Annotated in this window: 112 protein-coding genes, 6 tRNA genes and 2 pseudogenes (1 of these 120 running past the window's edge); 26 read left to right on the top strand and 94 right to left on the bottom strand. The window is 61.5% G+C overall.

Features of this window, described 5'->3' with window-relative positions; translation table 11 throughout:
- The 9 genes and pseudogenes from H7995_RS12875 to H7995_RS12915 form a co-directional block, all read right to left on the bottom strand.
- Positions 1-133, bottom strand: a pseudogene (locus H7995_RS12875) (amino acid ABC transporter permease); the annotation flags it as partial.
- Positions 130-858, bottom strand: a complete 729-nt coding sequence (locus H7995_RS12880) for an ABC transporter permease (RefSeq protein ID WP_185818453.1) — start codon at positions 856-858, stop codon at positions 130-132. The gene H7995_RS12880 and the pseudogene H7995_RS12875, both read right to left, overlap by 4 nt.
- Before the next feature lie 56 nt (positions 859-914).
- Complete coding sequence (locus H7995_RS12885; RefSeq protein WP_185818454.1) at positions 915-1,697, bottom strand: transporter substrate-binding domain-containing protein; 783 nt, start codon at positions 1,695-1,697, stop codon at positions 915-917.
- Between the two features lie 480 nt (positions 1,698-2,177).
- A tRNA-Gly gene (locus tag H7995_RS12890) sits at positions 2,178-2,253 on the bottom strand.
- A gap of 2 nt (positions 2,254-2,255) precedes the next feature.
- Positions 2,256-2,331 (bottom strand) — tRNA-Glu (locus H7995_RS12895).
- A gap of 84 nt (positions 2,332-2,415) precedes the next feature.
- Positions 2,416-2,491 (bottom strand) — tRNA-Gly (locus H7995_RS12900).
- 3 nt (positions 2,492-2,494) lie between these two features.
- Positions 2,495-2,570 (bottom strand) — tRNA-Glu (locus tag H7995_RS12905).
- Between the two features lie 104 nt (positions 2,571-2,674).
- Positions 2,675-2,750: transfer RNA gene (locus tag H7995_RS12910), tRNA-Gly, on the bottom strand.
- A gap of 2 nt (positions 2,751-2,752) precedes the next feature.
- Positions 2,753-2,828: transfer RNA gene (locus H7995_RS12915), tRNA-Glu, on the bottom strand.
- 370 nt (positions 2,829-3,198) lie between these two features.
- Here H7995_RS12915 and H7995_RS12920 point away from each other — a divergent pair.
- Positions 3,199-3,957 (top strand): hypothetical protein, encoded by a 759-nt coding sequence (locus tag H7995_RS12920; RefSeq protein WP_178117400.1) that lies wholly within the window; start codon positions 3,199-3,201, stop codon positions 3,955-3,957.
- A gap of 59 nt (positions 3,958-4,016) precedes the next feature.
- Here the strand turns inward: H7995_RS12920 and H7995_RS28830 are convergent, their stop codons facing one another.
- From H7995_RS28830 to H7995_RS12935, 4 genes and pseudogenes are all read right to left on the bottom strand, one after another.
- Positions 4,017-4,730, bottom strand: a complete 714-nt coding sequence (locus H7995_RS28830) for a methyl-accepting chemotaxis protein (RefSeq protein WP_371927855.1) — start codon at positions 4,728-4,730, stop codon at positions 4,017-4,019.
- Positions 4,716-5,984, bottom strand: a pseudogene (locus tag H7995_RS28835) (methyl-accepting chemotaxis protein); the annotation flags it as partial. The gene H7995_RS28830 and the pseudogene H7995_RS28835, both read right to left, overlap by 15 nt.
- Positions 5,985-6,116: 132 nt before the next feature.
- Positions 6,117-7,481 carry an aminotransferase-like domain-containing protein gene (locus H7995_RS12930; RefSeq protein ID WP_185818456.1) on the bottom strand — a complete coding sequence of 455 codons (1,365 nt, stop codon included), beginning with the start codon at positions 7,479-7,481 and terminating at the stop codon, positions 6,117-6,119.
- A 211-nt stretch (positions 7,482-7,692) separates the two neighbouring features.
- Complete coding sequence (locus H7995_RS12935) at positions 7,693-8,454, bottom strand: SDR family oxidoreductase (protein ID WP_166590831.1); 762 nt, start codon at positions 8,452-8,454, stop codon at positions 7,693-7,695.
- 232 nt (positions 8,455-8,686) lie between these two features.
- Between H7995_RS12935 and H7995_RS12940 the strand changes: the two genes are divergently transcribed.
- Complete coding sequence (locus H7995_RS12940; protein ID WP_166590832.1) at positions 8,687-9,691, top strand: NADP-dependent oxidoreductase; 1,005 nt, start codon at positions 8,687-8,689, stop codon at positions 9,689-9,691.
- 230 nt (positions 9,692-9,921) lie between these two features.
- Here H7995_RS12940 and pyrF read toward each other — a convergent pair whose 3' ends face one another.
- From pyrF to H7995_RS12995, 11 genes are all read right to left on the bottom strand, one after another.
- Complete coding sequence (gene pyrF / locus H7995_RS12945) at positions 9,922-10,623, bottom strand: orotidine-5'-phosphate decarboxylase (protein ID WP_166590833.1); 702 nt, start codon at positions 10,621-10,623, stop codon at positions 9,922-9,924.
- A 162-nt stretch (positions 10,624-10,785) separates the two neighbouring features.
- On the bottom strand, positions 10,786-11,838 hold the full coding sequence (locus H7995_RS12950; protein WP_166590834.1) for an AI-2E family transporter: 1,053 nt from the start codon (positions 11,836-11,838) through the stop codon (positions 10,786-10,788).
- Positions 11,839-11,909: 71 nt separating this feature from the next.
- Positions 11,910-12,716, bottom strand: coding sequence for a DUF4892 domain-containing protein (locus H7995_RS12955; protein ID WP_166590835.1), 807 nt, complete (start codon positions 12,714-12,716; stop codon positions 11,910-11,912).
- 23 nt (positions 12,717-12,739) lie between these two features.
- On the bottom strand, positions 12,740-13,399 hold the full coding sequence (locus tag H7995_RS12960; protein ID WP_166590836.1) for a glutathione S-transferase family protein: 660 nt from the start codon (positions 13,397-13,399) through the stop codon (positions 12,740-12,742).
- Between the two features lie 50 nt (positions 13,400-13,449).
- Positions 13,450-14,301, bottom strand: a complete 852-nt coding sequence (locus tag H7995_RS12965; RefSeq protein ID WP_425312229.1) for an alpha/beta hydrolase — start codon at positions 14,299-14,301, stop codon at positions 13,450-13,452.
- Positions 14,298-15,104, bottom strand: coding sequence for an alpha/beta fold hydrolase (locus H7995_RS12970; protein ID WP_166590838.1), 807 nt, complete (start codon positions 15,102-15,104; stop codon positions 14,298-14,300). Before H7995_RS12970 ends, H7995_RS12965 begins: the two co-directional genes overlap by 4 nt.
- A gap of 135 nt (positions 15,105-15,239) precedes the next feature.
- Complete coding sequence (locus H7995_RS12975) at positions 15,240-15,683, bottom strand: hotdog fold thioesterase (RefSeq protein ID WP_182343942.1); 444 nt, start codon at positions 15,681-15,683, stop codon at positions 15,240-15,242.
- 30 nt (positions 15,684-15,713) lie between these two features.
- Positions 15,714-17,381 carry an AMP-binding protein gene (locus H7995_RS12980; protein WP_182343940.1) on the bottom strand — a complete coding sequence of 556 codons (1,668 nt, stop codon included), beginning with the start codon at positions 17,379-17,381 and terminating at the stop codon, positions 15,714-15,716.
- 109 nt (positions 17,382-17,490) lie between these two features.
- Entirely contained in the window at positions 17,491-17,943 is a 453-nt protein-coding gene (gene sixA, locus H7995_RS12985) for a phosphohistidine phosphatase SixA (RefSeq protein ID WP_166590841.1), read from the bottom strand.
- Positions 17,940-18,287 carry a DUF4389 domain-containing protein gene (locus tag H7995_RS12990; protein WP_166590842.1) on the bottom strand — a complete coding sequence of 116 codons (348 nt, stop codon included), beginning with the start codon at positions 18,285-18,287 and terminating at the stop codon, positions 17,940-17,942. Before H7995_RS12990 ends, sixA begins: the two co-directional genes overlap by 4 nt.
- 31 nt (positions 18,288-18,318) lie before the next feature.
- On the bottom strand, positions 18,319-19,344 hold the full coding sequence (locus H7995_RS12995; RefSeq protein ID WP_166590843.1) for an NAD(P)H-dependent glycerol-3-phosphate dehydrogenase: 1,026 nt from the start codon (positions 19,342-19,344) through the stop codon (positions 18,319-18,321).
- A 197-nt stretch (positions 19,345-19,541) separates the two neighbouring features.
- On the opposite strand from H7995_RS12995, the gene H7995_RS13000 reads away from it, so the two are divergent.
- The 5 genes from H7995_RS13000 to fabB all read left to right on the top strand — a co-directional run bounded on the left by H7995_RS13000 (position 19,542) and on the right by fabB (position 26,483).
- Positions 19,542-21,665 (top strand): TonB-dependent receptor domain-containing protein, encoded by a 2,124-nt coding sequence (locus tag H7995_RS13000; protein WP_185818458.1) that lies wholly within the window; start codon positions 19,542-19,544, stop codon positions 21,663-21,665.
- 1 nt (position 21,666) lies between these two features.
- The gene (locus tag H7995_RS13005; RefSeq protein ID WP_178117401.1) at positions 21,667-22,593 is read left to right on the top strand and encodes an ABC transporter substrate-binding protein; all 927 of its coding nucleotides are present in this window, start codon (positions 21,667-21,669) and stop codon (positions 22,591-22,593) included.
- Positions 22,590-24,488 (top strand): ATP-binding protein, encoded by a 1,899-nt coding sequence (locus H7995_RS13010; protein ID WP_185818459.1) that lies wholly within the window; start codon positions 22,590-22,592, stop codon positions 24,486-24,488. The genes H7995_RS13005 and H7995_RS13010 overlap by 4 nt, the downstream gene beginning before the upstream one ends.
- Positions 24,489-24,735: 247 nt before the next feature.
- On the top strand, positions 24,736-25,251 hold the full coding sequence (fabA, locus tag H7995_RS13015) for a 3-hydroxyacyl-[acyl-carrier-protein] dehydratase FabA (protein WP_010211704.1): 516 nt from the start codon (positions 24,736-24,738) through the stop codon (positions 25,249-25,251).
- A gap of 11 nt (positions 25,252-25,262) precedes the next feature.
- Complete coding sequence (gene fabB / locus H7995_RS13020) at positions 25,263-26,483, top strand: beta-ketoacyl-ACP synthase I (protein ID WP_166590846.1); 1,221 nt, start codon at positions 25,263-25,265, stop codon at positions 26,481-26,483.
- A gap of 71 nt (positions 26,484-26,554) precedes the next feature.
- Here fabB and H7995_RS13025 read toward each other — a convergent pair whose 3' ends face one another.
- A complete protein-coding gene (locus tag H7995_RS13025; protein ID WP_182343936.1) occupies positions 26,555-27,019 on the bottom strand; it encodes a DUF3859 domain-containing protein in 465 nt (154 codons plus the stop codon).
- 70 nt (positions 27,020-27,089) lie between these two features.
- Positions 27,090-28,109: an amidohydrolase family protein gene (locus tag H7995_RS13030; RefSeq protein ID WP_182343934.1), complete on the bottom strand. Its 1,020-nt coding sequence runs from the start codon at positions 28,107-28,109 to the stop codon at positions 27,090-27,092.
- A 148-nt stretch (positions 28,110-28,257) separates the two neighbouring features.
- Here H7995_RS13030 and H7995_RS13035 point away from each other — a divergent pair, with 148 nt between their 5' ends.
- Together H7995_RS13035 and H7995_RS13040 are read left to right on the top strand one after the other, a co-directional pair.
- Positions 28,258-28,674, top strand: a complete 417-nt coding sequence (locus H7995_RS13035; RefSeq protein ID WP_166590849.1) for an OsmC family protein — start codon at positions 28,258-28,260, stop codon at positions 28,672-28,674.
- A gap of 62 nt (positions 28,675-28,736) precedes the next feature.
- Positions 28,737-29,609 carry a pirin family protein gene (locus H7995_RS13040; protein ID WP_182343932.1) on the top strand — a complete coding sequence of 291 codons (873 nt, stop codon included), beginning with the start codon at positions 28,737-28,739 and terminating at the stop codon, positions 29,607-29,609.
- A 306-nt stretch (positions 29,610-29,915) separates the two neighbouring features.
- On the opposite strand, the gene H7995_RS13045 is transcribed toward H7995_RS13040, so the two are convergent.
- From H7995_RS13045 to H7995_RS13060, 4 genes are all read right to left on the bottom strand, one after another.
- On the bottom strand, positions 29,916-30,644 hold the full coding sequence (locus tag H7995_RS13045) for a dienelactone hydrolase family protein (RefSeq protein ID WP_182343930.1): 729 nt from the start codon (positions 30,642-30,644) through the stop codon (positions 29,916-29,918).
- 66 nt (positions 30,645-30,710) lie between these two features.
- Positions 30,711-32,615 carry a molecular chaperone HtpG gene (gene htpG, locus H7995_RS13050; RefSeq protein ID WP_166590852.1) on the bottom strand — a complete coding sequence of 635 codons (1,905 nt, stop codon included), beginning with the start codon at positions 32,613-32,615 and terminating at the stop codon, positions 30,711-30,713.
- Between the two features lie 88 nt (positions 32,616-32,703).
- Positions 32,704-33,156, bottom strand: a complete 453-nt coding sequence (locus tag H7995_RS13055) for a PaaI family thioesterase (protein ID WP_166590853.1) — start codon at positions 33,154-33,156, stop codon at positions 32,704-32,706.
- Positions 33,153-33,629 carry a PaaI family thioesterase gene (locus H7995_RS13060; RefSeq protein ID WP_166590854.1) on the bottom strand — a complete coding sequence of 159 codons (477 nt, stop codon included), beginning with the start codon at positions 33,627-33,629 and terminating at the stop codon, positions 33,153-33,155. The genes H7995_RS13055 and H7995_RS13060 overlap by 4 nt, the downstream gene beginning before the upstream one ends.
- Before the next feature lie 159 nt (positions 33,630-33,788).
- On the opposite strand from H7995_RS13060, the gene H7995_RS13065 reads away from it, so the two are divergent.
- The gene (locus H7995_RS13065) at positions 33,789-34,028 is read left to right on the top strand and encodes a hypothetical protein (protein WP_182343928.1); all 240 of its coding nucleotides are present in this window, start codon (positions 33,789-33,791) and stop codon (positions 34,026-34,028) included.
- Between the two features lie 64 nt (positions 34,029-34,092).
- Here H7995_RS13065 and H7995_RS13070 read toward each other — a convergent pair whose 3' ends face one another.
- The 12 genes from H7995_RS13070 to sdhC all read right to left on the bottom strand — a co-directional run bounded on the left by H7995_RS13070 (position 34,093) and on the right by sdhC (position 48,460).
- Complete coding sequence (locus tag H7995_RS13070) at positions 34,093-34,494, bottom strand: MAPEG family protein (protein WP_185818460.1); 402 nt, start codon at positions 34,492-34,494, stop codon at positions 34,093-34,095.
- Positions 34,494-35,231 (bottom strand): DUF599 domain-containing protein, encoded by a 738-nt coding sequence (locus H7995_RS13075; protein ID WP_166590857.1) that lies wholly within the window; start codon positions 35,229-35,231, stop codon positions 34,494-34,496. Before H7995_RS13075 ends, H7995_RS13070 begins: the two co-directional genes overlap by 1 nt.
- 169 nt (positions 35,232-35,400) lie before the next feature.
- Positions 35,401-36,714: a branched-chain amino acid transport system II carrier protein gene (gene brnQ / locus H7995_RS13080; protein WP_185818461.1), complete on the bottom strand. Its 1,314-nt coding sequence runs from the start codon at positions 36,712-36,714 to the stop codon at positions 35,401-35,403.
- Between the two features lie 402 nt (positions 36,715-37,116).
- Positions 37,117-37,998, bottom strand: a complete 882-nt coding sequence (sucD, locus tag H7995_RS13085; RefSeq protein WP_053156820.1) for a succinate--CoA ligase subunit alpha — start codon at positions 37,996-37,998, stop codon at positions 37,117-37,119.
- On the bottom strand, positions 37,998-39,164 hold the full coding sequence (gene sucC, locus H7995_RS13090) for an ADP-forming succinate--CoA ligase subunit beta (RefSeq protein ID WP_007919879.1): 1,167 nt from the start codon (positions 39,162-39,164) through the stop codon (positions 37,998-38,000). Before sucC ends, sucD begins: the two co-directional genes overlap by 1 nt.
- A 178-nt stretch (positions 39,165-39,342) precedes the next feature.
- Entirely contained in the window at positions 39,343-40,779 is a 1,437-nt protein-coding gene (lpdA, locus tag H7995_RS13095; RefSeq protein WP_166590859.1) for a dihydrolipoyl dehydrogenase, read from the bottom strand.
- Between the two features lie 98 nt (positions 40,780-40,877).
- Complete coding sequence (gene odhB, locus H7995_RS13100) at positions 40,878-42,095, bottom strand: 2-oxoglutarate dehydrogenase complex dihydrolipoyllysine-residue succinyltransferase (RefSeq protein WP_166590860.1); 1,218 nt, start codon at positions 42,093-42,095, stop codon at positions 40,878-40,880.
- Between the two features lie 42 nt (positions 42,096-42,137).
- A complete protein-coding gene (locus tag H7995_RS13105) occupies positions 42,138-44,969 on the bottom strand; it encodes a 2-oxoglutarate dehydrogenase E1 component (protein ID WP_185818462.1) in 2,832 nt (943 codons plus the stop codon).
- A gap of 262 nt (positions 44,970-45,231) precedes the next feature.
- The gene (locus H7995_RS13110; protein ID WP_046032887.1) at positions 45,232-45,936 is read right to left on the bottom strand and encodes a succinate dehydrogenase iron-sulfur subunit; all 705 of its coding nucleotides are present in this window, start codon (positions 45,934-45,936) and stop codon (positions 45,232-45,234) included.
- 11 nt (positions 45,937-45,947) lie between these two features.
- Positions 45,948-47,720 carry a succinate dehydrogenase flavoprotein subunit gene (gene sdhA / locus H7995_RS13115; protein WP_166590862.1) on the bottom strand — a complete coding sequence of 591 codons (1,773 nt, stop codon included), beginning with the start codon at positions 47,718-47,720 and terminating at the stop codon, positions 45,948-45,950.
- Positions 47,721-47,723: 3 nt separating this feature from the next.
- On the bottom strand, positions 47,724-48,092 hold the full coding sequence (gene sdhD / locus H7995_RS13120) for a succinate dehydrogenase, hydrophobic membrane anchor protein (RefSeq protein WP_003446906.1): 369 nt from the start codon (positions 48,090-48,092) through the stop codon (positions 47,724-47,726).
- Entirely contained in the window at positions 48,086-48,460 is a 375-nt protein-coding gene (gene sdhC, locus H7995_RS13125; protein WP_095167532.1) for a succinate dehydrogenase, cytochrome b556 subunit, read from the bottom strand. Before sdhC ends, sdhD begins: the two co-directional genes overlap by 7 nt.
- 363 nt (positions 48,461-48,823) lie before the next feature.
- Here sdhC and gltA point away from each other — a divergent pair, with 363 nt between their 5' ends.
- Positions 48,824-50,113, top strand: coding sequence for a citrate synthase (gltA, locus tag H7995_RS13130; protein ID WP_007959044.1), 1,290 nt, complete (start codon positions 48,824-48,826; stop codon positions 50,111-50,113).
- A gap of 264 nt (positions 50,114-50,377) precedes the next feature.
- Here gltA and H7995_RS13135 read toward each other — a convergent pair whose 3' ends face one another.
- The 3 genes from H7995_RS13135 to H7995_RS13145 form a co-directional block, all read right to left on the bottom strand.
- Positions 50,378-52,036: a cation acetate symporter gene (locus tag H7995_RS13135; protein ID WP_182343922.1), complete on the bottom strand. Its 1,659-nt coding sequence runs from the start codon at positions 52,034-52,036 to the stop codon at positions 50,378-50,380.
- A complete protein-coding gene (locus H7995_RS13140; RefSeq protein WP_166590864.1) occupies positions 52,033-52,344 on the bottom strand; it encodes a DUF485 domain-containing protein in 312 nt (103 codons plus the stop codon). Before H7995_RS13140 ends, H7995_RS13135 begins: the two co-directional genes overlap by 4 nt.
- 218 nt (positions 52,345-52,562) lie before the next feature.
- Entirely contained in the window at positions 52,563-53,411 is an 849-nt protein-coding gene (locus H7995_RS13145; RefSeq protein WP_182343920.1) for a glycine betaine ABC transporter substrate-binding protein, read from the bottom strand.
- A 287-nt stretch (positions 53,412-53,698) separates the two neighbouring features.
- Between H7995_RS13145 and H7995_RS13150 the strand changes: the two genes are divergently transcribed.
- Entirely contained in the window at positions 53,699-55,294 is a 1,596-nt protein-coding gene (locus H7995_RS13150; protein WP_185818463.1) for a glycoside hydrolase family 17 protein, read from the top strand.
- A gap of 47 nt (positions 55,295-55,341) precedes the next feature.
- On the opposite strand, the gene H7995_RS13155 is transcribed toward H7995_RS13150, so the two are convergent.
- Positions 55,342-55,710 carry a hypothetical protein gene (locus H7995_RS13155; protein WP_166590866.1) on the bottom strand — a complete coding sequence of 123 codons (369 nt, stop codon included), beginning with the start codon at positions 55,708-55,710 and terminating at the stop codon, positions 55,342-55,344.
- Between the two features lie 223 nt (positions 55,711-55,933).
- Here H7995_RS13155 and H7995_RS13160 point away from each other — a divergent pair, with 223 nt between their 5' ends.
- Together H7995_RS13160 and H7995_RS13165 are read left to right on the top strand one after the other, a co-directional pair.
- Positions 55,934-57,232, top strand: a complete 1,299-nt coding sequence (locus H7995_RS13160) for a serine/threonine protein kinase (protein ID WP_166590867.1) — start codon at positions 55,934-55,936, stop codon at positions 57,230-57,232.
- Entirely contained in the window at positions 57,225-58,013 is a 789-nt protein-coding gene (locus H7995_RS13165; RefSeq protein ID WP_166590868.1) for an MlaA family lipoprotein, read from the top strand. The genes H7995_RS13160 and H7995_RS13165 overlap by 8 nt, the downstream gene beginning before the upstream one ends.
- 99 nt (positions 58,014-58,112) lie before the next feature.
- Here the strand turns inward: H7995_RS13165 and H7995_RS13170 are convergent, their stop codons facing one another.
- Entirely contained in the window at positions 58,113-59,027 is a 915-nt protein-coding gene (locus H7995_RS13170; protein WP_166590869.1) for a DUF808 domain-containing protein, read from the bottom strand.
- A 133-nt stretch (positions 59,028-59,160) separates the two neighbouring features.
- On the opposite strand from H7995_RS13170, the gene H7995_RS13175 reads away from it, so the two are divergent.
- On the top strand, positions 59,161-59,769 hold the full coding sequence (locus tag H7995_RS13175) for a TetR/AcrR family transcriptional regulator (protein ID WP_166590870.1): 609 nt from the start codon (positions 59,161-59,163) through the stop codon (positions 59,767-59,769).
- Positions 59,770-59,893: 124 nt separating this feature from the next.
- Here H7995_RS13175 and H7995_RS13180 read toward each other — a convergent pair whose 3' ends face one another.
- Positions 59,894-60,352, bottom strand: a complete 459-nt coding sequence (locus H7995_RS13180; RefSeq protein ID WP_166590871.1) for an REP-associated tyrosine transposase — start codon at positions 60,350-60,352, stop codon at positions 59,894-59,896.
- A 211-nt stretch (positions 60,353-60,563) separates the two neighbouring features.
- Positions 60,564-61,004, bottom strand: coding sequence for a GlcG/HbpS family heme-binding protein (locus H7995_RS13185; protein WP_166590872.1), 441 nt, complete (start codon positions 61,002-61,004; stop codon positions 60,564-60,566).
- Positions 61,005-61,272: 268 nt separating this feature from the next.
- On the opposite strand from H7995_RS13185, the gene gcl reads away from it, so the two are divergent.
- The 8 genes from gcl (at position 61,273) to H7995_RS13225 (ending at position 70,835) form a co-directional block, all read left to right on the top strand.
- Positions 61,273-63,048, top strand: a complete 1,776-nt coding sequence (gene gcl / locus H7995_RS13190; RefSeq protein WP_166590873.1) for a glyoxylate carboligase — start codon at positions 61,273-61,275, stop codon at positions 63,046-63,048.
- A 67-nt stretch (positions 63,049-63,115) separates the two neighbouring features.
- Positions 63,116-63,898, top strand: a complete 783-nt coding sequence (gene hyi / locus H7995_RS13195) for a hydroxypyruvate isomerase (protein ID WP_182343913.1) — start codon at positions 63,116-63,118, stop codon at positions 63,896-63,898.
- 172 nt (positions 63,899-64,070) lie between these two features.
- Positions 64,071-64,961, top strand: coding sequence for a 2-hydroxy-3-oxopropionate reductase (locus H7995_RS13200; RefSeq protein WP_166590875.1), 891 nt, complete (start codon positions 64,071-64,073; stop codon positions 64,959-64,961).
- A 173-nt stretch (positions 64,962-65,134) separates the two neighbouring features.
- The gene (locus H7995_RS13205) at positions 65,135-66,415 is read left to right on the top strand and encodes a glycerate kinase type-2 family protein (protein ID WP_166590876.1); all 1,281 of its coding nucleotides are present in this window, start codon (positions 65,135-65,137) and stop codon (positions 66,413-66,415) included.
- Positions 66,405-67,820 (top strand): pyruvate kinase, encoded by a 1,416-nt coding sequence (gene pyk, locus H7995_RS13210; RefSeq protein ID WP_166590877.1) that lies wholly within the window; start codon positions 66,405-66,407, stop codon positions 67,818-67,820. Before H7995_RS13205 ends, pyk begins: the two co-directional genes overlap by 11 nt.
- A 163-nt stretch (positions 67,821-67,983) precedes the next feature.
- Complete coding sequence (locus H7995_RS13215) at positions 67,984-68,898, top strand: urea transporter (RefSeq protein WP_185818464.1); 915 nt, start codon at positions 67,984-67,986, stop codon at positions 68,896-68,898.
- 21 nt (positions 68,899-68,919) lie between these two features.
- On the top strand, positions 68,920-69,744 hold the full coding sequence (locus H7995_RS13220; protein ID WP_182343911.1) for an ion transporter: 825 nt from the start codon (positions 68,920-68,922) through the stop codon (positions 69,742-69,744).
- Between the two features lie 92 nt (positions 69,745-69,836).
- On the top strand, positions 69,837-70,835 hold the full coding sequence (locus tag H7995_RS13225) for a sulfate ABC transporter substrate-binding protein (RefSeq protein WP_166590880.1): 999 nt from the start codon (positions 69,837-69,839) through the stop codon (positions 70,833-70,835).
- A gap of 57 nt (positions 70,836-70,892) precedes the next feature.
- On the opposite strand, the gene H7995_RS13230 is transcribed toward H7995_RS13225, so the two are convergent.
- The 11 genes from H7995_RS13230 to ccmA all read right to left on the bottom strand — a co-directional run bounded on the left by H7995_RS13230 (position 70,893) and on the right by ccmA (position 78,729).
- Positions 70,893-71,291 carry a RidA family protein gene (locus tag H7995_RS13230; protein WP_185818465.1) on the bottom strand — a complete coding sequence of 133 codons (399 nt, stop codon included), beginning with the start codon at positions 71,289-71,291 and terminating at the stop codon, positions 70,893-70,895.
- Between the two features lie 111 nt (positions 71,292-71,402).
- On the bottom strand, positions 71,403-71,813 hold the full coding sequence (locus tag H7995_RS13235; RefSeq protein ID WP_166590882.1) for a hypothetical protein: 411 nt from the start codon (positions 71,811-71,813) through the stop codon (positions 71,403-71,405).
- A gap of 15 nt (positions 71,814-71,828) precedes the next feature.
- Positions 71,829-73,037, bottom strand: coding sequence for a c-type cytochrome biogenesis protein CcmI (ccmI, locus tag H7995_RS13240; RefSeq protein WP_182343907.1), 1,209 nt, complete (start codon positions 73,035-73,037; stop codon positions 71,829-71,831).
- A complete protein-coding gene (locus tag H7995_RS13245) occupies positions 73,030-73,503 on the bottom strand; it encodes a cytochrome c-type biogenesis protein (protein ID WP_182343905.1) in 474 nt (157 codons plus the stop codon). The genes ccmI and H7995_RS13245 overlap by 8 nt, the downstream gene beginning before the upstream one ends.
- Positions 73,500-74,036 (bottom strand): DsbE family thiol:disulfide interchange protein, encoded by a 537-nt coding sequence (locus H7995_RS13250; RefSeq protein WP_185818466.1) that lies wholly within the window; start codon positions 74,034-74,036, stop codon positions 73,500-73,502. Before H7995_RS13250 ends, H7995_RS13245 begins: the two co-directional genes overlap by 4 nt.
- On the bottom strand, positions 74,033-76,021 hold the full coding sequence (locus H7995_RS13255; RefSeq protein ID WP_166590885.1) for a heme lyase CcmF/NrfE family subunit: 1,989 nt from the start codon (positions 76,019-76,021) through the stop codon (positions 74,033-74,035). Before H7995_RS13255 ends, H7995_RS13250 begins: the two co-directional genes overlap by 4 nt.
- A 3-nt stretch (positions 76,022-76,024) precedes the next feature.
- Positions 76,025-76,480: a cytochrome c maturation protein CcmE gene (gene ccmE, locus H7995_RS13260; protein WP_159994420.1), complete on the bottom strand. Its 456-nt coding sequence runs from the start codon at positions 76,478-76,480 to the stop codon at positions 76,025-76,027.
- Positions 76,477-76,653 (bottom strand): heme exporter protein CcmD, encoded by a 177-nt coding sequence (gene ccmD, locus H7995_RS13265; RefSeq protein WP_166590886.1) that lies wholly within the window; start codon positions 76,651-76,653, stop codon positions 76,477-76,479. The genes ccmE and ccmD overlap by 4 nt, the downstream gene beginning before the upstream one ends.
- On the bottom strand, positions 76,650-77,405 hold the full coding sequence (locus H7995_RS13270) for a heme ABC transporter permease (protein ID WP_166590887.1): 756 nt from the start codon (positions 77,403-77,405) through the stop codon (positions 76,650-76,652). The genes ccmD and H7995_RS13270 overlap by 4 nt, the downstream gene beginning before the upstream one ends.
- A gap of 77 nt (positions 77,406-77,482) precedes the next feature.
- The gene (gene ccmB / locus H7995_RS13275) at positions 77,483-78,151 is read right to left on the bottom strand and encodes a heme exporter protein CcmB (protein ID WP_166590888.1); all 669 of its coding nucleotides are present in this window, start codon (positions 78,149-78,151) and stop codon (positions 77,483-77,485) included.
- Positions 78,148-78,729, bottom strand: coding sequence for a cytochrome c biogenesis heme-transporting ATPase CcmA (gene ccmA, locus H7995_RS13280; protein ID WP_232534587.1), 582 nt, complete (start codon positions 78,727-78,729; stop codon positions 78,148-78,150). Before ccmA ends, ccmB begins: the two co-directional genes overlap by 4 nt.
- Positions 78,730-78,976: 247 nt before the next feature.
- Between ccmA and fliK the strand changes: the two genes are divergently transcribed.
- Together fliK and H7995_RS13290 are read left to right on the top strand one after the other, a co-directional pair.
- Positions 78,977-80,542: a flagellar hook-length control protein FliK gene (gene fliK, locus H7995_RS13285; RefSeq protein WP_185818467.1), complete on the top strand. Its 1,566-nt coding sequence runs from the start codon at positions 78,977-78,979 to the stop codon at positions 80,540-80,542.
- Complete coding sequence (locus H7995_RS13290; RefSeq protein ID WP_185818468.1) at positions 80,539-80,868, top strand: EscU/YscU/HrcU family type III secretion system export apparatus switch protein; 330 nt, start codon at positions 80,539-80,541, stop codon at positions 80,866-80,868. The genes fliK and H7995_RS13290 overlap by 4 nt, the downstream gene beginning before the upstream one ends.
- A 194-nt stretch (positions 80,869-81,062) precedes the next feature.
- Here H7995_RS13290 and H7995_RS13295 read toward each other — a convergent pair whose 3' ends face one another.
- The 14 genes from H7995_RS13295 to flhA all read right to left on the bottom strand — a co-directional run bounded on the left by H7995_RS13295 (position 81,063) and on the right by flhA (position 95,252).
- Complete coding sequence (locus tag H7995_RS13295; protein WP_166592946.1) at positions 81,063-81,455, bottom strand: DUF2802 domain-containing protein; 393 nt, start codon at positions 81,453-81,455, stop codon at positions 81,063-81,065.
- Positions 81,456-81,941 carry a chemotaxis protein CheW gene (locus H7995_RS13300; protein WP_166592945.1) on the bottom strand — a complete coding sequence of 162 codons (486 nt, stop codon included), beginning with the start codon at positions 81,939-81,941 and terminating at the stop codon, positions 81,456-81,458.
- Positions 81,942-82,017: 76 nt separating this feature from the next.
- Entirely contained in the window at positions 82,018-82,848 is an 831-nt protein-coding gene (locus tag H7995_RS13305) for a CheW domain-containing protein (RefSeq protein WP_166592944.1), read from the bottom strand.
- 1 nt (position 82,849) lies between these two features.
- A complete protein-coding gene (locus H7995_RS13310; protein ID WP_185818469.1) occupies positions 82,850-83,638 on the bottom strand; it encodes a ParA family protein in 789 nt (262 codons plus the stop codon).
- A 43-nt stretch (positions 83,639-83,681) separates the two neighbouring features.
- Positions 83,682-84,575: a flagellar motor protein MotD gene (motD, locus tag H7995_RS13315; RefSeq protein ID WP_166592942.1), complete on the bottom strand. Its 894-nt coding sequence runs from the start codon at positions 84,573-84,575 to the stop codon at positions 83,682-83,684.
- 15 nt (positions 84,576-84,590) lie between these two features.
- Entirely contained in the window at positions 84,591-85,331 is a 741-nt protein-coding gene (locus H7995_RS13320) for a flagellar motor protein (RefSeq protein WP_166592941.1), read from the bottom strand.
- The gene (locus H7995_RS13325; protein ID WP_185818470.1) at positions 85,331-86,464 is read right to left on the bottom strand and encodes a protein-glutamate methylesterase/protein-glutamine glutaminase; all 1,134 of its coding nucleotides are present in this window, start codon (positions 86,462-86,464) and stop codon (positions 85,331-85,333) included. Before H7995_RS13325 ends, H7995_RS13320 begins: the two co-directional genes overlap by 1 nt.
- 51 nt (positions 86,465-86,515) lie before the next feature.
- Positions 86,516-88,741: a chemotaxis protein CheA gene (locus H7995_RS13330; protein WP_185818471.1), complete on the bottom strand. Its 2,226-nt coding sequence runs from the start codon at positions 88,739-88,741 to the stop codon at positions 86,516-86,518.
- Between the two features lie 14 nt (positions 88,742-88,755).
- Positions 88,756-89,544 (bottom strand): protein phosphatase CheZ, encoded by a 789-nt coding sequence (locus H7995_RS13335; protein ID WP_185818472.1) that lies wholly within the window; start codon positions 89,542-89,544, stop codon positions 88,756-88,758.
- A 22-nt stretch (positions 89,545-89,566) separates the two neighbouring features.
- Complete coding sequence (locus tag H7995_RS13340) at positions 89,567-89,938, bottom strand: chemotaxis response regulator CheY (RefSeq protein ID WP_162530195.1); 372 nt, start codon at positions 89,936-89,938, stop codon at positions 89,567-89,569.
- A 165-nt stretch (positions 89,939-90,103) separates the two neighbouring features.
- Complete coding sequence (fliA, locus tag H7995_RS13345; protein ID WP_018925059.1) at positions 90,104-90,844, bottom strand: RNA polymerase sigma factor FliA; 741 nt, start codon at positions 90,842-90,844, stop codon at positions 90,104-90,106.
- Complete coding sequence (gene fleN, locus H7995_RS13350) at positions 90,841-91,671, bottom strand: flagellar synthesis regulator FleN (RefSeq protein WP_166592937.1); 831 nt, start codon at positions 91,669-91,671, stop codon at positions 90,841-90,843. The genes fliA and fleN overlap by 4 nt, the downstream gene beginning before the upstream one ends.
- Before the next feature lie 114 nt (positions 91,672-91,785).
- Positions 91,786-93,111, bottom strand: coding sequence for a flagellar biosynthesis GTPase FlhF (gene flhF, locus H7995_RS13355; RefSeq protein WP_166592936.1), 1,326 nt, complete (start codon positions 93,109-93,111; stop codon positions 91,786-91,788).
- Positions 93,112-93,122: 11 nt separating this feature from the next.
- Positions 93,123-95,252 (bottom strand): flagellar biosynthesis protein FlhA, encoded by a 2,130-nt coding sequence (gene flhA / locus H7995_RS13360; RefSeq protein WP_166592935.1) that lies wholly within the window; start codon positions 95,250-95,252, stop codon positions 93,123-93,125.
- A gap of 487 nt (positions 95,253-95,739) precedes the next feature.
- Here flhA and H7995_RS13365 point away from each other — a divergent pair, with 487 nt between their 5' ends.
- Entirely contained in the window at positions 95,740-96,303 is a 564-nt protein-coding gene (locus H7995_RS13365; protein WP_178117426.1) for a cytochrome b, read from the top strand.
- Positions 96,304-96,404: 101 nt separating this feature from the next.
- On the opposite strand, the gene flhB is transcribed toward H7995_RS13365, so the two are convergent.
- The 20 genes from flhB to H7995_RS13465 form a co-directional block, all read right to left on the bottom strand.
- Positions 96,405-97,544 (bottom strand): flagellar biosynthesis protein FlhB, encoded by a 1,140-nt coding sequence (flhB, locus tag H7995_RS13370; RefSeq protein WP_166592934.1) that lies wholly within the window; start codon positions 97,542-97,544, stop codon positions 96,405-96,407.
- A 3-nt stretch (positions 97,545-97,547) separates the two neighbouring features.
- Complete coding sequence (fliR, locus tag H7995_RS13375) at positions 97,548-98,330, bottom strand: flagellar biosynthetic protein FliR (protein WP_166592933.1); 783 nt, start codon at positions 98,328-98,330, stop codon at positions 97,548-97,550.
- A gap of 3 nt (positions 98,331-98,333) precedes the next feature.
- Positions 98,334-98,603 (bottom strand): flagellar biosynthesis protein FliQ, encoded by a 270-nt coding sequence (gene fliQ / locus H7995_RS13380; RefSeq protein WP_027621022.1) that lies wholly within the window; start codon positions 98,601-98,603, stop codon positions 98,334-98,336.
- A gap of 24 nt (positions 98,604-98,627) precedes the next feature.
- A complete protein-coding gene (gene fliP / locus H7995_RS13385) occupies positions 98,628-99,377 on the bottom strand; it encodes a flagellar type III secretion system pore protein FliP (protein ID WP_166592932.1) in 750 nt (249 codons plus the stop codon).
- Positions 99,377-99,763, bottom strand: a complete 387-nt coding sequence (gene fliO / locus H7995_RS13390) for a flagellar biosynthetic protein FliO (protein WP_166592947.1) — start codon at positions 99,761-99,763, stop codon at positions 99,377-99,379. The genes fliP and fliO overlap by 1 nt, the downstream gene beginning before the upstream one ends.
- Positions 99,764-99,808: 45 nt before the next feature.
- On the bottom strand, positions 99,809-100,267 hold the full coding sequence (fliN, locus tag H7995_RS13395; protein WP_166592931.1) for a flagellar motor switch protein FliN: 459 nt from the start codon (positions 100,265-100,267) through the stop codon (positions 99,809-99,811).
- Positions 100,268-100,321: 54 nt separating this feature from the next.
- Positions 100,322-101,290, bottom strand: coding sequence for a flagellar motor switch protein FliM (gene fliM, locus H7995_RS13400; protein ID WP_166592930.1), 969 nt, complete (start codon positions 101,288-101,290; stop codon positions 100,322-100,324).
- Between the two features lie 9 nt (positions 101,291-101,299).
- On the bottom strand, positions 101,300-101,800 hold the full coding sequence (fliL, locus tag H7995_RS13405; RefSeq protein ID WP_166592929.1) for a flagellar basal body-associated protein FliL: 501 nt from the start codon (positions 101,798-101,800) through the stop codon (positions 101,300-101,302).
- Between the two features lie 463 nt (positions 101,801-102,263).
- Positions 102,264-103,538 carry a flagellar hook-length control protein FliK gene (locus H7995_RS13410; protein WP_185818473.1) on the bottom strand — a complete coding sequence of 425 codons (1,275 nt, stop codon included), beginning with the start codon at positions 103,536-103,538 and terminating at the stop codon, positions 102,264-102,266.
- An 81-nt stretch (positions 103,539-103,619) separates the two neighbouring features.
- Complete coding sequence (locus tag H7995_RS13415; RefSeq protein WP_166590490.1) at positions 103,620-103,988, bottom strand: Hpt domain-containing protein; 369 nt, start codon at positions 103,986-103,988, stop codon at positions 103,620-103,622.
- Positions 103,989-104,019: 31 nt separating this feature from the next.
- Positions 104,020-105,726 carry an ATP-binding SpoIIE family protein phosphatase gene (locus H7995_RS13420; protein WP_166590557.1) on the bottom strand — a complete coding sequence of 569 codons (1,707 nt, stop codon included), beginning with the start codon at positions 105,724-105,726 and terminating at the stop codon, positions 104,020-104,022.
- Between the two features lie 5 nt (positions 105,727-105,731).
- Entirely contained in the window at positions 105,732-106,040 is a 309-nt protein-coding gene (locus tag H7995_RS13425) for an STAS domain-containing protein (protein ID WP_166590491.1), read from the bottom strand.
- Positions 106,041-106,127: 87 nt separating this feature from the next.
- Positions 106,128-106,580 (bottom strand): flagellar export protein FliJ, encoded by a 453-nt coding sequence (gene fliJ / locus H7995_RS13430; RefSeq protein WP_166590492.1) that lies wholly within the window; start codon positions 106,578-106,580, stop codon positions 106,128-106,130.
- A 6-nt stretch (positions 106,581-106,586) separates the two neighbouring features.
- Entirely contained in the window at positions 106,587-107,945 is a 1,359-nt protein-coding gene (gene fliI, locus H7995_RS13435) for a flagellar protein export ATPase FliI (RefSeq protein WP_095169983.1), read from the bottom strand.
- Positions 107,935-108,717, bottom strand: coding sequence for a flagellar assembly protein FliH (fliH, locus tag H7995_RS13440; protein ID WP_185818474.1), 783 nt, complete (start codon positions 108,715-108,717; stop codon positions 107,935-107,937). Before fliH ends, fliI begins: the two co-directional genes overlap by 11 nt.
- A 4-nt stretch (positions 108,718-108,721) precedes the next feature.
- On the bottom strand, positions 108,722-109,741 hold the full coding sequence (gene fliG, locus H7995_RS13445) for a flagellar motor switch protein FliG (RefSeq protein ID WP_095169985.1): 1,020 nt from the start codon (positions 109,739-109,741) through the stop codon (positions 108,722-108,724).
- Positions 109,734-111,521: a flagellar basal-body MS-ring/collar protein FliF gene (gene fliF, locus H7995_RS13450; protein ID WP_166590494.1), complete on the bottom strand. Its 1,788-nt coding sequence runs from the start codon at positions 111,519-111,521 to the stop codon at positions 109,734-109,736. Before fliF ends, fliG begins: the two co-directional genes overlap by 8 nt.
- A 14-nt stretch (positions 111,522-111,535) precedes the next feature.
- Positions 111,536-111,862 carry a flagellar hook-basal body complex protein FliE gene (gene fliE / locus H7995_RS13455; RefSeq protein ID WP_166590495.1) on the bottom strand — a complete coding sequence of 109 codons (327 nt, stop codon included), beginning with the start codon at positions 111,860-111,862 and terminating at the stop codon, positions 111,536-111,538.
- Positions 111,863-112,085: 223 nt separating this feature from the next.
- Entirely contained in the window at positions 112,086-113,486 is a 1,401-nt protein-coding gene (locus tag H7995_RS13460) for a sigma-54-dependent transcriptional regulator (protein WP_166590496.1), read from the bottom strand.
- A gap of 5 nt (positions 113,487-113,491) precedes the next feature.
- A protein-coding gene (locus H7995_RS13465) for a sensor histidine kinase (protein WP_371927846.1) crosses the window boundary here: on the bottom strand, positions 113,492-114,062 show its 3' portion. The gene runs 629 nt beyond the window's last position; 571 of the gene's 1,200 nt are visible here — the last part of the coding sequence; its start codon lies off the right edge, out of view — the gene reads right to left on this strand; it ends in the stop codon at positions 113,492-113,494.

Raw genomic sequence — 114,062 nt, forward strand, 5'->3', positions numbered from 1 at the left:
CCAGCGGGATCGACACCAGGAAGCCGATGCAGATCGAGGCGCTGAGCAGCCACATCGTCATCGCCAGGCCGGTGATGTGGTAGCCGTCGCTGTAGAAGAACGGCTTCCAGTACTCCTGCAAGAGCTCAATCATCGTACTGCCTCCCGGGAACCTGCCGCGTAATGCTGCTCAAGCCAGCGCAGGACGACGTTCGACGCGCTGGTGATCATCAGGTAGATCAGCGCCGCCAACACCAGGAAAAAGAACAACTGATAGGTACTTTTTCCGGCGTCCTGGGCGGCCTTGACCAGGTCGGCCAGGCCGATGATCGACACCAGCGCGGTGGCCTTGAGAATCACCATCCAGTTGTTGCCGATACCCGGCAAGGCGAACCGCATCATCTGCGGGAAGACCACGAAGCGAAAGCGCTGGGCGCGACTCAGGCCGTAGGCGGTGGCAGCTTCCATCTGCCCACGGGGCACGACGAGGATCGCGCCACGGAAGGTCTCGGTGAAATAGGCGCCATAGATAAAGCCCAGGGTGATGACCCCAGCGCCAAATGGATTGATCTCGATATATTCCCACTCCATGGCCACCGTGAAACTGGTCAACCAGGTTTGCAGGCTGTAGAAAATCAGCAGCATCAGCACCAGGTCCGGCACCCCACGAATCAAGGTGGTGTAGCACTGGGCGGGAATGCGCAACAGTTTGAGGCTCGACAGCTTGGCGCTGGCGCCGAGCAGACCGAGCAGCACACTGAGCAGCAGGGACAAAATCGATAACTTGACGGTCATCCAGGCGCCTTCCAGCAACAGAGGGCCAAAACCCTGCAAGCTGAATGCGGAAAGCCCGAGCGTCTGTAAGAGAGCTTCGAACATAATTCACAGGACCTATAGCAATAAAGAAGCGCCCTCACCCATGAGGGCGCGGGACGTTATTTGCCGCTGTAGAGATTCAGATCACCAAAGTGTTTTTTCTGGATCGCCGCGTAGGTGCCGTCATCGTGTAGCGCCTGGATGCCTTTATTGATCAGGGCCTTGAGTTCGCTGTTGCCCTTGGCGATACCCACCGCGGTCTTGGCCGGCAACAGCGGGCTGTCGACGGGCGGACTGACTTCGTAGTCGACACCTTGTGGCGACTTCAAGAAGCCCAGTTCGGCTTGCAGCATGTCCTGGATCGAGGCGTCGAGACGGCCGGAAATCAGGTCGGCGTAGACCTGATCCTGGTTGGCATAGGCCTGGGTTTCCACACCGGCCTTGTCCAGTACCTGCTTGGCATAGGCTTCTTGAATGGTGCCCTGCTCGTAGCCGACTTTTTTGCCCTTGAGCGAAGCCAGGTCGATACCCACTGTGGAACCTTTCTTGTAGACCAGGGCTGTGGGGCCGGAGAACAGCTCGCTGGAGAAATCGATGACTTTTTCCCGAGCCGGGGTCACGGTCATCGAGGAAATCACACCGTCGAACTTGTTGGCCTTGAGGCCGGGAATCGTGCCGTCGAAATCACTTTCCACCCACCGGCACTTGACCTTCAACTCGGCGCAGATCGCGTTGCCCAGGTCGATATCGAAGCCCACCAGGCTGCCATCGGCGGCCTTGGACTCGAAGGGTGCATAAGAAGGATCGACGCCAAAACGCAGCTCCTTATAGTCCTTGGCCAGGGCAGCACCAGCAGCCAGGCAGAGGGTCAGCGCAGAAAGGGTCAGCAATGTTCTTTTCATTATTATCAATTCCTAAAACCACGACGGGCGCTTGTGACGCATGGGTACGGTCAGGAGACTGGGTGCAAGGCGCTAAACCTGATCCCGCACCTCAAGCGCTAGCTTCAAAAGCAATCCGGTGCTTTGGCGTTCGACCTCAACACTTACGCACATAGACTTACTTGTACGTACAAGCATATGCAATCACTCAGCCAACTCCCCCGGCCAAGGCAAAACCGGCCCTGGCGAAAGGCACACAAGCCCACAGGCACGGGGTTTCGCCGCACATGGATAGCGTGTTGAGGATCGGGCCGATCATGGGTCAGGCTGTTACCCGGAGCAGGTTTTGCCCGGTATCGGTGCGTCAGGTAACAATTTGAGAGGTTTACCGGTGAAGGGAAACACCCTGGCAGGCAGCAGGGGCGGCTAGTGGAGTGGGCAGGCAACAAAAAACACACGCACACAAAAACGCCGCTCAATGAGCGGCGTTCTTGATGAATATGGAGCGGGAAACGAGACTCGAACTCGCGACCCCGACCTTGGCAAGGTCGTGCTCTACCAACTGAGCTATTCCCGCAATGGCGTCCCCTAGGGGACTCGAACCCCTGTTACCGCCGTGAAAGGGCGGTGTCCTAGGCCACTAGACGAAGGGGACACAGCAACTACTACCCGCAACACATGGCGTGCGCTGCGGTGACCAACAAAAACGCCACTCACTGAGTGGCGCTCTCGTTAAATTTGGAGCGGGAAACGAGACTCGAACTCGCGACCCCGACCTTGGCAAGGTCGTGCTCTACCAACTGAGCTATTCCCGCAAATGGCGTCCCCTAGGGGACTCGAACCCCTGTTACCGCCGTGAAAGGGCGGTGTCCTAGGCCACTAGACGAAGGGGACACGCTACCCGGAACACATGGTGTGTGTTTCGGTGTCCAGAGCCGCATCCTGAGACTTGGTTCTGGTTTCACTCAGCACCGCCCGAAAGCACTGCTGTTTAAAATTGGAGCGGGAAACGAGACTCGAACTCGCGACCCCGACCTTGGCAAGGTCGTGCTCTACCAACTGAGCTATTCCCGCATTGGCGTCCCCTAGGGGACTCGAACCCCTGTTACCGCCGTGAAAGGGCGGTGTCCTAGGCCACTAGACGAAGGGGACACAGCTACAACTTCACTCCCTACCGCGTTTCGCTGTTCGCTTTACGCTGTAAGTGGCGCGCATTCTATGGATGGATTGAGGGGTCGTCAACCCCCCGATATAAATTTATTTAAATCAATGACTTCGCTGTCCTTTGCGGGGCGTTTCGGGGATTTCGGCCGACCGGCGTTTGACGCCTATATTCTGGCACTCGCCAAGGCGCTATAGTCCTTGGCACACCGATAATGGCATTGTGCATCCATCGACCACCTGCCCCTATCGACCGCTGCAGGGCCCGTCTCAACTCGTCGCACCGCCCTATCCGCCCCCAGGCTTAGCCACTACACTCGCACGCAAACCCAATAAAGAGGTCTTCACGGTGACACCACTCATGATCACCCTGCTAGTAATAGTCGGGATCGCACTACTGATCGCTATTGGCTACATGAACAATGTGGTGGAAAACAATAAGCTGCAAAAGGCCCGCACCAAGGTTGAACTCAATGACCGCCTGCGCCGCTGCGGTGAAATCACCGAGACCTTCCCCGGCCAGTTGATGACACCGGCCCTCAAGCTGCTGCTGGCACGCCTGGAACTCAACGTCTGCCAGCGCATGCTCAACCTGGAGAAATCCAGTACGGCGCTGAAAAGCCGCATCGAAGAGTTGAAGGCTTTGATTGCCCAGGGCGAATCGATTCCGGTGAACAACCCACCGGCGCCGATCCTGACCGAGGCCAAGGCCAAGGATGTACGCTTCCTGCTCGAAGCCTTGCATGGCCAGGTCACCCGCGCCGCCCACGATGGTTTCCTGCCCACCAACGAGGCAAAAAGCTGGATTCGTGAAATCCGCCACATCCTGGTGCTGCTGCACATCGAGTTTTTCAGCAACCTGGGCCAGCACGCCCTGCAACAGGAACAACCTGGTCAGGCGCGCCTGGCCTTCGAACGTGGCGTGCAGTACTTGCGCAAACAACCCGATCCGCAGGCCTACAACGAACAACTCAAGTTCCTGGAAAAACTCCTGGCCCGCGCCAACTCCATGGTGCTGACCAACATTGCCCCGGTTGAAGGTGACGTGAACGAGTTGACCGAAGGCCTCAAGGAAGTCGAGGCCGATGCAGACTGGAAGAAGAAGGTCATCTACGACTGATGCCGCCTTCGAGGATCGCGGGTCAGAATTGGCCTGCGACCCTCCTGCCCCCCCCCGCCTTACAGCCTGAAATGCCCCACCATCGCCTTCAGCTCCACACCCAACTGCGCCAGTTCAATGCTCGACGCGGCATTGCCCTGCATGGCCAGCGAGGACTGATCGGCACTGGCGCGGATGCTGGTAACGCTGCGATTGATCTCTTCGGCCACCGAACTCTGCTGCTCGGCCGCGGCGGCGATCTGCTGGTTCATCTGCTGAATCAGGGAAACAGCGGCGGCGATACTGCCCAGCGCGCTTTCGGTCTGCAGCGCATCGCTGACGGCCAGCTTGACCAACTCACCACTGCTCTGGATTTGCTGCACTGAAGACTGCGCGGCGCCGCGCAGGGTCGTCACCAGCCGCTCGATTTCCTCGGTCGACTGCTGGGTGCGCTTGGCCAGGGCGCGGACCTCATCGGCCACCACAGCAAAGCCCCTGCCCTGCTCCCCCGCACGCGCCGCCTCAATGGCGGCATTGAGCGCCAGCAGATTGGTTTGCTCGGCCACGCTTTTGATCACGCTGAGGACACTGCCAATGTTCTGAATCTCGACGCTCAAGCTCTCGATGCTGGAACTGGCCGCCGTCGCCGAGTCCGCCAGCAACTCGATACGCTGCATGCTTTGACGCACCACCTGCTGGCCGGATTCCACCTTGCCGTCGGCGGTTTGGGCGGCCTGCGCCGCTTCCTCGGCATTACGCGCCACATCGTGCACCGTGGCCGTCATCTGATTCATGGCGGTGGCCACTTGTTCGGTTTCTTCTTTCTGGCTGCTGACTTCCAGGTTGGTCTGCTCGGTCCCCGCCGACAGCGACTGCGCGGAGCTGGCCAATTGCTCGATGCCTGCCTGCAGGCCACTGACAATCCGGCTCAATCCCGCGCCCATCTGCTGCATGGCCTGCATCAGTTGGCCGATTTCGTCACGCCGGGTCACCACCACACTGGCACTCAAGTCGCCGGCGGCAATTTGCTCGGCCAGTCGGATCACGCTGCGCAGCGGTGTCACAATCAGTCGAGTGATCAGCCAGGCGGCGATCAAGCCGACCACCAACGCCAGGACCGACGACACAATGATCAGCAGCGAGTTGTGCTGCAACTCTGTCTGCATCGCCTGGTCTTGCGCTGCATAAGCCTGATCCACCCGCTGTACCACTTCGCCGGCGCGCGCATGCAACTGCTGATAGACCTGTTGTTCGCGAGCCAGGAGCCCGGTGTACTCCGCCAATTTGTCAGTGAAGCTGGCGATGTGCCCAGCCACCTCGCGGAGTACCGTCTGGTAACCCGCATCCTTGACCACCTCCATCAGCGCTTGCGCCTGGCGCAACGCCTGGTCAGCCTGCTCGATCCTTCCCTGCGCTGTATCCTGCGTGGCGGCCTTGCGGCTCTGGTCCAGGCGTACCCGCGCCTCGTTCATCGCCTGCAGCATCAGCTTCGACACCTGACTGACCTGGCTGGCTTGTTCGATAAACTCTCCCCCCTCCTTGCCGGCAGATTCCTTGAGTGTGTAGGCGCCATCGTCAGCCAGCCCTGCCTGCAATACATCCAGGTTGTTGGCGACGCTTGCGACCGACCAACTGGCCATTTCCAGCGCCAGGTCCTTGGCCGACGTCAGCTCGACAAATTCATCGAAGGCCTTGCGATAGGCGCCCAGTGACTGTTCGACCTCATTCATCACCGGCGCATTGGTCGCCGACCGGGCCTTGAGCTCGGCGACCTGGGCGATCAAGGTATCCAGGCCCTGGCGCAAGGCGTCGACGGTTTTTTCATCTGCGTGCAAGGCATACTCCTGCTCCAGCAGGCGCACCTTGAGCAGGCCACTGTTGAGCGCCGACATCTGCTTGAGCCCGTCGAAACGCTGGCTGATGCTGTGCAGCGACCAGACCCCAATGGCCGCTACCAGGGCCGTCAACAGCAAGACCAGGATAAAGCCAAGCCCCAGTTTTTTCGCCATGCCGAAGTTGGCAAAATGTCCTTGCACACCTGAAATCATTGCTCGTCACCTTCTTCCAGTGGCCAATGGCAATGGCGGCCATTTTCTCTCCCCGCAGAGTCGCAACGGGGGCCCCTCAAGTACAAGTCTCAGTTGCGGCAATCATGGCAAAAAGCTATGCGTGCGTCGTTTTCAGAACACTTGAGGTCGATCCGGCAGTGCGCAGGCCCGAAAGAACGCCAGAGCCTGTGCATCACCGGCATAGGCCACATTGATGCGCAACCAATCGCCGGCCTCGCCGGAGGGACTGAATTCAGCGCTGCCAGCCAGGGCGATACCGTGCTGCTGTGCGAGGGCGCTGGCTTGTTCCGCGTTACAGGCCTTGGGCCGGGCCCAGATGTACAAGCCCCCTGACGGCCTGCCAAAGACTTCCCAATCCGCGTCCTCCAGCACCTGCAGTGAGGCGTTCATCTCGCGCTTCAAGCGTAGCCGCTGGCGTTGCACCAGCTTGCGATACGCCCCATTGGCCAACAGGGTGTTGAGCACCGCTTCACTGAAACAGGACACGCCCAGACTGGTGATTCGCTTGACTTGCGCCAGGCGCTCCACCAGTGCCTGATTGGCCACGACATAGCCGACCCGCAACGAGCTGCTGAGGGTCTTGGAAAAACTGCCGAGGTAGATCACACAGCCGGCGTTATCCAGCGCGGCCAGACGGGTCGCACTGCGCCCCTGAAAATCGGCGTAGACATCGTCTTCGACAATGCTCAGCCCATATTGCCCGGCCAGTTCCAGTATTCGTTGCGCCACAGCCGGGGCCAGGCAACTGCCGGTAGGATTGTGTAACTGGCTGTTGATGAACAGCGCGCGCGGCTGATGGGCCGCCAAGAGCGACTCTAGCACCTGGATGTCCGGCCCACGCGGGGTGCGCGGTACCTCGAGCATCCGCACGCCCAGCAACTGCAATTGCTCGAACAGGTTCGAATGTCCGGGCGTTTCCACCACCACACAATCACCGGGTTTGAGCAGGGTGCGGATGATCAGGTCCAGCCCGTGGGTGGCACCGGCGGTGGTGAGCACCTGGGACGGCTCGGCAACGATCGCAATCTGTTTCAGGCGCTTGAGAATCTGCAGGCGCAGAGCCGGCAAGCCATACCCCGAGCTGTAGCTGAACAGCCCCTGCATGTCGGTGCGTGACACCTGGCGGATGGCGTACCCAAGGTCATCACTCTCGCGCCAGCTTTGCGGCATGCCGGCACGTCCCAGAGGCAACCGGCTTGCCTCGCCGGTGAGCACGTCTTCAGGGCTGCGCGGGAGCGCTGGCGTGACAACGAAATAGCTTGAACCGTGACGCGATGCAAGCACCCCCTGAGCCACCATGCGCTCGTAGGCTTCTATCACGCAGGATTGGCTGAGCAGGTTGTCCCGGGCCAGTTGGCGAATAGAGGGTAAACGTGTGCCAGGCTCGATGGCACCCTGACGAATTCTGCCGGCAAGCGCATCAACCACCTGCTGCACGACGGGGACCAGCGCCTGACGATCGATTCTCAATTCCATGAGAGATCAGCTCCAACTGTTTTAGATTATTTCCATGAGCAGTTAAGCACAGGCTGACTGTCCGATTAGTACGGCAGTAGGTTAAAACCCCGTGGCTCTAACCCCTTGAAACACATTCCCCGGAGGCACAAAAAAGCCCACACGAATGCGGGCTTGGTCTGACATAAGTTCCAGTGATTGCACTGAGAAAAAATCAGGTTTCCTCAGTCGATCAAAAAGCCGTTACCCCACCGTCCACGGCTAACGAATGACCGGTAGTGAACGCCGCCCCATCGCTGCACAGGTACAGCACCGCACTGGCAATTTCATCCACCTTGCCAATACGCCCCACCGGGTGCATGGCCGCCGCGAAGTCGGCCTTTTTCGGATCGGCCTCGTAGGCCCGACGAAACATATCGGTATCAATCACCGCAGGACACACCGCATTGACCCGGATCTTTTTCTTCGCATATTCGATGGCGGCCGACTTGGTCAGGCCGATCACCGCGTGCTTGGACGCAGCGTAGATGCTCATCTTCGGTGCCGCCCCCAGACCGGCCACCGAGGCGGTATTGACGATGGCACCGCCGCCCTGGGCCAGCATCAACGGCAGTTGGTGTTTCATGCACAGCCAGACACCTTTGACATTGACCCCCATGATCGCGTCGAACTCATCGAGCGTGCCCTCGGCCAGCTTGCCCTTTTCGATCTCGATTCCGGCGTTGTTGAAGGCGTAATCAACTCGGCCATAGGCACTCACGGCTTGCGCCATCAGGTTTTGCACATCGCTTTCCTGGGTCACGTTGCAACGCACAAACACTGCCTCACCACCGGCCGCACGGATCAGTTCGACCGTGCCCTCGCCCCCCGCCACATCGAGGTCCGCCACCACCACTTGCAAGCCCTCGGCGGCGAATGCCTGGGCAGTCGCACGGCCGATACCGGCAGCCGCACCGGTCACCAACGCTACCCGGCCAGAAAACGTCATGCTCATTGTTGTGTCCTCGAATGATGGGAGTTAACGCGTTTCGCCAGTCTAGACACCCACCCCTGTCGCACGTCAGCACTATCAGAAGCCCGGTTGATCGCTCATGAGTCGCAGTGATGAATCCACCCAGCCAACTATCACTGTATTGGATCGAGCCGTATTCGCTGGATCAGCAAACCTTGCGACATCGACCGTGAGGGTCTATCAATCAGACTTCCTTCACCCTTGAGTACCCGCCATGACTGCCCAGACCAATCGTCAATTCCTGCTCGCCAAACGCCCGGTGGGGGCGGCAAACCGCGAGACGTTCACCTTTCAGCAAGTACCGGTCGGCGAGCCAGCGGCGGGCCAGATCCTGGTCAAGAATGAGTACCTGTCGCTGGACCCGGCCATGCGCGGCTGGATGAACGAAGGCAAGTCCTACATCGCGCCGGTGGGCATCGGCGAAGTCATGCGCGCCCTGGGCGTGGGCCAGGTCATCGCCTCCAATAACCCGGGATTTGCCGTGGGTGATTACGTCAACGGGGCTCTGGGGGTGCAGGACTACTTCCTCGGTGAGCCGCGCGGGTTCTACAAGGTCGATCCGAAACTGGCGCCACTGCCACGTTACCTGTCGGCACTCGGCATGACCGGCATGACCGCTTACTTCGCACTGCTCGACGTCGGCGCACCCAAGGCCGGTGACACCGTGGTGCTGTCTGGTGCCGCCGGGGCGGTTGGCAGCATCGCCGGGCAGATTGCCAAGATCAAAGGCTGCCGCGTGGTGGGCATTGCCGGGGGAGCCGACAAGTGCCGGTTCCTGATCGACGAACTGGGGTTCGACGGGGCCATCGACTACAAGAGTGAGGACGTGGTGGCCGGTCTCAAGCGCGAATGCCCGAAAGGCGTGGACGTGTACTTCGACAACGTCGGCGGCGACATCCTCGACGCTGTACTCAGCCGCCTGAACTTCAAGGCCCGTGTGGTGATCTGCGGCGCCATCAGCCAGTACAACAACAAAGAAGCAGTCAAGGGGCCGGCCAACTACTTGTCGCTGCTGGTCAACCGGGCACGCATGGAAGGCTTCGTGGTGATGGACTACGCCGCACAATTCGCGGCCGCCGGACAGGAAATGGCCGGATGGATGGCCAAGGGTCAGCTCAAGAGCAAGGAAGATATCGTTGACGGACTGGAGACGTTCCCGGAAACCCTGATGAAATTATTCAGCGGCGAAAACTTCGGGAAACTGGTGTTGAAGGTTTAACCCACGTCAGCTTTGCTGGCTTGTCGCGCCTTCGCCGACAAGCCAGCCTCTACAGAATCCGACACCACTCAACAGGTCGAGTGTTAGCTCGGTAGCTGCTACAGGAAACCAGAGAAAGCAGGCCGGCCGGTAGGCCGCCGTGCTTTTGCTCTTGATCCAACCGCCCCATCGGAGGGATACCGTAGCGAGGGGGCGAGCGTTTTTTGGGTGGGCCTGCCCGCTGACAGCCCCTACAGAGCCAACTCAGCCACAACAGCCGCCAACGCCTTGGCCGGATCAGCCGCCTGACTGATCGGACGACCAATTACCAGGTAGTCAGACCCCGCATCCAGAGCCTGGCGCGGAGTAAGGATCCGGCGCTGATCGTCCTGGGCGCTGCCCGCCGGACGAATCCCCGGGGTCACCAGTTGCAGCGACGGATGCGCCGCCTTCAGGGCCTGAGCTTCCAGCGCCGAACATACCAGGCCATCCATCCCGGCTTTCTCTGCCAGTGCCGCAAGACGCAGCACCTGCTCTTGCGGTTCGATGTCCAGGCCGATCCCGGCCAGGTCCTCACGCTCCATGCTGGTCAGCACGGTCACGCCGATCAACAGCGGCTTGGGACCGCTACGCTGGTCGAGCACTTCACGGCAGGCCGCCATCATGCGCAGGCCACCGGAACAATGCACGTTGACCATCCACACGCCCATTTCCGCAGCGGCCTTGACGGCCATCGCGGTGGTGTTGGGAATGTCGTGGAACTTGAGGTCGAGAAATACTTCAAAACCCTTGTCGCGCAAGGTCCCGACGATTTCCGCAGCACAGCTGGTGAACAGCTCTTTGCCGACCTTGACCCGGCACAGCTTGGGGTCCAACTGGTCAGCCAGCTTCAGTGCGGCGTCACGGGTAGGGAAATCCAGGGCGACGATGATAGGAGTCTGGCAGGCGGACATGAGTGGGCTCTCAGGCAAGTCGAAATCGGCGCGCATTGTAGCGGAACGCGAGCCCGTCCGGGACCCGATGATCGGTAAATCATCATCAAGGGGTCCAATGAGCAAAAAAACAGCTTCAATAAGCTGACGCGCCCGATACCCGCCGCGTCAGCCCGGCGCCCTTCAGCGCTTGTCTTCCACCCGTGCCTGGCTGTTGCTCCAGTCGATCAGCAGACTATAGGCCACCGCCAGCAAGGTCGGGCCGATGAACAGACCGATAAAGCCAAAGGCAATCAAGCCGCCAAAGACCCCGAGCAATACGATCACCAGCGGCAGGTTGCCGCCACGGCTGATCAGGTAGGGTTTGAGCACGTTGTCGACACCACTGATGATGAACATCCCCCAGATGCCGAGGAACACCGCAAACCCGTAGTCGCCCTTCCACGCCAGCCAGGCCGTGGCCGGAATCCATACCAGGGGCGGGCCCATGGGAATCAGGCTGAGCAGGAAGGTGACGATGCCCAGCACCAGCGCCCCCGGCACACCGGCGATCAGGAAGCCAATCAGGGCCAGTACCGCTTGGGCTGCCGCCGTGCCGATGACCCCGTTGACCACCCGCTGCACAGTGCCAGCCACCAACTCGATGTAGTAACTGGCCCGGTCACCAATCAGCCGCTCCAGCAGACGGTGGACAAAACCCGCCAGCCGCGGGCCATCCCGGTAGAAGAAGAACACGAAGACGATACTCAGTGTCAGCTCCAGGATACCGCCACCGATCTGCGCACTGCGTGCCAGCAACCAGTTGCCGACCTGCCCCAGGTAGGGCTTGACCGTCACCATCAGTGCCGCGCCCTGCTGGTCGATGCTGTTCCAGATCCCCACCAGCCGTCCCCCGACCAAGGGAATGGAGCCCAGCCAGACAGGGGCTTCGGGCAGGCCATCGACCTGGACATCCTTGATGAAGACCGTGGCATCGCGCACATGGTCCGCCAGGTTGAACCCTAGCCACACCAATGGCGCCGCCACCAGCACCATCCAGCCGAGGGTCAGCATGGCGGCGGCCAGGGATTCGCGACCATTGAGCCAGCGGGTCAGCAGGCGCATCAATGGCCAACTGGCGAACGCCAGCACCGCGCCCCAGAACATCGCCGACCAGAACGGCGCCATCACCCATAAGCTGGCACCGAACAACACCAGAAGCAGGATCTGCACCAACAGGCGATCATTATTGAGCATGGATAGTCTCGAACAGGGTTAATCAACAAAAGCGCAAGCGAGCGGCACAAGGCACGCTCGCTGCACAGAGCTTAACGCAAGAGTTCGAAATGCAGGCCAGGGTCTTTCACTTCACCCAGGTCCAAGCGTGCACTGCGCACACCCTGGGCCACCAGCGCCTGACGCCAGGCCTCGGCCTGGGCCCCGGAAACACTGACCCGCAATGTGGTATCGAGGTTCAAGCCACGCGACAGCAACGTCACCCAAGGTGCCTGGGGCTCCCCGGTCAGGCGGGGCAGATCCAGGGTTCCGGTGTCCTTGAGTTGCCGTAACAGGGTGGCAGAGGTCGGCAGCAGTTCGCCCAGGGGGGCGTTGGCGTCGAATTGCTCGACATGCAGGTACGCCCGGCGATTGCCCCGAGTGATGCTGTACAGCGCCACCAATGAGTTGTCCTGGGGGGCCGCCAGGCGTAGCAGCAGGTAGGCCTGGCCGTTGTCGGCACCATAGAGCTTGGCGTTGCCGAAGACTTCGTTGGCCCACAGGCTGCTTTCGCCGCAATCACGGGCCTGGCACCAGAACAACAGTTCGGCGCCCTGCTTCTGCAAGGCTTCGCGGGCTGCGGTAAAGGCGGCGGTGGCGGAATGCTCCGGCGGCAACTCATAGGTCACCGAGGTCATCTGGCCCCGCGCAGTGACTTGTCCGTCAAACCGCAACTGGCCACTGATCTTGCGGATAGAACCCATGGGGTAAATCCGCTCAAGCTCGGCAGGCGGACGATAATCGACGATTTGCGCATCGACCATGCGCGGCACCAGCGGCAGATCCTGGCTGCCCGGCACGTCGGCCGCCGACGCCAACGAACTGCTACAGGCAAGTACGAACAAACTGATAAAACGCATGCGCTTCAACCTTGAAGAGACTCTCATCGGATCAGCATGGCCTGGGCGCCCTTGATGACATTGGCGTCGTCGATGCGTTGCGGCACCAGCAACCCGCGCTGCACAGCCGGACGCTCGGCCATTGCCGCCATCCAGCGCTGCAAGGCTGGCAAGCCGTCAACCGAGACCCCGGACCACTCATGGCCACGCACCCACGGATAGGTCGCAATGTCGGCAATGCTGTAGGTGTCGGCGAGGTATTCAACGGTTTGCAGACGGCTGTCGAGCACCTCGTACAGGCGGCGGGTTTCGTGCTGGTAACGGTCAATGGCGCCCTGCAGTTTTTCCGGGAAGTAGCGGAAAAACACGTTCGCCTGGCCCTGCATCGGGCCGATGCCGCCCATCTGGAACATCAACCACTGGATGACCCGCGAACGGCCTTGCGGGTCCGTGGGCAGCAGTTGCCCGCTCAGTTCAGCGAGGTAGAGCAGAATCGCGCCGGATTCGAACACGGCAAAATCGCCGTTGGCGCGGTCGACAATCGCCGGGATCCGGCCATTGGGATTGATCTTGAGAAACGCGGGTGCCTTTTGTTCCTTCTTGTCGAAACTCAGGGCATGCACCGTGTAGGGCATACCGAGTTCTTCGAGCACGATAGAGACCTTGTGGCCATTAGGGGTCGCAGCGGTGTAGAGATCTATCATGGTTGTCTCCCATTTCAACCCGCCCAGCCTCGACAGTTGCCCGCTGCAAGTCAAGGAATGGCGAAAAAGCGATTGAAACAGTCTGCAACAAGGGCTGCACCCTCCTCGTCGTTCAGGTGCAAGTGATGCCCGCCTGGCAGCTGTTCGCGACTAAAGGGTAGACGCTCCAGCAACTCTGGATGTTTGCCGAGCATACCGTCGGCCGCGACCACCAGGTGCGCCGGACAGCTGACGCGTCGGGCAAAGGACAATGCCTGCTCACTGGACAGGCGCAGAGGCGAAGGCAGCGTCAGGCGACTGTCGGTGCGCCAGGTGTAACCGCCCGGCACCGGCATCAGCCCGCGCTCGGCCAGCAATTCGGCCGCTTCACGACTGACCGCCACCAAGCCTTTCATTCGCACTTGCACGGCCTGGTCAATGCTGCCGTAGACCGGCTTGCGCTTGCCTTGCAGGTCCAGTTGCGCCTGCAACGCCATGCCCATGCGCTCGGCAGCGTTCTCATGTTCCGCCGTGGGGGGAATCACCCCGTCAATCAACGCCAGGTGCGTCACACGCTCGGGCATGGCGCCCGCCAGCACCACCGAGACAATCGCCCCCATGGAGTGGCCAAGCAGGGCAAAACGTTGCCAGCCCATCTGCTCGGCAACGTGCAGCACGTCATGGGCGTAGTCCCACAGGGCATAACCGGCCCCCAGGGGGCGATGCCCGGAATGACCATGCCCCGCCATGTCCAGGGCCAGCACGCGCAAGCCCTTGAGCCGGGGTGCCAGTCGGGCGAAGCTGTTGGCGTTGTCGAGCCAGCCATGCAAGGCGATCACTGGCAGGCCGTCTTCAGGCCCGAACAGGTGGGCCGCCAACTCAATGTGCGGCAGGTTCAGGCGCACCTCGGTGACGCTGCTCACGCGCATTCCCGGTCACTGCGACCGGCCCAGCGCTGGAACAGCTCCTTGAGCAGTGCCGCGGTGTCCTGCGGGCGCTCGAGGGGAAACATGTGGCCGCCGGGCACGGTCACAGATTCGCCTTGTGGCATACGGGCCACCGCGCTGGCGTGATGGCGCATGACCACCCGGCTCTGGCGCCCACGCACCACCGCCAGCGGCACCTGCAACTGACGTGTGCGCCCCGGACTGGTGTGCGGCACCCCCCGGTAGATACTGATCTCGGTGGCCGGGTCAAAACGCAACCGCAAGCGATCACCCACCTTGTGCAAGCCATGTTGCAGGTAGGCGTCGAAACACTCCGGGTCGAAACCGCGAAACAGACTCTTGCCGGCAAAGTAATGCCGGGCTGCCTCGAGGTCGGCGAATTCTTCCCGGCGCCCCAGGGTGCGGCCAGCGGGGGTCAGGCGATCGATAAAGCCAAAACGCTTGGCCGCGCGGATCACCCACTGATCGGTACGGGTCAGTACGGGCGAATCAAGCATCACCACCCCGCGGTAGAGCTGCGGGCAACGCAGTGCGGCGTGCAGGTGCAGGACCCCGCCAAAGGAATGCCCCACCCCCCACACCGGGCCTGGTTGCTGTTCCAGGTGGTGGATCAACTCGTCCACCAGGTTGAACCAGTTGTCGTCCGCCGGAAACCGTGGGTCATGGGCATGCTGCTGCAGATGCGCGACCTGATACTCCGGCGCCAGCGCGGCAAACAACTTGCCGTAGGTGCCTGAAGGAAAGCCATTGGCATGGGCGAAAAAAATCTGCTGCGGCATAACGGCGTGTCCATAAACAAAATCAGGGGTTGATTGTCCGCAAGACCCACGCCCACGGCAATGACCGTAACTGCCAGGAATGATGACAGTCAGGCCATGCCTATGCAGATCGCCCACCCTCCGTGCAACAACGCGTCAGCGTGCGGCAGGTGCCTCACCCAGCGGTACCACCGCCATGGTCAGGCGCGACACGCAGCTGGCTTTGCCTTCATCGCTGCAAAGGCGAATGTCCCAGACGTGGGTGGTACGCCCGATATGGATCGGCCTGGCCACCGCCGTGACCCGCCCGCTGCGCAGTCCGCGCAGGTGGTTGGCATTGATCTCCAGGCCCACGCAATAGAACTTGCTGGCATCGATACACAGGTAACTGGCCATCGAGCCCACGGTTTCGGCCAGCACCACAGAGGCGCCGCCATGCAACAAGCCGTAGGGCTGATGGGTGCGATGATCGATGACCATGCTGGCGGTCAGCGATTGCTCGTCAAACGACTCGAATCGAATATCCAGCACTTCGCCGATGGTGTTTTTCTGAATCCCATTCAACTGTTCAATGTTCGGAGCAGTACGCCACAGACTCATCTCTTGATCCCTTATTGCTGTTGTTGTTCTTCAATCCTGCCACAGCACCGCTTCGCTGCGCGCACTCCATTCCTCGAAGCGGGCACCGTAGGTGGCCTCGATCACGTTGCGCTTGATCTTCAGGGTCGGGGTCAGAAAACCGTTCTCCACGGCCCAACTGTCCTTGACCACCACCAACTGGCGCAGGCGCTCATGCTTGTCGAGGGCCCCATTGACCTCCTCAAGCAGGCTTTCCAGGCTCGCGTGCAGGGCATTGCGCGCCGTGCTGGCGGCATCCTGCAGCCCCACCGCCGACAACACGCACAGGCCCAACGGCGCACTCAGGCCATCGCCGACCACACACACCTGCTCGATGCGCGAGTGCACCGCCAGGCGGTTCTCGATCGGCGCCGGGGCCACGTACTTGCCCTTGCTGGTCTTGAAGATTTCCTTGAGGCGACCGGTGAGGCGCAAATAGCCCTCGGCGTCCTGCTCGCCCTTGTCGCCGGTGCGCAGAAAGCCGTCTTCGGTGATGGTCTCGGCAGTTTTCTGCGGCTCCTTGAAATAGCCTTGCATGGTGGCGCCGCTGCGTACCTGCACCTCGCCGGTGGTGTCGATGCGCACTTGCACCTCTGGACACGGCTTGCCGATCCAGCCGGGCCGCTGCTGGCCGGGCAGGGAGATATGGGAATAACCGCAGCTTTCGGTCATGCCGTAGACCTCCAGCACATCCAGTCCCAGGCGTTTGTACCAGTGCAGCAAGGCCAGGGGCACCGGTGCGGCGCCGGACAGGGCAATGCGCAAGGCATCCAGGCCCAGGCCGGCCAGCACCTTGTGCCCGACGCGCTTGCCGATGATCGGCAGGCCCAGCAAAAAGTCCAGGCGTCGGGCCGGGATCTTGCTGTAGACCCCCATCTGGAACTTGGTCCAGATCCGCGGCACGCCAAACAACGCCGTGGGCCGGGCGCGCTGCAAATCGACCAGAAAGGTGTCGAGGCTCTCGGCAAAAAACACCGTTTGCCCGGTATAAATCGATGCCATTTCGACAAACATGCGTTCAGCGACATGGCACAGCGGCAGGTACGACAACAGTCGATCCGACTCGTTGAGGTTGAACAATTGGGTGCCATGGGTGGCGGCAAAACCGAGGTTGGCAAAGCTGTGCATCACCCCTTTGGGCAGGCCCGTGGTGCCGGAGGTATAGATGATGGTTGCCAGTTCATCGCCACCCGGGGTCGGGTTGTCCTGGATCGGTGAACTGCGCTGCAGGTCGGCCCAACTGTAGTCAAAGGTCGCCGCGGGACACAGTGGCAGGCTGATGGTGGGCAGGTCGGCGCTGACGCCTCGGGACATGCTCGGCCAGTCATCCAGCTTCCCGATGAATGCCAGGGCCGCCTGCGAATGCTCCAGCACCTGAGCCACCGACTCGGCTGTCAGGTTGGGGTACAGCGGCACTGAGACATGGCCGGCCATCCAGATCGCCAGGTCGGCAATGATCCAGTGGGCACAGTTTTTCGAGATCAGGGCAATGTGGCTGCCCTGAGGCAACTCCCGGGCCCGCAGCCAGTGCGCGGCACAACGAGCCTGGTGGCCGACGTCGGCCCAGGTCAGCGTTTCGACCTGGCCGCCTCCGGTCGGCTGAACCATGAACCGCTGGCGCGGGTGGCGGGCTTCACGCTCGTAGAACACTTGCAGCGGCAAACGAAAAGCGGCGGGCATGGAATGCGCTCCTGTTTTTGTTCGGTGTCGCCGCAAGCGTAGACCAACCAAGCGATTGCTTGGTTGTCTATTTCAAACAAAAATCCCCGCCCCTCTGAACGCCCAGGTATTACGGGTGTTGGAGGCTGTTGAGCTTCATCAGCCCGGCCAGCGGCCACTCCCCTTCGAGCTCCGCCAGGCCCGCCGTGCGCACGGCCACAGGCTCCTGCACATGACCGTGCTGCAAAAACCCCAGCAGATTGCCCACCAACGGGTTGTGGCTGACCAGCAGTACGTTGTCCACCGAGGCCAGTTGCTCGGCCACCGCTTGCGGGCGGCTGTCGGGCGTCAACCATTCGACCGTGCGGATCTCTGGCACGAAACCCAGGGCCTCGCGCACCAGTTGTGCGGTTTGCTGGGCGCGCAAATAGGGGCTGGCGTAGATCGCGGTCAGCGGCTTGCCGATCAACCGGGCGGCGCTGCGCAAGGCTTCCTCGCAGCCGTGGGGCGTCAGCGCCCGCTCCGAATCCGGGCGCGAACCATAGGGTTCGGCTTCACCATGGCGCAACACCCAGACTTTCATAGTTTTGGCTCCTCATCGCGGACCGGATGCGGCGCCGGCGCGACTGTGTGTGGCGCCTCGCCTTCCGGGGTACGCGGGGTCGGCCAGTCGGCAAACGGCCAGGGTTTCTGGTCGCTGTGGAAGCTGCCGAAACGGCCGATCTGCGCCAGGAACTGGCTGAGGCTGTCACCGAAGTTCATCAGCCCGGCACTCGGGGCACCATAAATCAGTCGGTAGATCAGTTGCACCAGCACTACCGCGCCGAGAATGAATTGCGCCACCTGCCACACCAGGACAAACACCAGCATCCACAGCACTCGCAGAAGGATGGACTCGTACCTGGCTTCTACTTTGGGTTCGTTCATGTCTTGCTCCCTGCCCCTGTCAGTCGAGGGCTCAGTTGAAACCGCTGGTGGAGATAAAGTCGACATCGGTTTTCGGCTCGCCACGCATCAGCAGCTCGATCACCTGCTCCAGCGTGCGCCCTTCAAACAGAATGGCGTGCAGGCCGGCGACCAACGGCATATAGACCCCGACTTCCTGGGCCTTGGCCTTCAGCACTTTGAGGGTGTTGACGCCCTCGGCGACCTCGCCCAGGCGGTTCACCGCGTCTTCCAGGCTCAAGCCCTGGCCTAGGGCAAAGCCCACTTGATAGTTGCGGCTCTTGGGCGAGGAGCAGGTGACGATCAGGTCGCCGACCCCGGCCAGACCGAGGAACGTCATCGGGTTGGCACCCCGATTCACCGCAAAACGGGTCATTTCCGCCAGCGCCCGGGTGATCAACATGCTTTTGGTGTTTTCCCCCATGCCCAGGGCCACGGCCATGCCGGCGATGATCGCGTAGACGTTTTTCAGCGCGCCACCCAACTCGACCCCAAAACGGTCAGCACTGGCGTAGACACGAAAGGTCCGGCCGTGCAGCGCGGCTTGTACGCGCTGGCACAGTTCTTCATCTTCACTGGCCACCACTGTGGCCGTCAGGGCGTGCTCGGCGACTTCACGGGCCAGGTTCGGCCCGGAGAGCACACCGATACGCGCTTGCGGAGCGATTTCCTGGAGGATTTCACTCATCAGCATGAAGGTGTGCGCCTCGATGCCTTTGGTCAGGCTCACCAGGAACTTGCCGGTCAGGCGCTCGGCATGGGGCGCCAGCACCGAACGCAGGGCGCTGGACGGCAGTGCGACGAAACTCAGTTCACAATCGTTGAGGGTGGCCAGCAGATCAGTGACCGGCTCCACGGCCGGATGCACCTTGATACCTTTGAGGTAGCGTGGATTCTCGCGATTGACTCGAATCGCCTCGGCCTGCTCGGGATCGCGCATCCACAGCCGAACCGCATGACCGTTCTCAGCCAGCAGATTTGCCACCGCGGTACCGAAACTCCCGCCCCCCAGGACCGCAATCGGGCGCTGTTCAGTCATATGTAATCCATTAATCCATTCCAGTGGCGATGGCAGCATTATACGGGGCGGTCGTGCATCGGCCAGCCCCCCGAACAATTACCGACATCTGTAGGAAGCTAGACAACAAAACGAAGGAAAATGCCGACATCGTGAATGGAAAACTCTACTAGCTCGGTTAACATGCGTCCCCATCCAAACGGTATCAAGGCTGTTCCGTGTTTGCCGGTCCCTCCCCCCTTCGTTCTTCGCTGGCCCTGGCGCTGCTGTTCAGCGACACACTGCTGGCCGATGACCTGTTCCTGGAAAACCTGCCGCTGCCGCAAGTGCTGACCGCCACCCGGCTTAAACAGTCGCCCGCCGCCGTGCCGGGCAGCATGACTGTGCTCGACAGCGAACTGATCAAGGCCAGCGGGTCGCGGGACATCAGTGAGCTGTTGCGCCTGGTGCCAGGGATGATGGTGGGCAACATCAACGGCAACCAGGCGGTGGTCAACTACCACGGCAGCAATGCCAGCCAGGCGCGGCGCATGCAGGTGCTGATCGATGGGCGCTCGGTGTACCGCGCCGGCCTGGCAACGGTGGACTGGAGCGACATTGCGGTAGCGATGGAAGACATCGAGCGAATCGAGGTGTTTCGCGGCCCCAATACCGTCAGCTACGGCGCCAATGCACTGATGGCCGTGGTCAACATCATTACCCGCGCCCCGGCCAACAGCCACGGCACACGGATCAAAGTCAGCCGCGGCCAGCGTGGGATCAATGACTGGTACGCCAGCCACGGCACCGGCTGGGACAGTGGCGACCTGCGCCTGTCCTTGTCGGGCCAGGAAGACGACGGCTTCGACTCCGACCAGCGGGGTGCGGACTACCACGACAGCCGGCGGCTGAACCGGATCAACCTGGCCATCAGCCAGGCACTCGACGAACAGCAGAGTATCGACTGGCAGCTCAACGCCAAGGACGGCAGCAACCAGCGTCCCTATACCTACCGTCCGGTATTCCCCGGGATTACCGCTGCCGGCGACAACTCCGACGTGACCGCCAAGAATTACTCCTCCTCCCTGCGCTGGAACCTCGACCTGAACCCCGAGCACAGCCTCTATATACAGGGCACGGCACAGCACTGGGATCGCCAGCAAACCTGGCGTGCCTGTGATGCCGAAATATCGTTCAGCCCGCAACTGGCGGCACTCTGGCAACTGGACCCCAACTACACCGAGCGCCTGGCGCGCAACATGGACAGTTTCACCGCCAGCGGTGCCCCGCGCTCGACGCCAGAGCAGGAAGCACTGGCCAACAAGGCCCTGGCGCAGTGGCGAGGCGGCGCCAACCGGACCGTCTGCGGCAACATCGACCAAAGCACCCGGGAAACGCGCTACGACCTTGAACTGCAGGACACCCTGAGCCTGTCCGATAGTCTGCGCCTGGTCAGCGGCTTGAACTATCGTTACGACCGGGCCGACTCCGAGACCTACTTCAATGGCACCCTCGATGACACCACCACGCGCCTGTTCGGCCAGTTGGAGTGGCGCGCCACCGAGCACTGGCTTGTGCAGGGCGGTGCAATGTACGAAAAGACCCGTTTGATCGGCGACTCGCTGACCCCGCGCTTCGCTATCAACTACCTGATCACCCCGCGTCATGGCCTGCGCGCGGTGTACTCCGAAGCCGTGCGCTCGCCCGACATGTTCGAGAACAACGTCAACTGGAGCTATCGGGTGACCGGGCTCAACCCCACGGCCTACGGCAGGCCCAGCGCCCGCTATTTCGTCAAGACCCGCGGCCCCGGCGATCTCGAGCAGGAACACATGCGCTCGCGCGAACTCGGCTACAACGGCAGCTTCACCCACTTGGGCCTGAACCTCGACGTCAAGCTGTTCCACGATGAAATCACCGGAATGATCAGCGAGTCGCTGCGCAACAATCAGTTCATTGCCAGCAACTCCAACACCGCTCGCTTTCAAGGTGCGGAAACCCAGCTCGACTGGCGCCTGAGTGCTGCCGACCGGTTGCGCCTGACCTATGCCTATGTCGATGCCGAGGCCAGCAGCCCCCAGGACCAGCAATTGACCGCGCACAACAGTGGCTCCGCCGGCTGGCTGCGCGATTGGGGCAGCGGCTGGAACAGCGCACTGTTCTACTACGGCGACGATGCCCTCAATGGCTACCGTTTCGAACGGCTCGACTCGCGCCTGGCCAAACGTATCGCCCTGGGCAAGGCCAGCCTGGAGCTGGCCGGCACCCTGCAACAACGCCTGGACAATCAGCCCAACACCTTCGCCGACAATTACTACGACTCACGCCACGTGCTGTACTTCAGCGCCGAGCTGGTGTTCTGAGATGACTCTTGCGCGGATGTCGACCAGCCTGCTTAACCACCTGCGTCATTGCCTGGGGCTGCTGCTCGTTTGCCTGGCCGCCCTGCCCGTGCACGCAGCCGATGTCCTGCTGACGGGAGTCGAGGACAGCCCCGGAGTGCAGGCCTTTACCCAGGCCCTGGCCCAGCAGCGACCCAAAGACAACGTGCGCTTCCTGCCATTGCGCGAGTTGCCGCCGCCCTCGCGCATTCCCTGTACGACCCGCCTGATTCTGCTGGACCTGGCCAGCCTCGACTGGCGCCTGCAGGACCACCAGGGCCCTCCCACCCTGGTGCTGCGGATCAGTCGCCTGCAAGCCAACCAACGGGTGGGCGACACCCGCCCGCTGCACCTGAGCCTGCTGTGGAGTGACCCACCGCTCAGCCGCCAACTGCGCCTGACCCGCAGCCTGCTGCCGCAAGCCAGGCGCATTGGCGTATTGTTCGGCAAGGACAGCGAGTTCCTGCTCAAGGAGCTGCACGGCGCCGCCCATCGCCTGGGCATGGAAGTCGTCGCCGAGCGCTGGGACAACACCAGTGACAGCCGGCCCCTGCAAGCGCTGCTGAAAAACAGCGATGTGTTGCTGGGTCTCGACGACCCGCACCTGTACAACCCGAAGACCGCAAAAAACCTGTTGCTCAGCAGCTACGGCCAGCAACGGGCACTGATCGGCCCCAATGCCGGGTTCGTCAAGGCTGGCAGCCTGGCCAGCAGCTACAGCGACCAGAGTGACTGGCTGGCGATTCTCGACGAGTTGCTCGACCGCCCGCCGGCCAGTTGGCCCCGCAGCCTCTATCCCACGCGCTTCAAAGTCGCCACCAACCCGCAAGTGGCACGCTCCCTGGGCCTCGAACAGATCGACCCCGTGGCGCTGGCTATCCAGTTGGCCGAAGGAGATACCTGGCCATGACCTTCCGTCGCCACTGGGGGATCAATACCCGCACCCAGGCCATCAGCCTCGGCCCGGCCCTGCTGCTGACCCTGCTGCTGATCAGCTTCTTTACCTTCGTGCGCATCCAGGACTTGCGCCAGGAACTCAATCACACCGGTCAACTGGTGGCCAATCAACTGGCCCCGGCCACCGAGTACGGAGTGATTTCCGGCAACAAGGAGGTGCTCGAAAGCCTGATGAAGGCCACGCTGGCCACGCCTCACGTGCGCTTCCTGCAAGTCCAGGACAGTGCCAACAACGTCCTGGTGTACGTCGAGCAACCGTCCCTCTCCCGCGGGCAGCCACAGCAGATCGAGGTATTCCAGGCACCGGTGCGCCTGCAACGCATCCAGCTCAACGACGACTTCCTGCAGGCCGTGCCCCCGCCCAGCGGCATTACGGAAGACTATCTGGGGCGAGTGATCGTCGGCATGTCCAACGATGCCTTCAGTCAGCGCCAACAGGAGATCGTTCTCAAGGCGGGCATCCTGGCGCTGTTCGCCCTGCTCTTTACCTTCCTCCTGGCCCGGCGTCTGGCCGCCAGCCTGTCGGAACCGATCAGCGCCATGGGCAACGCGGTGAAGGCCATCCAGCAAGGCGACTACAGCACCCCGCTGCCGATCGTCGACGATGCCGAGCTGGGCAACCTGTCGCGGCATATCAACAACCTGGCCGATGGCCTGGAGCAGGCCAGCCGCGAACAGCAGCAGGCCATGGCGCAACTGATCCAGACCCGTGAAGAGGCGGAAAAGGCCAACAGCGCCAAGTCCGATTTCCTGGCGATGATGAGCCACGAACTGCGCACCCCCATGAATGGCGTGCTGGGCATGTTGCAGCTCCTGGAAACCACCCAGATGACCGATGAGCAGGTCGAGTACGCGGCACTGGCGTCGGAGTCCACCGAGCACTTGCTCAAGGTGATCAACGACATTCTCGATTTCTCGCGCATCGAACGGGCGCCCCTGGAACTGGAGCACATCCCGTTCAACCTCGCCGAGCTGATCAACAGTTGCGCCCAGGCGTTTGCCCACAGTGCGCAGCAACGTGGCCTGAACCTGCAGCTGCAATTGGCCGATGGCATGCCAGCCCTGTACGTCCAGGGCGACCCGACGCGCATCCGGCAGATCCTGGTCAACCTGATCGGCAACGCCCTGAAATTCACCGAGCACGGCCAGGTGGCCATCCAGGCGCAGTGGCAATCGCTGGACCACGAACTGCTGTGGTTCACCTGCACGGTGCGCGACAGCGGAATCGGCATCTCCCCGGACAACCTGGAGCAGATGTTCAACGCATTCCAGCAGGCCGACAGTTCGATTTCCCGGCGCTATGGCGGCACCGGCCTGGGACTGCCGATCGCCCGCACCCTGGCCGAGCGCATGGGCGGCACCCTGCGCGCGCAAAGCGTGGAAGGCCAGGGTTCGGTCTTTACCCTGGAAATGCCCCTGGCCTTGTCGCGCCAGACCCTGCCCACACCCGTCCCTGCCGCACGCGCGGCGAGCAGCAATGGCGAGGGGCGCACTGTGTTGCTGGTGGAGGACAACCCGGTCAACCAGACCGTGATCGAGGCCATGCTGCGCAGCCTTGGCTTTACCGTCAGCGTCGCCAACGACGGTGCACAGGCGGTACGCAGTGCCGAGAGCCTGATTTTCGAGGCGATCCTGATGGATTGCCGGCTGCCCATCATCGATGGCTACGAAGCCACGCGGCAGATCCGTCAACTGCCCGGCTGCAGCGAAGTACCGATCATCGCCCTGACGGCCAACGCCTTGCAGGGCGACCGCGAGGCCTGCCTGGCAGCGGGAATGAACGATTACCTGGCCAAGCCTTTCAAACGCACTGATCTGCAGCAAATTCTCCAGCGTTGGCTGCAGTAGTACCGCCTAATCGAGCATCTGCGACTGGCGCGAAAACCGAAAGTGCGGCAGTCTTAGTCACCTCGACAGGCTCGATTTTGGGCTTGAATAATAATTTCAGTGCACAAGTGTACATTCATGTCCCTTGTCCTGTGACTTTCACCACAACGCAATAGTCTATGAGTAGGCTGCCGGTTCAAGGCATGAATGCTTTGATCGGCCGGGAAGATTTGCCCCACCTGCCGCATGGGACTATTGAGGAGCTCGCATGACCAAACAAAACGCCTTTACTCGGGAAGACCTGCTGCGCTGCAGTCGCGGTGAGCTGTTCGGCCCAGGTAACGCGCAACTGCCCGCCCCGAACATGTTGATGGTGGATCGCATCACCCATATCAGCGAAGAGGGTGGCAAGTACGGCAAAGGTGAATTGGTCGCAGAGCTGGATATCACTCCGGACCTGTGGTTCTTCGCCTGCCACTTCGAAGGTGATCCGGTGATGCCGGGCTGCCTGGGCCTCGACGCCATGTGGCAACTGGTCGGCTTCTTCCTCGGCTGGCAAGGTCTGCCAGGCCGCGGCCGTGCCCTGGGTTCGGGCGAAGTGAAATTCTTTGGCCAGGTCCTGCCGACCGCCAAGAAAGTCACCTACAACATTCAGATCAAGCGTGTACTCAAAGGCAAACTGAACCTGGCCATCGCCGATGGTTCGGTCAGCGTTGACGGCCGCGAGATCTACACCGCCGAAGGCCTTCGGGTCGGCGTTTTCACCTCCACTGACAACTTCTAAGGGTTATCCGCATGCGCCGCGTCGTTATCACTGGTCTGGGCATCGTTTCGTGCCTGGGCAATGACAAAGAGACCGTCTCCGCTAACCTGCGTGCAAGCCGCCCTGGCATCCGGTTCAACCCGGAATATGCCGAAATGGGTCTGCGTAGCCAGGTTTCCGGCTCCATTGACCTGCCCCTCGAAGAACTGATCGATCGCAAGATCTATCGCTTCGTCGGCCACGCGGCGGCTTACGCCTACCTGGCCATGAAAGACGCCATCACTGACTCCGGCCTGACCGAAGAGCAAGTGTCCAACCCGCGTACCGGCCTGATCGCCGGCTCCGGTGGCGCATCGACCCTGAACCAGATGGAAGCGCTGGACATCCTGCGCGAGAAAGGCGTCAAGCGCGTCGGCCCATACCGCGTGACGCGGACCATGAGCAGCACCGTTTCCGCGTGCCTGGCCACTCCATTCAAGATCAAGGGCCTGAACTACTCCATCGCTTCTGCCTGCGCCACCAGTGCTCACTGCATCGGTAACGCCATGGAGCAGATCCAGATGGGCAAGCAGGACATCGTGTTCGCCGGCGGCGGTGAAGAAGAGCATTGGAGCCAATCGTTCCTGTTCGACGCCATGGGCGCACTGTCCAGCCAGTACAACGAAACCCCGGAAAAAGCCTCCCGCGCCTACGACGCCAAGCGTGACGGTTTCGTCATCGCTGGCGGTGGCGGCATGGTCGTGGTGGAAGAGCTGGAACACGCTCTGGCCCGTGGCGCGAAGATCTACGCGGAAATCGTCGGCTACGGCGCGACGTCCGACGGCTACGACATGGTCGCGCCAAGCGGCGAAGGCGCCATCCGCTGCATGCAGATGGCGATGTCCACCGTTGATGCACCGATCGACTACCTCAACACCCACGGCACCTCGACTCCGGTCGGCGACGTCATGGAAATGAAAGGCGTGCGTGAAGTGTTCGGCGCCAAGGCTCCGGCCATCAGCTCCACCAAGAGCCTGTCGGGTCACTCCCTGGGCGCCGCCGGCGTTCATGAAGCGATCTACTGCATGCTGATGATGGAAGGCAACTTCATGGCCGGTTCGGCCAACATCGACGAGCTGGACCCGGAAGTGGCCGACATGCCAATTCTGACCAAGACCCGCGAAGACGTAGCCTTCAACACCGTGATGAGCAACAGCTTCGGCTTCGGTGGCACCAACGCCACCCTGGTCCTGCAGCGCTGGCAGGGTAAGTAACACCCCGCCGCACCGCCGCACAAAAAAACGCCCCGACTGGTTCGGGGCGTTTTTTTGTCTGCGATTCCTGTTCAGCGCACGGTGAAGCTTTTCTGCGTCAGCAAACGATCGCCCTGGAACACCATGAAGCGCCACTCGCCCGGCACCACCTCGTGGCTTTCAGTGAACTCATAGGCCATCACATCCTGCGGGGCACCCGGCAGCAGCTTCTGGACCACCTCCAGCTTGTCGTGACGCTCGCCGTCGGGGGTGCGAATGCCCGGCGTGAAGTACAGCAATGTCAGGGGCTGCCCCTCGACGGCCTTGCCGGTCAACTGATAACGGATACCGAACTTGGTACCCAGCTTGGCCGGCACCGTTTCGGTCTGGCGGATCGACTCGTTGCTGCGCCGCAACACCCGCTCCCCCGATTGCAGATCGGCCTTGGCCCCTTCGAACACACCATATTCCACCGGACCTTGCACGCTGACCTCGGCGCTGGCCAGGCCGCTGAGCAACATCAGCGTCGCCAATGCAGATAAACGAGTGAGGGACATTTCGCGCTCCTTGATTGAGATGGGCGCGAGGGTATGACACCCGGGTGACAGGCTGATGACAAACCGCCACTCAGCGTGCCCCTTGCGTCACCGCACGCGGCAGGACCGCCAGGAAGTTGTCCCGTGCAACCTGACGCGCGACCTCGGGTGGCAAGGCATCGAGAAAGGGGGTAAAGCCGTGCATTTGTTTACCCAGGGTCTTGAAGCGTCCGACCACATCGGAACCCAGCATGAAACGCTCTGGAAAGCGCGTGACCAGGCTTACCCACTCCGGGCGAGGCTGACCCGCCTCATCCAGCAGATAGGGCGTGAGCACGCTCCAGGACAGGTCGATGAACAGGTTGGGGTAGGCTTCGAGTAAACGCGTCAGGGTCGGCAGCAGGAAATCCAGCTGAGTTTGATGCCGATGGATCTCCAGGCTGGTGCCGGCGTGCGCCCAGATGAACCGCGTGTGGGGATGATTGCGCAGCGGCTCTTCAATTTCGGCCAGGTACAGCGGGTTTTTCTCACGCTTGGAAGTGATATTGGAATGCACCAGCACCGGCAAGTCGTTCTCTGCCGCCAGGTGGTAGATCCGCGTCATGGCCTCATTGTTCGCTCGCGGCGTGTCGCCGGAGGTCAGTGCGGTCAGGTCGTCATGCCGGGTAAATACCTCGCCTATGCCCTGCCACAAGCCGGGATTGAGGTCGAGCATGCGCTGGATATGTGCTGCAGAGTTCTTGTCGTTGGGGTTGAAGCCTGAGAGAAACGGATGAAAGTGCTGACGCTGTTCGGGAGTCAGCTTGTTCACCGCAGCGGCGACAATGACATCGGTGGCGCTGTACCAGTAGGCATCGGCATCATCCCCGGCGTAATAACGCGGGCGCTTGGGCTCGTCTTCATGCCACTTCTTCGCCACCGGGACGCCGGAAATCATCACATGCTCGATGCGATTATCCGCCATCGCCTTGAGCAGCTTCGGCATGCCGGCGGTTTCCTGGAAAAAATCCACATAGTGCAGGTGTGCATCGCTGTAGGCGTATTCACGGGCGTCCACCAGCCCGCTGATCAACACCAATAACCAGGCCGCATTCCAGGGCTTCAAAGACACGCGCGCACTCCGCCGACAGATGAACAGGGTAGACCCCGCACCGCGCCCAAGGGTTCAGCCCTAAAGAAAGTGGAACGCCTGATTGCGCGGATGCTCTATAACTGCAAGGTGTTTTTTCCGTCGTCTCCCACTGCCAGAGAGGTTAACCATGACCATTACCGTCAATACCGAATCCAGTGAAGGTTTTCGCCACAGCGTGCAGATCGATGAACATGAACTGTTTGCCGATGTCCCGGTGTCCGCCGGTGGTGAAGGTTCGGCACCAGAGCCCCACGACTACTTCGACGCCGCCCTCGGGGCGTGCAAGGCACTGACCCTGAAGCTATACGCGCAGAAAAAAGGCATCCCGCTGACCGGCGTCACAGTCGAGGTCAAGCACGACAATAGCCAGGAGCCAAAAGGCAAATACGCGCTGCACGTCAAGCTGACCCTCAAGGGCGTGCTCACCGATGCCCAGCGTGACGAACTGCACCGGGTAGCCGATCGCTGCCCGATCCACAAGCTGATGACCAGCAGTGAAGTGAGCATTGAAACCCACCTGTCTGAAGGCGCCTTCAGCCAATAGCGGCAAGTGCTGGCTGTGCGGGTTATGCTCAACGGCATCTTTCGTACAGCCTGGATTGCCCCATGAACGCTCCGCTCGTGATCCGCCCGCGCCCTGAAGAGGTCGAAGGCCAACCGATCCTGCGCCCGCTGCCCTCGGCCAAATGCCGCAGCGTCGGGCCTTTCGTGTTTTTCGACCACATGCTCCACACCCGCTACCCGGCCGGCCATGGCATGAACATCCGCCAACACCCGCACATCGGCCTCTCGACCCTGACCTACCTGTTCGAAGGCGAACTCCTGCACAAGGACAGCCTCGGCTCCGAACAAGTCGTCAAGGCCGGCGACGTCAGTTGGATGACCGCCGGCAGCGCCATAGCCCACGTCGAACGCACGCCCGCCGAACTGTGGGACCAGGACTTCACCATGCACGGCCTGCAAATCTGGCTGGCCTCGCCCAAGGAACACGAACAAGGCCCAGGCCTCTACAGCCACCACCCGGCCGCCAGCCTGCCGGTCAGCGATAACCTGGGAGTCACCATCCGCATGATCGCCGGTACCGGCTTCTGCCTGGAGTCTCCGGTGCCGGTGCTGTCCCCGACCCTGTACGCGGAACTGCAACTGCAAACCGCGACCACCCTGCTGATCCCCACCGAACACACAGAACGCGCCCTCTACATCCTCAGCGGCGACGCCCTGCTCAACGACCAACCCATCGAAGCACACGCGCTGGTGATCCTGCCAAGCGGCGAAGCAATGACCCTGTTCGCCGACAGCGACTGTCACGCCATCCTCTTCGGCGGCGCCCCCATGGACGGCCCACGCCGGATCAACTGGAACTTCGTCGCCAGCGACCCGACAGCCATCGAAGACGCACGCCGGCGCTGGGCAGCAGGCGACTGGCCAAGTGTTCCGGGGGAAAGCGAGAGAATTGAATTACCCAAAGGCAGAGGCTGAAACGCAGCCTCGCGGGCTCGACAGCTGTGGGGATTGGGGTATACCCGAAATCCATGGCATAGCGGAGATTGCCATCGCTAGCAGGCTAGCTCCCCCAGGGGAGATTCGGACACCAGAAAAAGCAGGCCGGCCGGTAGCTCGCCTGCAGCCCTTGATCCACCCGCTCCCCCCCGGATGGATACCGTAGCGAAGGAACCCCGAGCCTAGGCGAGGGGCCGTACGCCAGGGGTAAGAGCCCTTGGTTACTTGGGGTCGGGCGGCGTTCCGATTTTCCAAGTGACCCGCCGTTGAACTGCCCCCCTAAAGCTAAAGCCCAAACACCTCCCCCAACAAATCATGCATCGACCTAAACGCGCGACCCGCCACCTTGGCGTCATACATCATCATCCCCGGCACATTCGCATGAGGATCGGTAAACGAGTGAAAGGCCCCGCCATAACTCAACAACTGCCAATCCACACCCGCCGCATTCATCTCCGCTTCGAAAGCCGGCAACTGTTCCTTGGGCACCAGCGGGTCAGACGCCCCGTGCAACACCAGCACAGCCCCCTTGATGTGATTGGCATCACTGGCATCCGGTGTATCCAGGGTGCCGTGGAATGACACCGCCGCCTTCACCGGCGCCCCCGTGCGGGCAAACTCCAACGCACAGCAGCCACCAAAGCAGAAGCCAAACGTCGCCAGTTTAGAGGCATCGACCGCCGCCTCAGCCTGGCCCTGCAACTTTTCGAACGCCACCTGCATGCGCTTGCGCAACAACGCTCGGTCATTCTTCAGCGGCATCATCGCCGCGCCCGCCTGATCGTTGTTCTGCGGTCGAAGTGCCTGACCATAAAGGTCGGCAATCAGCACCACATAACCCTTGGCCGCGACCGCCTTGGCAATCTCCTCGGCACCCGCGCCCACGCCCATCCAGTTCGGCGCCATCAACAGGCCCGGACGCGGACCTGAGTGAGCAGCATCGAACGCCAGGCGACTTTCATATGGCTGGCCATCAATCTGATAGACCACGGAACGCACAGTGATTTGACTCATGACTCACTCCCGTCAATAAACGCCAGAATGAAAAAACCCGCCGAAGCGGGTTTTTCTACAACCTGTTTACACCGACAGCTCAACCAGCAGCTTGTTCAGCCGGCGCACATACGCCGCCGGGTCCTTGAGACTGTCGCCAGCCGCCAGGGCCGCCTGATCGAACAGGATGTGCGACAGATCACCAAACCGCTCGTCACTCTGCTCCGCGTCGAGCTTCTCGATCAGCGGGTGAGCCGGGTTGAATTCGAAGATCGGCTTGGAGTCCGGAACCTTCTGCCCGCTGGCTTCAAGGATCTGGCGCATCTGCAGGCCGAGGTCCTGCTCACCGATGGCCAGGATCGCCGGCGAATCGGTCAGGCGGTGGGAAACCCGCACTTGCGCAACAGAGTCGCCCAGCGCGGTTTTCAGACGCTCGACCAGGCCTTCCTTGGACTTGGCAACTTCTTCCGCCGCCTGCTTGTCCTCTGCCGAGTCCAGGTTGCCCAGGTCCAGGTCACCCCGCGCCACGTCGACAAAGCTCTTGCCGTCGAAATCGCTGAGGTAGCTCATCAGCCACTCGTCGATGCGATCGGTCAGCAGCAGCACTTCGATGCCTTTCTTGCGGAAGACTTCCAGGTGCGGGCTGTTCTTGACCTGCGCGTAGGTTTCGCCGGTCAGGTAGTAGATCTTGTCTTGACCTTCCTTGGCACGCGCCAGGTACTCGGCCAGGGAAACCACTTGCTCGCCTTCTTCGCCTTGGGTAGAGGCAAAGCGCAGCAGGCCCGCGATCTTCTCTTTGTTGGCGAAATCTTCGGCTGGGCCTTCTTTCATCACCTGACCGAAGTTTTTCCAGAAGCCTTTGTATTGCTCAGGATCGTTCTTCGCCAGTTTTTCCAGCATGTCCAGCACACGCTTGGTCAGCGCCGACTTCATCGAATCGATGATCGGGTCTTTCTGCAGGATTTCCCGCGACACGTTCAGCGACAGATCGTTGGAATCGACCACACCCTTGATGAAACGCAGGTACAGCGGCAGGAACGACTCCGCCTGATCCATGACGAACACCCGTTGCACGTACAGCTTCAGGCCTTTAGGCGCTTCACGCTGGTACAGGTCGAACGGAGCACGGGCCGGCACGTAGAGCAACGAGCTGTATTCCAGCTTGCCTTCGACCTTGTTGTGGCTCCAGCTCAGCGGATTCTCGAAATCGTGGGCGATGTGTTTGTAGAACTCCTGGTATTCCGAATCCGCAATCTCGGTACGCGGACGCGTCCACAGCGCGCTGGCACGGTTGACGGTTTCCCATTCAACGGCCGGCGCCTCTTCACCTTCGGCGGCCGTGACTTCTTTCGGCAGCTCGATCGGCAGTGCGATGTGGTCGGAGTACTTCTTGATGATGTTGCGCAGGCGCCAGCCGTCGGCAAACTCGTCTTCACCGGATTTCAGGTGCAGGACGATGCGGGTACCGCGCTCGGCTTTTTCAATGGTCGCGACTTCGAAATCGCCTTCGCCCTTGGACGACCAGTGCACGCCTTCGCTCGCGGCGAGGCCGGCACGGCGGCTGAACACTTCAACCTGGTCGGCAACGATGAACGCGGAGTAGAAACCTACGCCGAATTGACCGATCAGGTGCGAATCTTTCTTCTGATCACCGGTCAGGTGCTTCATGAAATCGGCGGTGCCGGACTTGGCGATGGTGCCCAGATGCGTGATCGCATCTTCGCGGCTCATACCGATACCGTTGTCTTCGAGGGTGACGGTTTTGGCGTCTTTGTCGAAGCTCACACGGATTTTCAGTTCCGCGCCGCCTTCCAGCAACTCAGGCTTGGACAGGGCTTCGAAACGTAATTTGTCGACAGCGTCAGAGGCGTTGGAGATGAGTTCGCGAAGGAAAATTTCCTTGTTGGAGTACAGCGAATGGATCATCAGGTGCAGCAGTTGCTTTACCTCGGTCTGGAAGCCCAGGGTTTCCTTTTGAGTTTCCACGCTCATGGTCATCAAACTCCGATTGGATGGCAGTGGCCGCGCCCTGAAGGGTGGCGGCGGGATGTCATTCAAAGTGGGGGCGTCACCGAGGATTTCAAGGGCTGGGTGTTTCCTCGATCTTGAAATGCGCACGCGCCGTGGCAATCGGTTCAGCTTCAGTGCTCTGCCACGCGGTTATCGCCACGTTGGCGACGCGCCGCCCCTGCCGGCACACCTGGCATTTGGCGTAGGTGTCGCGAAACTGCCCGGCCCGCAGATAGTCGAGGGAAAAGTCGATGATCTTCGGTACTCCCGGCGAGCCGGTAAACACCACCAGGTGCAGGGCAGCGGCCAGCTCCATGAAACCCGCAATCACCCCGCCGTGAATCGCCGGCAACAAAGGATTACCGATGTTGTCTTTGTTCGCCGGCAAGCGAAACAGCAGCTCATCGCCCAGGCGCGAGCATTCGATGCCGATCAACTTGGCGTAAGGGATCAGGTGCAGCAGCGAGGCATAGTCGCCACGCTCATGGGCCTGTTGCAGTTGTGTCTTGAAGTCATCGTTCATTGTTGCCCACCCGTGATCGAACCGCCGAAGCCCTTGGTGCCCTTGATCCCTTTGCCCATGCGCATGAAGGTTCCGACCACATGGGCGATGGGCTGCTGCGGATCATCCTGGTAGGCAAAGCCGCGGGTAAAGATCACGTCGGTGGTGACCCGGTAGCACTGGGCAAAGCCGTACACATCCTTGTGGGGTTCAGCCGGGTGCATGTAGTCGATGCGCAGGTCCAGGGTCGGACACACTTCGAACTCCGGCAGCACACACAGGGTGGCCATGCCACAGGCGGTGTCCATCAGGGAGGTAATGGCTCCACCATGAATCACCCCGGTCTGCGGATTACCGACAATCTGCGGGCTGTAGGGCAAGGTGATGGTCATGCCGTCCTGGCTGGCGCTGTGCACATGCAAGCCGAGGACCTGGCAATGACGCAGGGCCGACAAAAAGCGCATCGCGCGCTCAAAAATGGGGTTATCCGACATTCGCTATAGGCTCTGATTAGTGTTGGTGCTTAGCGGTTATGGGCCTAAGAAAAAGTTCCCACAAGAATAAACTTATATATCTGTGAGAAACATGGAACTTAACCCATCAGGCCGTGCTCGAAAGGCCAAGTAGATATTTTCCATAAGGAGAAACACCCCATGCGTAAGACTTTAGCTATTGCCTTGATGTTGACCGCTTCCCTCGGTCTCGCTGCCTGCGATAAAAAATCCGAGGACAAAGCTCAAGATGCTACCCAACATGCCGAGCAAGCTCAGCAGGACATGAACAAAGCTCAGGATAAAGTGAACGACGCTGCGAAAGAAAACGCCGAAGCTGCCAAAGCTCAGGCTGAATCGAACAAAGCCGCTGCCGAAGAAGCCGCTCCAAAAACCAATTAATGGTTTTAGCGCTGCACAATAAAGCCCGCCAAGTGCGGGCTTTATTGTGCGCGTTGTAAACGTACTAGAGCAGCACGCTGCGAAATGTCGGGCTGAGCATCAGCAACAATGAACAGACCAGGCCGATACACCACACCAGGCTCCGCTGCCAGGCCAGGTCGGCCCAGTAGCACAGCAAATAGATCACCCGGGCAACCACGAAGACCACCGCCAACCCGTCGATCAGCCACCCCGCCGTCTGCGTGGTGTGCGCCATCAACACCCCCACCGCAAACAGGATGAACGCCTCGAAACTGTTCTGATGGGCCGCCAACGCGCGGGCACCCAATCCGCTCAACTGCGCCTGTTGCTGGCGCGGCAGGTGATTGTTGTAACCGCCCTGCTCTTTCATGGCCTTGGTCACGGGCACACGCGCGACAAAAATCAGCAAGCCGCAGATCAATACGCACCAGAACGGAATACTCATCAGCTCACCTCTTTGTTGACCTCGGGCATTGGCGCCTCAGTAGGGGTATAGACCATTACTTCGAGGACGTCGGAATGAAACTCCCGGCGATACAACACAAACACCACCCCGGCACTCATCGACATGAACAACCAGGGACTGACAAACCAGGCCAGCATGGTCATGCCGAAGTAATAAGAACGCAGGCCAAAGTTGAACTGGTTGGCGGCCATCGAAATCACTCGGGCCGCCCGCGCAGCAAATGCCTTGCGCTCCTGCTCGGAAACATGGCGCTCACCGACCATGGGCGCCGAGCCCACCAGGATCGCGGCGAAGTTGTACTGGCGCATGCACCAACTGAACGTGAAGAAGGCATAGACAAACACCAGCGCCAGGCACAGCAGCTTGATTTCCGACATGCCCTGGGACGCCTGCTGCACCATCGGAATGTCTGCCAGCAACGACACCGCGCGCTCGGAAGCACCGAGTACCGTGAGAATACCGGCGAGAATAATCAGGGTACTGGAGGCAAAGAAGGACGCGTTGCGCTCCAGGTTGCCAATCACGCTGGCGTCGGCAATGCGGTTGTCGCGCAGCAGCATGCGGCGCATCCAGTCTTCACGGTACAGGTGCAATACGCTGGCCAGGCAGGCCGTGTCGCGCCCCTTCCAGCTGGCATAACGGGTGTAGCCGCCCCAGCAGATGACAAACCAGAGCGCGGCGATAAGGTGGATCAGATTGGCATGGATGAACGACATGTAATTCCCTGTGAAGTTTGAGCGCAGAACCCGTGAGAGCGATCCTTGCATGCTTCGACGTTAGCTCAGGGAAAAAGGCACGGCCATGCGCCCATAAAAAATGCCCCGTATCAGTCGATACGGGGCATTTCGGTTTTCGCTCAAGCCCGCTTGTGGCGGTCGGCGTCAGTTACGCCATAGCTTCGCTGCGCTTGCCCAGCAGGCGGTCGCAGGCCACTGCCACCACCAGGGTGAAGACGCATGGCACCAGCCACGCCAGGCCTTGTTCGGCCAGCGGCAAGCGGGTCAGTTGAGTCGGCATCCAGTCAGCCAGGCCAGCGCCCTTGAGCGCGTCGATCAGGCCAAACAGGAACGACACCAGCATCACCGGACCGACAATCCGCCCCTGCTCCAGCCAGAAGTCTTTGCAGAAGCTCAGGGCCACCAGCACGATGCACGGCGGGTAGATAGCGGTCAGGACCGGGATCGAGAACGCAATCAGCTTGGTCAGGCCCAGGTTGGACACCACCAGGGAGAACAGCGCCAGGATCACCACCAGGGTCTTGTAGGACAGTGGCAGCACACGGCTGAAGTATTCGGCACAGGCACAGGTCAGGCCGACTGCCGTTACCAGGCAAGCCAGGGAAATCAGTACCGCCAGGAAACCGCTGCCCAGCGAACCGAAGGTGTGCTGCACGTAGGCATGCAGGACGGCAGCGCCGTTGGTTGCGCCCACTGCCACTTCATGGCTGCCGGAACCGAGGCGGAACAGGCTGACATACACCAGCGCCAGGCCCACGCCGGCAATCAGCCCGGCAATGATCGCGTAGCGGGTAATCAGCGCTGGCGACTCGACGCCACGGGAACGAATGGCATTGACGATAACGATCCCGAACACCAAGGCGCCCAGGGTATCCATGGTCAGGTAACCATTGATGAAGCCCTGGGAGAACGGTGCCGCCACGTATTCCGGCGTACCCTGCCCGATATCCCCGGCCGGCAACGCGAACGCGGCGATCCCGAGCACTGCCAGGGCAATGATCTTCAGGGGCGCGAGGAAGCGACCCACGGTGTCCAGCAGACGGCCCGGGTACAGGGAAATGAAGAACACCAGCAGGAAGTACACCGCGCTGTAGAGCAACAGCGCCGCCGGGCTTTCGCCGGTCAGTGGTGCCAGGCCCACTTCGAAGGACACGGTGGCGGTACGTGGGGTAGCGAACAGCGGGCCCACGGCGAGGTAGCAAGCAGCCGCCAGGATGCCACCGGCGATTTTACCGATCGGACTGCTCAGGGCATCCATCGCCCCCCCGACCTTGGCCAGCGCAACGACGGTGATCACCGGCAAACCCACCGCCGTGATCAGAAAACCCAGCGCCGCCATCCAGACATGAGGCCCGGACTGCAAACCGACGATAGGCGGGAAGATGATGTTGCCAGCCCCGACGAACAGGGCAAACGTCATAAAACCAAGTGCCAGAATGTCCTGGCCTTTCAACACTTTCATTAAGGAAATACCACACTACTGAATCGGAATTTAGAGAGGGATTTCCCTGAAGGGTGAGGGAAATGCTGTCGGTCCGTATGGGACTGACCCGTTTAGCGCGCAGCAACCTTGTGGGTCGCAGACGCAAAAATGGCGAGTAGCCTAACGAATTTAACCGGAAAACGCACTGTTAAAGGGCGAACTATCCGATATGCGACATTTCGATGTCGCGTTTTTGCATATAAAGGGTTGGCGCATGTAATTGCGCCTTCGCGAGCAAGCTCGCTCCCACATTGGAATGCGTCCACCTGTGGGAGCGGGCTTGCCCGCGAAGAGGCCAGCACAGCCAACACAAATGCCGGAAACGACAAAGGCCACCCGAAGGTGGCCTTTGTTTGGTGAAGCGTCAGCTAAGCGCGAGGCTTACTTGACAGCCCAACCGGTCAGCTCGGACAAAGCCTTGCCGATGTCTGCCAGCGAACGCACGGTTTTCACGCCTGCGTCTTCCAGGGCAGCAAACTTCTCGTCTGCAGTGCCTTTGCCGCCAGAGATGATTGCGCCAGCATGGCCCATGCGCTTGCCCGGAGGAGCAGTCACACCAGCGATGTAGGAAACAACCGGCTTGGTCACGTGTGCCTTGATGTAGGCAGCCGCTTCTTCTTCAGCCGAACCGCCGATCTCACCGATCATCACGATCGCTTCGGTCTTCGGGTCTTCCTGGAACAGCTTCAGGATGTCGATGAAGTTCGAACCCGGGATCGGGTCACCACCGATGCCGACGCAAGTCGACTGACCGAAACCGGCGTCAGTAGTCTGCTTGACAGCTTCGTAGGTCAGGGTGCCGGAACGCGAAACGATACCGACCTTGCCTGGCAAGTGAATGTGACCTGGCATGATGCCGATCTTGCATTCGCCTGGGGTGATCACGCCTGGGCAGTTAGGGCCGATCAGGACTACGCCCAGCTCGTCGCACTTAACTTTAGCGTCCAGCATGTCCAGGGTAGGAATGCCTTCGGTGATGCACACGATCAGCTTGATGCCACCGAAAGCAGCTTCCAGGATCGAGTCTTTGCAGAAAGGAGCCGGAACGTAGATCACGCTGGCGGTAGCGCCAGTGGCGGCTACTGCGTCTTTAACGGTGTTGAACACTGGCAGGCCCAGGTGCTCGGTGCCGCCTTTGCCCGGAGTTACGCCACCCACCATCTTGGTGCCGTACTCGATGGCTTGCTGGGTGTGGAAACTACCTTGCGAACCGGTAATACCCTGGCAGATAACTTTGGTGTCTTTATTGATCAGGACGCTCATTATTTGCCCTCCGCAGCTTTGACAACTTGTTGAGCAGCGTCGGTCAGGCTGGTAGCAGCGATGATGTTCAAACCGCTTTCTGCCAGTACTTTAGCGCCCAGCTCAGCGTTGTTGCCTTCAAGGCGAACAACAACCGGGATTTTCACGCCGACTTCTTTCACAGCGCCAATGATGCCTTCGGCAATCATGTCGCAGCGAACGATGCCGCCGAAGATGTTGACCAGTACGGCCGCGACGTTAGTGTCGGACAGGATGATCTTGAACGCTTCGGTAACGCGTTCTTTGGTAGCACCGCCGCCCACGTCGAGGAAGTTGGCTGGTTTGCCGCCATGCAGGTTGACGATGTCCATGGTACCCATGGCCAGGCCAGCACCGTTGACCATGCAACCGATGTTGCCTTCCAGCGCTACGTAGTTCAGTTCGAACTTGGCAGCGTGCGCTTCGCGCGGATCGTCTTGCGACGGATCGTGGAAAGTCTTCAGCTTAGGCTGACGGTACATGGCGTTGGCGTCGATGTTGATCTTCGCGTCCAGGCAGTGCAGATCGCCGTCAGCCTTGATCACCAGCGGGTTCACTTCCAGCAGAGCCAGGTCGTGATCCTTGAACAGCTTGGCCAGACCTACGAAGATCTTGGCGAACTGAGCAACTTGCTTGCCTTCCAGACCCAGCTGGAATGCCAGCTCGCGACCCTGGAATGGCTGAGCGCCAACCAGTGGATCGATAGTGGCCTTGAGAATTTTTTCTGGAGTGTCGTGAGCGATTTTCTCGATGTCCACGCCACCTTCGGTGGAAGCCATGAACACGATGCGACGGCTCGAACGGTCAACGACAGCGCCCAGGTACAGCTCTTTAGCGATATCAGTGCACGATTCAACCAGGATCTTGGTGACTGGCTGACCATTGGCATCAGTCTGGTAAGTCACCAGACGCTTGCCCAACCACTGTTGAGCGAATGCTTTAGCGTCTTCTTTGCTGCGAACCAGCTTGACGCCGCCCGCTTTACCGCGACCACCGGCGTGAACCTGGGCTTTGACAACCCACTCGCTGCCGCCGATTTTGTCGCAAGCTTCTGCTGCTGCTTCCGGGGTGTCTACCGCGTAACCGGTGGATACTGGCAGGCCGTACTCAGCGAACAGCTGCTTACCCTGATACTCGTGAAGATTCATGCTTATTACCGTCTTCGTTAGGTACTGCGCATTCGGTGCTGCACTGTGGAGTGCCGCACCACCTGTGACTGCTGCTTGCGTAGCCTAAGCTACGCAAGACTGCGTCCAGCGGATATTCCGCGGTGAGTCTTGCATGCAAGGCTCACGACGGGCCATACCGCCGTGGTTTCTTATTGTCTTAACGCTTCTTGCGGTTGGCGATGTGAATGGCGCCGCCATTCACTGCCAGAGCAGCTTCGTGCAAGGCTTCGGACAGGGTCGGATGGGAGAAGACCATCATGCCCAGGTCTTCGGCGCTGGTGCCGAATTCCATGCCGATTGCGCCCTGTTGAACCAGTTCTGCAGCGCTCGGGCCAATCACGTGGACGCCCAATACGCGGTCAGTCTTGGCATCGGCGATCACTTTGACGAAACCGCCGGTATCGTTGGCTGCCATGGCACGGCCACTGGCTGCGAACGGGAAAGTGCCGACGTTAACTTCAACGCCTTCAGCTTTCAAGGCCTGCTCGGTTTTACCAACCCATGCAATTTCCGGGTGAGTATAAATAACCGAAGGGATCAAATCATAGTTCATCTGGGCTTTGTGGCCCTTGATGCGCTCGACGACCATGATGCCCTCTTCCGAGGCCTTGTGCGCCAGCATCATGCCGCGAACCACGTCGCCGATGGCGTAGACACCCGGCACGGTCGTTGCGCAGTGATCGTCAACATGCACAAAACCGCGCTCGTCGAGGGTCACGCCGCAATCAGCGGAAAGCAGATCAGTGGTCACTGGACGGCGACCAACGGCTACGATCAGCTTGTCGAAGGTGATGGTCTGTTCGCCGTTGGCGTCGGTGTAGGTCACGACCACTTCTTCGCCGTTGACCTTGGAGCCGGTGACGCGAGCGCCCAGCTTGATGTCCAGACCTTGTTTGGTCAGGGTTTTCAGTGCTTCCTTGGAAACGGCGGTGTCGGCAGCCATCAGGAAGGTGTCCAGGGCTTCCAGGACAGTCACTTCAGCGCCCAGACGGGACCATACCGAACCCAATTCCAGGCCGATCACGCCAGCGCCGATCACGCCCAGACGTTTTGGCACAGCCTGGAATTCCAGGGCGCCAGTCGAATCGACGATCACGTTCTGGTCAACCGGAGCCGGTGGAATGTCGATCGGACGCGAACCTGGCGCCAGGATCACGTTCTCGGCTTCGATGATTTCTACCGAACCGTCAGGCTTGGTGACTTCGACTTTCTTGCCAGCCAGCAGTTTGCCGTGGCCCTGGATCGAGGTCACGCCGTTGGCCTTGAACAGGGTGGCAACACCCGAAGTCAGGCCTTTGACGATGTTGGCTTTACGGCCGACCATCGCTGGAACGTCCATGGTCACGCCAGCGTGGTTGATACCGTGGATCGCGAAGCCGTCTTGTGCTTCGTGGAACTTCCAGGAGCTGTCCAGCAGCGCCTTGGATGGAATGCAGCCGACGTTCAGGCAAGTACCGCCCAGAGCCAGTTTGCCTTCCTTGTCGGTGTACTTCTCGATGCAGGCTGTCGAAAGACCCAGTTGGGCGGCCTTGATGGCTGCTACATAGCCGCCAGGGCCGGCACCGATCACTACTACGTCAAATTTCTGCGACATTGAAAAAAATCCTCTTTAGCGAAAAGCCTGAAGCCGCGAGCCACAAGCCAGACTGCCTTTACCAGCAGCCTGAGGCCTGCAGCTCGCGGCTGCTTCTATCAGATATCCAGCAACAGACGAGCCGGGTCTTCCAGCAGGTTCTTGATGGTCACCAGGAAAGTCACAGCTTCTTTGCCATCGATCAGACGGTGATCGTAGGACAGAGCCAGGTACATCATCGGACGGATTACCACTTGACCGTTGATCGCCATAGGACGCTGCAGAATGTTGTGCATGCCCAGGATCGCTGCTTGTGGCGGGTTGACGATCGGAGTCGACATCATCGAACCGAAAGTACCACCGTTGGTGATGGTGAACGTACCACCGGTCATTTCGTCCATCGACAGTTTGCCGTCGCGGGCTTTCTTGCCGAAGGTGGCGATGCCGCCTTCGATTTCAGCCAGGCTCATCAGTTCGGCGTTACGCAGAACCGGAACCACCAGGCCGCGGTCGCTGGAAACAGCAACACCAACGTCGGCGTAGCCGTGGTAAACGATGTCTGCACCGTCGATCGAAGCGTTGACAGCCGGGAAGCGTTTCAGCGCTTCGGTAGCCGCTTTCACGAAGAACGACATGAAGCCCAGGCGTACGCCGTTGTGGGACTTCTCGAACAGATCCTTGTACTTGGAACGCAGCGCCATGACTTCGGTCATGTCGACTTCGTTGAAAGTAGTCAGCATCGCCATGTTCGACTGAGCTTCAACCAGACGCTTGGCCACGGTGGCGCGTACGCGGGTCATCGGAACGCGCTTCTCGATGCGATCGCCAGCAGCGAACACAGGAGCAGCGGCAGCCGGAGCAGCAGCCTTGGCAGGCGCGGCAGCCGGAGCGGCTTTCTTGGCAGCAACGGCTGCAACCACATCTTCCTTGGTCACACGACCGCCTTTGCCAGTACCGGCAACGGAAGCGATGTTGATGCCGTTCTCTTCAGCCAGCTTGCGCGCGGCTGGAGCAGCAACCGGATCGTCTTCGCCAGCAGCAGCCGGAGCAGCGGCTTGTGCGGCAGCAGCAGGTGCCGCGGCCGGAGCGGCAGCAACGCCGCCCGCTTCGATGGAGCCCAGGACTTCGTCGGACAGAACGGTGTCGCCTTCGTTCTTGACGATAGCGCCCAGCACGCCGTCAGCAGTAGCCAACACTTCCAGTACGACTTTATCGGTTTCGATGTCGACGATCAGTTCGTCGCGCTTGACCGCGTCGCCCGGTTGTTTGTGCCAGGTGGCAACGGTGCCATCGGCAACCGATTCCGGGAAAGTGGGGGCTTTGATCTCGATAGCCATTGTCTGTGGTTCCTTAAATTCGGTTTCAGGTGCGCGAAGGCGTTAAACAGTAAAGGCGTCTTGCAGCAGTTTTTCCTGCTGCTCAGCGTGCATCGATGCATAACCACAAGCCGGTGCAGCGGAAGCTTCACGACCGGCGTACTCGAGGACGAGGGCCTTGTTGTGATTGCCAACGATGCGACGCATGTGGTGCTGGCTGCAGTACCAGGCACCCTGGTTCATCGGCTCTTCCTGACACCAAACGATATGTTTGAGGTTGGTGTAAGGCGCCAGGACTTCGTTCAAGTCGTCCTCAGGGAATGGATACAGCTGCTCGATACGCACGACGGCGATATCGTCACGGCCTTCGGCACGGCGTTTTTCCAGCAGGTCGTAGTAGACCTTGCCGCTACACAGAACAATGCGCTCGACCTTTTTCGGGTCTTGGGCATCGATTTCCGGAATAACGGTCTGGAACGAACCTTCGGCCAGGTCTTCCAGGGTCGAGATGGCCAGCTTGTGACGCAGCAACGACTTCGGCGTCAGGACTACCAGTGGCTTGCGCAGCGGGCGAATCACCTGACGGCGCAGCAAGTGGTAGATCTGTGCCGGCGTCGTTGGCATGCACACCTGAATGTTGTGCTCGGCGCACAACTGCAGGTAACGCTCCAGACGCGCCGAGGAGTGCTCAGGGCCCTGACCTTCATAACCGTGCGGCAGCAGCATGGTCAGACCGCAGAGACGGCCCCACTTGTGCTCGCCACTGGTGATGAACTGGTCGATAACCACTTGGGCACCGTTGGCGAAGTCGCCGAACTGGGCTTCCCAGATCACCAGCGCGTTCGGCGTGGTGGTCGAGTAACCGTATTCGAACGCCAGTACGGCTTCTTCGGACAGGAACGAATCGTACAGGTCGAAACGTGGCTGGCCTTCGTACAGGTTCTGCAGCGGGATGTAGGTCCCCGCGTCTTTCTGGTTGTGCAGCACAGCATGACGGTGCGAGAACGTACCGCGGCCGATGTCCTGGCCGGTCATGCGGATCGGGTGACCTTCGAACGCCAGGGTCGCGTACGCCATGGTTTCGGCGTAACCCCAGTTGATCGGCAGGCCGCCGGCTTGCATCTTCTGACGGTCTTCGTAGATCTTCGCAACCTGGCGCTGAACCACGAAGCCTTCTGGAATTTCCAGCAGCTTGGCGGACAGTTCCTGCAGGGTCTTGAGATCGAACGTGGTGTCGTGACGCGCAGTCCAGGCGTGGCCCAGGTACGGACGCCAGTCCACGAACAACTCTTTGTTCGGCTCTTTGACCAGGCTTTTCACTACGTGCAGGCCGTTGTCCAACGCGTTGCGGTATTCGTCGACTTTCGCCTGAACACGCTCTGCGTCCATCACACCGCCCTGGGTCAGACGATCGGCATACAGCTCACGGGTGGTGCGCTGTTTGGTGATCTGCTGATACATCAGAGGCTGAGTGCCGCTTGGCTCGTCCGCTTCGTTGTGACCGCGACGACGGTAGCAGACCAGGTCGATCACCACGTCACGCTTGAACTGCATGCGGTAGTCGATGGCCAACTGGGTCACGAACAATACGGCTTCCGGATCATCACCATTCACATGGAGGATCGGCGCCTGGATCATTTTCGCAACGTCGGTGGCGTACTCGGTGGAGCGCGAGTCCAGCGGGTTGCTGATGGTGAAACCAACCTGGTTGTTGATCACGATGTGCACGGTGCCGCCGGTCTTGAAACCGCGGGTCTGCGACATCTGGAAGGTTTCCATGACCACGCCTTGACCGGCGAATGCCGCGTCACCGTGGATGGAGATCGGCAGAACCTTCTCACCGGTAGGGTCGTTGCGACGATCCTGACGGGCGCGAACCGAACCCTCGACCACCGGGGAAACGATTTCCAGGTGGGACGGGTTGAACGCCATGGCCAGGTGAACTTCACCGCCGGTGGTCATTACGTTGGACGAGAAGCCCTGGTGATACTTGACGTCACCGGAACCCAGCTCGACCTTCTTCTTGCCCTCGAACTCGTCGAACAGCTCGCGCGGGTTCTTGCCGAAGGTGTTGACCAGCACGTTCAGACGGCCACGGTGGGCCATGCCGATGACGATTTCCTTGGTGCCGTAGGAACCGGAACGCTGGATCAGCTCGTCGAGCATCGGAATCAGGCTTTCGCCGCCTTCCAGACCGAAACGCTTGGTGCCCGGGTATTTGGTGCCCAGGTATTTTTCCAGGCCTTCACCGGCAGTCACGCGCTCGAGCAGGTGGCCCTTGATGTCCACGGAGTACGTCGGACGGCCACGCACGCTTTCCAGACGCTGCTGGAACCACTGGCGCTGCTCGGAATCGGTGATGTGCGTAAATTCAGCGCCGATGGTGCGGCAATATGTCTGCTGCAACGCTTCGTGAATTTCGCGTAGGCTCGCTTCCTCTTTGCCGATGAACAGGTCGCCGGCACGGAAGGTCGTATCAAGATCGGCATTGGTCAAGCCGTAATGATTGATCGACAGGTCTGCAGGTGCAGGACGCTGCCACAGCCCCAGCGGGTCAAGCTGGGCTGCCTGGTGGCCACGCATACGGTAGGCCTGGATCAATCGCAGCACTTCAACTTGCTTCTTCTCGTGCTCACTGCTCACGCTGCCGGCGGAAACCGGTTGGGCGCGGCGCTGGTTCTTTGCCAGCAGCACAAAATGGTCGCGAATTGTGGAGTGCGAAACATCGATGGCAGAGTTGCCGTCTGTCGGCAACTTCTGAAAGTAGGTGCGCCACTCTTCTGGCACAGCGTTAGGGTCGTGCAGGTAGAGCTCGTAGAGCTCTTCCACATAGGCAGCGTTACTACCGGATAGGTAGGCGCTGTTCCACATGCGCTGCATCACGCTTTCTTGCATGCTTGGTCACCCTCGGTTAGGGGAACACCATCGGCGAAGACACCGAGCGAGCTTGCAGAAGTCCGAGTGCAGCGACCAAAACAAGCCACTTAGGATCACGCTGATAGTCCGGGTACCAGCCCGGATGCCCCTGCTTGTCTCATTTCTTCAAAATAAGAGCTGCAGCTTTATGGGCTACTGCTCTGGTTATAGCCATGGCGCGGGTTGAAGCCCGCGCCTTGGCCTCTACGGGTACAGCGGTCCTACATTTGCTACAGCTGAATCACACGCCGCTTTGCAGAAGCATGTTACGAATGTGACCGATGGCCTTAGTCGGGTTCAGGCCTTTCGGACAAACGTTGACGCAGTTCATGATGCCGCGGCAGCGGAATACGCTGAACGGATCATCCAGGGACGCCAGACGCTCGGACGTCTTGGTGTCACGGCTGTCTGCCAGGAAGCGGTACGCTTGCAGCAGGGCAGCTGGACCCAGGAACTTGTCCGGGTTCCACCAGAAGGACGGGCAGGAGGTCGAGCAGCAAGCGCACAGGATGCACTCGTACAGACCGTCGAGCTTTTCACGCTCTTCAGGGGACTGCAGACGCTCGATGGCCGGAGCCGGCGTATCGTTCTGCAGGTAAGGCTTAACCTTTTCGTATTGCTTGTAGAAGATGCTCATATCGACGACCAGGTCACGGATAACCGGCAAACCTGGCAGAGGACGAACGATCAACTTGTTACCTTTTACGACGGCGGACAGCGGCGTAACGCACGCCAGGCCGTTTTTGCCGTTGATGTTCATGCCGTCGGAACCGCAAACACCTTCACGGCAAGAGCGACGATAAGAGAAACCCTCATCCTGCTCTTTGATCAGGGCCAGCACATCCAGCACCATCAGGTCTTTACCACCGGTATCGACCGAGAATTCCTGCATGAACGGCGCAGCGTCCTGATCAGGGTTGTAACGATAAACGCTGACTTTCAACATGGCGGCCACCCTTAATAAGTCCGAATCTTAGGTTCAAAAGTCGGAACAGTCTTCGGCGAGAAGTTCACAGCACGCTTGGTCACGCGCTTGTCACCCGGGAAGTAGAGGGTGTGGCACAGCCAGTTTTCGTCGTCACGGTCTTCGAAGTCTTCACGGGCGTGAGCACCACGGGACTCTTTACGTACTTCGGCAGCGATGGCGGTAGCTTCAGCCACTTCCAGCAGGTTCTGCAGCTCAAGGGCTTCGATCCGCGCAGTGTTGAACGCCTGCGACTTGTCGTTGATCTTGACGTTGGCGATGCGCACGCGCAGGTCGGCCAACTGGGCAATACCCTTCTGCATGTATTCGCCGGTACGGAATACACCGAAGTAGTTCTGCATGCAGCTTTGCAGTTCGCGACGCAGGGTTGCCACGTCTTCACCGTCAGTACGCTCGTTCAGAGCGGACAGGCGCGCCAGGGCAGCTTCGATATTGGCGTCGGTGGCGTCGTCGTATTCGATACCGTCGGTCAGCGCCTTTTCCAGGTGCAGGCCAGCAGCGCGGCCGAATACCACCAGGTCGAGCAGCGAGTTGCCGCCCAAGCGGTTGGCACCGTGAACCGATACGCAAGCCACTTCACCAACAGCGAACAGACCAGGAATGATCTGATCCACGCCTTCGTCGTTCTGGGTGATCGCCTGGCCGTGAATGTTGGTGGCAACGCCGCCCATCATATAGTGGCAAGTCGGAACAACCGGAACCGGCGCAACAACCGGGTCAACGTGGGCAAACGTCTTCGACAGTTCGCAGATGCCTGGCAGACGGCTGTGCAGCACTTCCTCGCCCAGGTGGTCGAGTTTGAGCATTACGTGGTCGCCATTCGGACCGCAACCGTTGCCAGCGATGATTTCTTTAACCATCGAGCGAGCAACCACGTCACGACCAGCAAGGTCCTTGGCGTTCGGAGCATAACGCTCCATGAAACGCTCGCCGTGCTTGTTGATCAGGTAACCACCTTCACCACGGCAACCTTCGGTCACCAGTACACCGGCGCCGGCGATGCCGGTTGGGTGGAACTGCCACATTTCGATATCTTGTACCGGAACGCCAGCACGCAGAGCCATGCCAACGCCGTCACCGGTGTTGATCAGGGCGTTGGTGGTGGAGGCGTAGATACGACCCGCACCGCCGGTAGCCAGAACGGTAGCCTTGGCACGGATGTAGGTGGTTTCGCCGGTTTCGATGCAGATAGCGATAACGCCGACGAACTCGCCTTGAGCGTTTTTCACCAGATCAACAGCGTAGTACTCGTTCAGGAACGTGGTACCGGCTTTCAGGTTGCCCTGATAAAGGGTGTGCAGCAGCGCGTGACCGGTACGGTCGGAAGCGGCGCACGTACGGGCAGCCTGCCCGCCTTTGCCGTAATCCTTGGACTGACCGCCGAATGGACGCTGGTAGATACGACCTTGTTCGGTACGGGAGAACGGCAGACCCATGTGGTCCAGTTCGAACACCGCGGCCGGGCCTTCCTGACACATGTATTCGATAGCGTCCTGGTCACCGATGTAGTCGGAACCCTTGACGGTATCGTACATGTGCCAGCGCCAGTCATCGTTCGGATCCGCAGAAGCGATGGCGCAGGTGATGCCACCCTGGGCCGATACAGTGTGCGAACGCGTCGGGAAAACCTTGGTGATCACGGCAGTCTTGTGACCGCCTTGTGCCAGTTGCAGCGCTGCGCGCATGCCAGCACCGCCGCCACCAATAATGATGGCGTCGAAAGAAATCGTTGGAATGTTAGCCATGAATCAGATACCCCAGAGAATCTGCACACCCCAGACGAAGTAAGCGAACATCGCAACGCCGCATACTGCCTGGAAAAGGAAACGTACTGCAGTCGCGGACTTGCCCAGCGCCATTGGCGTCAGGTAGTCGGTCGCGATGGTCCACATGCCGACCCAGGCGTGAGCGCCCAGGGCCACCAGGGCCAACAGACTGAAGATACGCATCCAGTTGCTTGCGAACAGCTCATGCCATTGGGCGTAGCCAATGCCTGGGTTCGCAACGAGGTACCCGATCAGGAAAATGAAATAAGCCGCGAGAACGACCGCAGACACACGTTGTGCCATCCAGTCATAGAGGCCCGAACGCGAAAGGTTCGTAACGCTGGTTACCATATCCAAACTCCTGCCAGAACGATCAACACCACGGAAACGGCGATGATAATTTTCGAGCCCAGGCGGCCGCCTTCCAGCGTCTCACCGATGCCCATATCCATGATCAAGTGGCGCACACCGGCTACCAGGTGATACAGCAGAGCGGACAGGAGGCCCCATGCTACGAACTTGGCCAGCGGGCTGGTCAAGCATGCCTTCACCTCGGCGAAACCTTCCTCGGAACCCAGGGATTTGCCCAATGCATACAGCATGAAGCCAAGGCCCAGGAAGAGAATGATGCCGGAAACACGGTGAAGAAACGACGTAACGCCGGTGATGGGGAGTTTGATGGTCCTTAGGTCTAGGTTTACAGGTCGTTGGCTATTCACGGCTTTTTTTTCACACTGAAGAGCCCCTAACAATCAGGGCAAAGTTGTTGGGGAGTGCACTGGTCAGGTAACCACCACCCAGGGATGCGACCCCCATCAAAACAGGCCCAAAAGCCCTTGGCGGTCGGCTGCCGAGTATAGACAGTTAGGTTACTAATGACAACGCAAACACCTTCCCCTAATAGCTGATTGCACAAGCGGGATAAAAGGCGTAAACGGCAGGCAATTTCGAGGAAAAAGTGTGGTTAAAGCCTTCTGGGGCAAGACTTTAGGCAAATTGACATTCGAATTTATCTCACTATAGTGGTGCGGGCCCTGCGTGGGGGGTCTGTCTGATGATTTCAAGCATAAATAGGAGGCCACATGGCTGACAAAAAAGCGCAGTTGATCATCGAGGGCGCAGCCCCCGTCGAGCTGCCCATTTTAACCGGCACCGTTGGTCCCGATGTTATCGACGTCCGGGGCCTGACCGCCACGGGCCGCTTCACCTTTGACCCGGGTTTCATGTCGACCGCTTCCTGCGAGTCGAAGATTACCTATATTGACGGCGATAACGGCATCCTGCTGCACCGCGGCTACCCGATCGAACAACTGGCTGAAAAGTCGGACTACCTGGAAACCTGCTACCTGCTGCTTAACGGCGAACTGCCGACCGCAGAGCAAAAGGCCCAGTTCGTCGGCACCGTGAAGAACCACACCATGGTTCACGAGCAGCTGAAGACCTTCTTCAACGGCTTCCGCCGCGACGCCCACCCGATGGCGGTCATGTGCGGCGTAGTCGGCGCTCTCTCGGCCTTCTACCACGACTCCCTGGACATCAATAACCCGCAGCATCGCGAAATCTCCGCGATCCGCCTGGTTGCCAAGATGCCAACCCTGGCAGCGATGGTTTACAAGTACTCCATGGGCCAACCCATGATGTACCCGCGCAACGACCTGTCGTACGCGGAAAACTTCCTGCACATGATGTTCAACACCCCGTGCGAGATCAAACCGATCAGCCCGGTACTCGCCAAGGCCATGGACCGGATCTTCATCCTCCACGCCGACCACGAGCAGAACGCCTCGACTTCCACCGTTCGCCTGGCAGGCTCCTCGGGTGCCAACCCGTTCGCCTGTATCGCTGCCGGCATTGCCGCACTCTGGGGCCCGGCTCACGGCGGCGCCAACGAAGCGGTACTGACCATGCTCGACGAAATTGGCGATGTCTCGAACATCGACAAGTTCATCGCCAAGGCCAAGGACAAGAACGATCCGTTCAAACTGATGGGCTTCGGCCACCGCGTTTATAAAAACCGCGACCCGCGCGCCACCGTCATGAAACAGACCTGCGACGAAGTGTTGAAGGAACTGGGCATCCAGAACGATCCGCAACTCGAACTGGCCATGCGCCTGGAAGAGATCGCCCTGACCGACCCGTACTTCATCGAACGCTCGCTGTACCCGAACGTCGACTTCTACTCGGGGATCATCCTCAAGGCAATCGGCATTCCAACCAGCATGTTCACCGTGATCTTCGCCCTGGCGCGGACCGTAGGCTGGATTTCCCACTGGAAAGAAATGCTCTCCAGCCCGTACAAGATTGGCCGCCCGCGCCAGCTGTACACCGGCTACGAGTCGCGTGACATTACCAAGCTGGAAGACCGCAAATAAGACCCGTCTTGCGATGACGTCTTAAGTTGCACTGGAAACGGCCTCTATGTGAATGGAGGCCGTTTTTGTTTGTGTGGGGTTTGGGGTTGGGTGTGTATCCATCGTTGCGGTAGCGGCTTATTACGGTTGCGCCCTGACGGCGGGTCACTAAGCAGCCATTACCGCAGCAACGGATATCCCCCAAGCCCAACAAAAAAAATGCCCCAGTCTCTCGACCAGGGCATTTCAGTGACGCATTACCACTTACACATAAGCCTCAGGCAATCAGTGCGAAACCGCCCCGCTCGCCCCCAGCCCAGTCTGCGACCGAACAAACTGCGGGAAGAACAGCGCCCGCTCATTGTCCGCCGCTGCCGACTTGTCAGTGATCGAGAAGAACCAGATCCCGACAAACGCAATAATCATCGAGAACAACGCCGGGTATTCGTAAGGGAAGATCGCCTTCTCATGATGCAGAATCTGCACCCAGATGGTCGGCCCAAGCACCATCAGCCCCACCGCACTGACCAGTCCCAACCAACCACCAATCATCGCCCCACGAGTCGTCAGCTTCTTCCAGTACATGGAGAGCAGCAACACCGGGAAGTTACAGCTGGCTGCAATGGAGAAGGCCAGGCCCACCATGAACGCAATGTTCTGGCTTTCGAACAGAATACCCAGGCCAATCGCCAACACCGCCAGAGCGATAGTGGTGATCTTCGAGACACGAATCTCATCCTTCTCGTTGGCCTTGCCCTTCTTGATCACACTGGCATACAGGTCATGGGACACCGCCGAAGCACCCGCCAGCGTCAGACCCGCTACCACCGCCAGAATGGTCGCGAACGCCACTGCCGAGATGAAGCCGAGGAAGATGCTGCCACCCACTGCATTGGCCAGGTGCACCGCCGCCATGTTGTTGCCGCCCAGCAGAGCGCCGGCAGCGTCCTTGAATGCAGGGTTGGTGCTCACGAGCAGAATCGCGCCAAAGCCGATGATGAAGGTCAGGATGTAGAAGTAACCAATGAAGCCAGTCGCGTACAGCACGCTCTTGCGCGCTTCTTTGGCGTCACTCACGGTGAAGAAGCGCATCAGGATGTGCGGCAGGCCCGCAGTACCGAACATCAGCGCCAACCCCAGGGAGAATGCCGAGATCGGATCTTTCACCAGGCCGCCCGGGCTCATGATCGCCTCACCTTTAGGGTGAACCTTGATCGCCTCGGAGAACAGCATGTTGAAGTCGAAGTTGACGTGCTTCATCACCATCAGCGCCATGAAGGAGGCACCGGACAGCAGCAGCACCGCCTTGATGATCTGCACCCAGGTAGTCGCCAGCATGCCGCCGAACAGCACGTACATGCACATCAGCACACCGACCAGAATCACCGCAACGTGGTAGTCCAGGCCGAACAGCAGCTGGATCAACTTGCCCGCACCGACCATCTGCGCAATCAGGTAGAACGCCACCACCACCAGCGAACCGCAGGCAGACAGGGTGCGGATCTGGGTTTGCCCAAGGCGGTAGGACGCCACGTCGGCAAATGTGTACTTACCCAGGTTACGCAGACGCTCGGCGATCAGGAACAGAATGATTGGCCAGCCCACCAGGAAGCCGATCGAGTAGATCAGGCCATCGTAGCCGGAGGTGAACACCAGCGCGGAAATCCCCAGGAAGGACGCTGCCGACATGTAGTCGCCGGCAATCGCCAGACCGTTCTGAAAACCGGTGATCTTGCCGCCCGCCGCATAGTAGTCGGCCGCCGAGTTGTTTTTCTTCGAGGCCCAGTAAGTGATGCACAACGTCGCGCCGACAAAGGCCACGAACATCAGGATTGCTGGAATGTTCAGCGGCTGTTTGGCCACGGCACCGGTCAGGGCATCAGCCGCCCAGGCACCCGGCGCGAACGCTGCAACGCTCAATAGAGCAAATAGACGCCGGATCATTGCTTGGCCTCCTTCAGAATTGCATTGTTCAGATCGTCGAACTCGCCGTTGGCGCGTCGCACATAGATAGCGGTCAGGATGAAGGCCGACACAATCAGCCCCACACCAATCGGAATGCCCCAGGTGATCGACGACTCAGGGCTGATTTTTGCCCCCAGTACGTGCGGCCCGTAAGCGATCAGAAGAATGAATCCGGAGTACAGCCCAAGCATGATCGCCGAGAGAATCCAGGCGAACTTTTCTCGTTTGCGAACCAGCTCCTTGAAGCGCGGGCTGTTTTGAATCGAGAGGTAAATGCTGTCGTTCATTGTTTTTATCCTCGCAGCACAGCTATTAGTTGGAACGTTATCCACTCTATGCGGCTCAAGGAGAGGTTCCAGACGACCTTAGTCTTAGAGGCAGGTGTCGCTTTCGCCAATGTGCCCCGGACAGAAAAACCACTGCTTTGGCACCAGAAACACAAAGGCCCGCTTGGCAAAAATGCCAAACGGGCCTGGAAGATGCTGACTAGACGCGTCGAATCAAATCACTTGATCCACTCTGCGACGCGCTCGGGGTGTTTGGCGACCCAATCCTTGGCCGCTGCGTCAGGCTTGGCACCATCCTGAATCGCCAACATTACTTCACCAATTTCGTCCTTCGACGCCCATTGGAAGTTGTGCAGGAACTTGGCCACTTCCGGCGCCTTGGCTTCCAGGCCTTTGCTGCCGATGCTGTTGACGGTTTCCGCCGCGCCATACACGCCTTTTGGATCTTCAAGGAAACGCAGTTTCCACTTGGCGAACATCCAGTGCGGCACCCAGCCGGTCACGGCAATGGAGTCTTTCTTGTCTTCGGCGCGGGTCAGTTCGGCAATCATCGCGGCGCCCGAACTGGCCTGCAGTTTGTAATCGAGGCCGTAGTCCTTGATCGCCTGGTCGGTCTTGAGCATTACCCCTGAACCGGCATCAATGCCAACGATCTTGTTCTTGAAGGTGGTGTCGGTCTTGAGGTCGGCAATCGAGACGGCTTTGACGTACTCCGGCACGATCAGGCCGATTTTCGCGTCCTTGAAGTTGGGGCCGTAGTCGACCACCTTGTCCTTGTTCTTGGCCCAGTACTCACCGTGGGTCACTGGCAACCAGGCCGAGAGCATGGCGTCGAGCTTGCCGGTGGCCACACCCTGCCACATGATCCCGGTCGCCACGGCCTGCAGTTTCACGTCATAGCCCAGCTTCTGCTTGATGACTTCCGCCGCCACATGGGTGGTCGCCACGCTGTCGGACCAACCGTCGACATAGCCGATGCTCAGGGTTTTGCTGTCGGCAGCAGCCAGAGTAGAGCCCATCGCCAGTGCCAGAACGGCACCGGCGCCTAAGAGTCGTCGCATCTTCATCGTTACTTCCCCGAAAGTGCTGCGCCCGACGGATGCCGAGCGGCGTCAACGTATTGTTATGGTGCACAGCGCCCCCATCACGCTTCACCGCAAACTCGTTCGAACATCAGCGGAGTACTGATGCTTCGATCATCAACCTCACGCCCAAGGGGACCTGCTCTGTCAGCGACCTCAAGGCAGCGAGAAACGACATCAGAAAGCCAGTAACGACAGCCGTCAGTAAAACCCCGGCCGATCCCGCCCGAACCTTGCATGGCAAAACCACGCAACACCCAGACCGCCGGCAAATGCAGGTAAGATGCGCGGCTTTGCTCCCAGACGGTCTGACCATGCCCGCCACCGCGCGTTTTCCTTTATTAGCTTATGCATTTGCCTGCCTGCTCGGCCTGTTTGCCCTCGGCGGCTACTGGTACGGCCTCGGCCAACCGGTGGTGCTGCCGGATGTCGCCAGCGCCACGCACAAACTGCAGTGCGCCTCCTATACCCCCTTCGACAAGGACCAGTCGCCGTTCGACCAGCCATTCAACCTGCGCCCCGAGCGCATGGACGCCGACCTGGCCCTGCTGGCAACCCGCTTCGAATGCATTCGCACCTACTCGGTCACCGGCCTTGAAGCGTTGCCGGCACTGGCGCGCAAACATGGCCTGAAGCTGATGATCGGCGCCTGGGTCAACAGCAACCCAGTGGACACCGCCAAGGAAATCGAGCTGTTGATTGCCGAGGCCAATGCCAACCCGGATGTCGTCTCGGCGGTGATCGTCGGTAACGAGGCACTGCTGCGCAAGGAAGTCACCGGCCCGCAACTGGCCAAGCTGATCAAGCAGGTCAAGCAGAGCGTCAAGCAACCAGTGACCTACGCCGACGTCTGGGAGTTCTGGCTCCAGCACCCGCAAATCGCCCCCGAAGTGGACTTCCTGACCATCCACCTGCTGCCGTATTGGGAAGACGAGCCGTCCAACATCGATGCCGCCTTGCAGCATGTTGCCCAAGTGCGCCAGGTGTTCGGCAACCGCTTCGCTCCCAAGGACGTGATGATTGGCGAAACCGGCTGGCCCAGCGAAGGCCGCCAGCGTGAAACCGCCCTGCCCAGCCGGGTCAACGAAGCGCGATTCATTCGTGGTTTTGTCGCCATGGCCGAACAGGAAGGCTGGCACTACAACCTGATCGAAGCCTTCGACCAGCCGTGGAAACGCGGCAGCGAAGGCGCGGTGGGCGGTTATTGGGGCCTGTTCGATGCCGATCGCCAGGACAAGAACATCCTCGCCGGCCCGGTCAGCAACCTGCCACTCTGGCCTCAATGGCTGGCCGTAGGCGGGCTGGTTTTCCTCGGTGCGTTGCTGCCGGGTGGTCGCGTACGCAGCACCCGCGCCGCCTTGGTGCTGCCGCTGCTGGGCGCCGTCGCGGCCTGCTCTATCGGTACCTGGGGGGAACTGGCGCGGGTCACCAGCCGCTCGCTCGATGAATGGCTGTGGGCCGCGTTGCTGATGGCGCTGAACCTGCTGGTCCTGGCCCACGCAGCGCTGAGCCTGAGCGCCCGTACCGGTTGGCGCGAGCGCGCGTTTGATGCACTGCAACGACGTGCCGGCTGGTTGCTGGCCGCGGCCGGCTTTGCAGGCGCGGTCATGATGCTGGGGCTGGTGTTCGAACCCCGCTATCGCAGTTTCCCCAGCGCCGCCCTGCTGTTGCCGGCGCTGGTCTACCTGATTCGCCCAGTGAGCGCACCGCGCCGCGAAATCGCCCTGCTGGCGTTCATCATCGGTGCCGGCATCGCCCCGCAGCTGTACCGTGAAGGCTTATTCAACCAGCAGGCCTGGGGCTGGGCGCTGGTCAGCGGACTGCTGGTGGCTGCACTGTGGCGCAGCCTGAGGGTGCGCCACAGCTAAGGGCATCATCGCGAGCAGCGCAGCGAGCCTGCTCGCGATCAGGCCTGTCAGGCGCCACGCGGCGCCCTGACCAACCGCAGCCCCGCAATCACCACCGCAAACACCGCCAGGCCGGTGTTGTACAACGCCAGTGCGGGAAAGCCGAACACCAGCGCCAACACCGCTAGCCACCAACCCGCACGCCCCGGCAGCACAAACCCCAGCACAGCCGCCGCCAATGCCCCCCAGCCCATGACCTTGAAGTGAATCAGCAGCCCCAGGTTTGCACGCAACTGGCATTGCCAGCGGTTCGCCTCGTCGACGCAAATCCCCACCCACTGGGCATCCTCCATGAAGCCATAACGCGCGCCATAACTGGCGGCCAGCCACAACGGCAGGACGATGAGCAGTAAAATCACGGGGAAACGGCTGGACATGAAACACTCCGATAGGCAAAAACGGCGCTCAGCTTAATCCCCCCGCGAAACGACGCAAGGAAGATCAACAGATAACTGGTCATCAATTACCGGCAAAGTGTATCGTCCAGCTACTATTACCCACCATAAGGCCTGTTTGGTGCCGATTCATGGCACTTTGGCGCATAACCTGTGGTCATAGCCTGCGAACTTCATTAGGCACCTTCCTCTAAGGGATTTAGTCATGCTCCGTTCCTTGCGCTTTGCTGCCGTTTTCGGCGGCCTTATCTTGAGTGCGTCCGCACTGGGGGCAGATATCGATGCCACCAGTTATGGCTACCCGCTTACCAACCCGTTTGAAGCGACTATTGCCACGACGCCTCCGGACCTGAGGCCAGAGCTGCCCCTGGACGAAGACATCAACCAATCGGATCACAGCCTGACCCTGCGCCCGGAACGTCAGTTCGAACTGCCGGACAACTTCTGGGCCGTGAAGAAGCTCACCTATCGCATGGCCACCCAGGATCACGCAGCACCGCTGATCTTTCTGATCGCCGGCACTGGCGCCCGCTACGACAGCAGCCACAACCAATACCTCAAGCGCCTGTACTACAAGGCCGGCTACCACGTCGTCCAACTGTCCTCGCCCACCAGCTTCGACTTCATCAGTGCAGCGTCGCGCTTCGCCACCCCAGGCATATCCAAGGAAGACGCCGAAGACCTGTACCGCGTGATGCAAGCGGTGCGTGCGCAGAACCCGAAACTGCCGGTGACCGACTACTACCTCACCGGCTACAGCCTGGGCGCCCTGGACGCGGCCTTCGTGGCCCACCTGGACGAAACCCGGCGCAGCTTCAACTTCAAGAAAGTCCTGCTGCTCAATCCGCCGGTCAACCTCTACACCTCCATCACCAACCTGGACAAGTTGGTGCAAACCGAGGTCAAGGGCATCAGCAACAGCACCACCTTCTATGAACTGGTGCTCAACAAGTTGACCCGCTACTTCCAGCAGAAAGGCTACATCGACCTCAACGACGCCCTGCTCTACGACTTCCAGCAATCCAAACAGCACCTGACCAACGAACAGATGGCCATGCTGATCGGCACCTCGTTCCGCTTCTCCGCGGCCGACATCGCCTACACCTCGGACCTGGTCAACCGTCGCGGCCTGATCACTCCGCCCAAGTACCCGATCACCGAAGGCACCAGCCTCACGCCATTCCTCAAGCGTGCACTGCAATGCGACTTCGACTGCTACCTCACCGAGCAGGTGATTCCGATGTGGCGCGCCCGCACCGACGGTGGCAGCCTGCTGCAACTGATCGACCAGGTCAGCCTCTACGCGCTCAAGGACTACCTGCAAGCCAGCCCGAAAATCGCTGTCATGCACAACGCCGACGACGTGATCCTCGGCCCAGGCGACCTCGGTTTCCTGCGCAAGACTTTTGGTGACCGCCTGACGGTCTACCCTCACGGCGGCCATTGCGGCAACCTCAACTACCGCGTCAACGCCGACGCCATGCTGGAGTTTTTCCGTGGCTAAATCTCTCCTGCTTCTCGCCGCGTTGCTGTGCGCAGGCTATGCCAATGCCGACAACAGCAAGGCCAACGAGCCCACAGTGGTCGACCCGGACGGCTTTACCGAGCCATTGACCAAACTCAAGTTCAACCCGGGGCTGGACCAGCGCGAATTCGAGCGCTCGACCCTCAGTGCGCTGAACGTCTATGACCCGCTGGAGTCGTGGAACCGTCGGGTCTACCACTTCAACTACCGCTTCGATCAGTGGGTATTCCTGCCCGTGGTCGACGGCTACCGCTACATCACCCCAAGCTTCCTGCGCACCGGCGTCAGCAACTTCTTCAACAACCTGGGTGACGTGCCCAACCTGATGAACAGCCTGCTGCAACTCAAGGGCCAGCGCTCACTGGAAACCACCGGCCGCCTGCTGCTCAACACCACCATCGGCATCGCCGGCCTGTGGGACCCGGCAACCGCCATGGGCCTGCCGCGCCAGAGCGAAGACTTCGGCCAGACCCTGGGCTTCTACGGTGTTCCCGGTGGCGCCTACTTCATGTTGCCGATCCTCGGTCCTTCCAACCTGCGCGACACCGGCGGGCTGGTGGTGGACTACAGCGCAGAGTCGGCGGTCAACTTCCTCAACGTCTCGAAAGTCAGCGAGAACCACCCGGAAATCTGGGTCCTGCGCGGCGTCGACAAACGCTACCAGACCAACTTCCGCTACGGTCAGATGAACTCGCCGTTCGAGTATGAAAAGGTCCGCTACGTGTACACCGAAGCACGCAAGCTGCAGATCGCCGAATAACTATTACGGTGATAAAAAAAGGCCATTCGATGCAGATCGAATGGCCTTTTTTGTGGGAACTGGCGCCCGCTTGGGGCTGTCCAGCGAAAACCGCGATCGTCAGCCTTTGACCGAACGCCAGATCTTGCTCACCAGCATCACCCCCGCCAACACCACCGCTCCCGCGACAATTCCGGCCACCGCATTGAGCAGGCTCGGTACGACCCACGACCAGCCGCCAATGCTCTGGCTAACGCCTTCGATCCAGTGATGCACGGCCGGTACGCCGTGAGTCAGGATCCCGCCACCGACCAGGAACATCGCGGCAGTGCCGATCACCGACAGGCTTTTCATCATGTAGGGCGCGGCCCGCAGGATCGCACCGCCAATGCCCTTGGCAATCTGCGAAGGCTTCTGGGTCAGCCACAGGCCGAGGTCGTCGAGCTTGACGATACCCGCCACCAGGCCATAGACCCCAATGGTCATGACAATGGCAATGCCCGACAGCACGATCACCTGCTGGGTCAGCGGTGCATCCGCCACGGTGCCCAGGGTGATGGCGATGATTTCCGCCGAGAGAATGAAGTCGGTGCGCACGGCGCCCTTGATCTTGTCCTTCTCGAACGCCACCAGGTCGACCGCCGGGTCCGCGACCGCCTCGACCAACTGCGCATGCTCGGCCCGATCCTGCGCCGGGCTGTGGAGAAACTTGTGCGCCAGCTTTTCAAAGCCCTCGAAACACAGGTAGGCACCGCCAAGCATCAACAGCGGCGTTACCAGCCAGGGCACGAACGCACTGATGGCCAGCGCCGAGGGCACCAGGATCAACTTATTGATGAACGAACCCTTGGCCACCGCCCAGACCACCGGAATTTCCCGCTCGGCCCGCACGCCGGAGACCTGCTGGGCATTGAGCGCCAGGTCGTCGCCCAGCACGCCCGCGGTCTTTTTCGCGGCCATCTTGGTCATCAGCGCGACGTCATCGAGCACGGCTGCGATATCGTCGATCAGCACCAGCAAACTACTTCCTGCCATGGCTCAGGGTTTCCTTGGGAAATGGATGTTGCGCAGCATAGCCTGCCATCGGGCCAATGGGCATTCTTGAGCGCTGCGCAAGGCCGGTGCTACCATGCGCCACCGCCAGTACCGGCAAGGAACACCTTGGTTTATGAGCACTATCCGCGAGCGCAATAAAGAACTGATCCTGCGTGCCGCCAGTGAGGAGTTTGCCGACAAAGGCTTCGCTGCGACCAAAACCAGTGACATCGCGGCCAAGGCGGGCTTGCCCAAGCCCAACGTCTACTACTACTTCAAGTCCAAGGAAAACCTCTACCGCGAGGTCCTGGAAAGCATCATCGAGCCGATCCTGCAGGCCTCGACGCCATTCAACGCCGATGGCGTACCCAGCGAAGTGCTCAGCGGCTACATCCGCTCCAAGATCCGCATCTCCCGCGACCTGCCGTTTGCCTCCAAGGTGTTTGCCAGCGAGATCATGCACGGCGCACCGCACCTGAGCGCCGACCTGGTCGAACAGCTCAACGGCCAGGCCAAGCACAATATCGAATGCATCCAGACCTGGATCGACCGCGGCCAGATCGCCCCGATCGACCCCAACCACCTGATGTTCAGCATCTGGGCCGCAACCCAGACCTACGCCGACTTCGACTGGCAGATCTCCGCCGTCACCGGCAAGGCCAAGCTCGACGAAAACGACTACGAAGCCGCCGCACAGACCATCATCCGCCTGGTGCTCAAGGGCTGCGAGCCGGACAGGTAGATCGCTGCGCGGCCTTCGCGAGCAAGCCAGCTCCCACAGGTTTCCCTGTAGAATTCATATTCTGTGAGCCACACATATCCCTGTGGGAGCGGGCTTGCCCGCGATGGCGGCAACTGGGAGTGGATCAGACCCAAATCGCATCCCACAAAGGATAGTCGCCAAGACGCTTTACAAGCCCAGCGCGCAACGGGTTGGCAACAACATACCGCGCCATCTTCACCAGATCCTCATCTCGCCTCAGTGCTCGATCGTGATAGCCCTGCTGCCAGAGTGGTCCGTGCCTGGCTGTGGAAAGGTTCACCTCCCGCGTAGTCAGTGATTTGGTTTGCCGCATCAGACTACTGAGTGAGCATTTCTCCAATTCCACCAACCAGTGGAAATGGTCAGGCATGACAACCCAAGCCAATGAGTTTGCCAATCCCAGGCTTTGCGCCTTCCGAAATTGATGCACTACCAATCTGCCCAAAGCGTAATCGGCGAAAACCGGTTCTCGGCCAAGCGTATTGGTGGTCAGTAAATAGATTCGATTGGGTTCGGCATAGCGACCCGTGCGTAGACGATGTGAAGCAGGTGAATCCGGCATTCCTTTGCCACTCTCATGATGAAGTCATGAGAAGGCTAGCCCCGGAAGCGCTGGATGATCATGCGGACCTTTAGCTGGATGTGTCCCGTCGATAGCCATCGCGGGCAAGCCCGCTCCCACAGGGTCTGATGGTGTACATAAAATATGTGGGCACCTTCGATCATTGTGGGAGCGGGCTTGCCCGCGATGGCATTAGATCAGCCGCCGCAGATCAAGCCGCTACCCCCGCATCCGCCCGCAACCCCAGCGCCTCGATGGCATTGATCGCGCATTGCTCGTCGATATCCGACAGATCCCCACTGATCCCCACGGCGCCCAGCACAGTGCCCTGCTGATCGCGAATCAGCACCCCGCCCGGCGCCGGCACCACACTGCCCTGCCCCAGGCTATTGAGCGCGGCGATGAAGGCGGGACGTTGCTGGGCGTCCAGCGCCAACAGGCGCGAGCCCTTGCCCAGTGCGATCGCTCCCCAGGCCTTGCCGATGGCGATCTGCGGGCGCAGCAGGCTGGCGCCGTCTTCACGTTGCAGGGTGATCAGATGCCCACCGGCATCCAGTACCGCGATGGTCAGGGGCGCTGCCGCAATGGCACGTCCCGCGGCGATGGCCTGACTGGCCAGGTTGACTGCGACTTTCAAGGTTATAGCGCTCATGGTGCCGTCCTCATTTTGTTTTTCACAAAGCCGTGGGACGCGGGTGGGTGCCGCAGTCCGATACAACAAATAGAACACAATGAAGTATTTTTTTGTATACAATAATTTTCGAAATGCGCCTCGTGCGACGAAACGCCACAGTGTTTATGGGCTTTTGCCGAATGAAACGAGCGCTTGAGAAAATGGATTGACCTGCGCCATCCGCCGTGAATACACTCTGCGCAAAGCCACTTGTATACAATTACAAAACGTAAAGAGGCACAAAACCATGAGCAAAATGAGAGCAATCGAAGCCGCCGTTCTGGTGATGCGCCGTGAAGGGGTTGATACCGCTTTTGGCATCCCGGGAGCCGCGATCAACCCGCTGTACTCCGCCTTGCAAAAGGTCGGCGGCATCGATCACGTCCTCGCTCGCCACGTTGAAGGCGCCTCGCACATGGCCGAGGGCTACACCCGCACCAAGGCCGGCAACATCGGCGTGTGCATCGGTACGTCCGGCCCTGCCGGCACCGACATGGTCACCGGGCTCTACAGCGCCTCGGCCGACTCGATCCCGATCCTGTGCATCACCGGGCAAGCACCCCGCGCCCGTATGCACAAGGAAGACTTCCAGGCTGTCGACATCACCACCATCGTCAAGCCGGTGACCAAGTGGTCGACCACCGTCATGGAACCGGGCCAGGTGCCTTACGCGTTCCAGAAGGCCTTTTATGAAATGCGCTCCGGCCGTCCAGGCCCAGTGCTGATCGACCTGCCGTTCGACGTGCAGATGGCCGAGATCGAATTCGACATCGACGCCTACCAACCGCTGCCATTGGCCAAGCCGAGCGCGACCCGCGTGCAGGTGGAAAAAGCCCTGGCCATGCTCGATCAGGCTGAACGTCCGTTGTTGGTGGCCGGTGGTGGCATCATCAATGCCGACGCCAGCGAGCTGCTGGTAGAGTTCGCCGAACTGACCGGTATTCCAGTCATTCCGACCCTGATGGGCTGGGGCACGATCCCCGACGATCACCCGTTGATGGTCGGCATGGTTGGCCTGCAGACTTCGCACCGCTACGGCAACGCCACCCTGCTCAAGTCCGACGTGGTGCTGGGCGTCGGTAACCGTTGGGCCAACCGCCACACCGGTTCGGTCGACGTGTACACCGAAGGTCGCAAGTTCATTCACGTCGACATCGAACCGACCCAGATCGGCCGTGTGTTCACCCCGGACCTGGGCATCGTCTCCGACGCCGCCGCCGCGCTGACCGTGTTCATCGAGGTTGCTCGCGAGTGGCACGCAGCCGGCAAACTGAAAAACCGCAGCGCCTGGCTGCAGGACTGCCAGCAGCGCAAGGCCAGCCTGCACCGCAAGACTCACTTCGACAACGTGCCGGTCAAGCCACAGCGCGTCTACGAAGAGATGAACCAGGTGTTCGGCAAAGACACCTGCTACGTCAGCACCATTGGCCTGTCGCAGATCGCCGGCGCGCAGTTCCTGCACGTCTACAAACCGCGCCACTGGATCAACTGCGGCCAGGCCGGCCCACTGGGCTGGACCATTCCGGCCGCACTGGGGGTGGTCAAGGCTGACCCGAGCCGCAAGGTTGTGGCACTCTCGGGCGACTACGACTTCCAGTTCATGATCGAAGAGCTGGCGGTGGGCGCGCAGTTCAAGCTGCCGTACATCCACGTGGTAGTGAACAACTCATACCTGGGCCTGATCCGTCAGGCGCAGCGCGGCTTCGACATGGACTACTGCGTGCAGCTGTCCTTCGACAACCTCAACGCACCGGAGCTCAACGGCTACGGCGTGGACCACGTCGCGGTTGCCGAAGGCCTGGGTTGCAAGGCCCTGCGGGTCTTCGAACCGGCCGAAATCGCCCCTGCCCTGCGCAAGGCCCAGGAGCTGATCGAAGAGTTCAAGGTACCGGTGATCGTCGAGATTATCCTGGAACGCGTGACCAACATATCCATGGGCACCGAGATCAACGCGGTCAACGAATTCGAAGACCTGGCGCTGGTCGGCAACGACGCGCCAACCGCGATTTCGATGCTCGATTAATTTGTAGGAGCGTTCTCGCATCCTGCGGGATCCGGGAACGCTCACCAGAGATTTACAGGAGTCCACCATGCCGCGTTTTGCAGCCAACCTGTCCATGCTGTTCACCGAACAGGATTTTCTTGCCCGCTTCGAAGCGGCCGCCAAGGCCGGTTTCAGTGGCGTCGAATACCTGTTCCCGTACGACTTCAGCTCCGCCGAAATCAAGGCCCAGCTGGAGGCCCACGGCCTGACCCAAGTACTGTTCAACCTGCCGGCCGGTGACTGGGCCAAGGGTGAACGCGGGATCGCCTGCCACCCCGATCGCGTGGAAGAGTTCCGCGCCGGTGTCGACCTGGCCATCGCCTACGCCAAAGTGCTGGGCAACACTCAGGTCAACTGCCTGGCCGGCATTCGCCCACAAGGCGTCGACGATGCCACGGTGCAAGCAACCTTCGTCGCCAACCTCAAGTTCGCCGCCGACAAGCTGCAAGCAGCCGGCCTCAAGCTGGTGATGGAAGCCATCAACACCCGCGACATCCCGGGTTTCTACCTGAACAACACCGCGCAGGCGCTGTCGATTCGCGAACAAGTGGGCAGTGCCAACCTGTTCCTGCAATACGACATCTACCACATGCAAATCATGGAGGGCGACCTGGCCCGCACCATGGCGGCGCACCTGGGCGAGATCAACCACATCCAGCTGGCCGACAACCCGGGCCGCAACGAGCCGGGCACCGGCGAGATCAACTACCGCTTCCTGTTCGAACACCTGGACCGCATCGGCTACCAGGGTTGGGTTGGCTGTGAATACAAGCCGCTGACCACCACTGAAGCAGGCCTGGGTTGGCTGAAAACCCACAACGCAATCTAACGCTGCCCCCCATGTAGGAGCGAGTGCCCGCTTGCGGCTTGCTCGCGATGACGCCGGCTCATCGCACATCGATGCTGCCTGGCACACCGCTATCGCGAGCCAGTTCGCTCCCACCTAAAAGCAGCAGTTGCCCATTTGCTTGAAGCAGCAATAAAAACAAGAGGATCTTCTCATGGCTAAAATCGGATTTATCGGCACCGGCATCATGGGCCACCCAATGGCGGCAAACCTGCAGAAAGCCGGGCACAGCCTGTTCCTTTCGCAACACCACGACGCTGCCCCTGCCGATCTGATCGCCGCTGGCGCCGTCGCCCTGGCGAACCCGAAGGAAGTCGCCCAGGAAGCCGAATTCATCATCGTCATGGTCCCCGATACCCCCCAGGTCGAGGACGTGCTGTTCCGCGCCGATGGCGTTGCCGCCGGCGTTGGCAAAGGCAAGGTCGTGATCGACATGAGCTCGATCTCGCCAACCGCGACCAAAGCCTTCGCCGCCCGGATCAACGAAAAAGGCGCGCAGTACCTCGACGCCCCGGTGTCCGGCGGTGAAGTGGGCGCCAAGGCGGCAACCCTGAGCATCATGGTCGGCGGCGATGCCGATGCCTTCGAACGCGCCCTGGCGCTGTTCCAGGCCATGGGCAAGAACATCACCCTGGTGGGTGGCAATGGCGACGGTCAAACCGCCAAGGTAGCGAACCAGATCATCGTGGCGCTGAACATCCAGGCGGTGGCCGAAGCCCTGCTGTTCGCCTCGAAAAACGGCGCCGACCCGGCCAAGGTGCGTGAAGCACTGATGGGCGGCTTTGCCTCCTCGAAGATCCTGGAAGTCCACGGCGAGCGCATGATCAAGGGCACCTTCGATCCTGGCTTCCGCATCAGCCTGCACCAGAAGGACCTGAACCTGGCCCTGCAAGGCGCCAAGGAACTGAACATCAACCTGCCCAACACCGCCAATACCCAGCAAGTGTTCAGCACCTGCGCGGCCATCGGTGGCAGCAACTGGGACCACTCGGCGCTGATCAAGGGCCTGGAGCACATGGCGAATTTCTCGATTCGCGATAAGTAAATCTTTGGGGCCACCCGCTCTCCCTGTGGGAGCGGGCTTGCCCGCGATGGAATCGCCGCGGTGTACCTGATAAATCGCGTCGTCTGAATCGCAGGCAAGCCAGCTCCCACAAGAGCCCGAGCTGCCCGCAAGTGTTCGCTCTATCCCAATAACAAGAATTCCGGGAGCCCGCCATGTCGGTCGATCCGCAACAATTCCTGCGCGACCTGTTCGCCACCGCCATCGACGCGGCCCATCCGCAACAGGTCCTCGAAGCCCATCTACCCAAAGACCGCAGCGGTCGGGTCATCGTCATCGGCGCCGGCAAGGCCGCGGCCGCCATGGCCCAGGTGGTCGAACGCTGCTGGCAGGGTGAAGTGTCCGGGCTGGTCGTCACCCGCTACGGTCACGGCGCACCCTGCGAAAAAATCGAAGTGGTCGAAGCCGCCCACCCGGTACCCGACGCCGCCGGCCTGGCCGTGGCCAAGCGCGTACTCGAACTGGTCAGCAACCTCAATGAAGACGACCGAGTGATCTTCCTGCTCTCCGGTGGCGGCTCGGCCTTGCTGGCCTTGCCCGCAGCCGGCATCACCCTGGCCGACAAGCAGGCGATCAACAAGGCCCTGCTCAAGTCCGGCGCGACCATCGGCGAGATGAACTGCGTGCGCAAGCACCTCTCCGCCATCAAGGGCGGCCGCCTGGGCAAAGCCTGCTGGCCGGCCACGGTGTACACCTATGCCATTTCCGATGTGCCGGGCGACCTCGCCACCGTGATCGCCTCCGGCCCGACCGTGGCCGACCCGAGCACGTCGGGCCAGGCCCTGGACATTCTCAAGCGGTACGCCATCGAAGTTCCGGCTTCGGTGCGCAACTGGCTGCAAAGCCCCGAATCGGAAACGGTAAAACCCGGTGATCCGAGCTTGGCCCGCAGCCATTTCCAACTGATCGCCCGTCCCCAGCAATCCCTGGAAGCCGCGGCAGTGAAAGCCCGCCAGGCCGGTTTCAGCCCACTGATCCTGGGGGACCTGGAAGGCGAATCCCGCGAGGTGGCAAAGGTCCACGCCGGCATCGCCCGCCAAGTGGTGCTGCATGGCCAGCCGCTGGCCGCGCCCTGCGTGATCCTGTCCGGTGGCGAAACCACCGTGACCGTGCGCGGCAATGGCCGTGGCGGACGCAACGCCGAGTTCCTGCTGAGCCTGACCGACAGCCTCAAGGGCCTGCCAGGCGTCTACGCGCTGGCCGGTGATACCGACGGCATCGACGGCTCCGAAGACAACGCCGGCGCCCTGATGACCCCGGACAGCTACGCCCGCGCCACCGCCCTGGGCCTGAGCGCCAGCGACGAGCTGGACAACAACAATGGCTACGGTTACTTCGCAGCGCTCGACGCCCTGATCGTCACCGAACCGACGCGCACCAACGTCAACGACTTCCGCGCCATCCTGATCCTCGAGAGCCCAAAACATGACGCCTGACAAAAAGGTCAAAATCCTCGCCACCCTGGGGCCTGCCACCGACGGCATCGAAGACATCCGCGAACTGGTGCAGGCCGGGGTCAACATCTTTCGCCTGAACTTCAGCCACGGCGATCATGCCGATCACGCCCAGCGCTACCAGTGGATCCGCGAAGTCGAGCGCCAGCTCAATTACCCGCTGGGGATTCTGATGGACCTGCAAGGGCCGAAGCTGCGGGTCGGCAAGTTCGCCGAAGGCAAGGTGCAACTGGTGCGCGGCCAGGCCCTGCGCCTGGACCTCGACCCCACGCCGGGCGACGCACGCCGGGTCAACCTGCCCCACCCCGAAATCATCGCGGCGCTGGAACCGGGCATGGACCTGCTGCTGGACGACGGCAAGCTGCGCCTGCGGGTAGTCAGCAAATATGCCGACGCCATCGACACCACGGTGCTCAATGGCGGCGAGCTGTCGGATCGCAAAGGCGTCAACGTGCCGCAAGCGGTGCTCGATCTCAGTCCGCTGACCGCCAAGGACCGCCGTGACCTGAGCTTCGGCCTGGAACTGGGGGTGGACTGGGTGGCCCTGTCGTTTGTCCAGCGTCCCGAGGACATCCGCGAAGCCCGCGCCCTGATCGGCGACAAGGCGTTCCTGATGGCGAAAATCGAGAAGCCTTCGGCAGTCGAGCAACTGCGCGAAATCGCCGAGCTGAGTGACGCGATCATGGTGGCCCGGGGCGACTTGGGGGTGGAAGTGCCGGCCGAAAGCGTGCCGCAGATCCAGAAAGACATCATCAGCACCTGCCGCCAACTGGGCAAGCCGGTGGTAGTGGCGACCCAGATGCTCGAGTCCATGCGCTTCTCCCCGGCACCGACCCGCGCCGAGGTCACCGATGTCGCCACCGCCGTGGCCGAAGGCACCGACGCGGTGATGCTGTCGGCGGAAACCGCCTCCGGTGAATACCCGCTCGAAGCCGTGCAGATGATGAGCAAGATCATCCGCCAGGTCGAAAGCGGCCCGGACTATCAGGCGCAACTCGACGTCAGCCGACCGAAAGCCGAAGCCACCACCTCCGACGCCATCAGTTGTGCAATCCGCCGCATCAGCAACATCCTGCCGGTGGCGGTCCTGGTCAACTACAGCGAGTCAGGCAGCTCGAGCTTGCGTGCGGCGCGGGAGCGACCGGCGGTGCCGATCCTCAACCTGACCCCGAACCTCTCGACTGCGCGACGCCTGAGCGTGGCCTGGGGCGTGCACTCGGTGGTCAACGACCGCTTGCGCCAGGTCGACGAGGTCTGCTCTACCGCCCTGGAAATTGCCCAGGCCCAAGGCATGGCCCAGCGCGGCGACACCTTGCTGATCACCGCCGGTGTGCCTTTCGGCCAGCCGGGATCGACTAACTCGTTGCGCATCGAGACGTTGATCTAGAGCGCCCATACCGGCCTCATCGCGAGCCGGCTCGCTCCCACAGGGGTTCTGTGTTGATCACACAATCCCGACTGAACAGAGATTCAGTGTGGCAGCCAGCCTGCTGGCGATCAGCCGGGGTCGCGCTCGACCGACTCGCTCCCTTTGCCCTTTCAGAACTGCCATGCCTGCCAACCACTTCAACACCCACTGCCCCGACTGGGCGACTGCCCTGCTCAACGGCTTCAGCCAGATCTTCCTCCAGCGTAACCCGCTGTGCGGCCTGCTGTGCCTGTGTGCCATCTTGTTTACCGCGCCTGCCTTGCTGGGCGGCGCGCTGCTGGGCGGTGTCGCGGGGCTGCTCACCGCGCAACGCCGCAACTATGCCAAGGCCGATCGCCAGGCTGGGCTTTTCAGCTACAACGGCGTCCTGCTCGGCTTGCTGCTGAGCCTGTATTTCCCCTGGTCGGCGCTGCTGCCACCGCTGATCCTGGCCGCCGGCGGCCTGAGCGCAATGATCACGCAACAGTGGCTCAAACGCGCGCGGGTCAGCCAATACCTGCCGGCCTACACCACCCCCTTCGTCGTGCTGAGCTGGCCGCTGTTGTGTTTCGCCACGCCCCCGACAACCGCGCATTTGATCGAAGTCAGCACACTGAACATGCTCGCCGCGCCCCTCAAAGGTATCGGCCAGGTCATGTTCCTGGGGCATCCGCTGGCCGGTGCGATGATTGCCGGCGGACTGCTGATCGCCGACCGCCGCGCCTTCTGCTGGGCGTTGCTGGCCTCGGTCGCGGGCATGGGCTGGAGCATGCTGCATCACGACTTCTACAGCGCATTGCTCGGCCTCGGTGGCTACAACGCCGTGCTCGCCGCCCTCGCCCTCAGCGCGCAACGCCAGCAACCGTGGCTGCCGCTGGTAGGCATCACCCTGGCACTGTTGCTGACGCCGCTGTTTGCCGCCATCGGCCTGCCCACGCTGACCGCACCGTTCATTCTCGCCTGCTGGCTGGTACGCAGCACCGTGCAAATGTTCGTGAAGGCCACTGTCAGCCATACACCTTGCACTCTGGAGGAGAATCAACCTAGGCTGCGCTGATCATTGATTCAGGCGTTTTCCATGGACAGCAGCAAAAACTGGCGTGAAGAACTTCACGTCATCGTATTCCAGAGCGACACCCAGGCCGGACGGCGCTTCGATGGCATCCTGCTGTTGATCATCCTCGCCAGCCTGGTGATCGTGATGCTCGACAGCATCAACAGCATTCACCGCGACTATGCCGACGTGCTGGCCTACATCGAGTGGGGTTTCACCTTCATCTTCGCCATCGAATACGGGTTGCGCCTGTACTGCTCGCCCAAGCCGTTGCGCTATGCCTTCAGCTTCTATGGATTGGTCGACCTGCTGGCGATCGTGCCGGGAATACTCGCCCTGTACTACAGCGACGCCCAATACCTGCTGATCATCCGCATCATCCGTATGCTGCGCATCTTTCGCGTGCTCAAGCTCAGCCCCTACCTCAAGCAAGCCAACTACCTGATGTCGGCGCTGCGCGGCAGCAAGCAGAAGATCGTGGTGTTCCTGGTCAGCGTGTGCACCCTGGTGACGGTGTTCGGCACCCTGATGTACGTGATCGAAGGCCCGCAGAACGGCTTCACCAGCATTCCCAAGGGCATTTACTGGGCGATCGTCACCCTGACCACCGTGGGCTTCGGCGACATCGTGCCCAAGACCCCCCTGGGCCAGGTGGTTTCATCGCTGGTGATGATCACCGGTTACTCGATCATCGCGGTGCCGACGGGCATCTTCACCGCGGAACTGGCCAACGCCATGCGCGGTGAGCAGCTGCAACACGACTGCCCGGTGTGCAAGAAAAACGGCCATGAGCACGGCGCAGCATTCTGCTCACGCTGCGGCAATGCGCTATTTAAGAAAATCGAATAAGCAAAGTACTTTTTAATCTTTAAAGAGCTATAGAGGCCCGGCTATAGTCGACGGCAAAATGCCTTCACTCTCTCGAACAAAAGGAATGTGCAGTGAAAAAGATCTTTGGCGCCTCACTCCTGGCCGCAGGCCTGACCCTCGCTAGCGTGGCTCAAGCCGCACCGACCCTGCTTAACGTTTCCTACGACGTGATGCGCGATTTCTACAAGGACTACAACACTGCCTTCCAGAAACACTGGCAAGCCGAGCACAACGAAACCATCACCCTGCAGATGTCTTTCGGCGGTTCCAGCAAACAGGCACGTTCAGTAATCGACGGCCTGCCGGCTGACGTCATTACCATGAACATGGCCACCGATATCAATGCCCTGGCCGACAACGGCAAACTGATCCCGGACAACTGGGTCACCCGCCTGCCGAACAACAGCGCACCGTTCACCTCGGCCACCGTGTTCATCGTCCGCAAGGGCAACCCCAAGGCCCTGAAAGACTGGCCCGACCTGCTCAAGGACGGCGTCCAGGTGATTGTGCCCAACCCGAAAACCTCGGGTAACGGCCGCTACACCTACCTGTCTGCCTGGGGCTACGTGCTGAAGAACGGCGGCGATGAGAACAAGGCCAAGGACTTCGTTGGCAAACTGTTCAAACAAGCCCCTGTGCTCGACACCGGCGGCCGTGCGGCCACCACCACCTTCATGACCAACCAGATCGGCGACGTGCTGGTGACCTTCGAGAACGAAGCAGAAATGATTGCCCGCGAATTCGGTCGCGACCAGTTCGAGGTGATCTACCCAAGCGTCTCCGCCGAAGCCGAGCCACCGGTCAGCGTGGTCGACAAAGTCGTCGACAGGAAAGGCAGCCGTGCCGCGGCCGAGGAATACCTGAAGTACCTGTGGTCCCCGGAAGGTCAGGAAATCGCAGCCGCCAACTACCTGCGCCCACGTGACCCGGCCGTGCTGGCCAAGTACACCGACCGCTTCCCGAAAGTCGATTTCCTGTCGGTGGAAAAAACCTTCGGTGACTGGCGCACCGTGCAGAAGACCCACTTCAACGACGGCGGGATTTTCGACAAGATCTACAGCGGCCAGTAAGCGGCGCTGAAACGAACAAAGGCGACCTGCGGGTCGCCTTTTTTGTCGCTGCCCGTTCTAGGGCAACATCGCTTCCACTTCCACTTCGATCAGCCACTGCGGCAAGGAAAGCCCACTGACAATCAGCCACGAAGACGCTGGTGGATTGGCCGGGAAGCGCTCCAGCAACACCTGGGTGACCTGCTCTTGCTCATCGCGCGCGGCCTCGGCAATGTAAATCCGCATCACCACCACGTGGGAGAGATCCCCGCCCGCCTCGCGCAGAATCGCCTCGATATTGTCGAACGCCTTGTCGGTCTGCTCGCGCAAGCCAGGCGCTACCGTGCGCTCATGCTCATCGACACCGACCTGACCGGACAACAGCAAACGACGCCCACCACTGACCTCAACCGCCTGGCTGAATCCGTACTGCAGCGAGTTGAAAACACTGGAGGGATTTAACACCGACTTGTGCATGAAGACTCCTGACTCCCTGGAATGACCGGAAAATCTAAATCAACCGGCATCAGGGTTCCAGTGGCTGCAACATTCGGAAACTCACCGATCAAGCCCAAGGCGCTGGTGTTTTTACTGCCCGAACTGCCTGCCCAACCCCGAAGGCACACCGTGGATATCGGTCTCTTCCCACGGCCCTTGCGGGCTGATGCTGCGGCTCCAGCCGTTGTTCCAGCGGTAGTAGGTGCGCTGGCGGTAGAAGACGTTGCTCTGGTCGTCGAGGACGTAGACCCCCAGTTTCGCGTCCCAGTGGCTGTTGCCGCCTGGGGGTGGGGCGAAGCTGGCGGAGGTCCGCGGCAGGGGTTTGGCCGGTTTGCTCGGCGTCACCGGCTTGCCGGGTGCCGTCGAAGGCTTGGGCTTGGTGGTCGGGCCCGACGGCGGGATCGGCGGTAGCGGGCTGGTGTCCGGAGTGGGCTGCTGGACCGTACAGGCGCTTAACCCTAGAACCAGGCTGAGCAGGGTAATTCGAGCGAGTACGGTCATAGCGGCGTTTCCTGATTATTGGTCCGGGCTGTCGATGGTCAACGATTGCGGCGCGGTGGTGCTGCTGGCCATTGGCTGGCTGCGCCCGACCCACTCGCCCGCAGTCGGCTGACCGGCACGGGATACCCGTGCAACCAGTTGGACTTCAGGGAAGTTCGACAGTTTCAACTGCGGCATCATTGCATCCGCGTCACCCAGTTCCACGGTCACCGGCAGGTCGGCAACGGTCAAGCGCTTGGCTGCCAGGGGGGCCGGCGGGCCGGAAACGGCACGGGCGAAAATGAACACGCTGTCGCCTGGCAGGACCTTGGCCTTGACCTCGGCCGACAGGTCAACCGACACCTTGAGCAGGGCCACCGGCTTGCTCACGACGGCTGGCGCCTTGGCGACAGTCGCGCCGCTTTCCTGGAGTTTTTCCGTGGCGCGCTGAATGCCGCCTTGCAGCGCAGCGCGGGAAGCGTCCTCGGTCGGCAGCTGGGCCAACAGGCGGTTCCAGTAGTCGATAGCGTCCTGGTAGCGCTCGCTTTCGAAGGCGGCGATACCCAGCAGGCCCAGGCTGGTGACTTCCTTTGGATCGGCCTTGAGTGCTTCGTCGGTCAGCGCCTGGACCTTGTCCGACCATTTCTTGTTGTCGGCAAAGTACTGGGCCTGGGCCCATTGACCCAGCAGTTCGGGCTGGCGACCCGCCAGGGCCACGGTCCGCTCGAAGATCTTCGCGGCGTCGGCCGGACGGTCCTGGGCCATGTAGGTACGACCCAGGAAGTACAGGCCCTCGGCAGAGTCCGGTTGTGCCGCCACGGCACGCTCCAGGCGCAGGGTCATTTCTTCCATCGACTGCGGCGCCTGGGCGAACTCGCGGGTCAGCTCAACCTTGTCGCTGGCACCAAAATGCAGGTACAGGCCCAGGCCCAGCACCGGCACCAGGATCGCCGCCAGCAGTGGCAGCGGCTTGCCCAGACGGGACACCCGGCCAACGTCGGCACCCTCGGTGTCGGCCAGCAGTTCACGGGCGGCTTCGTCACGCCCGGCGGTCATTTGTGTGGCATCGAGCACACCTTCGACCTGCTGCGCCTGCAACTCGGCCACCCGCTCTTGATAAAGCGCCACGTTCAGCGCGGTACGATCCTCTTCACGTTGGGCGCGACGGCCACGCAGAACCGGGATCAACAGAAAACTCAGGGCAACCAGTAGCAGCAGACCTGCGGCAAGCCAGAAATCAATCATCAGTGTTTTTGTCCAGCAGTTGGTCGAGGCGCTCGCGCTCCTCGGCAGAAAGCGTGTCCTTGCCAGCCGCGCGTTCAACGCGACGACGACGGACGATCAGGGCAATCACCACCACGCCACCAAGCAACAGCCCGGCCGGGCCAAACCACAACAGCGCGGTCTTGCTGGTCAGGGCGGGCTTGTAGCGGACGAAGTCGCCATAGCGGTCGACCATGAAGTCGATGATCTGCTGATTGTCCTTGCCCTCGCCGAGCATGCGGAAAATCTCTTTGCGCAGGTCAGCGGCAATCGGCGCATTGGAGTCGGCAATGTCCTGATTCTGGCACTTGGGGCAACGCAGTTCCTTGGTCAGTTCGCGAAAACGCTCGCGATCCCCGTCCTTGGCGAACTCGTAGGTGTCGATGGCGGCGTGCGCCACGCCGGCCAGACTCAAGCCCAGGACCACAGCGGCAAACCAGCGCTTCATGGCTTGGCCTCATCCACCAGCGCCTGATACTTGGCCGCCAGTTGTTCACGCCAGACCACCTCGTCGATCACCCCCACGTACTTGTCGCGGATGATGCCCTTGGCGTCGATAAAGAAGGTTTCCGGCGCACCGTAGACGCCCAGGTTCAGGCCCAGGGTGCCCTCCTCGTCACGGATGTCCAGCAGGTACGGATTATGGAACTCGGCCAGCCACTTCAAGGCATCGGCATTGACGTCCTTGTAGTTCACCCCGTAGATCACCACGCCCTGCTCGGCCAGCTTGTTCAACACCGGGTGCTCGACCCGGCAGGAAATGCACCAGGTGCCCCAGACGTTGACCAGCGCCGGCTTGCCCAGCAGATCGGCGCGGGTCAGGGTCTTGTCACCCTGCACGTTGACCAGGCTGAACTCCGGGAACGGCTTGCCGATCATCGCCGACGGCAACTCGGACGGATTGAGGTACAACCCGCGGTACAGAAACACCGCCACCACCAGAAAGAGCGCCAGTGGCAACACCATCAACCAACGTCTCATGCAGTCGCTCCCGACATGCCCAGCGCTTCACGCACCCGGCTCTTCACCTTGACCCGATAACGCCGGTCCATCGCCGCCAGCAACCCGCCGAAGCCGGTCAGCAGGCCACCGAACCAGATCCAGCGCACGAATGGCTTGACGTGCACCCGCACGGCCCAGGCGCCTTCGCCCAATGGCTCGCCCAGGGCGACGTAGATGTCACGGGTGAAACCGGCGTCGATCCCGGCCTCGGTCATCACCGAGTTCTGCACGGTGTACAGGCGTTTTTCCGGGTGCAGCACGCTGACTTCCTTGCCGTTGCGGATCACCCGCACGGTGCCCTTGTCGGAGGTGAAGTTCGGCCCTTCGTAATGCTTGGCCCCCTCGAACACAAAGTGATAGCCGGCCAGTTCCATCGACTCGCCCGGCTCCAGGCGCAGGTCGCGCTCGGCGCTGTTCTGGCTGGAAAGGACCACGCCCAAGGCGCATATGGCGATCCCCAGGTGCGCGACCTGCATGCCCCAGTAACTGCGGGTCAGGGTCGGCAGGCCCTTGATCAGGCCTTTGTGGCGGGTCTTGTCGAGGATGTCGCGGACCCCGGCCAACAGCACCCAGGCGGCGAGCATGAAGGTTGCCAGCACGGCCCAGTTGAAGTCGCCATAGGCGATACCGGCCACCACTGCCAGCGCAGCGCTGCCCAGCAAGACCGGAGTGAGCATGCCCACCAGCCACTTCACCGGGGTGTCCTTCCAGCGCACCAATACGCCGACGGCCATCACCACCATCAACAACGCCATCAACGGAATGAACAAGGCGTTGAAGTACGGCGGACCGACCGACAGCTTGGCGCCGGTCATGGCGTCCAGGATCAGCGGATACAGGGTACCGAGCAGGATCATCGAGGCCGCTACCACCAGCACCAGGTTGTTGCCCAGCAGCAGGGTTTCGCGCGACCACAGGTTGAAGCCCACATGACTCTTGACCACCGGCGCGCGCAGAGCGAACAGGGTCAGAGAGCCACCCACCACAAACAGCAGGAAGATCAGGATGAACACGCCACGCTCAGGGTCCGAGGCAAAGGCGTGGACCGACGTCAGGACCCCGGAACGCACGAGGAAGGTCCCCAACAGGCTCAGGGAGAAGGCCGCGATGGCCAGCAGTACGGTCCAGCTTTTGAACACGCCACGTTTTTCGGTCACGGCCAGGGAGTGAATCAGCGCCGTGCCGACCAACCAAGGCATGAACGAGGCGTTTTCCACCGGGTCCCAGAACCACCAGCCGCCCCAGCCGAGTTCGTAGTAGGCCCACCACGAACCCAGGGTGATACCGATGCCCAGGAATGCCCAGGCGACGATGGTCCACGGACGTGACCAACGGGCCCATGCAGCATCCAGGCGACCGCCCATCAAGGCGGCGATGGCGAAGGCGAACGCCACCGAGAAGCCGACGTAGCCCATGTACAGCATCGGCGGGTGGACGATCAGGCCGATGTCCTGCAGCAACGGGTTAAGGTCGGCGCCATCGGTAGGCATCTGCGGCAAGATGCGCTCGAACGGGTTCGAGGTGAGGATCAGGAACAGCAGGAAGCCGATGCTGATCATGCCCATCACCGACAGCACCCGCGCCAGCATGACCTGCGGCAATTGCCGCGAGAACACCGACACGGCGAAGGTCCAGCCGCCAAGAATCATCGCCCACAGCAGCAGCGAACCTTCGTGGGCGCCCCACACGGCGCTGAACTTGTAGTACCACGGCAAGGCCGTGTTGGAGTTGTTGGCCACATAGGCGACGGAGAAATCGTCGACCATGAAGGCATAGGTCAGGCAGCCGAAGGAGAACGCCAGGAAGGCGAACTGCCCCCAGGCGGCTGGCTGGGCCAGGCCCATCCACATGCGGTCACCGCGCCAGGCGCCGAGCAACGGCACGATGGCCTGGACGACGGCAAAACACAGGGCGAGGATCATCGCCAGGTGGCCCAACTCGGGAATAAAGATGCCGGATGTCATGGATCAACCCTCCTTCACGGGTGTCGGGGCGGATTGACCACTGTCTTTGAGCGCCTTGGTCACTTCCGGCGGCATGTACTTCTCGTCGTGCTTGGCCAGCACTTCGTCAGCCACCACCACGCCCTCGGCATTCAACTTGCCCAGGGCGACGATGCCCTGCCCTTCGCGGAACAGGTCCGGGAGGATGCCGCGGTAGGTGATGGTCACGGATTTATTGAAGTCGGTGACGACGAATCTCACGTCCAGCGAATCGCCGGAGCGTTTCAGGGAACCGGCCTCGACCATGCCACCGGCGCGGATGCGCGTGTCTTGCGGCGCTTCGCCATTGGCGATCTGGGTCGGGGTGTAGAACAGGTTGATGTTTTGCTGCAAGGCACTCAAGGCCAGGCCGACAGCAGCGCCAACCCCCACCAGGATCGCGAGAATGATGAGCAGACGTTTTTTACGCAGCGGATTCACTTGCTGTTCTCCCGGCGCAGACGACGCGCCTCTTGTTGCAGATAACGCTTGCGGGCCAGGATCGGCGCGACCACGTTGAGGGCCAGTACTGCCAGGCAGATGCCATAGGCCGACCAGACATATAGACCGTGATGGCCCATGGCGAGGAAGTCGCTCAAAGAAGCAAAACTCATGAACTGACCTCCAGGCTGTTTTGCACTTCGGCTTTGACCCAACTGGCCCGGGCTTCGCGCTTGAGCACTTCAAGGCGCATGCGCAGCAACAGCACCGCACCGAAGAAACAGTAGAAACCCAGCACCGTCAGCAGCAACGGCAGCCACATCTCCACCGGCATGGCCGGTTTTTCGGTGAGGGTGAAGGTCGCGCCCTGGTGCAGGGTGTTCCACCACTCCACCGAATACTTGATGATCGGGATGTTGATCACCCCGACAATCGCCAGCACCGCGCACGCCTTGGCGGCGCTGTCACGATTGCTGATGGCGTTGCCCAGCGCAATGAGACCGAAGTACAGGAACAGCAGGATCAGCATCGACGTTAGTCGCGCATCCCAGACCCACCACGAACCCCAGGTCGGCTTGCCCCAGATCGCCCCGGTGACCAGCGCCACGGCGGTCATCCAGGCACCGATGGGGGCCGCGCATTGCAGGGCGACGTCGGCCAGCTTCATCTTCCAGACCAGCCCGACGATGCCGCAGACCGCCAGCATCACATACACCGACTGCGCCAGCATGGCCGCCGGCACGTGAATGTAGATGATCCTGAAGCTGTTGCCTTGCTGGTAGTCCGGCGGTGCGAACGCCAGGCCCCAGACCACTCCAATGCCGATCAGCAACACGGCGGCGATACTCAGCCAGGGCAGCATTTTGCCGCTGATGCCGTAAAACCACTTGGGCGAGCCGAGCTTGTGAAACCAGGTCCAGTTCATTGCTGTTTCCATCACGGTTGCTTTTCGTCAACACGAAAAGCCAGGGTCTTTACTGGTCGTTTTTTGACCAGACCTCATTATTCGCTGACGCTGATCTTCAGGCCAGCAGCTATTGCAAAGGGTGTCAGGGTAACTGCCAGGGCGGTCAGGCTCCCAAGCCACAGCAGATACCCGGTCGCCGGCATGCCCTGAAGTGCCGCCTGCAAGGCGCCACTGCCCAGGATCAACACCGGGATATACAACGGCAGAATCAACAGCGCCAGCAGCAAGCCACCACGCTTCAAACCCACCGTCAGCGCCGCGCCGACCGCACCGAGCAGGCTCAGCACCGGTGTACCCAGCAACAGCGACAAGAGCAAAACCGGCAGACAGGCGGCAGGCAAACCGAGCATCAATGCCAGCAACGGCGCAAGCAATACCAGTGCCAGGCCGGAAAACACCCAGTGTGCCAGTACCTTGGCCAAAACCAGAAGAGCCAGGGGGTGCGACGAAAGGACCCACTGCTCAAGGGATCCGTCCTCGAAATCACTGCGGAAAAGCCCGTCCAGCGAGAGCAAAACCGATAAAAGGGCCGCTACCCAGACCAGGCCTGGAGACAAGGTTTGCAACAATTGAGTCTCAGGTCCCACCGCCAATGGAAACAATGCGACAACTATTGCGAAAAATACCAAGGGGTTGGCCAGCTCCGCCGGACGGCGACACAACAAACGGGCCTCGCGGGCCACCAACAGCGCAAAAACACTCATACGGCCCACTGCCCCAGGTCGATGTCACGGTAACCGGCCGGCATCCGGGTCATGGTGTGGTGGGTGGTCAGGATCACCATGCCACCCTGCTCACAATGGGCGGCCAGGTGCTCTTCCAGCTGTGCCACACCTTGTTTGTCCAACGCGGTGAACGGCTCGTCGAGGATCCACAGCGCCGGGCTGTCGAGGTACAACCGCGCCAGGGCGACCCGGCGTTGCTGGCCGGCGGACAGGGTATGGCACGGCACGTCTTCAAAACCGCGCAGCCCGACGGCCGCCAGCGCCTGCCAGATGGCCTCGCGGCTGGCCGGCTGGTGCAGGGCGCAGAGCCAACTGAGGTTCTCTTCGGCGCTCAGCAGGTCCTTGATGCCGGCGGCATGGCCGATCCACAACACGTTGTGGGCCAGCTCCGTGCGCTGGCTGTGCAGCGGCTCGCCATTGAGCAACACCTGGCCGCTGGTCGGCTGCATCAGCCCGGCCAGCAGGCGCAGCAGACTGGTCTTGCCGCTGCCGTTGGGGCCGCTGATCTGCAGCATGTCACCGCGATCCAGACGCAATCCGAGGTTTTCGAAGAGCATCCGCCAGTCTCGCTCACAGGCGAGCGCTACGGCTTCTAGAAGAGGGATGGTCAAGAGATCGCGGGCCTTTACGGTTCAAGTCGGCAGTGGATCGGCCGTTAAAGTGGTGCAGCATAGATTCATTGACGGCCTGTTCCAGAGAGCTGGGTCAACATTTATGGTGTTTCGCCACGCGTCCTTGGAGACGGGCGGCATTATACATGTCATGTCCTACTCTCAAGAGGGCAATTTCGACAGGGTGTGACCGATGACCGCTGAGATCAACCTTCCTCCCCTGCCCCCCGCGGCACCTGCCACGGCGCGCCCGCAGGCCAGCGGCGAGTTGCTCAAGCTGCTGACCCCGGTGGACGGCCTGATCGGTGCCGGGCAGAGCGCCAAGGCCGAAGTCCTGTCACTCAAGCAGGACCAGCAGATTTTCCAGCTGCTGCTCAAGATCACCCTGGCGGGCGGACGCCAGACCACCGTATCGGCCACCAGCAGCCTGCCCTTGGCCCTGGGTGCCAGCCTGGCCATCACCCAGCCCTCGGCCGGCAGCCTGGCGATCAGCCCGCAATCCAGCCTGGCGGGCAACGCCGCCGCCCTGTCGCGCATCGACACCACACAACTGCCGGTGGGCACGCTGTTGCAGGGCAAGGTGCTGACCACCCAGTTACAGCCACAGACACCGGGGCAACCGGCGGTGTACCGCTCGATGGTCAGCCTGCTCAACAGCGCGCTCAGCGGCAGCACCCTGAACATCGACAGCCCGCAGCCACTGCGCATCGGCACCCTGCTCAGTGCCCAGGTCCAGGATGCACACACCCTCAGCTTCGTGCCCCTGAGCAACCGCCAGGAACAACTGGCGATCAGCCAACAGTTGCACACCCAGCAGAGTCGCCAAGGTTCACTGGACGCGCTGTTCAAGGCCTTGCAGAACCTGCCGGCCGATGGGCAATCCTCTGAGGTTCGCGCCAGCGTCGACAAACTGCTTGCCAGCCTGCCCGAGGTCCAGCACCTGAGCAGCGCCAAGGGGCTGGCGCAAGCGCTGGCCAACAGCGGGCTGTTTCTCGAAAGCCGACTCCTGGCCGGGCAGAATCCGGCGCCGGCAGACGACCTCAAGGGCAACCTGTTACGCCTGATCGCCCAACTGGCCCCCGGCCTGCCGGCCAACCCCAGCTTCAATGCCGCCTTGGCCGCCAACACCCTGGCCCAGGCCCTGCCCAGCTTCGTGCGCAACGCCCTCGGCACCCTCGGCCAAGTCAGCGCCAAACCTGCCCCGGGTGGCTTTCCCCTGCCCTCGCGGCTGCTGCAGAACCTGACCGAAGAAGGCGACCTGGAACACCTGCTGCGCCTGGCCGCCGCCGCGATCTCGCGCCTGCAAAGCCACCAATTGTCGAGCCTGGAGCAGACCGGCATGACCGAGGACGGCCGCCTGCAAACCACCTGGCAACTGGAAATCCCCATGCGCAACCTGCAAGACATCGTGCCGCTGCAAGTCAAGGTGCAGCGCGAAGACCCACCGCCCAGGGATCCCAAGGAAAAACCCGCCGAACGCGAAGCCCGCCAGCACATATGGCGCATTGACCTGGCGTTTGACCTCGCCCCCCTGGGCCCATTGCAGGTGCAGGCGCAACTGGTGCGCGGCAGCCTGTCCAGCCAACTCTGGGCCGAACACCCCTACACCGCCAGCCTGATTGAACAGCACCTGGACCACCTGCGTGCGCAACTGTATGCCTGCGGCCTGAACGTCGGCGACCTCGACTGCCACCTCGGCATCCCCCCCCAAGGCCCGCAAACCCGACTCGAACAACGCTGGGTGGACGACACCGCATGAACCACAACACCCCTCCCCGCCAGGCCATTGCCCTCAAGTACGACGGCCAGCACGCCCCCACGCTCACCGGCAAAGGCGACGACGCCCTGGCCGAAGCCATCCTGAAAATCGCTCGCGAGCATGAAGTTCCGATCTACGAGAACGCTGAACTGGTGCGATTACTGGCGCGGATGGAACTGGGCGACAGCATCCCCGAAGAGCTGTATCGCACCATTGCCGAGATCATTGCGTTTGCCTGGAATCTGAAGGGCAAGTTTCCTCAAGGACATGATCTGGACTCGACGCAGCTTGAGAAAGACATCAGCCATCGCGGGGATGACTACTGAAGTGTCAGCGCCCACAGATTGAATGGGCGCTGGTACAGCCGACAAATGTGGCGCCTGACACACCGCCATCGCGGGCAAGCCCGCTCCCACAAGTTCGATGGCCGCATGCAAGATCTGCAAGCACCGCAAAATACTGTGGGAGCGGGCTTGCCCGCGATGAGGCCGGCAGGTTCAACAGCGATGGCGCCTGACACTCAGCCCTTGTGCATCTTGCTCATCAACTCGGCCTCGGCCTGGGTCAAGCCGCAGGAGTGGGTCAGTTCGTCGACGCTGGCGCCCATGCCCACCAGGCGCGCGGCCTGGGCGAATGACAGGCTGGTGGGGTCGCGCTGTTCGATCCGGGTCAGTTTGTCCGGCAACGGCTCGACCAGCACCCGCAATTCTTGCAGTTCTTCACCCATGCGCACCGTACCGTCCTGGTAATGATCGACGCGCCGAGCCAGCTCCTTGAGCCGCTGGTCACGCAGCGCATCGGCCTGGGCCGCAGCCGCGCTCAGAGCCCGCTGCTTGCGGGTATAGGCGAGGAAAATCGCCAGGGTGCCGATCCACAGCAACCCCAGGACAATAACAGCCACTTCGAGAATCAATCAGATACTCTCCAGGTCCGACCACTCTTCCTCGCTCATCATCTTGTCCAGCTCGACCAGGATCAGCAGTTCGTTGTTCTTGTTGCACACGCCCTGGATGAACTTGGCCGACTCGTCGTTGCCGACGTTGGGTGCGGTCTCGATTTCCGACTGACGCAGGTAAACCACTTCCGCCACGCTGTCGACCATGATCCCGACCACTTGCTTGTCGGCCTCGATGATCACGATCCGGGTGTTGTCGCTGATCTCGGTGTTCATCAGGCCAAAACGCTGGCGGGTGTCGATCACAGTCACCACGTTGCCGCGCAGGTTGATGATGCCCAGCACGTAGCTGGGCGCACCCGGCACCGGCGCGATCTCGGTGTAGCGCAGGACTTCCTGGACACGCATCACGTTGATGCCGTAGGTCTCATTGTCCAGCTTGAAGGTTACCCATTGCAGGATCGGATCTTCGGAACCCTTTGCAGACGACGCCTTATCATTCATACCCTGACCCCTTAAAAAAACCGCCGATGGCGGTGTGTGTTCTGCCTGGCCGCCACGACGGACGGCCAGCGGCTTGTTATGTCAGTGAGTGCAGCGGCTTGCGCGCGCCCATGTGTTTGGCCCCGCCACTGGCGATCAACTCGGCCAGTTGCGCGACATCGAGCAAGGCGCACATGTGTTCAATCACGGTGCCCGCCAGCCATGGCCGTTGCCCGCGATGACTGCGCCATTTGATTTCGTTGGGGTTCAGGCGCAACGAGCGGCTGACTTGATGCACCGCCAGCCCCCACTCGTAGCCCTGCACCGAGATCACGTATTGCAAGCCCTGGCGAAAGTCGTCGCGGTAGCGATCGGGCATCACCCAGCGCGCGGTGTCGAGCACCTTGAGGTTGCCGGCCTGGCTCGGCAGGATCCCCAGGAACCACTCCGGCTGGCCGAACAGGGGCGTCAGCTCATGCCCGGCCAGGGGATAGATCGAACCCAGGCACACCAGCGGAACCGCCAGGGTCAAACCTGCGACGTCGAACAGCAGGCATTCGAATGGTTCGGCGGCCCAGCTCGGCCGGCCATCGCTGTCCACCGGTGGTGGCGTGGCGCTCGGCGGCAGGTGCACGTCGGCCACCGGCTCGACCAGCGTGTGCAGCAACGGCAGCATCGGGGCGCACGGTTCGGCAACCAGGGTCACCCGCGGTGCCTCGACCACCGATGGCTGGGCATCCCGTGCCTGCTCTTGCAGCACCGCCGCCTGGAACTCGTCCAACGCGCCTTGAGCCTCGATCACCTCAAGCACGTCGATGACTTCGGCCACTTCCACAGGCAGCTCTTCGGTGGCGTCCTGCAGCAAGGCGTCGAGGTAGGATTGCAGCGCCAGTTGCGGGCGCGAGGTGGTTTTCAGCGGCCGATTCATCTCAAGCCACCTGCGCGACAAGTTGCTGCGCCAGCAGGTGCTTGAGCAACGAACGATAGGCCAGCACGCCACGGCTCTTGCCGTCGAACTGTGAAGGCGTGAGGCCGGCACGGCTGGCATCGCGCAGCCGGGTGTCGACCGGGATATAGCCCTGCCAGATGTCTTCCGGGTACATATCGCGCAGCACCCGCAGAGTGCTCAGGGAGGCCTGGGTACGGCGATCGAACAGGGTCGGCACGATGCTGAACGGCAGCGCCTGCTTGCGCGAGCGATTGATCATCGCCAGGGTGTTGACCATGCGCTCCAGGCCCTTGACCGCCAGGTGCTCGGTCTGCACCGGGATCACCAGTTGCTGGCTGGCCGCCAAGGCATTGACCATCAACACACCGAGCAACGGCGGGCTGTCGATCAGGGCGTAATCGAAATCCTGCCACAACTGCGCCAGGCTCTTGGCAATCACCAGGCCCAGGCCGCTCTTGCCCGGCGACTGGCGCTCCAGGGTGGCCAGCGCGGTGCTCGACGGCAACAGGGAAATACGTTCGTCGCTGGTGGGCAACAACAACTGCCCGGGCAGGCCTTGCGGCACGCTGCCACCATGCAGGAACAGGTCGTAACAGCTGTGTTCCAGGCTGTCCGGGTCGTAACCGAAGTAACTGGTCATGGAGCCGTGGGGGTCGAGATCGACCACGACCACGCGCTTGCCCGCCTCTGCCAGCAAACCGGCTAAAGCGATGGAGGAAGTGGTTTTACCAACACCACCCTTTTGATTGGCAACTGCCCAGACTCTCATTCAGTTCGTTCCTCCCGGTCGTATGGGGCAACCGAGAAATAGCTCAACGTGGCAAGCCGGGTGACGGAGAATTGACGGCGCTCGGCGCTCCCGGCGACTTGACCTGGGTTGGTGCAGTTTGTGTGCCAGCCCGCTTCAATGCCGCATCCGGTTGTGCATGAGCGGTACCGGTACCGGTCAGGCTGCGTCGCACATCGAGGTTGCGCGAGATCACCAGCACCACCCGCCGGTTGCGTGCGCGGCCTTCGGCGGTGGCATTGTTGGCCACCGGCTGGAACTCGCCATACCCCACCGACGCCAGGCGCTGGGGGTTGACGCCCTGCATGGCGAGCATGCGCACGATACTCGCCGAGCGGGCCGAGGACAGCTCCCAGTTGGTCGGGTATTGCGCGGTGCGGATCGGCAAGTCGTCGGTGAAACCTTCGACGTGAATCGGGTTATCGAACGGCTTGAGGATGGCCCCGACCTTATCGATGATGTTGAACGCGATATCGCTGGGCATGGCATCGCCGCTGCCGAACAACAGGCTGGAGTTGAGCTCGATCTCGACCCACAACTCGTTACCGCGGATCGTCATCTGGTTGGCACTGAGCAGGTCGCCGAAAGCCGCGCTGATGTCATCGGCGATGCGCTTGAGCGGGTCGTCAGCGGCCTGGGCAATGCCAGCGTCGAGCTGCTCGCTGTCCTTGACCAGGGGCTTGGCCGGGGTCACGGTCTGCGGTCGTTCGTCGCCGATGGGGATCGGCTTGAGGGCCCGATCGGCGTCGGTGAACACGCCGATCAGCGCCTCGGAGATCACCTTGTACTTGCCTTCGTTGATCGAGGAAATGGAATACATCACCACAAAAAAGGCGAACAGCAAGGTAATGAAGTCGGCGTAGGACACCAGCCAGCGTTCATGGTTGACGGGTTCTTCAGTGTAGCGCCGACGTGCCATGCTCCATGCCCCCCATCAGTCCATGAAGCCCTGTAGCTTGAGTTCGATGGAGCGAGGGTTTTCACCTTCGGCGATCGACAGGATGCCTTCGAGCAACATTTCCCGGTACCGCGACTGACGCAAGGCGATGGCCTTGAGTTTGGCGGCGATGGGCAGCAGCACCAGGTTGGCACTGGCCACCCCGTAGATGGTCGCGACGAAGGCCACGGCAATGCCGCTGCCCAGTTGCGACGGATCGGCCAGGTTGCCCATGACATGGATCAGGCCCATTACCGCGCCGATGATGCCGATGGTCGGGGCGTAGCCACCCATGCTTTCAAAGACCTTGGCGGCTTCGATGTCGCGGCTTTCCTGGGTGTAGAAATCCACTTCCAGGATGCTGCGGATCGCCTCCGGCTCGGCGCCATCGACCAGCAATTGCAGGCCCTTGCGCGAATAGCTGTCGGGCTCCGCATCCGCCACGCCTTCGAGGCCCAGCAGGCCTTCCTTGCGCGCGGTCAGGCTCCAGTTGACCACCCGGTCTATCCCGCCCGCCAGGTCGACCCGTGGCGGAAACAGAATCCACACCAGGATCTGCATGGCCCGCTTGAAGGCGCTCATTGGCGACTGCAGCAGCGCCGCGCCGATGGTTCCGCCGAGTACGATCAGGGCGGCCGGGCCGTTGGCCAGCGCCCCCAGGTGGCCGCCTTCCAGGTAGTTGCCGCCGATGATGGCGACAAACGCCATGATGATCCCGATCAGGCTCAGCACATCCATCAGAGGCACGCCTCGGCCAGGTGCTTGCCGATCTCGTCGAGGTCGTAGATGGCATCGGCCAGGTTGGCTTTGACAATCGCCATCGGCATGCCGTAGATCACGCAGCTGGCTTCATCCTGGGCCCAGATGGCGCTGCCGCTCTGCTTGAGCAGGCGCGCGCCTTCCCGACCGTCGGCGCCCATGCCGGTGAGGACCACCGCCAGAACTTTGTCGCCGTAGGATTTAGCCGCTGAGCCGAAGGTGATATCCACACACGGCTTGTAGTTCAAACGCTCGTCACCCGGGAGGATTTTCACCGCGCCACGGCCGTCGATCATCATCTGTTTGCCACCAGGCGCCAGCAAGGCCAGGCCCGGACGCAGGATGTCGCCGTCCTCGGCCTCCTTGACGCTGATCCGGCACAGCTTGTCCAGGCGCTCGGCGAATGCCTTGGTAAAGGCCGCCGGCATGTGCTGGACCAGCACAATGGGCGCCGGGAAGTTGGCCGGCAATTGGCTCAGCACGCGCTGCAGGGCCACCGGGCCGCCCGTGGAGGTACCGATGGCGACCAGCTTGTAGGCCTTGCGCTTGGGCGCGGGCGACGACGGCACGGATGCCGCGGCGCGGCTTGGCACCGGTGCCGCTGCCGGACGCGGTGTCGGGCTGCTGCCGGCAAAACTATTGACCGGTGCAGGGGCTGGGGTCGGGGTTGGCGCCGCTACCGGTGCAGGTGCCCGATAGGCACTGAAACGCCGGTTACTGCGCGAAATGCTGTGGACCTTCTCGCACAGCAGTTGCTTGACCTTCTCCGGGTTGCGCGAGATGTCTTCGAAATTCTTCGGCAGGAAATCCACCGCGCCGGCATCCAGCGCGTCGAGGGTGACCCGCGCGCCCTCATGGGTCAGCGAGGAGAACATCAACACCGGGGTCGGGCAGCGCTGCATGATATGCCGCACCGCCGTGATGCCATCCATCATTGGCATCTCGTAGTCCATGGTGATCACGTCGGGCTTGAGGGCCAGCGCCTGATCAATCGCCTCTTTGCCATTGGTCGCGGTCCCGACCACCTGGATATTCGGATCCGCCGAAAGGATTTCCGAGACGCGGCGGCGGAAAAAACCGGAATCATCCACCACCAGGACTTTGACTGCCATAAACACTCCATATAGGCGCAGCAGGGCGCCAGGCGCCCCGCTCCACCAGAATCAAATACGCCGTGTGGCGTAACGCTTGAGCATGCTCGGGACATCGAGAATCAACGCGATGCGACCGTCACCGGTAATGGTGGCGCCCGACATGCCCGGCGTTCCCTGGAGCATTTTGCCCAATGGCTTGATGACCACTTCTTCCTGGCCAACCAGTTGATCGACGACAAAGCCGATCCGCTGGGTGCCCACCGAAAGAATCACCACATGGCCCTCGCGCTGCTCTTCATGAGCGGCAGAGGCAACCAGCCAGCGCTTGAGGTAAAACAGTGGCAAGGCCTTGTCCCGCACGATCACCACTTCCTGGCCGTCGACCACGTTGGTGCGCGACAGGTCGAGGTGGAAGATCTCGTTGACGTTGACCAGCGGGAACGCAAAGGCCTGGTTGCCCAGCATCACCATCAGGGTCGGCATGATCGCCAGGGTCAACGGCACCTTGATCACGATCTTCGAGCCCTGGCCCTTGGTCGAGTAGATATTGATCGAGCCATTGAGCTGGGAAATCTTGGTTTTCACCACGTCCATGCCCACGCCACGCCCCGACACATCGGAGATCTCGGTCTTGGTCGAGAACCCCGGAGCGAAGATCAGGTTGTAGCATTCGGTGTCGCTCAGGCGCTCGGCCGCATCCTTGTCCATCACCCCGCGCTTCACCGCGATGGCGCGCAGGACGTTGGGGTCCATGCCTTTGCCGTCGTCGGAGATCGACAGCAGGATGTGATCACCCTCCTGTTCGGCCGCCAGCACCACTTTGCCGCCCCGGGACTTGCCCGCGTCTTCACGTTCCTGCGGCGATTCGATGCCGTGGTCGACCGCGTTGCGCACCAAGTGCACCAGCGGGTCGGCCAAGGCCTCGACAAGGTTCTTGTCCAGATCGGTTTCTTCGCCGACCAGCTCCAGGTTGATCTCTTTCTTGAGCTGGCGGGCCAGGTCACGAACCAGGCGCGGGAAGCGCCCGAAGACCTTCTTGATCGGCTGCATGCGGGTCTTCATGACCGCCGTCTGCAGGTCCGCGGTGACCACGTCGAGGTTCGACACAGCCTTGGACATGGCTTCGTCACCGCTGTTGAGCCCCAGGCGCACCAGGCGGTTACGCACCAGTACCAGCTCGCCCACCATGTTCATGATTTCGTCCAGGCGCGCGGTGTCCACCCGTACCGTGGTCTCGGCTTCGCTGGCTGGTTTTTCCGCCGGCGGCGCAGACTGGGCACGAGCCGGGGCCGGCTTGGCGACAGGGGCCTTGGCGGCCGGGGCCGGGGCCGGGGCCACGACGTTGGCCGCCGCGGCCGCGACTGGCGCGGCGCTGACCGCAGCGGTCTCGGCATTGCCCGCAACGTGGCTGAACTTGCCCTTGCCGTGCAGCTCATCGAGCAGGGATTCGAACTCGTGATCGGAGATCAGGTCACTGCCGACCGCCGCCGCTTCGGGCACTGCGGCGGCCGGAACCGAGGCGAGCGCCGACTCCAGCGCTTCAACGGCAAAGTTGCCCTTGCCGTGCAACTGGTCGAGCAAGGCTTCGAACTCGTCGTCGGTAATGTCGCTGCTTTCAGATGCGACCACCGGGGCGACCGGCTCGGCCGCTGCCGGCAGGTTGTCCACGGCGAACTGGCCTTTGCCGTGCAACTGATCGAGCAACGACTCGAACTCGGCGTCGCTGATTTCATCACTGCCGGTCGCCGCCACCGGGGCCTGGACCACTGGTGCCTCGGCTTGCGCCTTGACCGCATTCAGCGAGTCGAGCAGTTGTTCAAATTCGTTGTCGGTGATATCGCCGCTGTCGCTGGCAACAACCGGCGCCTCGGGAGCTGGCGCAAGCGCTGCGACCTCGTCGGCCGATTGCGGTTCCGCCAGGCGCGCCAGGGCCGCCAGCAGCTCGGCCGTGGCGGCCGTGACCGGTGCACGCTCGCGCACTTCGCTGAACATGCCGTTGACTGCGTCCAACGCTTCGAGCACCACGTCCATCAGCTCCGAGTCGACGCGTCGCTCACCCTTGCGCAGGATGTCGAAGACGTTCTCGGCGATGTGGCAGCACTCCACCAGTTCGTTGAGCTGGAGGAAGCCGGCGCCCCCTTTTACAGTGTGAAAACCGCGAAAAATTGCATTGAGCAGGTCCGCATCATCCGGTCGGCTTTCCAGCTCGACCAGTTGTTCGGACAGTTGCTCCAGAATCTCGCCGGCCTCAACCAGAAAATCCTGAAGGATCTCTTCATCGGCGCCGAAGCTCATGTGTAGGGGTGCTCCTAGAATCCAAGGCTGGAAAGCAAATCGTCGACATCGTCCTGACCGGACATCACGTCATCACGTTTATCGGCATGAATCTGCGGACCTTCACCCTGCGCCAGATGTTTTTGCGGATTTTTTTCCGCGAGGATCGCTGCACGGTCATGTTCGATACCGGCAAAGCGGTCGACCTGGCTGGCCATCAGCACCAGTTTGAGCAGATTGCTTTCCACTTCCGTGACCAGTTGCGTCACGCGTTTGATCACCTGACCGGTCAGGTCCTGGTAATCCTGGGCCAGCAGAATGTCGTTGAGGTTGCCCGCCACGACCTGGCTGTGGCTGGCGCTGCGACTCAGGAAGCCATCGACGCGCCGGGCCAGCTCGCGGAACTCTTCAGCCCCGACTTCACGGCGCATGAAACGCCCCCAGTCCGCGCTCAACGCCAGGGCATCGGTGCCCAGGGCATTGACCAGCGGCGTGCTGTTCTCCACCAGGTCCATGGTGCGGTTGGCCGCCGCCTCAGTCAGTTTGACCACATACCCCAGGCGCTCGGTGGCGTCGGTGATCTGCGAGACTTCCTCGGCTTGCGGCATGTTCGGGTCAATCTGGAAATTGACGATCGCGCTATGCAGCTCACGGGTGAGCTTGCCCACTTCCTGGTACAGGCCACGGTCGCGGGTCTGGTTGAGCTCATGGATCAGTTGCACGGCGTCGCCGAACTTGCCTTTTTCCAGGCTTTCGACCAATTCGACCGCGTGTTTTTTCAGGGTCGATTCAAAATCGCCCTGTGAAATCTCTCGTTGTTCCATAGCTCCCCCGTAGCGCCAGTCATCAACCGATGCGTTCGAAGATCTTCTCGATCTTCTCTTTCAACGCCTGGGCAGTGAACGGTTTGACCACATAGCCGTTTACACCGGCCTGGGCCGCTTCGATGATCTGCTCGCGCTTGGCTTCGGCGGTCACCATCAACACTGGCAAATGCTTGAGCTTTTCGTTGGCGCGCACGTGACGCAGCAGATCGATACCGGTCATGCCCGGCATGTTCCAGTCCGTGACCAGAAAATCGATGCTGCCGCTGTTGAGCATAGGGATGGCGGTAGTGCCGTCGTCTGCCTCGACCGTGTTGGTGAACCCGAGGTCACGCAACAGGTTTTTAATGATCCGCCGCATCGTTGAGAAGTCATCAACGATGAGGATTTTCATGTTCTTGTCCAATTCGACCTCCAAGCAGTCTTAAACGCGCCCAGCACCTGGGCACGCCATTCAATCAACAGGCAGAGCACTCAACGACGGTTTGGAGCACAACGGATGATGACCGCGCCAGCGTGAAGCTGTAGCAGTGTCTTTCGCAGTGTCCCCACACTGCTGTCAGCGCGCTCGCCACTCTCCCAAACGCCCCCGCAAACGGGCTGCGCACTGGCTGTGTAACTGGCTGACCCGCGATTCGCTGACCCCCAGGACCTCACCGATTTCCTTGAGGTTCAACTCCTCGTCGTAGTACAGCGCCAAGACCAGTCGCTCACGCTCCGGCAAATTGGCAATCGCGTCCGCCAGCGCCGCCTGGAAGCGTTCATCCTCCAGGTCGCGCGACGGCTCGAGATGAGCACTCGCGCCATCCTCATGCAGCCCTTCATGCTCGCCGTCCTGCAACAGGTCGTCGAAACTGAACAGGCGACTGCCCAAGGTGTCATTCAAAATCCCGTAATAATCGTCGAGACTCAATTGGAGTTCGGCCGCAACCTCGTGATCTTTAGCGTCACGTCCGGTTTTAGCTTCAATTGAGCGAATCGCGTCACTGACCATGCGGGTATTGCGGTGCACCGAGCGTGGCGCCCAGTCACCTTTACGGACCTCGTCGAGCATCGCCCCGCGGATGCGGATCCCGGCGTAGGTCTCGAAACTCGCGCCTTTGCTGGCGTCGTACTTGGTCGACACTTCAAGCAGGCCGATCATCCCGGCCTGGATCAGGTCTTCGACCTGCACACTGGCCGGCAAACGCGCCAGCAAGTGATAGGCAATGCGTTTTACCAGTGGCGCGTAACGCTCGATCAGCTCGTACTGCGCGTCACGCGCCGACTGCTTGTACAGGTTGTAGCCGCTAGCTGTCATAGCACCGGACCCGCAGTCTGTTGCACCAGGCGCTCCACAAAAAACTCCAGATGCCCACGCGGATTGGCGGGCAATGGCCAGGTATCGACTTTCTGCGCAATGGCCCGGAAAGCCAGGGCACATTTGGAGCGAGGAAAGGCTTCGTACACCGCGCGCTGCTTCTGCACCGCCTTGCGCACACTTTCGTCGTAGGGCACCGCGCCGACGTATTGTAGGGCGACATCCAGGAAGCGGTCCGTGACCTTGGTCAACTTGGCGAACAGGTTGCGCCCTTCCTGCGGGCTTTGCGCCATGTTGGCCAGCACGCGGAAGCGGTTCATGCCGTAGTCACGGTTCAGCAGCTTGATCAGGGCATAGGCGTCGGTGATCGAGGTCGGCTCGTCGCAGACCACCAGCAGCACTTCCTGGGCGGCGCGAACAAAGCTGACCACCGATTCGCCGATCCCTGCCGCGGTGTCGATCACCAACACATCGAGGTTGTCGCCCACATCGCTGAACGCCTGGATCAGGCCCGCGTGCTGGGCCGGGCTCAGGTGCACCATGCTCTGGGTTCCGGAGGCGGCCGGGACGATACGAATCCCGCCGGGCCCCTGCAGCAGCACGTCGCGCAGTTCGCAGCGGCCCTCGATCACGTCGGCCAGGGTGCGCTTGGGCGTCAGCCCCAGCAACACATCGACGTTCGCCAGCCCCAGATCGGCGTCCAGCAACATGACGCGCCGACCGAGCTCTGCCAGAGCCAGGGACAAGTTCACTGAAACGTTAGTCTTACCGACGCCACCCTTGCCGCCGGTCACCGCGATCACCTGTACGGGATGCATGCTGCCCATGTGCTTTCTATACCTTGTCTTGCTTAGACGCGGGCTACATGACTGGCTGCGCGTTCCCTGGGGAACAATGCATGGCAGGCCATCGATGTAGATACAAATCTAGTCATTAATACCTCAGCCAACCCGTTTGGTCGGGCTGTGGTAGAGATCAGCGAACATATCAGCCATGGCTTCTTCGCTGGGTTCTTCCTGCATTTGTACACTCACGGCGCGACTGACCAACTGATGGCGGCGCGGCAGATGCAGGTCATCCGGAATACGCGGACCATCAGTCAGATAAGCCACCGGTAATTCGTGACTGATCGCCAAGCTCAAGACCTCGCCCAGGCTTGCCGTTTCGTCCAGTTTAGTCAGGATGCAGCCGGCCAGCCCGCAGCGTTTGTAACTGTGGTAGGCGGCCGTCAGCACCTGCTTCTGGCTGGTCGTGGCCAGCACCAGATAATTCTTCGATTTGATGCCACGACCGGCCAGGCTTTCCAACTGCATGCGCAACGCCGGGTCACTGGCCTGCAGGCCCGCGGTGTCGATCAACACCACGCGCTTGCGCAGCAGCGGGTCCAGCGCCTGGGCCAGGGACTGGCCCGGATCCAGGTGCGTCACCGAGACGTTGAGGATGCGCCCCAGGGTCTTGAGCTGTTCCTGGGCGCCAATGCGGTAACTGTCCATGCTCACCAGGGCGATGTGCTGCGCGCCGTACTTGAGCACATAACGCGCCGCCAGCTTGGCCAGGGTGGTGGTCTTGCCCATGCCGGCCGGGCCGACCATGGCAATCACTCCGCCCTCTTCCAGGGGCTCGATCTCGGGGGTGACGATCATCCGCGCCAGGTGGGCCAGCAACATGCGCCAGGCCTGGCGGGGTTCTTCAATACTGGCGGTCAGCTCCAGCAGGTCGCGGGACAACGGACCGGACAGGCCGATGCGTTGCAGCCGGCGCCAGAGGTTGGCCTGCTGCGGATGACGGCCTTGCAGCTGGTTCCAGGCCAGGGAGCCGAGTTGCACTTCGAGCAATTCGCGCAAGCCATTGAGCTCCGAACGCATCGAATCGTAGGCCCGCGGATCGATGGCGGCCGCCGGCGCAGGCGCCGGGGCAGGACGGGGTGGCTCGGACAGGGTCGGTTCGATCAAGGGTTCGGCGGCGGTCAGCGGCAGCCCGGCAAACAGCTGGCGACTGGCGTGCTCGCCCGCCTCGCCTTCGCCACGCAAGCTCAGTTCGGCCTGAGCCGTGACAATGCGCGACTGGGTCTTGCGCAGCTCGTCCTCGAGCTCGATGTTCGGCACCCGCGGCGCCAGGGCCGACAGCTTGTAATCCAGGGCCGCCATCAGCTCGACACCGCCGGCAATGCGGCGGTTGCCGATGATCGCGGCATCAGCGCCCAGCTCATCACGAACCAGTTTCATGGCCTGACGCATATCGGCGGCGAAAAAACGCTTAACTTGCATAAACCACTACCTCAGCCGTTGGGCCCTACTGTCGCAACGATGGTCACTTGCTTGTTGTCAGGAATTTCCTGATAGGCCAACACATGCAACCCCGGGACTGCCAGGCGTCCAAACCGCGAGAGCATCGCGCGGACCGGACTTGCGACCAACAGAATCACCGGGTGACCTTGCATTTCCTGACGCTGGGCCGCGTCGATCAACGAACGCTGCAGCTTTTCGGCCATGCTTGGCTCCAGCAAGACACCCTCGTCGGCGCCCTGCCCTGCCTTTTGAATACTATTGAGCAATATTTGTTCCAACCTTGGCTCCAAGGTGATCACAGGCAGCTCGGACTCAGTGCCTACAATGCTTTGCACGATAGCGCGGGACAGACCGACACGCACGGCCGCGACCAAAGCGGCGGTATCTTGACTCTTGGTGGCATTGTTGGCGATCGCCTCGGCGATGCTGCGGATGTCGCGTACCGGCACCTGTTCGGCCAACAGCGCCTGCAGCACCTTGAGCAGTTGCGACAGCGACAGGACACCTGGCACCAGCTCCTCGGCCAGTTTTGGCGAGCTTTTGGCCAGCAATTGCAGGAGTTGCTGGACTTCCTCGTGACCGATCAGCTCGCTGGAGTGCTTGTACAGAATCTGGTTCAGGTGCGTGGCCACAACCGTACTGGCATCGACCACGGTGTAACCCAGCGATTGCGCCTGGGAACGCTGGCTGACTTCGATCCACACCGCCTCCAGGCCAAAGGCCGGATCTTTGGCGGTAATCCCGTTGAGGGTACCGAACACCTGCCCCGGGTTGATCGCCAGCTCGCGGTCCGGGTAAATCTCCGCCTCGGCCAGGATCACCCCCATCAACGTCAGGCGATAGGCGCTGGGTGCCAGGTCGAGGTTGTCGCGGATGTGCACCGTGGGCATCAGGAAGCCCAGGTCCTGGGACAGCTTCTTGCGCACGCCCTTGATCCGCGCCAGCAATTGCCCGCCCTGGTTGCGATCCACCAGGGGGATCAGGCGGTAGCCGACCTCCAGGCCAATCATGTCGATCGGCGTCACGTCGTCCCAGCCCAACTCCTTGGTTTCCATGGCCCGCGCGGGCGAAGGCAGCAGTTCCTGCTGGCGCTGGACCTCTTCCAGGGCCTTGACCTTGATGGTGTTCTGCTTCTTCCAGAACAGGTAGGCACCGCCTGCCGCAAGGGCCGCCATGCTGAGGAAGGCGAAGTGTGGCATGCCCGGGACAATCCCCATCACCGCCATCAGGCCCGCCGAAACGGCCAGGGCCTTGGGCGAGGCGAACATCTGCCGATTGATCTGCTTGCCCATGTCTTCGGAGCCCGAGGCACGGGTCACCATGATGGCCGCCGCGGTGGACAACAGCAGTGATGGCAATTGCGCCACCAAACCGTCACCGATGGTCAGCAAGGCATACACCCGGCCGGCATCGCCAAAGGTCATGCCGTGCTGGAAGATCCCCACCGCCATGCCGCCAATCAGGTTGATGAACAGGATCAACAGGCCGGCAATGGCGTCGCCGCGCACGAACTTGCTGGCACCGTCCATCGAGCCATAGAACTCGGCTTCCTGGGCGACTTCAGTACGACGGGTCTTGGCCTGGCCCTGATCGATCAGGCCGGCGTTGAGGTCGGCGTCGATCGCCATCTGCTTGCCGGGCATCGCATCGAGGGTGAAACGCGCGCTGACCTCGGAAATCCGCCCGGCGCCCTTGGTCACCACCACGAAGTTGATGATCATCAGGATCGCAAACACCACGATACCGACCACGTAGTTACCGCCAATCACCACCTCGCCGAAGGCCTGGATCACCTTACCGGCGGCGGCGTGGCCGTCCTGGCCGTGCAGCATCACCACCCGCGTCGACGCCACGTTGAGCGCCAGGCGCAGCAGCGTCGCCACCAGCAAAATGGTCGGGAACACCGCAAAATCCAGGGGCCGCAAGGCGTACACACAGACCAGCAGCACCACGATCGACAGGGCAATGTTGAAGGTAAAGAACACGTCGAGCAGGAACGGCGGGATCGGCAACATCATCATTGCCAGCATGACCAACAACAACAGCGGCACACCCAGATTGCCTCGTGTGAGGTCTGCCATGTTGCTGCGGGCATTGTTGATTAGTTGAGAGCGATCCACCGGTATTCCCCGTTCCTTGAAGCAAACTTTTGACGCCAGAAGCGGGCGCAGGGCGGCTACTGCAAGAAGCTTTCCAACTTTGAAAAAGATTGAAACACGACAGCGCCCGCGGGCGGATTGGCGAGGACGTCGCCCTCGAGCGCAGCCATGCAAGCCCGGCAACGGCCAATGAGCGGGGCAATCATTGGCGACGAGGTGAATGCGCTGAAAGTTTATGTAACAAAACGGCTGCAGGACTCACCAGATCAAGCGCTCGGGTTAATTCTCGGTTAACGCACCCCCAAGAGCATTGCCGGCGATAAACAAACCCGGCAAGTAGCTTTATCTAACCCTCGCCCCCCCCAAGCGCTGAGTGACGCCCCATTACCCGGCATAGAAATTTTGAGCGAATGAAAAAGCCCACTTAACCGTTTGATTATTTTTTTGCGCGCAGTCCTGACACCCAGGCGCACATCAAATTTCATTCAACAAAAAGAGGGAAATACCAATGCTGGAAAAGGAAAACACGGGATACACCCGTATTGCCAAGTGGTTGCATTGGAGCATGGCATTCATTTGGATGGTGAGTTGGGGGCTTGGCATCTTGGCTACCCACTGGCGCGACACGCTGAACCCCCAGCATGAACTCACGTTCTTGCACAAAGCACTGGCCAGTACGCTACTGCTCCTGATCGTTGCGCGAGTCACCTGGCGATTGAAGAATCCCCCGCCAGCCTTGCCTGAAAGCATGTCCGCACTTGCGAAGCGTGGAGCGATGATCGGACATATCTTGCTCTACGCCATTGCCCTGATTGCCTTGCCCTTATCAGGTTGGTATTGGAGCTCGGTTGCAGACAAACCCATTCTTGTGGCGGGCCTGTTCCTTTTACCTCCGCTGGTCGATCCCGCCCCCGATCTCTACGACCTGGCCAAGTACATTCATACCTGGACATCGTGGTTCTGTGGCGCGTTGATCGGCGGGCACTTATTGGTTGCGCTGAAGCATCACTTTGTCGACAAGGACAACATCCTGGCCGGAATGCTGCCCAGTAAGAAGCGTCGAGTGAAGTAGAGGGTTTTCGCAGGAAAAAGATCGGAGCCGCCTCACCCCCCACATGGAACATGCACGCCCGTGGGGTTTGCCATGGCTTCGATCTTTTGCTTTTCAGCGGATCAGGAATCGCGCCGCAAATCCTCTGGGATCGGCACGTCGTCCTTGAACGGCTCCGGCCGCTTGCCTTTGCCGGCGCGGAACTGACGGATCTGGTAGACGTAGGCCAGCACCTGGGCCACCGCCAGGTACAGCCCGCCCGGGATCTCCTGGTCCATTTCGGTGGAGTAGTAGATCGAGCGCGCCAGGGCCGGCGACTCGAGCAATAGCACATTGTTGCTGACCGCGATTTCGCGGATCTTCAGGGCCAGGAAGTCGCTGCCCTTGGCGACCAGCATCGGCGCGCCGCCTTTGTCCGGATCGTATTTGAGCGCCACCGCATAGTGGGTCGGGTTAGTGATGACCACGTCGGCGTCGGGAATGGCCGCCATCATCCGCCGCTGGGACATATCGTGCTGCAGTTGCCGAATGCGCTGCTTGACCTCGGGACGCCCTTCCTGGTCCTTGTGCTCGTCGCGGATTTCCTGCTTGGTCATCAGCAGCTTCTTATGGCTCTGGTACAACTGCACCGGCACGTCGACGGCGGCAATCAGGATCAGCCCGCAGGCCATCCACAGCGTGCTCCAGCCCACCAGTTGCACACTGTGGATAATCGCCTGCTCCAATGGTTCATGGGCGATGCGCAGCAGGTCGTCGATGTCGGACTTCAACACGGTCAACGCGACGAACAGGATCAACAGGAACTTGGCCAGCGCCTTGAGCAGTTCGATCACCGCGGTCGAGGAGAACATGCGCTTGAGGCCATTGGCCGGGTTCATCCGGCTGAATTTGGGCGCCAGGCTGCTGCCGGCGAACAACCAGCCCCCCAGGGAAATCGGGCCGATCAGCGCGGCCAGGAGCAAGGTAATCAACACCGGCTGCACGGCGATGATCGCGATCTTGCCTGAGTGCAGCAGGTACTGGCCCATGGCACCGGGGCTGAGCAGCACATCGCGGGGCAAGCTGAAGTTCAGGCGCATGATTTCAAGTAAATCCAGGGCCAGGCCACCGCCGTAGATCAGCAGGCCTCCGGCACCGGCGAGCATCACCGCCAGGGTATTGAGCTCCTTGGAGCGGGCAATCTCCCCCTTCTCCCGGGCGTCCTTTTTCTTTTTGTCCGTGGGCTCTTCGGTCTTGTCCTGGCCACTCTCGCTCTCGGCCATGGCTTAGCGCGCCTGAGCCATATCGCGCAGCAACTGCAAAGCCTCGGTGGCCAGCGGTTGATACTGATTGAGAATGTCGCCCAGGCTGATCCAGAAGATCACCAGGCCCAGCACCAGGGTCAGCGGAAAGCCGATGGAGAAGATGTTCAACTGCGGCGCCGCGCGGGTCATGATGCCGAAGGCAATGTTGACCACCAGCAACGCGGTGATCGCCGGCAGTACCAGCAGCATGGCCGCACCCAGCACCCAGCCGAGCTTGTTGGCGATATCCCAGAAGTGATTGACCAGCATGGCGCTGCCCACCGGCAAGGTGGTGAAGCTCTCGGTGACCACTTCGAACACCACCAGATGGCCATTCATGCCGAGAAACAGCAGGGTCACCAGCATGGTCAGGAACTGCCCGATCACCGCCGCCGACACGCCGTTGGTGGGGTCGACCATGGACGCGAAGCCCATGCCCATCTGGATCGAGATGATCTGGCCGGCAATCACGAAAGCCTGGAAGAACAGCTGCAGGGAGAACCCCAGCAGCCCGCCAATCAGGATCTGTTCGGCAATCAGCAACAGGCCGCTCAAGTCCAGCGCATTGACCGTGGGCATCGGCGGCAGGCTGGGGGTGATCACCACGGTGATCGCCAGGGCGAAGTACAGGCGGATGCGCTTGGATACCAGGGTGGTGCCGATGATCGGCATGGTCATCAGCAGTGCCGCCACCCGGAACAGTGGCAGCATGAAACTGGCCACCCAGGTACTGATCTGCGCGTCGGTCAGCGCCAGCAGCGACATAGCCTAGCCGATCAACTGCGGAATACTGCCGTACAGGCGCAGGATGTATTCCATGAAGGTTTGCACCAGCCACGGGCCGGCAACGATCAGCGTGACCAGCATCACCAAAAGGCGCGGCAGGAAGCTGAGGGTCTGTTCGTTGATCTGGGTCGCCGCCTGGAACATCGCCACCAGCAGGCCCACCAACAGGCTGGGCACCACCAGCACCGCGACCATCACGGTGGTCAGCCAGAGCGCTTCCCGGAACAGGTCTACCGCTACTTCAGGCGTCATATCGGGCCACTCGCTCGCACCAGGCTAAACACCGCCGAAACTGCCGGCCAGGGTGCCGATGATCAGCGCCCAGCCGTCCACCAGCACAAACAGCATGATCTTGAACGGCAGCGAAATGATCAGCGGCGAGAGCATCATCATACCCATCGCCATCAGCACACTCGCCACCACCAGGTCGATGATCAGGAACGGGATGAAGATCATGAAACCGATCTGGAACGCCGTCTTGAGCTCCGAGGTGACGAAGGCCGGTACCAGGATGGTCAGCGGCGCCTGATCCGGCGACGCGATGTCGGTGCGCTTGGACAGGCGCATGAACAACTCGAGGTCGCTGCTGCGGGTCTGGGCCAGCATGAAATCCTTGATCGGCACCTGGGCCTTGGCCACGGCATCCTGGGCGGTCATTTTTTCCGCCAGATACGGCTGCAAGGCGTCCTGGTTCACTCGGTCGAAGACCGGCGCCATGATGAACAGGGTCAGGAACAGCGCCATGCCGGTGAGAATCTGGTTCGACGGCGTCTGCTGCAGGCCCAGGGCCTGACGCAGGATCGAGAAGACGATGATGATCCGGGTGAAGCTGGTCATCAGCATGACAAACGCCGGGATGAAACTCAGCGCGGTCATGATCAGCAGGATCTGCAGGCTGACCGAATATTCCTGGGCACCGTCGGCATTGGTGCCCAGGGTGATCGCCGGGATCGACAGCGGATCGGCGGCCAGCGCCAGGGGCGCGGTCAGCAACAGGAGCAGCGTCAGGAGGAAACGCAACGGCATTACTTCTTATCCTTGTCTTTACCCAGCAACTCCATCAGGCGCTGGGCAAACTCGGGGGTGGCCTGCTCGGTGCCGGGCACCTGCACTGGCTCTTTGAGGACATGCAGCGCACTGATGGTGCCCGGCGTCAGGCCCAGCAGAATCTGCTCGTTGCCGACCTGCACCAGGACCAGCCGGTCCCGCGGGCCGAGGGCGCGCGAACCGATCAGCTCGATCACCTGACCCTTGCCCGCCGGCCCTGCCTGCTGCACCCGGCGCAATAGCCAGGCGAGGAAAAAGATCAGGCCCAGCACCAGCAGCAGACCCAGCACCAGCTGCGTCAACTGCCCGGCCACCCCGCCGCCGACCGCTGGCGCAGCCACGGCCGCCACCGGCTCGGCCGCCATCACGCAACCAGGCAAGGCCAGCAACCCACCGAGTAACCTGTTCACTCAGCGCAGCTTCTTGATGCGTTCGCTTGGGCTGATCACGTCCGTCAGGCGGATGCCGAACTTCTCGTTGACCACCACCACTTCGCCATGGGCGATCAGCGTGCCATTGACCAGCACGTCGAGGGGTTCACCCGCCAGGCGATCGAGTTCGATCACCGACCCCTGGTTGAGCTGCAACAGGTTACGGATGTTGATGTCGGTACTGCCGACTTCCATCGAGATCGATACCGGGATGTCCAGGATCACGTCCAGGTTCGGACCGTCCAGCGTCACCGGGCCGTTGTTTTTCGGCACGCTGCCGAACTCTTCCATCGGCAGACGGTTGGACGGCGAACTGGCCGCATCGGCCGCCAGCAGGGCATCGATGTCGTCCTGTCCGACATCACCGGCTTCTTCCAGCGCGGCGGCCCATTCATCAGCCAGGGCCTGGTCGTCCTGGGCATTCATATCGTTAACCATCATTTGTCCTCGGCGGGCAGCAAGCATTTAAAAACGAGTGGAGAGCAACGCCGCTCAGCGGCGCTCGATGGGTTCGATCACTTGCAACGCCAGGTTGCCCTTGTGGGACCCCATCTTGACCTTGAAAGCCGGCACGCCGTTGGCGCGCATGATCATGTCTTCGGGCATGTCCACCGGGATCACGTCGCCCGGCTGCATGTGCAGAATGTCGCGCAGGCGCAACTGGCGGCGCGCGACGGTGGCACTCAAGGGCACATCGACGTCCAACACGTCCTGGCGCAGGGCGTTGACCCAGCGCTCGTCCTGGTCGTCGAGGTCGGACTGGAAACCGGCATCGAGCATTTCCCGGACCGGCTCGATCATCGAGTACGGCATGGTCACGTGCAGGTCGCCGCCGCCCCCATCGAGCTCGATATGGAAGGTGGAAACCACCACCGCTTCACTGGGCCCGACGATGTTGGCCATGGCCGGATTCACTTCCGAGTTGATGTACTCGAAATTGACTTCCATGATCGCCTGCCAGGCTTCCTTCAAGTCGATGAAGGCCTGCTCCAGCACCATGCGCACCACGCGCAATTCGGTGGGGGTGAATTCACGCCCTTCGATCTTGGCGTGACGTCCGTCGCCGCCGAAGAAGTTATCCACCAGCTTGAACACCAGCTTGGCATCGAGAATGAACAGGGCCGTGCCGCGCAGGGGTTTGATCTTGACCAGGTTGAGACTGGTGGGCACGTACAGCGAATGCACGTACTCGCCGAACTTCATCACCTGCACCCCGCCCACGGCCACATCGGCCGAGCGCCTAAGCATGTTGAACATGCTGATGCGGGTGTAGCGGGCGAAACGTTCGTTGATCATTTCCAGGGTCGGCATGCGCCCCCGGACGATCCGGTCCTGACTGGTCAGGTCATAGCTTTTGACGCTGCCCGGCTCGGCAGCGGCGTCGGTCTCAACCAGACCATCGTCGACGCCATGCAACAGCGCGTCGATCTCATCTTGGGACAGCAGGTCTTGCACGGCCATGTCGTGTTCCTACTGCAGTACGAAATTAGTAAAGAGCAACTGCTCGACCACCACTTTGCCGACTTCTTTCTGCGCCACTTCCTGCACACTGGCAGTGGCTTTCTGGCGCAGCATTTCCTGGCCGACCGGGGTGGCCAGGTTGTCGAAACTCTGCCCGGAGAACAGCATCACCAGGTTGTTGCGGATCACCGGCATGTGCACCTTCAGGGCGTCCAGATCGGCCTGGTTACGGGCCTGCAGGGTAATGCTCACCTGCATGTAGCGCTGGCGGCCGTTCTGGTTGTAGTTGGCGATGAAGGCCGGCGCCATGGCTTCGTAGATGGCCGCAGGCTTGGCATTGCCGGCCGCATCGGCCGCAGGCTCAGGCTTGCTCTGGGCACCGTGCATGAAGTACCAGGTCGCGCCCACGGACAAACCGATCGCCAGCAACAAGGCCGCGGCAATCACCAGGATCAGCTTGAGTTTGCCTTTGCCGGCGGGATCTTTTACTGCTGCGTCGCTCTTCGCCATGCCAATAATCCGTCACTATTCGGGTTTTCACAGTCGCACGGCAAGGCAAGAGCAAGTGTTATGCCAGAAGTGTCGGGGGACCCGGATTGCATAGATCCTGTAGGCGCGCGAGCGCACTTGCGGACTTCGCCAGCAGGCTCACACAGTGGAAATTTGCACACCGGTAAAAACCGGCAGGTCGCCGTGCTCTGGCTGTTGATCTTGATCCACCGGCCCCATCGGCAGGCTGAGCGAAGGTGTCCATCTGGGGGAGGCGTGGAGCGCCGTGCGGCGAAGCCGCATACATCCAGAGGAGGTGCAGCGAAGCAAACCGGAGGCGATGCCCCGGGATGGATACCGTAGCGAGGGGCCGTACGCCTGGGGCAAGCGTTTTTTTGCTGGGCCTGTCTCCTGGCAGCGGACGCCAAGAAGCTGGTTATCCAGCCTTCTGCCTCAAGCCTTCGGCAACCCCCACAAGGGTCAATCAAGCGTAATAGTCGACCACACTGGAGCCCATCACACGGGTGGCGCTGGCGGCGACTTCAGCGATGCCGGCCGGCGATTCATCCGCCATCGGCTCCAGTCGGTTGGCAGTGGCCGAGGTGCGGGCACCCTGCCCCTGCTGCGCCTGCTCCTGAGAGCCACGGGACTGGTCGGAGACATTGACGTCGACCTGCCCCATGCCCTGCTGCGCGAACATCTCGCGCAGGCGATGCATCTGCCCGTCCAGCGCTTCGCGCACGCCAACGTGGGCGCTCATGAAGGTGACCTGGGTCTGCTGGTCGGGAATCATATTGACGCGGATATCCAGGCGCCCCAGCTCGGCGGGCTGCAACTGGATGTCCGCCGCCTTGAGGTTAGCGCTCGACAGGTACATGACCCGGTTGACCACCTCTTCGGTCCAGCCGCTCTGGTGCATGGCAATCGGCTGATTGACCGGCAGCGCATTGGCGGTTTTCGCCGTGGCGGCCTGGGTCAGCGCAGCCAGGCGGTCGGCAAAACCTTCCACCCGGGTGTCGCTGCTAGCGGCCTTGAGGTCCTTGAGGCCTTCGTCGATCAGGCCGCTGAAGGCCTTTTCGCCGCCCTCGCCCGCACCGTCCTGCTCCGCTTGCAGGCCGAGCATACTGGCCATGCCTGCGGCGAAGGTCTGCGTCGTGGTCGGCTCGCCGTCGAGCTGGGCGGTCGCAGGCGGGGTCTTGGCTTGAGCCTGGCTGGAGGCGGACAGATGACCGCTCTGCTCCATCGCCAGGCGCACTGCCGGCAAGCTATCCAGCGGATCGGCCTCAGGATCGAACGCCGGACCGCTGACCGCCTGCGTGGTGGCCAGCAGCGCCGCCTCGATGGCCGGGTCTACGGTGGCAGGGGTCTCGACTAAGGGGACAGGGACGGGGACCGGCGCCGGGGTTGCGGCCTGGGCCTGCGCCGGATCTACCGCAGCGTCTTCAACCACTGCACCAGGCTCGGTGTCGGAGGCCTCTTCAGGCGCCACTTTTTCGGCGGGCAAGGTTTTGCCGCTAGCGGCAACCGCTGGGGCCGAGGCGGCAGGTTTGTCCCCACGGCCCGGGTGGTCCGGGACCTTGTCACGCAGTGGTTTAGCCCCCACATCGGCCGCCGCCAAGGACTTGCCCGCCCCCTGGCCGGCAAACACCCGGGCGAAGCCGGACGCCTTGTCCACAGGCGTCGCCGGGGCATTGGCCGAGGCCGACTGAGACTTGGCCTGTGTGCCAGCCTGAAGCAGGATGTTGGGGGAAAGGGGCATAGCGGTCTCCGCTGCACTGGAATCGTAGATACAGTTGAGCAAGAAGACTGCAAGGGTCGAGCCAGATTGCCCGGAAAAATGCTAACAGCAGCGATTGGACGAATCAGACGCCAGCGAGCGCTGCCGTTCGGCTTCATACAGAGGGCGCACCAAGGCGAACTCGCCATCGATTTCACCCACCAGCTTGGCCAGGCCCTCGGGGGCTTTTTCCTGGGCGCGCTGTTCCAGCTCATGGCACAGCCTGGCCAGGCGCAACGCGCCCATGTTGCTGCTGCTGCCTTTGAAACTATGGGCCGCGCTGACCAGCTGCGCCGCATCGTGCGCCTCGCGCAGCACTTGCAGACGCTCTTCGGAGTCCGCCAGGAAGGTGTCCAGCAACACCGGGTAATCCTCTTCCATGACTTCCTGTAACGCACTGAGTACGTCACGGTCCAGATGGGTATCGGTCACTTGCTCGCTCCTTGATCAAGAATGGAGGGGATTATGCCTGAGCCCCCCAGGAAAACTCCACGCGCGCCCGCCGGCCGTCGTCGGACCAACTGGCATTGCGGCTCAACTGGCGGATCAGGCTGACGCCACGACCCGATAAACGACCGATGTCCAGCGGCCGGTCCATCACGCGCTGCACATCAAAGCCATGCCCACTGTCTTCCACTTCAATCACCAGGCAACCGCCCGTGCCTTGCGGCGCGACCTGCACGTGTACCCGCAGATAGCCCTCTTCCAGTTGCTCCAGGCGGGCGTTGCGCAACTGATAGTAGCGCGCAAACCCGTGGACATCGCGCTTGAGGCTTGAATCCAGGCCCAGCACACCATGCTCCAGGGCATTGGAGTACAGCTCGGCCAGCACACTGTGCAGCGCCGCACTTTGCACCCGCAGGCCATGCACCTCCAGCAGCAACTGCAACAGATAGGGCAACGGGTCGAAGCGCTTGAGGGACTCGGCACGAAACTCGAAGCTCAACGACCAGTCCAGCGGGCTGGACTGGCCACTGTCGGAGTAGACCAGGGCTGGCGGCGTAAGCTGGGCCGGCTCCACCAGACTGATTTCCAGCATGCTCACGTCATCCCGGGCCTGGCCGCCAAAATCGCGCAGCGCTTGTTCGATCTCCTCGAACAACTGCCCGGGCTCAAGGTTATCGGCAAACACCTGCATCAAACGCTCGACGCCAAACAGCTGCTCGGTGCTGTCACAGGTATCGATCACTCCATCCGTCAACAGCAACACGCGATCGCCCAGGGCCATCGGGAACACTTCCGTGCGGTCGTCGAACGCCTGGGCACTCAACACGCCCAGCGGCAAATGCCGTGACTTCAGCGGCCGGCGCTCGCCACTGGCGATGTCATGCAGGTAGCCGTCGGGCATCCCACCGTTCCAGACCTCGGCCGAACGGCGCTGGAAACTCAGGGACAACAGGGTGGCGCAGCAAAACATGTCCACCGGCAGGATGCGCTTGAGCTTGGCATTCATCTCTCGCAGGATCTGCGCCAAGCCGAAACCCTTGGCCGTCATCCCGTAGAACACCTCGGCCAGGGGCATGGCGCCCACGGCCGCCGGCAACCCGTGACCGGTGAAGTCACCGAGCAGCACGTGCATGTCCCCAGCCGGGGTGAACGCCGCCAGCAGCAGATCACCGTTGAACAGCGCATAAGGCGATTGCCGGTAGCGGATGTTCGGGGCGCTCAGGCAACCCGAGTGGGCGATTTTATCGAACACCGCCTTGGCCACACGCTGTTCATTGAGCAAGTACTGATGGTGGCGGACGATCTGGTCGCGCTGCTCCAGCACCGTGGCCTGCAAACGCCGCAAGCGATCCATGGCTTTGATCTTGGCCGCCAGCACCACCTGGTTATAGGGCTTGGCCAGAAAGTCGTCACCGCCCGCCTCCAGGCAGCGGGCCAGGCCTTCGTCCTCGCTAAGCGACGTGAGGAAGATGATCGGCACCAGGGTTTGCCCGGCCAATTGCTTGATCTGGCGCGCCGCGTCAAAGCCGTCCATCACCGGCATCAGTGCGTCCATCAGCACCAGGTGCGGGCGCGCCTGGCGGTATAGATCCACCGCTTCGGCGCCGTTCGCCGCCAGCAGCACCGCGTGGCCCTGCCGCCGGACGATACCCGACAGCAGCAGGCGATCAGCCGCGCTGTCTTCGACGATCAGCACCGTCAGGGGCTCGAACGGCGGGGCCAGGTCGCTCAAGTGATGTCGAACAGCTTGTCGAAATTGGAGATGGCGAGGATTTTTCGCACGTCGGAACTGCTGTTGATCAGCCGCACATCGGATTCGTCACCGCCGGCATGATCGCGCAGCAACAGCAGCATGCCCAACGCCGAACTGTCGAGATAAGTGGCTTCCTTGAGGTCGACCACCACCGCGTTGGGCCGCTGATTGTCGATCTGCCCGAAGGAGTCGCGAAATTCCTGATGCTTGGCAAAATCGAAGCGACCCTTGATCGAGATCGTCAGCTTTTGCCCGTCCTCGGAGACTTTCGTATTGACTGACATGCTAGAGCTTCCTTGTCTTTGGCAATCGTGTACAAGGTTTAGCACTTGTACAGGGCATGAGCAAGGCAGCCCATCGGCCCGCGTCACTCAACGATACGGACTCTCCCGGGGCAGGCGCTGGGACAGTTCATCGAGCAGCTTCTGCTCGCGCTTGTCCTCCAGTTGCCGGGCCTCGTCGATGTAGCGCTGCACCAGCTTGCGCAAGCCTTCGACCCGGGCGTAGGCCTGTTGCCAGCCGTCGCGCGCCTTGTCGAGGTTGTTCTGGTGCCAGGCCAGGCTTTGCCGCTGCTGGTCGATGGCGGTGCCCAGTTGTGCGAGGAAGCCCTGGTAACCCAGCAGCCATTGCCCGGACACCCCTTCACGGCCGCGCTCGACCCAGCGTTCCAGGTATTCGAGGCGAAATCCGTCGAGGTCGGCCAGCTTGTTTTCCGCCAGCCGCACCTGGCCCTGGAAGTAGCCCAGGCGCTGGGCGGCGGTCTTCTCGGCTTTTTCCGCCATGTCGACCACCGGCGCCAGGCGCGCTGCTCGGCTCTGGGCCATGGCAGATTAGCCTCCGGCTGCCGGAGCGAAGATGGTTTCCAGGTGAGCGTGGCTTTCGCCCAGGCTGATGTTGTCGTTGAGGCCCTGGCGCAGGTAGCTGACCATGGTCGGCTGCAGGGCAATGGCGGTGTCGGTCTCGCGATCGCCACCGGCCACATAGGCACCGACGCTGATCAGGTCGCGGCTCTGTTGATAACGCGACCAGAGCTGCTTGAAATATTGGGCGCGACGCATGTGCTCGGGCGAGACCACCGAGGGCATGACCCGGCTGATGGACGCTTCGATGTCGATGGCCGGGTAGTGCCCCTCTTCGGCCAGGCGCCGGGACAACACGATGTGGCCGTCGAGCACACCCCGCGCCGAGTCGGCGATCGGGTCCTGCTGGTCGTCGCCTTCCGACAGTACGGTATAGAACGCCGTGATCGAGCCACCGCCCGCCTCGGCATTGCCCGCGCGTTCCACCAGTTTCGGCAGCTTGGCGAACACCGAAGGCGGATAGCCCTTGGTCGCTGGCGGCTCGCCGATGGCCAGGGCGATTTCCCGCTGGGCCTGGGCAAAACGGGTCAGCGAGTCCATCAGCAACAGGACGTTCTTGCCCTTGTCGCGAAAATATTCGGCGATGCGCGTGCAGTACATCGCCGCGCGCATCCGCATCAGCGGCGCATCGTCGGCCGGCGAAGCCACCACCACCGAACGCTTGAGGCCTTCTTCGCCGAGGATGTGCTCGATGAACTCCTTGACCTCCCGGCCCCGCTCACCGATCAGCCCGACCACAATGATGTCGGCTTCGGTAAAGCGGGTCATCATGCCCAGCAGCACACTCTTGCCCACGCCGGTACCGGCGAACAGGCCCAGGCGCTGGCCGCGACCGACCGTGAGCAAGCCGTTGATCGACCGAATGCCGACGTCCAGCGGCACGCTGATGGGGTCGCGGTTGAGCGGGTTGATGGTCGGGCCGTCCATCGGCACCCAGTCCTCGGCCTTCATCCCGCCCTTGCCGTCCAGCGCCCGACCGGCACCGTCGAGCACCCGCCCGAGCATGCTCATGCCCATCGGCAGGCGGCCATTGTCCGCCAGTGGCACGACCCGCGCGCCCGGGGCGATCCCGGCGACGCTGCCCACCGGCATCAGGAATACTTTGTTGCCGGAAAACCCCATGACCTCGGCTTCGACTTCGACCGGGTGATAGCTGTCGTCGTTGATCACCCGGCAGCGGCTGCCCATGGCGGCGCGCAAACCTTCAGCCTCGAGCGTCAGGCCGACCATGCGCAACAGGCGCCCTTCAAGGACCGGCTGGCCTGGCAACTCAACCGCGGCGGCGTAGCTGCCCAGGCGCTTGGCAAAACTGGTGCGATCAAGGCGCATCTGGGTTGACCGGCGGAGCTACGGCAGACAGGTCCAGGTGCAAATCCGCGGGCGCCGGGTGCAGCGCCTGCTCGTGCAACTGGTCAAGCAACTGGGCCATGGCCTGGGTGATGCGGGTTTCCACCGTCGCATCGATCCGGCTGTGCTCGGTCTCGACCCGGCAACCACCGGGCAACAGCGCCTCGTCCTCGACGATGCGCCAGGTTTCCTCATGGCGTTCGCGCAGCGCTTTGACCTGGGCAAAATCCTGCGGATTGACGTACAGGCGCACGTTCGCAACCCCCAGCGGCAGCAGCTTGAGGGCTTCGCGCATGACGTGTTCCAGCTGGCTCGAGTCGATGGCCAGCTCGCGCTGGATCACCTGCCGGGCAACGTGCTGAACCAGCGTCACCAGGCCCTTTTCAATCTGCGTGTCCTGCTCGGCGATGGGCTCGAACAGATTGGCCATCAGCCGCTCCAGGCTGGCCAGCTTGCCATTGAGGGCCACTTCGGCTTCCTGGCGAACCTTGAGGGTGGTGCTGTGAAAACCTTCTTTCTCGCCGGTGGCAAACCCTTCGTTCCAGGCTTCCTGGCGAATGCTCTCGAGTTCTTCCAGGGTCAGTGGCTGGACTTCCTCCAGCGGCACTTCTTCCATCTGCGGTGGTTCTGGCTCGGGCTCAGGCTCGGGTTCCGGGACGTACGGGTCAAAACTGGGCAGCGCCCAGATGTCGAGCCCGCTGACATCACGCGCACGAATCAGGTCGCTGGGCGACTCATCACTCTTGGCTGCCATAGGGTCAGATCATTTCTTCGCCGCCCTTCCCGCCGAGAACGATTTCTCCGGCTTCGGCCATACGGCGGGCAATGGTGAGGATTTCCTTTTGTGCCGTCTCGACGTCGCTGACGCGCACCGGGCCTTTGGCCTCGAGGTCGTCGCGCAGCAGTTCGGCGGCGCGCTTGGACATGTTCTTGAAGATCTTCTCCTTGACCCCTTCGTCCGAGCCCTTGAGGGCCAGCACCAGTACGTCGGAGGAGACTTCGCGCAGCAACGCCTGGATCCCGCGGTCGTCGACATCGGCCAGGTTGTTGAACACGAACATCAGGTCTTCGATCTGACCGGACAGGTCTTCGTCGACTTCGCGGATCGAATCCATGAGCTGGCCTTCGATCGAACTGTCGAGGAAGTTCATGATGTCGGCGGCACGCTTGATCCCGCCCAGGGTGGTGCGCGAGGCGTTCGAATTGCCGGAGAACTGTTTCTCGAGAATCTGGTTGAGTTCCTTGAGCGCCGCCGGCTGCACGGTATTGAGCGAGGACACGCGCAAGATGATGTCCAGGCGCACCTTGTGGTCAAAGTTGCCCAGCACTTCACCGGCCTGGTCGGGGTCCAGGTACGCCACCACAATGGCCTGGATCTGCGGGTGCTCGTAGCGGATCACGTCCGCCACCGCGCGCGGCTCCATCCACTTGAGGCTGTCCAGGCCGCTGGTGTTGCCACCCAGCAGGATCCGGTCGATCAGGCCATTGGCCTTGTCTTCACCCAGGGCCTGGGTCAGCATTTTGCGGATGTAGCCATCGGAGCCTACGCCCAGGCTGGTCTGGTCGCCGACGATGTCGACGAACTCGCTCATCACCTGTTCGACCTGCTCGCGGTGCACGTTGCCCATCTGCGCCATGGCCACGCCGACGCGCTGGACCTCTTTGGGCCCCATGTGACGCAGCACTTGCGCGGCGTCGGTTTCGCCCAGGGACAGCAGCAGGATCGCGGCTTTGTCGACCCGGCTGAGTTTGGCGATCGAGGCTCGGTTATCACTCATCTGCGTTAATCCACTCTTTCACGACCTGCGCCACACGGCCCGGGTCTTCGGCCACCAGGCTCTTGATTGCGTTCAACTGGGCGTCATAGCCTTCGCTCGGGCTTGGCAGCAGGATGCTTTGCGGGCCGCCCAGGCTGACCCGGTCATTGCCCAGCTCGCCATCCAGCCCACCCATGCCACCGAGCTCGGCATCGCTGCCGATCCCTGCCAGTTGCCGCCCCTTGCCGCCACCGGTGATGTTGTTGAGCACCGGACGCAGCACGCCGAAGACCAGCACCAGGATGAACAGCACGCCGACCACTTGTTTGACCACATCCCAGAACCAGGGCTGGGAATAGAACGGGATCTCGGCAATCACTTCGCCGCGATCGGCCGAGAACGGCACGTTGATCACGCTGACGCTGTCGCCACGGCTGGCGTCGAAGCCGACCGCGTCCTGCACCAGGCGGGTGAAGCGCGCCAATTCATCGGCGGTCCACGGTGCACGGGAGGTTTCGCCATTGGCGGGATTGACCTTGACCTGGTCATCGACCACCACCGCCACCGACAACCGGTTCAAGCGGCCTTGTTGCTGCTTGGTGTGGCTGATGGAGCGGTCGAGCTCGAAGTTCTTGGTCGATTGCTGACGCTTGTCCGCCGGGTACGGGGCGAGCATCGGCTGGCCGGTGGCCGGGTCCATGATCTGCTGGCCGTTGGCATCGAGCAGCGGCTGGCCGGGCTGCACCATGCCGCCTGCGGCGGCAGCGCCACCGGTGGCTTGCGGCGCGGAAGCCGGTGCCGGCGGCTGGTTGCTCAGGGCACCCGGTACGCCTTGCGGGCCATTGCTGGCGGTCCGCTGTTCGGAGGTCGATTGCTCGCTGCGCAGGGCCGGTTGATCGGGGTTGAACTGCTCGGAAGTGGACTCGACCGCACTGAAGTCGACGTCGGCCGACACTTCGGCCTTGTAGCGGTCATTGCCCAGCACCGGCTGCAGGATGTTGTGCACGCGCTGGGTGAGCATGCTTTCCATGCGGCGGCTGTAGTCGAACTGCTTGCCGGCCATGGTCAGTGCGGAGTTCTCCGCCTGATCGGACAGCAGGGTGCCCTTCTGGTCGACCACGGTAATCTGCGACTTGCTCAGTTCCGGGACACTGGTCGCCACCAGATTGACGATGGCCACCACCTGGCTCGGCTCCAGCGAACGGCCGGAGTACAGCTCCACCAGCACCGAGGCGCTGGGCTTGCGCTCGTCACGCACGAACACCGAGCTTTTCGGAATGGCCAGGTGCACGCGGGCACCCTTGACGTTGTTCAGGCTGGCAATGGTGCGCGCCAGCTCGCCTTCCAGGCCGCGACGGTAACGGGTCGCTTCCATGAACTGACTGGTGCCCAGGCCCTGGTCCTTGTCGAGGATTTCAAAACCGATGTTGCCGTCGGTCGGGGTCACCCCGGCGGCGGCCAGCTTGAGCCGCGCACGCGGCAAGTCATCGGCCTTGACCAGCAAGGCGCCGGAATTGGGTTCGACGGTGTAGGGAATGTCGGCGGTGGCCAGGGTCTCCATCACCTGCTTGGCATCCATCCCGGCCAGGCTGCCGTACAACGGCCGGTAGTCCGGTTGCTGCGACCAGAGGACCACGGCAAAACCAATCGCCACACTCGCAGCCAGGCCAACCAGCAGGCCCACCTGCCGCAGCATGGTCATCTCGGAGAGGTTTTCCAGGAAGGACAGGCCGAACAGCGGCGGTTTGCCATCTGCAGCGGCGGCCTTGGCCGGAACGTTATTGGCGACTGCTTCTGCCATGACTCAATGTGTCCTTAAACCGGCATCTGCATGATGTCTTGGTAAGCCTGAACCAGCTTGTTGCGCACCTGGGTCAGTGCCTGGAAGGAGACGCCGGCTTTTTCCTTGGCGATCATCACGTCGGTCAGGTCGACACCGCTCTTGCCGATTTCGAACGCGGTGGACAGCTGGCTCGACGCCTGCTGGGTGTCGTTGACCTTGTTCACGGCCTGGCCCAGCATGTCGGCAAAGCTGCTACCGGCTTCTTGCGGCGCGGCAACGGCCTTGGGTGCGGCCATGGCGTCCATTTGCATGGCGCGCATGTCCAGCATCAACCGGTTAAATTCAATTCCTTGGCTCATGACTGCTCTCTCTGACGGCCCGCAATTTTTTGACGCTCACTCGGCGGATAGACTGGTGTTAGCAACAAGGGTGCCAGCTCCGCCCGGGGCCACTGATAAAAGCCCTTGTAGCAGCTGCCGAGGCTGCGTTCGGCCGCGAAGCGGTGGTAATCCATTTGTCGCAGTTAGCGCTGGCTCGACAGCTGCCACGGGGTCACGGGGTCACGGGAATCGTCGGCATTGCTCAGGTGGCGAACAGGTGCCCTTCCACGTCCATCCCGGCATCGCGCATTTGCGCCAGCTTGTAACGCAGGGTGCGCGGGCTGATGCCCAGGCGTTCGGCGGCTTCCTTGCGGCGACCGCGCTCGGCGCGCAGGGTGTCGATGATCATCTGGAATTCCCGGCGACGCAGGTCGTCACCCAGGGCGCCGGCCGATTCGCCGGGCGCGGTCTCGGCCTCCAGCGTGCGCACAGTCGCAGCCTTTGGCGCCAGGCTCGGCAGCGGCGCACAGGCCACCGGCCCCGACAGGCAGAAGTCCTGCGGCTCGATGACCCCACCCTGCTGCAGGATCAGCGCACGCTGGATCGCGTTGTCCAGCTCGCGCACGTTGCCCGGCCACGGATACCCCACCAGGCAGGCTTGGGCCTGGGGCGATAACCGCGCCGCCGCGTGGTGCATTTTATTGACGTGCTTGGCCAGCAGGCGCTCGGCCAGCGGCAGAATATCGGCAGTGCGTTCGCGCAGCGGACGCCAGGCCAGGGGAAACACCGACAGGCGATAGTACAGGTCTTCGCGAAACCGCCCCGCCGCCACTTCCGCAGCCAGGTCGCGGTTGGTGGTGGCCACCACCCGGATGTCCAGCACGATTGGCTTGCGCGCGCCGACCCGCTCGACTTCACGCTCCTGCAGCACCCGCAGCAGCTTGGCTTGCAGGCCCAGGGGCATTTCGGAAATCTCGTCGAGCAGGATGGTGCCGCCATCCGCTTGCTCGAACTTGCCCGCCTGGGCGGCAATCGCCCCGGTGAAGGCGCCCTTCTCATGACCGAACAGCGTGGCCTCGAGCATGTTGTCCGGGATCGCCGCGCAATTGATCGCAATGAACGGCTGACTGGCACGCCGCGAGTGCTGATGGATGTAGCGCGCCAGCACTTCCTTGCCGGTGCCCGATTCGCCGGAAATCAGCACGGTCGAATCACTGCGCGCCACCCGCGCCGCCAGTTCCAGCAACTGGGCACTGGCCGGCTCGAACGCCACCGGCCCCTCACCTTCGCCGGCGTCCAGGCACCCCTGGGCGTGGCGTGCCACCAGATCCAGCAGGGCCTTGGGCTCGAATGGCTTGACCAGGTAGTCCGCCGCCCCCTGGCGCATCGCATCCACGGCGCGCTCCACCGCCCCATGGGCCGTCATCAGCAACACCGGCAACTGGGGATGACGCACCCGCAACAGACTCAACAACTGATGACCGTCCATGCCGGGCATATTGACGTCGCTGACCACCAGGTTGAACGGCTCGCGCGCCGCCGCCTCCAGCGCCTCTTCGGCACTACCGACGGCACGGTAGTCGTGACCGGCCAGCAGCAACGTATCGGCCAGCGCTTCGCGCAGGGCACGGTCGTCTTCGACCAGCAGAACCTTGATTAGCATTGACCTCACTCCGTTTCCTGCACGCTGCCAAACAATGGCAGCTCGAGCACCGCGCACGTGCCACGGCCCGGCCGCGAGCGCAGTTGCAAGTGTCCCTGATGAGCCCGTGCCACCGCCTTGACCACGGTCAGGCCCAGGCCAGTTCCATTGGTCTTGGTGGTGAAAAAGGGTTCGCCCAGGCGCTCCAGCACTGCGGGATCGATCCCGGCACCGCTGTCACTGACGCACAGGCGCAAGGTGTTCTGCCGGGCATACAGGTGCACCTTCAGGCGCACCGCGCCAGCACTGGCCTGGATCGCGTTTTCAATCAGGTTCAGCAGCGCGCCCACCAGGGTGTCGCGGTTGCACAGCAACTCACCGGCATGGGCATCGCACTGCCAGCGGATCGGCACGTCCTGGACATGGGTCTGCGCCGCCGCTTGCAACGATTGCAGCAACTGCCTGGGGCTGACCCGATCGGTCAGGGGCAACTCGCCACGGGCGAACACCAGCATGTCGCGCACCTGATGCTCAAGTTCGTGCAGGCGCTCCTTCAGGCGCCCGGCAAACCGCTGCTGGGTCGCCACCGGCAAAGCC

The sequence above is a fragment of the Pseudomonas kielensis genome, assembly GCF_014236655.1.
GTDB lineage: Bacteria > Pseudomonadota > Gammaproteobacteria > Pseudomonadales > Pseudomonadaceae > Aquipseudomonas > Aquipseudomonas kielensis.

Coding starts and splice junctions, on each gene's coding strand:
- H7995_RS13300 (WP_166592945.1), bottom strand. CDS start 81,941: ATGAATGATAAGGCGTCGTCTGCAAAGGGTTCCGAAGATCCGATCCTG.
- H7995_RS13180 (WP_166590871.1), bottom strand. CDS start 60,352: ATGCCGGATTCACCTGCTTCACATCGTCTACGCACGGGTCGCTATGCC.
- flhF (WP_166592936.1), bottom strand. CDS start 93,111: ATGCAAGTTAAGCGTTTTTTCGCCGCCGATATGCGTCAGGCCATGAAA.
- H7995_RS13330 (WP_185818471.1), bottom strand. CDS start 88,741: ATGAGCTTCGGCGCCGATGAAGAGATCCTTCAGGATTTTCTGGTTGAG.
- pyk (WP_166590877.1), top strand. CDS start 66,405: ATGACGCCTGACAAAAAGGTCAAAATCCTCGCCACCCTGGGGCCTGCC.
- H7995_RS13005 (WP_178117401.1), top strand. CDS start 21,667: ATGACTCTTGCGCGGATGTCGACCAGCCTGCTTAACCACCTGCGTCAT.
- H7995_RS13160 (WP_166590867.1), top strand. CDS start 55,934: ATGCTCCGTTCCTTGCGCTTTGCTGCCGTTTTCGGCGGCCTTATCTTG.
- H7995_RS13460 (WP_166590496.1), bottom strand. CDS start 113,486: ATGCTAATCAAGGTTCTGCTGGTCGAAGACGACCGTGCCCTGCGCGAA.
- ccmI (WP_182343907.1), bottom strand. CDS start 73,037: ATGATTGATTTCTGGCTTGCCGCAGGTCTGCTGCTACTGGTTGCCCTG.
- ccmB (WP_166590888.1), bottom strand. CDS start 78,151: ATGAGTGTTTTTGCGCTGTTGGTGGCCCGCGAGGCCCGTTTGTTGTGT.
- fliA (WP_018925059.1), bottom strand. CDS start 90,844: ATGACAGCTAGCGGCTACAACCTGTACAAGCAGTCGGCGCGTGACGCG.
- H7995_RS12955 (WP_166590835.1), bottom strand. CDS start 12,716: ATGCGTTTTATCAGTTTGTTCGTACTTGCCTGTAGCAGTTCGTTGGCG.
- H7995_RS13230 (WP_185818465.1), bottom strand. CDS start 71,291: ATGCACAAGTCGGTGTTAAATCCCTCCAGTGTTTTCAACTCGCTGCAG.
- H7995_RS13150 (WP_185818463.1), top strand. CDS start 53,699: ATGCAGGTAAGATGCGCGGCTTTGCTCCCAGACGGTCTGACCATGCCC.
- H7995_RS13135 (WP_182343922.1), bottom strand. CDS start 52,036: ATGATCCGGCGTCTATTTGCTCTATTGAGCGTTGCAGCGTTCGCGCCG.
- H7995_RS13235 (WP_166590882.1), bottom strand. CDS start 71,813: ATGACCGTACTCGCTCGAATTACCCTGCTCAGCCTGGTTCTAGGGTTA.
- H7995_RS13310 (WP_185818469.1), bottom strand. CDS start 83,638: ATGAGAGTCTGGGCAGTTGCCAATCAAAAGGGTGGTGTTGGTAAAACC.
- H7995_RS12980 (WP_182343940.1), bottom strand. CDS start 17,381: ATGCCCGCCGCTTTTCGTTTGCCGCTGCAAGTGTTCTACGAGCGTGAA.
- H7995_RS13140 (WP_166590864.1), bottom strand. CDS start 52,344: ATGAACGACAGCATTTACCTCTCGATTCAAAACAGCCCGCGCTTCAAG.
- H7995_RS13270 (WP_166590887.1), bottom strand. CDS start 77,405: ATGAACTGGACCTGGTTTCACAAGCTCGGCTCGCCCAAGTGGTTTTAC.
- brnQ (WP_185818461.1), bottom strand. CDS start 36,714: ATGAAAGTGTTGAAAGGCCAGGACATTCTGGCACTTGGTTTTATGACG.
- fabA (WP_010211704.1), top strand. CDS start 24,736: ATGACCAAACAAAACGCCTTTACTCGGGAAGACCTGCTGCGCTGCAGT.
- htpG (WP_166590852.1), bottom strand. CDS start 32,615: ATGAGCGTGGAAACTCAAAAGGAAACCCTGGGCTTCCAGACCGAGGTA.
- odhB (WP_166590860.1), bottom strand. CDS start 42,095: ATGGCTATCGAGATCAAAGCCCCCACTTTCCCGGAATCGGTTGCCGAT.
- H7995_RS13055 (WP_166590853.1), bottom strand. CDS start 33,156: ATGAACGATGACTTCAAGACACAACTGCAACAGGCCCATGAGCGTGGC.
- fliH (WP_185818474.1), bottom strand. CDS start 108,717: ATGGCAGCCAAGAGTGATGAGTCGCCCAGCGACCTGATTCGTGCGCGT.
- H7995_RS13335 (WP_185818472.1), bottom strand. CDS start 89,544: ATGGAACAACGAGAGATTTCACAGGGCGATTTTGAATCGACCCTGAAA.
- sdhA (WP_166590862.1), bottom strand. CDS start 47,720: ATGGCTAACATTCCAACGATTTCTTTCGACGCCATCATTATTGGTGGC.
- fliR (WP_166592933.1), bottom strand. CDS start 98,330: ATGTCGCTGCTGGCGCTGACCGACGCGCAGATCAGTACCTGGGTGGCC.
- gcl (WP_166590873.1), top strand. CDS start 61,273: ATGAGCAAAATGAGAGCAATCGAAGCCGCCGTTCTGGTGATGCGCCGT.
- H7995_RS13425 (WP_166590491.1), bottom strand. CDS start 106,040: ATGTCAGTCAATACGAAAGTCTCCGAGGACGGGCAAAAGCTGACGATC.
- H7995_RS13200 (WP_166590875.1), top strand. CDS start 64,071: ATGGCTAAAATCGGATTTATCGGCACCGGCATCATGGGCCACCCAATG.
- H7995_RS13175 (WP_166590870.1), top strand. CDS start 59,161: ATGAGCACTATCCGCGAGCGCAATAAAGAACTGATCCTGCGTGCCGCC.
- H7995_RS13065 (WP_182343928.1), top strand. CDS start 33,789: ATGCGTAAGACTTTAGCTATTGCCTTGATGTTGACCGCTTCCCTCGGT.
- H7995_RS13215 (WP_185818464.1), top strand. CDS start 67,984: ATGCCTGCCAACCACTTCAACACCCACTGCCCCGACTGGGCGACTGCC.
- fliF (WP_166590494.1), bottom strand. CDS start 111,521: ATGGCAGAAGCAGTCGCCAATAACGTTCCGGCCAAGGCCGCCGCTGCA.
- H7995_RS13075 (WP_166590857.1), bottom strand. CDS start 35,231: ATGTCGTTCATCCATGCCAATCTGATCCACCTTATCGCCGCGCTCTGG.
- ccmD (WP_166590886.1), bottom strand. CDS start 76,653: ATGAGTTTTGCTTCTTTGAGCGACTTCCTCGCCATGGGCCATCACGGT.
- H7995_RS13220 (WP_182343911.1), top strand. CDS start 68,920: ATGGACAGCAGCAAAAACTGGCGTGAAGAACTTCACGTCATCGTATTC.
- fliP (WP_166592932.1), bottom strand. CDS start 99,377: ATGCCGTTGCGTTTCCTCCTGACGCTGCTCCTGTTGCTGACCGCGCCC.
- fliL (WP_166592929.1), bottom strand. CDS start 101,800: ATGGCGAAGAGCGACGCAGCAGTAAAAGATCCCGCCGGCAAAGGCAAA.
- fliM (WP_166592930.1), bottom strand. CDS start 101,290: ATGGCCGTGCAAGACCTGCTGTCCCAAGATGAGATCGACGCGCTGTTG.
- H7995_RS13290 (WP_185818468.1), top strand. CDS start 80,539: ATGAACCACAACACCCCTCCCCGCCAGGCCATTGCCCTCAAGTACGAC.
- motD (WP_166592942.1), bottom strand. CDS start 84,575: ATGGCACGTCGGCGCTACACTGAAGAACCCGTCAACCATGAACGCTGG.
- H7995_RS13155 (WP_166590866.1), bottom strand. CDS start 55,710: ATGTCCAGCCGTTTCCCCGTGATTTTACTGCTCATCGTCCTGCCGTTG.
- H7995_RS13245 (WP_182343905.1), bottom strand. CDS start 73,503: ATGAAGCGCTGGTTTGCCGCTGTGGTCCTGGGCTTGAGTCTGGCCGGC.
- fliG (WP_095169985.1), bottom strand. CDS start 109,741: ATGAGTGATAACCGAGCCTCGATCGCCAAACTCAGCCGGGTCGACAAA.
- lpdA (WP_166590859.1), bottom strand. CDS start 40,779: ATGTCGCAGAAATTTGACGTAGTAGTGATCGGTGCCGGCCCTGGCGGC.
- H7995_RS13205 (WP_166590876.1), top strand. CDS start 65,135: ATGTCGGTCGATCCGCAACAATTCCTGCGCGACCTGTTCGCCACCGCC.
- H7995_RS13145 (WP_182343920.1), bottom strand. CDS start 53,411: ATGAAGATGCGACGACTCTTAGGCGCCGGTGCCGTTCTGGCACTGGCG.
- H7995_RS12950 (WP_166590834.1), bottom strand. CDS start 11,838: ATGCTCAATAATGATCGCCTGTTGGTGCAGATCCTGCTTCTGGTGTTG.
- H7995_RS13340 (WP_162530195.1), bottom strand. CDS start 89,938: ATGAAAATCCTCATCGTTGATGACTTCTCAACGATGCGGCGGATCATT.
- fliN (WP_166592931.1), bottom strand. CDS start 100,267: ATGGTTAACGATATGAATGCCCAGGACGACCAGGCCCTGGCTGATGAA.
- H7995_RS13250 (WP_185818466.1), bottom strand. CDS start 74,036: ATGAGACGTTGGTTGATGGTGTTGCCACTGGCGCTCTTTCTGGTGGTG.
- H7995_RS12880 (WP_185818453.1), bottom strand. CDS start 858: ATGTTCGAAGCTCTCTTACAGACGCTCGGGCTTTCCGCATTCAGCTTG.
- H7995_RS13305 (WP_166592944.1), bottom strand. CDS start 82,848: ATGAATCGGCCGCTGAAAACCACCTCGCGCCCGCAACTGGCGCTGCAA.
- H7995_RS12960 (WP_166590836.1), bottom strand. CDS start 13,399: ATGATAGATCTCTACACCGCTGCGACCCCTAATGGCCACAAGGTCTCT.
- H7995_RS13325 (WP_185818470.1), bottom strand. CDS start 86,464: ATGGCAGTCAAAGTCCTGGTGGTGGATGATTCCGGTTTTTTCCGCCGC.
- H7995_RS13025 (WP_182343936.1), bottom strand. CDS start 27,019: ATGTCCCTCACTCGTTTATCTGCATTGGCGACGCTGATGTTGCTCAGC.
- H7995_RS13070 (WP_185818460.1), bottom strand. CDS start 34,494: ATGAGTATTCCGTTCTGGTGCGTATTGATCTGCGGCTTGCTGATTTTT.
- fliI (WP_095169983.1), bottom strand. CDS start 107,945: ATGCGCCTTGATCGCACCAGTTTTGCCAAGCGCCTGGGCAGCTACGCC.
- fliJ (WP_166590492.1), bottom strand. CDS start 106,580: ATGGCCCAGAGCCGAGCAGCGCGCCTGGCGCCGGTGGTCGACATGGCG.
- H7995_RS12940 (WP_166590832.1), top strand. CDS start 8,687: ATGACTGCCCAGACCAATCGTCAATTCCTGCTCGCCAAACGCCCGGTG.
- pyrF (WP_166590833.1), bottom strand. CDS start 10,623: ATGTCCGCCTGCCAGACTCCTATCATCGTCGCCCTGGATTTCCCTACC.
- H7995_RS13365 (WP_178117426.1), top strand. CDS start 95,740: ATGCTGGAAAAGGAAAACACGGGATACACCCGTATTGCCAAGTGGTTG.
- fliE (WP_166590495.1), bottom strand. CDS start 111,862: ATGAGCCAAGGAATTGAATTTAACCGGTTGATGCTGGACATGCGCGCC.
- fliQ (WP_027621022.1), bottom strand. CDS start 98,603: ATGACGCCTGAAGTAGCGGTAGACCTGTTCCGGGAAGCGCTCTGGCTG.
- gltA (WP_007959044.1), top strand. CDS start 48,824: ATGGCTGACAAAAAAGCGCAGTTGATCATCGAGGGCGCAGCCCCCGTC.
- H7995_RS13170 (WP_166590869.1), bottom strand. CDS start 59,027: ATGGCAGGAAGTAGTTTGCTGGTGCTGATCGACGATATCGCAGCCGTG.
- H7995_RS13320 (WP_166592941.1), bottom strand. CDS start 85,331: ATGGATGTGCTGAGCCTGATCGGGATCATCATGGCGTTTGTCGCCATC.
- hyi (WP_182343913.1), top strand. CDS start 63,116: ATGCCGCGTTTTGCAGCCAACCTGTCCATGCTGTTCACCGAACAGGAT.
- H7995_RS12970 (WP_166590838.1), bottom strand. CDS start 15,104: ATGCCGCAGCAGATTTTTTTCGCCCATGCCAATGGCTTTCCTTCAGGC.
- H7995_RS12975 (WP_182343942.1), bottom strand. CDS start 15,683: ATGAGTCTGTGGCGTACTGCTCCGAACATTGAACAGTTGAATGGGATT.
- H7995_RS12885 (WP_185818454.1), bottom strand. CDS start 1,697: ATGAAAAGAACATTGCTGACCCTTTCTGCGCTGACCCTCTGCCTGGCT.
- H7995_RS12920 (WP_178117400.1), top strand. CDS start 3,199: ATGATCACCCTGCTAGTAATAGTCGGGATCGCACTACTGATCGCTATT.
- ccmA (WP_232534587.1), bottom strand. CDS start 78,729: ATGCTCTTCGAAAACCTCGGATTGCGTCTGGATCGCGGTGACATGCTG.
- H7995_RS13060 (WP_166590854.1), bottom strand. CDS start 33,629: ATGTCGGATAACCCCATTTTTGAGCGCGCGATGCGCTTTTTGTCGGCC.
- fabB (WP_166590846.1), top strand. CDS start 25,263: ATGCGCCGCGTCGTTATCACTGGTCTGGGCATCGTTTCGTGCCTGGGC.
- fliO (WP_166592947.1), bottom strand. CDS start 99,763: ATGGCGGCCGAGCCGGTGGCGGCCGTGGCTGCGCCAGCGGTCGGCGGC.
- sucC (WP_007919879.1), bottom strand. CDS start 39,164: ATGAATCTTCACGAGTATCAGGGTAAGCAGCTGTTCGCTGAGTACGGC.
- sdhD (WP_003446906.1), bottom strand. CDS start 48,092: ATGGTAACCAGCGTTACGAACCTTTCGCGTTCGGGCCTCTATGACTGG.
- H7995_RS13185 (WP_166590872.1), bottom strand. CDS start 61,004: ATGAGCGCTATAACCTTGAAAGTCGCAGTCAACCTGGCCAGTCAGGCC.
- H7995_RS12935 (WP_166590831.1), bottom strand. CDS start 8,454: ATGAGCATGACGTTTTCTGGCCGGGTAGCGTTGGTGACCGGTGCGGCT.
- fleN (WP_166592937.1), bottom strand. CDS start 91,671: ATGGGCAGCATGCATCCCGTACAGGTGATCGCGGTGACCGGCGGCAAG.
- H7995_RS13010 (WP_185818459.1), top strand. CDS start 22,590: ATGACCTTCCGTCGCCACTGGGGGATCAATACCCGCACCCAGGCCATC.
- H7995_RS13255 (WP_166590885.1), bottom strand. CDS start 76,021: ATGACATCCGGCATCTTTATTCCCGAGTTGGGCCACCTGGCGATGATC.
- H7995_RS13110 (WP_046032887.1), bottom strand. CDS start 45,936: ATGTTGAAAGTCAGCGTTTATCGTTACAACCCTGATCAGGACGCTGCG.
- sucD (WP_053156820.1), bottom strand. CDS start 37,998: ATGAGCGTCCTGATCAATAAAGACACCAAAGTTATCTGCCAGGGTATT.
- flhB (WP_166592934.1), bottom strand. CDS start 97,544: ATGGCCGAGAGCGAGAGTGGCCAGGACAAGACCGAAGAGCCCACGGAC.
- fliK (WP_185818467.1), top strand. CDS start 78,977: ATGACCGCTGAGATCAACCTTCCTCCCCTGCCCCCCGCGGCACCTGCC.
- H7995_RS12990 (WP_166590842.1), bottom strand. CDS start 18,287: ATGAACGAACCCAAAGTAGAAGCCAGGTACGAGTCCATCCTTCTGCGA.
- sixA (WP_166590841.1), bottom strand. CDS start 17,943: ATGAAAGTCTGGGTGTTGCGCCATGGTGAAGCCGAACCCTATGGTTCG.
- H7995_RS12930 (WP_185818456.1), bottom strand. CDS start 7,481: ATGGAATTGAGAATCGATCGTCAGGCGCTGGTCCCCGTCGTGCAGCAG.
- H7995_RS13105 (WP_185818462.1), bottom strand. CDS start 44,969: ATGCAAGAAAGCGTGATGCAGCGCATGTGGAACAGCGCCTACCTATCC.
- H7995_RS13040 (WP_182343932.1), top strand. CDS start 28,737: ATGAACGCTCCGCTCGTGATCCGCCCGCGCCCTGAAGAGGTCGAAGGC.
- H7995_RS12995 (WP_166590843.1), bottom strand. CDS start 19,344: ATGACTGAACAGCGCCCGATTGCGGTCCTGGGGGGCGGGAGTTTCGGT.
- H7995_RS13035 (WP_166590849.1), top strand. CDS start 28,258: ATGACCATTACCGTCAATACCGAATCCAGTGAAGGTTTTCGCCACAGC.
- H7995_RS13045 (WP_182343930.1), bottom strand. CDS start 30,644: ATGAGTCAAATCACTGTGCGTTCCGTGGTCTATCAGATTGATGGCCAG.
- H7995_RS28830 (WP_371927855.1), bottom strand. CDS start 4,730: ATGAATCAGATGACGGCCACGGTGCACGATGTGGCGCGTAATGCCGAG.
- H7995_RS13410 (WP_185818473.1), bottom strand. CDS start 103,538: ATGCCCCTTTCCCCCAACATCCTGCTTCAGGCTGGCACACAGGCCAAG.